This is a genomic window from Tersicoccus phoenicis, from assembly GCF_001968835.1.
Taxonomy (GTDB): Bacteria; Actinomycetota; Actinomycetes; order Actinomycetales; family Micrococcaceae; genus Tersicoccus; species Tersicoccus phoenicis.
Map to the genome: position 1 here is coordinate 1 of NZ_MRDE01000022.1, position 115,343 is coordinate 115,343.

99 protein-coding genes and 1 tRNA gene are annotated in these 115,343 nt (G+C 71.8%); 29 read left to right on the plus strand and 71 right to left on the minus strand.

All coding sequences use genetic code 11. The annotated features are described in order from the left end of the window. From BKD30_RS16625 to BKD30_RS04865, 13 genes are all read right to left on the minus strand, one after another. A partial coding sequence (locus BKD30_RS16625) for a DUF222 domain-containing protein (RefSeq protein ID WP_235861456.1) occupies nt 1-467 on the minus strand: 467 nt, incomplete at its 3' end. A 739-nt stretch (nt 468-1,206) separates the two neighbouring features. Further along, entirely contained in the window at nt 1,207-3,249 is a 2,043-nt protein-coding gene (locus tag BKD30_RS04810) for a helix-turn-helix transcriptional regulator (RefSeq protein WP_076702760.1), read from the minus strand. A gap of 52 nt (nt 3,250-3,301) precedes the next feature. Beyond that, nucleotides 3,302-3,697 carry an FKBP-type peptidyl-prolyl cis-trans isomerase gene (locus BKD30_RS04815; RefSeq protein ID WP_076702761.1) on the minus strand — a complete coding sequence of 132 codons (396 nt, stop codon included), beginning with the start codon at nt 3,695-3,697 and terminating at the stop codon, nt 3,302-3,304. A gap of 50 nt (nt 3,698-3,747) precedes the next feature. Continuing rightward, the gene (locus BKD30_RS04820; protein ID WP_076702763.1) at nt 3,748-4,725 is read right to left on the minus strand and encodes an FKBP-type peptidyl-prolyl cis-trans isomerase; all 978 of its coding nucleotides are present in this window, start codon (nt 4,723-4,725) and stop codon (nt 3,748-3,750) included. 62 nt (nt 4,726-4,787) lie between these two features. Further along, on the minus strand, nt 4,788-6,269 hold the full coding sequence (gene pafA / locus BKD30_RS04825; protein ID WP_083956026.1) for a Pup--protein ligase: 1,482 nt from the start codon (nt 6,267-6,269) through the stop codon (nt 4,788-4,790). Nucleotide 6,270: 1 nt separating this feature from the next. Continuing rightward, nucleotides 6,271-7,002 (minus strand): proteasome subunit alpha, encoded by a 732-nt coding sequence (gene prcA / locus BKD30_RS04830; RefSeq protein ID WP_076702766.1) that lies wholly within the window; start codon nt 7,000-7,002, stop codon nt 6,271-6,273. 3 nt (nt 7,003-7,005) lie between these two features. Beyond that, entirely contained in the window at nt 7,006-7,821 is an 816-nt protein-coding gene (gene prcB / locus BKD30_RS04835; RefSeq protein WP_076702768.1) for a proteasome subunit beta, read from the minus strand. Nucleotides 7,822-7,827: 6 nt separating this feature from the next. After that, entirely contained in the window at nt 7,828-8,028 is a 201-nt protein-coding gene (locus BKD30_RS04840; RefSeq protein ID WP_076702770.1) for a ubiquitin-like protein Pup, read from the minus strand. 4 nt (nt 8,029-8,032) lie between these two features. After that, on the minus strand, nt 8,033-9,658 hold the full coding sequence (gene dop / locus BKD30_RS04845; protein ID WP_076702772.1) for a depupylase/deamidase Dop: 1,626 nt from the start codon (nt 9,656-9,658) through the stop codon (nt 8,033-8,035). A gap of 3 nt (nt 9,659-9,661) precedes the next feature. Then, entirely contained in the window at nt 9,662-11,383 is a 1,722-nt protein-coding gene (arc, locus tag BKD30_RS04850; protein ID WP_076702774.1) for a proteasome ATPase, read from the minus strand. Between the two features lie 75 nt (nt 11,384-11,458). Beyond that, a complete protein-coding gene (locus BKD30_RS04855) occupies nt 11,459-12,508 on the minus strand; it encodes a tRNA (adenine-N1)-methyltransferase (RefSeq protein WP_076702776.1) in 1,050 nt (349 codons plus the stop codon). An 80-nt stretch (nt 12,509-12,588) separates the two neighbouring features. Then, on the minus strand, nt 12,589-13,761 hold the full coding sequence (locus BKD30_RS04860; RefSeq protein ID WP_076702778.1) for a site-2 protease family protein: 1,173 nt from the start codon (nt 13,759-13,761) through the stop codon (nt 12,589-12,591). Next, nucleotides 13,758-14,456, minus strand: coding sequence for an HAD family hydrolase (locus tag BKD30_RS04865; RefSeq protein WP_143588072.1), 699 nt, complete (start codon nt 14,454-14,456; stop codon nt 13,758-13,760). Before BKD30_RS04865 ends, BKD30_RS04860 begins: the two co-directional genes overlap by 4 nt. A gap of 145 nt (nt 14,457-14,601) precedes the next feature. Here BKD30_RS04865 and BKD30_RS04870 point away from each other — a divergent pair, with 145 nt between their 5' ends. Further along, nucleotides 14,602-15,471, plus strand: a complete 870-nt coding sequence (locus BKD30_RS04870) for a PAC2 family protein (RefSeq protein WP_076702915.1) — start codon at nt 14,602-14,604, stop codon at nt 15,469-15,471. 117 nt (nt 15,472-15,588) lie between these two features. Here the strand turns inward: BKD30_RS04870 and mshC are convergent, their stop codons facing one another. The 3 genes from mshC to BKD30_RS04885 all read right to left on the minus strand — a co-directional run bounded on the left by mshC (nt 15,589) and on the right by BKD30_RS04885 (nt 18,208). Continuing rightward, nucleotides 15,589-16,926, minus strand: a complete 1,338-nt coding sequence (gene mshC / locus BKD30_RS04875; protein ID WP_076702782.1) for a cysteine--1-D-myo-inosityl 2-amino-2-deoxy-alpha-D-glucopyranoside ligase — start codon at nt 16,924-16,926, stop codon at nt 15,589-15,591. A 56-nt stretch (nt 16,927-16,982) separates the two neighbouring features. Continuing rightward, nucleotides 16,983-17,819, minus strand: coding sequence for an undecaprenyl-diphosphate phosphatase (locus BKD30_RS04880; RefSeq protein WP_076702784.1), 837 nt, complete (start codon nt 17,817-17,819; stop codon nt 16,983-16,985). A gap of 110 nt (nt 17,820-17,929) precedes the next feature. After that, nucleotides 17,930-18,208: a hypothetical protein gene (locus BKD30_RS04885; RefSeq protein WP_328586893.1), complete on the minus strand. Its 279-nt coding sequence runs from the start codon at nt 18,206-18,208 to the stop codon at nt 17,930-17,932. 73 nt (nt 18,209-18,281) lie between these two features. On the opposite strand from BKD30_RS04885, the gene BKD30_RS04890 reads away from it, so the two are divergent. Next, nucleotides 18,282-18,515: a DUF5703 family protein gene (locus BKD30_RS04890; RefSeq protein WP_076702788.1), complete on the plus strand. Its 234-nt coding sequence runs from the start codon at nt 18,282-18,284 to the stop codon at nt 18,513-18,515. 30 nt (nt 18,516-18,545) lie between these two features. Here the strand turns inward: BKD30_RS04890 and BKD30_RS04895 are convergent, their stop codons facing one another. Beyond that, complete coding sequence (locus BKD30_RS04895) at nt 18,546-19,754, minus strand: acyl-CoA dehydrogenase family protein (RefSeq protein WP_083956027.1); 1,209 nt, start codon at nt 19,752-19,754, stop codon at nt 18,546-18,548. Nucleotides 19,755-19,874: 120 nt separating this feature from the next. Here BKD30_RS04895 and BKD30_RS04900 point away from each other — a divergent pair. Continuing rightward, nucleotides 19,875-19,962, plus strand: a tRNA-Leu gene (locus BKD30_RS04900). 64 nt (nt 19,963-20,026) lie between these two features. Here the strand turns inward: BKD30_RS04900 and BKD30_RS04905 are convergent. From BKD30_RS04905 to BKD30_RS04915, 3 genes are read right to left on the minus strand one after another with little or no spacing between them, the layout of a single operon-like run. Beyond that, nucleotides 20,027-20,986: a MaoC/PaaZ C-terminal domain-containing protein gene (locus tag BKD30_RS04905; RefSeq protein ID WP_076702790.1), complete on the minus strand. Its 960-nt coding sequence runs from the start codon at nt 20,984-20,986 to the stop codon at nt 20,027-20,029. Next, nucleotides 20,986-22,323 (minus strand): 3-oxoacyl-ACP reductase, encoded by a 1,338-nt coding sequence (locus BKD30_RS04910; protein ID WP_076702792.1) that lies wholly within the window; start codon nt 22,321-22,323, stop codon nt 20,986-20,988. Before BKD30_RS04910 ends, BKD30_RS04905 begins: the two co-directional genes overlap by 1 nt. A gap of 41 nt (nt 22,324-22,364) precedes the next feature. Then, nucleotides 22,365-23,726 carry an acetyl-CoA C-acetyltransferase gene (locus tag BKD30_RS04915; RefSeq protein WP_076702794.1) on the minus strand — a complete coding sequence of 454 codons (1,362 nt, stop codon included), beginning with the start codon at nt 23,724-23,726 and terminating at the stop codon, nt 22,365-22,367. Nucleotides 23,727-23,788: 62 nt separating this feature from the next. Between BKD30_RS04915 and BKD30_RS04920 the strand changes: the two genes are divergently transcribed. Together BKD30_RS04920 and BKD30_RS04925 are read left to right on the plus strand one after the other, a co-directional pair. Beyond that, a complete protein-coding gene (locus BKD30_RS04920; protein WP_076702796.1) occupies nt 23,789-24,526 on the plus strand; it encodes a TetR/AcrR family transcriptional regulator in 738 nt (245 codons plus the stop codon). Further along, entirely contained in the window at nt 24,523-26,625 is a 2,103-nt protein-coding gene (locus BKD30_RS04925) for an acyl-CoA dehydrogenase family protein (protein WP_076702798.1), read from the plus strand. Before BKD30_RS04920 ends, BKD30_RS04925 begins: the two co-directional genes overlap by 4 nt. 14 nt (nt 26,626-26,639) lie before the next feature. Here the strand turns inward: BKD30_RS04925 and glgA are convergent, their stop codons facing one another. Next, nucleotides 26,640-27,833, minus strand: coding sequence for a glycogen synthase (gene glgA, locus BKD30_RS04930; RefSeq protein ID WP_076702800.1), 1,194 nt, complete (start codon nt 27,831-27,833; stop codon nt 26,640-26,642). Between the two features lie 126 nt (nt 27,834-27,959). On the opposite strand from glgA, the gene glgC reads away from it, so the two are divergent. Both glgC and pepN read left to right on the plus strand, forming a co-directional pair. After that, entirely contained in the window at nt 27,960-29,201 is a 1,242-nt protein-coding gene (glgC, locus tag BKD30_RS04935; protein WP_076702802.1) for a glucose-1-phosphate adenylyltransferase, read from the plus strand. Nucleotides 29,202-29,203: 2 nt separating this feature from the next. Next, complete coding sequence (gene pepN, locus BKD30_RS04940) at nt 29,204-31,894, plus strand: aminopeptidase N (protein ID WP_076702804.1); 2,691 nt, start codon at nt 29,204-29,206, stop codon at nt 31,892-31,894. A 144-nt stretch (nt 31,895-32,038) separates the two neighbouring features. On the opposite strand, the gene BKD30_RS04945 is transcribed toward pepN, so the two are convergent. The 6 genes from BKD30_RS04945 to BKD30_RS04970 all read right to left on the minus strand — a co-directional run bounded on the left by BKD30_RS04945 (nt 32,039) and on the right by BKD30_RS04970 (nt 38,621). Continuing rightward, nucleotides 32,039-34,093 (minus strand): HNH endonuclease, encoded by a 2,055-nt coding sequence (locus BKD30_RS04945; protein ID WP_159440544.1) that lies wholly within the window; start codon nt 34,091-34,093, stop codon nt 32,039-32,041. Between the two features lie 538 nt (nt 34,094-34,631). Further along, complete coding sequence (locus tag BKD30_RS04950; protein ID WP_076702807.1) at nt 34,632-35,696, minus strand: lipoate--protein ligase family protein; 1,065 nt, start codon at nt 35,694-35,696, stop codon at nt 34,632-34,634. Between the two features lie 104 nt (nt 35,697-35,800). After that, nucleotides 35,801-36,055 (minus strand): type B 50S ribosomal protein L31, encoded by a 255-nt coding sequence (locus tag BKD30_RS04955; RefSeq protein ID WP_076702809.1) that lies wholly within the window; start codon nt 36,053-36,055, stop codon nt 35,801-35,803. A 90-nt stretch (nt 36,056-36,145) separates the two neighbouring features. Then, on the minus strand, nt 36,146-36,970 hold the full coding sequence (locus BKD30_RS04960) for a TrmH family RNA methyltransferase (RefSeq protein ID WP_076702811.1): 825 nt from the start codon (nt 36,968-36,970) through the stop codon (nt 36,146-36,148). A gap of 15 nt (nt 36,971-36,985) precedes the next feature. Beyond that, nucleotides 36,986-37,783, minus strand: a complete 798-nt coding sequence (locus BKD30_RS04965; RefSeq protein ID WP_076702813.1) for a sulfite exporter TauE/SafE family protein — start codon at nt 37,781-37,783, stop codon at nt 36,986-36,988. A 52-nt stretch (nt 37,784-37,835) separates the two neighbouring features. Beyond that, on the minus strand, nt 37,836-38,621 hold the full coding sequence (locus BKD30_RS04970; protein WP_076702814.1) for an ABC transporter ATP-binding protein: 786 nt from the start codon (nt 38,619-38,621) through the stop codon (nt 37,836-37,838). A gap of 105 nt (nt 38,622-38,726) precedes the next feature. Between BKD30_RS04970 and serB the strand changes: the two genes are divergently transcribed. Then, the gene (gene serB, locus BKD30_RS04975; protein WP_408033360.1) at nt 38,727-39,698 is read left to right on the plus strand and encodes a phosphoserine phosphatase SerB; all 972 of its coding nucleotides are present in this window, start codon (nt 38,727-38,729) and stop codon (nt 39,696-39,698) included. A 353-nt stretch (nt 39,699-40,051) separates the two neighbouring features. Here serB and BKD30_RS04980 read toward each other — a convergent pair whose 3' ends face one another. Beyond that, nucleotides 40,052-40,846, minus strand: coding sequence for an SDR family oxidoreductase (locus BKD30_RS04980; RefSeq protein WP_076702816.1), 795 nt, complete (start codon nt 40,844-40,846; stop codon nt 40,052-40,054). 56 nt (nt 40,847-40,902) lie between these two features. Continuing rightward, nucleotides 40,903-41,667, minus strand: coding sequence for a beta-ketoacyl-ACP reductase (locus BKD30_RS04985; protein ID WP_083956029.1), 765 nt, complete (start codon nt 41,665-41,667; stop codon nt 40,903-40,905). A gap of 103 nt (nt 41,668-41,770) precedes the next feature. On the opposite strand from BKD30_RS04985, the gene BKD30_RS04990 reads away from it, so the two are divergent. The 3 genes from BKD30_RS04990 to BKD30_RS05000 are packed head-to-tail and all read left to right on the plus strand — an operon-like array spanning nt 41,771 to nt 43,363. Then, a complete protein-coding gene (locus BKD30_RS04990) occupies nt 41,771-42,217 on the plus strand; it encodes a DUF3099 domain-containing protein (RefSeq protein WP_076702818.1) in 447 nt (148 codons plus the stop codon). Then, nucleotides 42,214-42,495, plus strand: coding sequence for a hypothetical protein (locus BKD30_RS04995; RefSeq protein ID WP_408033361.1), 282 nt, complete (start codon nt 42,214-42,216; stop codon nt 42,493-42,495). The genes BKD30_RS04990 and BKD30_RS04995 overlap by 4 nt, the downstream gene beginning before the upstream one ends. After that, the gene (locus tag BKD30_RS05000) at nt 42,488-43,363 is read left to right on the plus strand and encodes an SURF1 family cytochrome oxidase biogenesis protein (RefSeq protein ID WP_076702820.1); all 876 of its coding nucleotides are present in this window, start codon (nt 42,488-42,490) and stop codon (nt 43,361-43,363) included. The genes BKD30_RS04995 and BKD30_RS05000 overlap by 8 nt, the downstream gene beginning before the upstream one ends. Nucleotides 43,364-43,377: 14 nt before the next feature. Here the strand turns inward: BKD30_RS05000 and BKD30_RS05005 are convergent, their stop codons facing one another. Continuing rightward, a complete protein-coding gene (locus BKD30_RS05005; RefSeq protein WP_076702822.1) occupies nt 43,378-44,976 on the minus strand; it encodes an ABC-F family ATP-binding cassette domain-containing protein in 1,599 nt (532 codons plus the stop codon). 109 nt (nt 44,977-45,085) lie between these two features. Here BKD30_RS05005 and BKD30_RS05010 point away from each other — a divergent pair, with 109 nt between their 5' ends. The 3 genes from BKD30_RS05010 to BKD30_RS05020 are packed head-to-tail and all read left to right on the plus strand — an operon-like array spanning nt 45,086 to nt 47,152. Beyond that, nucleotides 45,086-45,733, plus strand: a complete 648-nt coding sequence (locus BKD30_RS05010; RefSeq protein ID WP_076702824.1) for a biotin transporter BioY — start codon at nt 45,086-45,088, stop codon at nt 45,731-45,733. 49 nt (nt 45,734-45,782) lie between these two features. Beyond that, nucleotides 45,783-46,520 carry an energy-coupling factor ABC transporter ATP-binding protein gene (locus tag BKD30_RS05015; RefSeq protein WP_076702826.1) on the plus strand — a complete coding sequence of 246 codons (738 nt, stop codon included), beginning with the start codon at nt 45,783-45,785 and terminating at the stop codon, nt 46,518-46,520. Continuing rightward, entirely contained in the window at nt 46,517-47,152 is a 636-nt protein-coding gene (locus BKD30_RS05020) for an energy-coupling factor transporter transmembrane component T family protein (RefSeq protein WP_076702828.1), read from the plus strand. The genes BKD30_RS05015 and BKD30_RS05020 overlap by 4 nt, the downstream gene beginning before the upstream one ends. 20 nt (nt 47,153-47,172) lie before the next feature. On the opposite strand, the gene BKD30_RS05025 is transcribed toward BKD30_RS05020, so the two are convergent. The 7 genes from BKD30_RS05025 to BKD30_RS15800 all read right to left on the minus strand — a co-directional run bounded on the left by BKD30_RS05025 (nt 47,173) and on the right by BKD30_RS15800 (nt 52,895). Further along, on the minus strand, nt 47,173-47,457 hold the full coding sequence (locus tag BKD30_RS05025) for a hypothetical protein (RefSeq protein ID WP_076702830.1): 285 nt from the start codon (nt 47,455-47,457) through the stop codon (nt 47,173-47,175). A gap of 90 nt (nt 47,458-47,547) precedes the next feature. Next, nucleotides 47,548-47,889, minus strand: coding sequence for a metal-sulfur cluster assembly factor (locus BKD30_RS05030; protein WP_076702924.1), 342 nt, complete (start codon nt 47,887-47,889; stop codon nt 47,548-47,550). A 5-nt stretch (nt 47,890-47,894) separates the two neighbouring features. After that, complete coding sequence (sufC, locus tag BKD30_RS05035) at nt 47,895-48,656, minus strand: Fe-S cluster assembly ATPase SufC (protein WP_076702832.1); 762 nt, start codon at nt 48,654-48,656, stop codon at nt 47,895-47,897. Nucleotides 48,657-48,716: 60 nt separating this feature from the next. Beyond that, on the minus strand, nt 48,717-49,058 hold the full coding sequence (locus BKD30_RS05040; RefSeq protein ID WP_076702834.1) for a non-heme iron oxygenase ferredoxin subunit: 342 nt from the start codon (nt 49,056-49,058) through the stop codon (nt 48,717-48,719). Continuing rightward, entirely contained in the window at nt 49,058-50,578 is a 1,521-nt protein-coding gene (sufD, locus tag BKD30_RS05045) for a Fe-S cluster assembly protein SufD (RefSeq protein ID WP_235861457.1), read from the minus strand. The genes BKD30_RS05040 and sufD overlap by 1 nt, the downstream gene beginning before the upstream one ends. Nucleotides 50,579-50,580: 2 nt before the next feature. Beyond that, nucleotides 50,581-52,047, minus strand: coding sequence for a Fe-S cluster assembly protein SufB (gene sufB, locus BKD30_RS05050; protein ID WP_076702836.1), 1,467 nt, complete (start codon nt 52,045-52,047; stop codon nt 50,581-50,583). Continuing rightward, the gene (locus BKD30_RS15800; protein ID WP_076702838.1) at nt 52,044-52,895 is read right to left on the minus strand and encodes a helix-turn-helix transcriptional regulator; all 852 of its coding nucleotides are present in this window, start codon (nt 52,893-52,895) and stop codon (nt 52,044-52,046) included. The genes sufB and BKD30_RS15800 overlap by 4 nt, the downstream gene beginning before the upstream one ends. 140 nt (nt 52,896-53,035) lie before the next feature. On the opposite strand from BKD30_RS15800, the gene BKD30_RS05060 reads away from it, so the two are divergent. From BKD30_RS05060 to BKD30_RS05070, 3 genes are all read left to right on the plus strand, one after another. Then, entirely contained in the window at nt 53,036-54,007 is a 972-nt protein-coding gene (locus BKD30_RS05060) for an ABC transporter ATP-binding protein (protein ID WP_076702840.1), read from the plus strand. Further along, nucleotides 54,004-54,747: an ABC transporter permease gene (locus BKD30_RS05065; RefSeq protein ID WP_076702842.1), complete on the plus strand. Its 744-nt coding sequence runs from the start codon at nt 54,004-54,006 to the stop codon at nt 54,745-54,747. Before BKD30_RS05060 ends, BKD30_RS05065 begins: the two co-directional genes overlap by 4 nt. A 69-nt stretch (nt 54,748-54,816) precedes the next feature. Then, on the plus strand, nt 54,817-55,797 hold the full coding sequence (locus tag BKD30_RS05070) for a COX15/CtaA family protein (RefSeq protein WP_076702843.1): 981 nt from the start codon (nt 54,817-54,819) through the stop codon (nt 55,795-55,797). Here the strand turns inward: BKD30_RS05070 and BKD30_RS05075 are convergent. Further along, the gene (locus BKD30_RS05075; protein WP_076702925.1) at nt 55,781-56,074 is read right to left on the minus strand and encodes a DUF503 domain-containing protein; all 294 of its coding nucleotides are present in this window, start codon (nt 56,072-56,074) and stop codon (nt 55,781-55,783) included. The genes BKD30_RS05070 and BKD30_RS05075 overlap by 17 nt on opposite strands. 108 nt (nt 56,075-56,182) lie before the next feature. Here BKD30_RS05075 and BKD30_RS05080 point away from each other — a divergent pair, with 108 nt between their 5' ends. Further along, a complete protein-coding gene (locus tag BKD30_RS05080; protein WP_076702844.1) occupies nt 56,183-57,583 on the plus strand; it encodes a GntP family permease in 1,401 nt (466 codons plus the stop codon). On the opposite strand, the gene BKD30_RS05085 is transcribed toward BKD30_RS05080, so the two are convergent. From BKD30_RS05085 to BKD30_RS05095, 3 genes are all read right to left on the minus strand, one after another. Next, nucleotides 57,514-58,332: a FadR/GntR family transcriptional regulator gene (locus tag BKD30_RS05085; RefSeq protein ID WP_076702846.1), complete on the minus strand. Its 819-nt coding sequence runs from the start codon at nt 58,330-58,332 to the stop codon at nt 57,514-57,516. The genes BKD30_RS05080 and BKD30_RS05085 overlap by 70 nt on opposite strands. 71 nt (nt 58,333-58,403) lie before the next feature. Continuing rightward, nucleotides 58,404-58,619, minus strand: a complete 216-nt coding sequence (locus BKD30_RS05090) for a hypothetical protein (protein WP_143588074.1) — start codon at nt 58,617-58,619, stop codon at nt 58,404-58,406. 99 nt (nt 58,620-58,718) lie between these two features. Beyond that, nucleotides 58,719-59,663 carry a heme o synthase gene (locus BKD30_RS05095; RefSeq protein ID WP_076702927.1) on the minus strand — a complete coding sequence of 315 codons (945 nt, stop codon included), beginning with the start codon at nt 59,661-59,663 and terminating at the stop codon, nt 58,719-58,721. 152 nt (nt 59,664-59,815) lie between these two features. Between BKD30_RS05095 and tkt the strand changes: the two genes are divergently transcribed. The 6 genes from tkt to pgl all read left to right on the plus strand — a co-directional run bounded on the left by tkt (nt 59,816) and on the right by pgl (nt 68,338). Then, on the plus strand, nt 59,816-62,137 hold the full coding sequence (tkt, locus tag BKD30_RS05100; RefSeq protein WP_083956041.1) for a transketolase: 2,322 nt from the start codon (nt 59,816-59,818) through the stop codon (nt 62,135-62,137). Between the two features lie 54 nt (nt 62,138-62,191). Then, nucleotides 62,192-63,340, plus strand: a complete 1,149-nt coding sequence (gene tal / locus BKD30_RS05105) for a transaldolase (RefSeq protein WP_076702852.1) — start codon at nt 62,192-62,194, stop codon at nt 63,338-63,340. Next, on the plus strand, nt 63,337-64,980 hold the full coding sequence (locus BKD30_RS05110; protein ID WP_076702854.1) for a hypothetical protein: 1,644 nt from the start codon (nt 63,337-63,339) through the stop codon (nt 64,978-64,980). Before tal ends, BKD30_RS05110 begins: the two co-directional genes overlap by 4 nt. A gap of 74 nt (nt 64,981-65,054) precedes the next feature. Then, complete coding sequence (gene zwf, locus BKD30_RS05115; protein ID WP_076702929.1) at nt 65,055-66,581, plus strand: glucose-6-phosphate dehydrogenase; 1,527 nt, start codon at nt 65,055-65,057, stop codon at nt 66,579-66,581. After that, nucleotides 66,578-67,519, plus strand: a complete 942-nt coding sequence (locus BKD30_RS05120; protein WP_076702855.1) for a glucose-6-phosphate dehydrogenase assembly protein OpcA — start codon at nt 66,578-66,580, stop codon at nt 67,517-67,519. The genes zwf and BKD30_RS05120 overlap by 4 nt, the downstream gene beginning before the upstream one ends. A gap of 36 nt (nt 67,520-67,555) precedes the next feature. After that, nucleotides 67,556-68,338, plus strand: a complete 783-nt coding sequence (gene pgl / locus BKD30_RS05125) for a 6-phosphogluconolactonase (protein WP_076702857.1) — start codon at nt 67,556-67,558, stop codon at nt 68,336-68,338. A 42-nt stretch (nt 68,339-68,380) separates the two neighbouring features. Here pgl and secG read toward each other — a convergent pair whose 3' ends face one another. The 17 genes from secG to BKD30_RS05210 form a co-directional block, all read right to left on the minus strand. After that, complete coding sequence (gene secG / locus BKD30_RS05130) at nt 68,381-68,632, minus strand: preprotein translocase subunit SecG (RefSeq protein ID WP_076702859.1); 252 nt, start codon at nt 68,630-68,632, stop codon at nt 68,381-68,383. Between the two features lie 8 nt (nt 68,633-68,640). Beyond that, entirely contained in the window at nt 68,641-69,465 is an 825-nt protein-coding gene (tpiA, locus tag BKD30_RS05135; RefSeq protein WP_076702861.1) for a triose-phosphate isomerase, read from the minus strand. Nucleotides 69,466-69,490: 25 nt separating this feature from the next. Beyond that, a complete protein-coding gene (locus BKD30_RS05140) occupies nt 69,491-70,741 on the minus strand; it encodes a phosphoglycerate kinase (RefSeq protein WP_076702863.1) in 1,251 nt (416 codons plus the stop codon). An 11-nt stretch (nt 70,742-70,752) separates the two neighbouring features. Further along, nucleotides 70,753-71,760 (minus strand): type I glyceraldehyde-3-phosphate dehydrogenase, encoded by a 1,008-nt coding sequence (gene gap / locus BKD30_RS05145; protein WP_076702864.1) that lies wholly within the window; start codon nt 71,758-71,760, stop codon nt 70,753-70,755. A 115-nt stretch (nt 71,761-71,875) separates the two neighbouring features. Then, complete coding sequence (locus BKD30_RS05150; RefSeq protein ID WP_235861458.1) at nt 71,876-72,505, minus strand: superoxide dismutase; 630 nt, start codon at nt 72,503-72,505, stop codon at nt 71,876-71,878. A 121-nt stretch (nt 72,506-72,626) separates the two neighbouring features. Then, complete coding sequence (whiA, locus tag BKD30_RS05155; protein WP_076702868.1) at nt 72,627-73,607, minus strand: DNA-binding protein WhiA; 981 nt, start codon at nt 73,605-73,607, stop codon at nt 72,627-72,629. 85 nt (nt 73,608-73,692) lie between these two features. Further along, nucleotides 73,693-74,697: a gluconeogenesis factor YvcK family protein gene (locus BKD30_RS05160; protein WP_076702870.1), complete on the minus strand. Its 1,005-nt coding sequence runs from the start codon at nt 74,695-74,697 to the stop codon at nt 73,693-73,695. Then, nucleotides 74,697-75,596 carry an RNase adapter RapZ gene (gene rapZ, locus BKD30_RS05165; RefSeq protein ID WP_076702872.1) on the minus strand — a complete coding sequence of 300 codons (900 nt, stop codon included), beginning with the start codon at nt 75,594-75,596 and terminating at the stop codon, nt 74,697-74,699. Before rapZ ends, BKD30_RS05160 begins: the two co-directional genes overlap by 1 nt. 87 nt (nt 75,597-75,683) lie before the next feature. Beyond that, nucleotides 75,684-77,675, minus strand: a complete 1,992-nt coding sequence (gene uvrC, locus BKD30_RS05170; RefSeq protein WP_076702874.1) for an excinuclease ABC subunit UvrC — start codon at nt 77,673-77,675, stop codon at nt 75,684-75,686. Nucleotides 77,676-77,682: 7 nt separating this feature from the next. Beyond that, nucleotides 77,683-78,351 (minus strand): lysophospholipid acyltransferase family protein, encoded by a 669-nt coding sequence (locus BKD30_RS05175; protein ID WP_076702876.1) that lies wholly within the window; start codon nt 78,349-78,351, stop codon nt 77,683-77,685. Then, nucleotides 78,348-79,097 (minus strand): HAD hydrolase-like protein, encoded by a 750-nt coding sequence (locus BKD30_RS05180; RefSeq protein ID WP_235861461.1) that lies wholly within the window; start codon nt 79,095-79,097, stop codon nt 78,348-78,350. The genes BKD30_RS05175 and BKD30_RS05180 overlap by 4 nt, the downstream gene beginning before the upstream one ends. Nucleotides 79,098-79,185: 88 nt before the next feature. Next, entirely contained in the window at nt 79,186-82,086 is a 2,901-nt protein-coding gene (gene uvrA, locus BKD30_RS05185) for an excinuclease ABC subunit UvrA (protein ID WP_076702880.1), read from the minus strand. Between the two features lie 42 nt (nt 82,087-82,128). Further along, entirely contained in the window at nt 82,129-82,527 is a 399-nt protein-coding gene (locus BKD30_RS05190) for a GntR family transcriptional regulator (protein WP_235861465.1), read from the minus strand. Then, nucleotides 82,524-84,443 carry an ABC transporter ATP-binding protein gene (locus tag BKD30_RS05195; protein ID WP_076702882.1) on the minus strand — a complete coding sequence of 640 codons (1,920 nt, stop codon included), beginning with the start codon at nt 84,441-84,443 and terminating at the stop codon, nt 82,524-82,526. Before BKD30_RS05195 ends, BKD30_RS05190 begins: the two co-directional genes overlap by 4 nt. Then, nucleotides 84,440-86,173 (minus strand): ABC transporter ATP-binding protein, encoded by a 1,734-nt coding sequence (locus BKD30_RS05200; RefSeq protein ID WP_076702884.1) that lies wholly within the window; start codon nt 86,171-86,173, stop codon nt 84,440-84,442. Before BKD30_RS05200 ends, BKD30_RS05195 begins: the two co-directional genes overlap by 4 nt. A gap of 40 nt (nt 86,174-86,213) precedes the next feature. Then, on the minus strand, nt 86,214-88,016 hold the full coding sequence (locus BKD30_RS05205; protein WP_076702885.1) for an MDR family MFS transporter: 1,803 nt from the start codon (nt 88,014-88,016) through the stop codon (nt 86,214-86,216). 11 nt (nt 88,017-88,027) lie between these two features. Then, the gene (locus tag BKD30_RS05210) at nt 88,028-88,552 is read right to left on the minus strand and encodes a MarR family winged helix-turn-helix transcriptional regulator (RefSeq protein WP_076702887.1); all 525 of its coding nucleotides are present in this window, start codon (nt 88,550-88,552) and stop codon (nt 88,028-88,030) included. 85 nt (nt 88,553-88,637) lie between these two features. Between BKD30_RS05210 and BKD30_RS05215 the strand changes: the two genes are divergently transcribed. Next, on the plus strand, nt 88,638-89,288 hold the full coding sequence (locus tag BKD30_RS05215; RefSeq protein WP_076702889.1) for an MBL fold metallo-hydrolase: 651 nt from the start codon (nt 88,638-88,640) through the stop codon (nt 89,286-89,288). Between the two features lie 10 nt (nt 89,289-89,298). Here the strand turns inward: BKD30_RS05215 and BKD30_RS05220 are convergent, their stop codons facing one another. Continuing rightward, nucleotides 89,299-90,543, minus strand: a complete 1,245-nt coding sequence (locus BKD30_RS05220; RefSeq protein WP_235861467.1) for an ROK family transcriptional regulator — start codon at nt 90,541-90,543, stop codon at nt 89,299-89,301. Between the two features lie 66 nt (nt 90,544-90,609). On the opposite strand from BKD30_RS05220, the gene xylA reads away from it, so the two are divergent. Beyond that, a complete protein-coding gene (gene xylA / locus BKD30_RS05225; protein ID WP_076702893.1) occupies nt 90,610-91,788 on the plus strand; it encodes a xylose isomerase in 1,179 nt (392 codons plus the stop codon). A 3-nt stretch (nt 91,789-91,791) separates the two neighbouring features. Beyond that, nucleotides 91,792-93,300 carry a xylulokinase gene (xylB, locus tag BKD30_RS05230; RefSeq protein ID WP_076702895.1) on the plus strand — a complete coding sequence of 503 codons (1,509 nt, stop codon included), beginning with the start codon at nt 91,792-91,794 and terminating at the stop codon, nt 93,298-93,300. Nucleotides 93,301-93,397: 97 nt separating this feature from the next. Here the strand turns inward: xylB and BKD30_RS16075 are convergent, their stop codons facing one another. The 5 genes from BKD30_RS16075 to BKD30_RS05255 all read right to left on the minus strand — a co-directional run bounded on the left by BKD30_RS16075 (nt 93,398) and on the right by BKD30_RS05255 (nt 99,972). Then, nucleotides 93,398-94,516, minus strand: coding sequence for an aldose epimerase family protein (locus tag BKD30_RS16075; protein WP_159440545.1), 1,119 nt, complete (start codon nt 94,514-94,516; stop codon nt 93,398-93,400). Beyond that, nucleotides 94,513-96,816 (minus strand): glycoside hydrolase family 3 N-terminal domain-containing protein, encoded by a 2,304-nt coding sequence (locus tag BKD30_RS05240; RefSeq protein ID WP_076702897.1) that lies wholly within the window; start codon nt 96,814-96,816, stop codon nt 94,513-94,515. Before BKD30_RS05240 ends, BKD30_RS16075 begins: the two co-directional genes overlap by 4 nt. A 63-nt stretch (nt 96,817-96,879) precedes the next feature. Beyond that, a complete protein-coding gene (locus BKD30_RS05245; protein ID WP_083956043.1) occupies nt 96,880-97,704 on the minus strand; it encodes a carbohydrate ABC transporter permease in 825 nt (274 codons plus the stop codon). Nucleotides 97,705-97,753: 49 nt separating this feature from the next. Next, the gene (locus BKD30_RS05250; RefSeq protein WP_076702899.1) at nt 97,754-98,659 is read right to left on the minus strand and encodes a carbohydrate ABC transporter permease; all 906 of its coding nucleotides are present in this window, start codon (nt 98,657-98,659) and stop codon (nt 97,754-97,756) included. Continuing rightward, nucleotides 98,656-99,972 (minus strand): extracellular solute-binding protein, encoded by a 1,317-nt coding sequence (locus tag BKD30_RS05255; protein ID WP_235861468.1) that lies wholly within the window; start codon nt 99,970-99,972, stop codon nt 98,656-98,658. Before BKD30_RS05255 ends, BKD30_RS05250 begins: the two co-directional genes overlap by 4 nt. A 168-nt stretch (nt 99,973-100,140) precedes the next feature. Here BKD30_RS05255 and BKD30_RS05260 point away from each other — a divergent pair, with 168 nt between their 5' ends. Together BKD30_RS05260 and BKD30_RS05265 are read left to right on the plus strand one after the other, a co-directional pair. After that, the gene (locus tag BKD30_RS05260; protein ID WP_076702902.1) at nt 100,141-101,157 is read left to right on the plus strand and encodes a LacI family DNA-binding transcriptional regulator; all 1,017 of its coding nucleotides are present in this window, start codon (nt 100,141-100,143) and stop codon (nt 101,155-101,157) included. A 67-nt stretch (nt 101,158-101,224) separates the two neighbouring features. After that, nucleotides 101,225-103,786: a DEAD/DEAH box helicase gene (locus BKD30_RS05265; RefSeq protein WP_076702904.1), complete on the plus strand. Its 2,562-nt coding sequence runs from the start codon at nt 101,225-101,227 to the stop codon at nt 103,784-103,786. Between the two features lie 42 nt (nt 103,787-103,828). Here the strand turns inward: BKD30_RS05265 and BKD30_RS05270 are convergent, their stop codons facing one another. The 7 genes from BKD30_RS05270 to BKD30_RS05300 form a co-directional block, all read right to left on the minus strand. Then, complete coding sequence (locus tag BKD30_RS05270) at nt 103,829-105,094, minus strand: TerC family protein (RefSeq protein ID WP_076702906.1); 1,266 nt, start codon at nt 105,092-105,094, stop codon at nt 103,829-103,831. Nucleotides 105,095-105,254: 160 nt separating this feature from the next. Beyond that, on the minus strand, nt 105,255-106,571 hold the full coding sequence (locus BKD30_RS05275; protein ID WP_076702908.1) for an MFS transporter: 1,317 nt from the start codon (nt 106,569-106,571) through the stop codon (nt 105,255-105,257). Between the two features lie 4 nt (nt 106,572-106,575). Next, complete coding sequence (locus BKD30_RS05280) at nt 106,576-107,790, minus strand: TerC family protein (protein WP_083956033.1); 1,215 nt, start codon at nt 107,788-107,790, stop codon at nt 106,576-106,578. Nucleotides 107,791-107,940: 150 nt separating this feature from the next. Beyond that, complete coding sequence (locus BKD30_RS05285) at nt 107,941-109,818, minus strand: hypothetical protein (RefSeq protein ID WP_076702909.1); 1,878 nt, start codon at nt 109,816-109,818, stop codon at nt 107,941-107,943. A gap of 1 nt (nt 109,819) precedes the next feature. Next, complete coding sequence (uvrB, locus tag BKD30_RS05290) at nt 109,820-111,928, minus strand: excinuclease ABC subunit UvrB (RefSeq protein WP_076702910.1); 2,109 nt, start codon at nt 111,926-111,928, stop codon at nt 109,820-109,822. Between the two features lie 15 nt (nt 111,929-111,943). Continuing rightward, a complete protein-coding gene (locus tag BKD30_RS16630) occupies nt 111,944-113,908 on the minus strand; it encodes a DUF222 domain-containing protein (protein WP_076702912.1) in 1,965 nt (654 codons plus the stop codon). A gap of 484 nt (nt 113,909-114,392) precedes the next feature. Continuing rightward, nucleotides 114,393-115,247 carry an aldo/keto reductase gene (locus tag BKD30_RS05300; RefSeq protein WP_076702914.1) on the minus strand — a complete coding sequence of 285 codons (855 nt, stop codon included), beginning with the start codon at nt 115,245-115,247 and terminating at the stop codon, nt 114,393-114,395. Nucleotides 115,248-115,343 lie beyond the last annotated feature (96 nt).

Below are 115,343 nucleotides of genomic sequence, written 5' to 3' on the forward strand. Positions count from 1 at the left end.
CGCGCCCTGGCCGTCACCGCGGCCGGGTCCACCCGGTACGAGATCCTGCGGGCCGCCGCCACCAACGCCGCGTCCCCCAGACCGTCCACCCCACCGGTGTCCGCGCTCAACGCCGCGTCCACCGCACGCCGGTCCCCCGCCTCCAGGCACACCGTCTCCCGGGCGATCAACGTCGCCCGCCACTCACTCAACGTCCCCGCACTCATCGCCGCCAACGTGTGCGGCAGATCCGCCACCAGCAGGTGCGCCAACCCCAGATACCGGCCACCCCGGGCCGGGGACTCCCGACGCGCCAACGCCACCTGCGCCCCCACCCCCGCACCCCGCTGCCCCGCCGGCACCCCCGCCGCCGCCTGCGCGGCCCGCTGCACCACCGCGAACTGCGCCGTCGCCCGCACCTGAGCCGCCGCAGCCGCGGTCTTCAACTCCTCCAGAGCCCGGATCCGGTCGATCAACCCCGCCCCCACCCCCGGCACCACACCACCGGCAGCCTGACCAGCACCCGCGGCCCGACCATCCGGATTACCGACAGGGACAGCGCCGCCGCACCGGACATCAGAGGCCACAACACCGGAACCGGGACCGCCGTCGGCCCGGAGATCGCGGCCCGAACCACCAGTGGGAGCTAGAACACCGGAACCCGCAGTACAGGAGCCCGAACCACCGGAGGCTGGGGCATCGGGGTCGGAAACGCACGCACCGGTCGCCAGCCGGGAACCCATCGGACGCCCCGATCGACCCGACACGGGGACCGGACCAGCGACCGAAACAGCAGTAGTGCCGGGAACAGCGACGGGGAGGGAGGCGAGGCCGGCCAGTGCGCGGATCCAGGACGCGATCACCACCGGCTGCACGGCGTCATCCCACTGCCCGGCGTCAGCCGGTTGCACGGGTCCGCCCCGGGATGCTGGTTCGTCGGATACCTCATCCATGAACCCACTTTACTCGAACATATGTTCGAATACAAGAGGTCGAGGCAACCCGTTCGGAAAGCCGCCGACCCGACGGCACACGCCCGCAGCCCGCAAATGGGTTGCTGCGCGACGGACGACGACACCCCGCCAGCGCCCGCCGATCCACGGCAGCGAGCGGTTGCAGCGCGACAGACGAGAACCGAGCGGCTCGCGATGAACTGCGCCCAGCGACCACTCAGCTGATCCGCGGAAGCCGGTCGGTGACCCCACCGAGCCACACCACCAGGGACCACTACACGGCGTCGGGATGCGCCTCGGCGTTCACGGCGAGTGCGTCGTCGATCCAGGCCGAGCAGCTCGCGGCGACGTCGTCCGGGCCGAGCACCCGGATGTCGCCGCCGGCGCGCGTGACGAGGCCGGGCAGCCATGCGGTGGTGCCCACCCGGAGCCGAGCGACCAGCCAGCCGTTCCAGACACTGCCGTTCGTGACACTGCCGGCCTCGGCGACGCGCTCGGCGTCGAAGTGGTCGGCCACCCACCGGCCGCGCGGGGAGAGCAGGACGGTGACCTCGACGTCGTCGTCGGACCGGGTGAACAGCTCGATGTCCGGGTCCGTGCGGTCGTGTTCGATGATCCGTTGCCGGTCGACGAGGGCCTCCCCGTCGGGGGCGACGGCCCGGATCCGGTCGAGCCGGAAGTTGCGGACGTCCCCGCTGCGATAGCACCAGCCCTGCAGGTACCACTGGTCGTTGGCCGAGAACAGGCGCCACGGGTCGACACTGCGCCGGGTCACCTCGTCCCGGTGCGGGACGAGGTAGTCGAGCACGATCCGGCGGCCCTCCCGGACGTCGCGCTGCAGCGTGGCCAGCAGCCCGGCGCCGTCCCCGGCGGCGACGTCGGCATGCAGGGAGGCGGTCAGGTCGATCGCGTCCGAGGCCGCGGACGCGATCTTCGCCAGCGCCGCCTCGACCGCGGGCCGCTGACCGATGCCGGGCACCGCCGCGAGCGCCTGCAGGCCCACGATCAGGGCGCCCGCCTCGTCGACGGTGAGCCGGACGGGTTCGCTCAGCTCGTCGGCGTTGCCGATGTAGATGGCACCCTCCTCCCAGCTGGCGTCGATCAGCTGGTCCGGGCCGTAGCCGGGCAGCCCGCACACGAAGAGTAGCTCGAGGTCCTTGACCAGCTGGGCGGGAGTGATGTCGAACAGTCGGGCGGTGGCGGGCAGGTCGGCACCGGGGTGCTCCATCAGATACGGGACCAGGTCGAGCAGCCGGGTGAGGTCGTCCCGGGAGGTCCGTTGCGTGTGGGGTCGGGCGGGTGTTGCCAGGTCGACGGTGGGCACCGGTGCGCGGTCGGCGAGCACCCGGGCGGCGCGCAGCCGCCGGACGACGGCGTCGCGCAGGGTCGGCGGGTGGAGGACCCGCACGTGGGGCCCGTGCCCGGCCAGTTCCTCGGCCAGGATCTCGACGTCGGAACAAGGCACGGTGAACCGCTCCCAGTCCGGGTCGGCAGGATCGGGACCGGGCGGCGGGCTGGTGCCCGCACCAGCCGGGGGCCGCAGGGACAGAGCCGTGCCCGGCCTGGCGACCACGGTGGCCGTCTCGGTGGGGGCGCGCTGCACCAGGGCTGCCAGCGCGCCGGCCACGGTGAACCGGTCGGGCACGGTGTAGCTGCCGGGGCGGGTGATGACCGGGGTCGTCATGCGGGAGAGCCGGAACGTACGCTCGGCGTCGCGGTCCTCGTCGTGGCCGACGACGTACCAGTGGCCGAACCGGTTGCCGATCCCCCACGGCTGCAGATGCCGGGTCTGCGGCGCCGCCGCCTCGGGTCGCTGGTACCCGAAGCTGACCGGACGGCGCGCCAGGATGGCGTCCAACAGCGGCCCAAAAGCCGGTTCGGTGGCGCGGATCCGGGGTTCCACGCCCAGCAGGACGTCCCGGGCAGGATCGACACCCCGCGCGGAGAGCTTGCGCATGGCCCTGCCTGCGGCCGACGACAGGGAGGCCTGTTGCCACATCCGGGAGGCCAGGTTGAGCACCGCGGACTCGTCGGTGCTGAACCGGACCGGGGGCAGCCGGTAACGGTCCGGGTGGATGCGGTACCGGACGGTGTGCAGGTCCGCGTCGAAGTAGGAGTCGTCGCTGAACGACTCGAGCGGAAGCCCGAGGTCGCGAAGATCGGCCTTGTCCCGCTCGAACATCCGCTCGAACGCTTCGTCGCCGGCGGCCGCGTAGGCCGGGATGACGCGCCGCAACTCCTCCCTGCTGTACCCCTGCCTGCGCTCGAGCAGGGCGATCAGCAGGTTGAGCAGTCGCTCGGTGCGCTTCGGTGCCACAGTCGCCTACGCTAACAGCGGGTCGGCCGCCTCGTCGGCGCGATCGGTCGGATCAGCGCACGCCGACGAGGTCGACGACGAAGATCAGGGCCTCTCCGGGGGCGATCGCCGCGCCGGCGCCGCTGTCCCCGTAGGCCTTCACGGCGGGAATCTCGAGTCGGCGCCGGCCGCCCACCTTCATCCCGGCGATGCCCTCGTCCCAGCCGGCGATGACCTGCCCCACGCCGAGCCGGAAGTCCAGGGGCGCGCCACGGTTCCAGGACGCGTCGAACTCCTCCCCCGTGGAGAAGGCCACCCCGACGTAGTGGGCGCTCACGGTGCTGCCGGCCGTGGCCTCGGGCCCGTCACCGACGATCAGGTCCTGGACCACCAGGTCGGCGGGCGCCGCGTGGTCGGGGAACTCGATCTCCGGACGCTGCCGGTCGTACTCGCGCTTGCCGAAGGACACTCCGGTCTCCTGTCGTCGGGGGCTGGTACGCGTGGAAGAAGAGGGAACGCTCAGGCGACGTCGAGGATGTCGACGACGAAGACGAGGGTCTCCTTCTGCAGCGGGGAGCCCTTCGTGTCGCCGTAGCCGAGACTCGGCGGCACCACGAGCAGTACCTGGGAGCCGACGGTCTTGCCGGTCAGGCCTTGGGTCCAGCCCTTGACCACGCCGTTGAGCGGGAAGGAGACGGGAGCGTTGTTCTTCCAGCTCGAATCGAACTCGGAGCCGTCGGACCACTTGACGCCGGTGTACTGGACGGTGACCGTGTCGGTCGCCTTGACCGCCTTGCCGCTGCCCTTGATCAGGTCCTGGGACACGAGTTTGGTGGGCGCCTTGGTCTTAGGCACCGTGATGGTGGGGGCGCCGTTGTCGCCGAGCTTGACGGTCGGCAGTCCCGCCTTCGGCGGCACCGCGGTGCCCTGGGCGCGGGTCGGGACGTCCTTGACCGACTCCAGCTTGAGCACGATGACGTTCGACGCCGCCGGGGAGGCACTGGTACTCGGCGACGCACCGGCACTCGCCCCGCCACTGGCGCTCGGTGCCGGGCTGGGCGACTGGGCCGGGGCCGCGAACGCGACGTAGGAGCCGATCTTCGCGTTGACGAGCGCGTTGTACAGCACCTCGTTCTGCTGCTTGACCGAATCGGTCAGTAGCAGGCTCTCCGCCTTGCCGGTGGTGAACGTCTCGTTCTGCACCGCGCCGTCGGCACCGTTGATCACCGCACCGACGTAGCTGACGGACTGACCGGCCTTGACGGCGGGGCCACTACCCTCCTTGATCACCTTCGCGGCCGGGGTGCTCGAGGACAGCGGCTTGGTGAAGTCGAGACCGGGCACCTTCTTGTCCGCCTCACTGGTGACCTTCATCGAGTCCAGCGGGTTGGCCGCCGCGGCCGAGGAGGACGACGACGACCCGCCGGGGCCGGAGGCCTGACAGCCGGCGATCAGGAACGAGAGGGGAATCAGCAACAGAGCGAGAAGTCGGCGCACAGAAAGTCCTCGGAACGGGGTCGGGTTCGCCGGCGCACCCGAACGAGTGGCCGCGCGCTCGTCTACGGTAGCGGACCAGTCTGGGTATTGCCTCCACCGCCGGCTCGACCGGCTGAACCACCGGTCGACCCGGCGGCCGAGGCCTCGTCCGCACCATCGGTCTCCGGTTGCGGGCCGACCGCCCGGATTCCGGCGATCAGCTCGTCCACCCGCGGGTCCTCGGCCTTGAAGGGATCCTTGCAGAGGATGGTCTGCTGTGTCCGGTCGTTCAGCTTCAAATGCACCCAGTCGACGGTGTAGTCGCGTCCGGCGGCGACGGCGGCGCGGACGAAGTCGCCGCGCAGCCGTGCCCGCGTGGTGGCGGGCGGGTCGTCGACCGCGGCCTTGACCCGTTGCTCGCTGATCAGGGTGCGCACCGCTCCGCGGGACTGGAGCAGGTGGAACAGGCCGCGGCTGCGGTTGATGTCGTGGTAGGTCAGGTCGAGCTGGGCGATCCGCGGCGCGTCCAGCGCCAGTCCGCTCCGGGAACGGTAGGAGTCGATCAGCTTCTTCTTGATGGCCCAGTCGATCTCGGTGTCGATGCCGGTCGTGTCGCCGCTCTCCACCGCGGTCAGGGCCCGGTCCCACAGGTCCAGGGCGAAGGCGACCCGCTGGTGGTGGGCGCCGGCGCGGTCGACGTAGTCGGTGGCCTTCTGCCAGAAGTACCGCTGCAGCTCGACGGCGCTGATGGTGGCGCCGTTGGCGAGCCGCACCGGGTGCCGGCCGGTCGGGTCGTGGGAGATGTCGCGGATGCTGCGGATCGGGTTTTCCAGGCGCAGGTCCCGCATGATGACGCCGTCCTCGATCATGCGCAGCAGCAGGTCCACGCTGACGATCTTGAGCACCGTGGTGCTCTGGCTCATCGAGGAGTCACCGGAGATGACGTGCAGGCGGCGGTAGTGCTCGGCGTCGGCGTGTGGCTCGTCCCGGGTGTTGATGATCGGCCGGGACCGGGTCGTCGCCGAGGAGACGCCCTCCCAGATGTGGTCGGCGCGCTGGCTGAACGCGTACCGGTGGCCGCCGGGGCCGGTGACGACCTTCCCGGCGCCGGCGATCAGCTGCCGGGAGATGAGGAACGGGATCAGGATCTCCGCCAGCCGGGTGAAGGAGGTGGTGCGCGGGATCAGGTAGTTCTCGTGGCTGCCGTACGAGTTGCCCACCGAGTCGGTGTTGTTCTTGAACAGGTACACGGAGCCGGCGTAGCCCTCGGCCGCCAGCCGTTCCTCCGCTTCCCGGCACAGGTCGTCGACGATCAGCTCCCCCGCCAGGTCCTGGGCGAGGAGGTCCTCCACGTCGTCGCACTCGGCTGTCGCGTACTCGGGGTGGGACCCGACGTCGAGGTAGAGTCGCGCCCCGTTGGCCAGGAACACGTTCGAGGAGCGGCCCCAGTGCACGACCTTGCGGAACAGGTACCGGGCCACCTCCTCGGGCGACAGCGGGGAGCCGCCGCCGGGTGAGTACGCGAGCCCGAACTCGGTCTCCAGACCGAAGATGCGCCGCTTCATCTCAGTTCCCGGGCCCGGCCAGCAGGGCCGCGCACTCGTCGGTGCTCAGCCGCCGGAACGCCCGCGGGCTGCCGCGCAGCGTCATCGGGTCCCGGTCCAGGACGGCGACCTCGAGCTGTGCGGCCGGCAGTTCGCGGGGCGTCGTCTCGTCCTCGCCGTCGCCGCCGGACCGGCGCAGGGCGTCGACGGCGGTGGTCACCGCGCCGGCGAAGCCGGCGTCCGGGTCGTGCCGGGTGGCCAGCGTCCCGCCGATCGTCTCCGCCGCGCCGCCCATCACGACGAAGCCGCGCTGGTCGGAGATCGAGCCGTCGAACAGGAGCCGGAACAGCCGGTCCGCCTCGGGGGTCGCGCCGACCTCGACGACGGCGAGCTCGACCTCGAAGGGTTTGCCCTCGGTGGTGAAGACGGCCCCCAGGGACTGGGTGTAGACGCTGGCCAGACCGCGGGCGGTGACGTCCTCGCGGTCGTAGGCGTAGCCCCGCAGATCCGCGTACCGCACTCCCGCCTGCCGCAGGGACTCGAACTCGTTGTACTTGCCGACCGCGGCGAACGCGATCCGGTCGTAGATCTCCCCCACCTTGTGCAGCGACGGGGACGGGTTCTCGGCGACCAAAGCGATGCCCTCGGCGCAGGACAGGACGACGACGGACCGGCCCCGGGCGATGCCCTTGCGGGCGAAGTCGGCCCGGTCCTTCATCAGTTGTTCGGGTGAGACGTAGAACGACTGGGTCACCGCTCAGGCCTCCCGTCCGACGGCGGAGCGGGCGGCCAGCACCGATTCGCAGACCTCGGCCAACTGGTGCTCGGGGATCCGGCGGTGCCCCGCGGAGCCCACCGTCATGATCACCGGCCACAGCCGGCGGATCGCGTCCGGGCCGCCCGTGGCGGCGTCGTCGTCGGCGGCGTCGAACAGGGACTCGACGGCCACCCGGACCGCTTCCTCCTCCGTCAGGTGCGGACGCCACAGCTTCTTCAGCGCGCCGCGGGCGAACGCGGAGCCCGAGCCCACCGTGTGGTGCTCGATCTCCTCGTAACGACCGCCGGTGACGTCGTAGGAGAAGATCCGGCCGACGGCCCGGGTGGTGTCGTAGCCGGCGAACAGGGGCAGCACGGCCAGGCCCTGCACGGCGCGGGGCAGGTTGTCGCGGACCATGGCACCGAGCCGATTGGCCTTGCCCTCGAGGCTGAGCAGGGTGCCCTCGATCTTCTCGTAGTGCTCGAGCTCGACCTGGAAGAGCCGCATCACGTCCAGGGCGATGCCCGCGGTGCCGGCCACGCCGAGCACGGAGTAGGAGTCCGCCGGGTACACCTTCTCGATGTGTCGGCTGGCGATGACGTTGCCCATGGTGGCGCGGCGGTCGCCGGCCATCAGCACGCCCCCGCCGTAGGTCATGGCCAGGATCGTGGTCCCGTGCGGGGCCAACGTCCCGGCGCCCGAGCCCCCGCCCTGCGGCTGGCCCCAAGGGGCGGCCAGTGGTGCTCGGCCGAAGGGCAGCAGGTCCGGATGGTCGGCCTGCAGCCAGGCGGTGAACGAGGAGCCGGTGTACTCCATGGAGGGTTACTGGCCACCCTTCTGCACGAATCCGCGCACGAACTCCTCGGCGTTGGCCTCGAGGACGCCGTCGATCTCGTCGAGCAGGTCGTCCACCCCGGCGGTCGACGCGCTCGGTGCGGCCTCGGCGGTCGGCGGCGTGGGGTCGAGGTCCTGCTCGGTCTGCTCCTGCTGGTCGCCGGCGGAGGCACGCTGCTGTTCGCTCATGGTCCTATCGTGCCACGCCACCGGGGTCCGGCACGGTGCCGAGTCGGCGGACGAAGTCGGCGGCGTCGCTGCTGGCCGTGAACAGGGATTCGGTCAGTGCCCGGGTGCCGCGGTGCGGCTCCTTCGTGGGGATCCGCACCAGCCGGCGGGCCCCGGGCAGGTCGAACACGACCGAGTCCCAGTTGGCGGCGGCGACGTCGGCGGCGAACCGCTGCAGGCACTGGCCACGGAACCAGGCGCGCGTGTCCTCGGGCGGGTCCGAGACCGCGGCGACGACGGCGGCGTCGTCGAGCAGCCGCCGCATCCGGCCCCCGGCGACGAGCCGGTGGTACAGGCCACGGTTGGTCCGCACATCGGAATACTGCAGGTCCACCAGGGCCAGCCGCGGGTCGTCCCACGCGAGACCGTCCCGATCCCGATAGGCGGTGACAAGGCCCAGCTTGGCGGCCCAGTCCAGCTGGTCGGCCGCCGAGCTCGGGTCGACGGCGAGCAGATCGATGACGGCGGTCCACCGGTCCAGCACGTCGGCCGTCATCGCGTCTGCGTCCGCGCCGGTGCGAGCGCAGTGGGCGCGAGCCGCGTCCAGGTAGATCCGCTGCAGGTCCAGGCCCGTGACCCGTCGACCGTCGGCGAGGGCCACCGTGGCGCACAGGGTGGGGTCATGGCTGATGGCCTGCAGCGCTCGGACCGGCTCTAGCACCTGCACGGCGGGTGCGGTGCCGGCCTCGATCATGGCGAGCACGAGGGCGGTGGTGCCGAACTTGAGGTACCCGGAGATCTCCGCCAGGTTGGCGTCCCCGATGATGACGTGCAGCCGCCGGAACCGTTCCGCGACGGCGTGCGGCTCGTCGCGGGTGTTGATGATGGGCCGGCGCACGGTGGTCTCCAGGCCGACCTCGGCCTCGAAGAAGTCGGCCCGCGCACTGAGTTGGAACCCGGGTCCGGAGCCGTCGACGCCCAGACCGACCCGGCCGGCCCCGCAGATCACCTGCCGGCTGACGAAGAACGGCACCAGGCCGGCCACGATCGCCCCGAACGGCACCTCGCGCGGCATCAGGTAGTTCTCGTGGCTGCCGTAGGAGGCCGCCTTGCCGTCGGTGTTGTTCTTGTACAGCTGGACCGGGGTGCCGCCGGTGGCGGTGATCCGGTCCATCGCGGCACGGGCCACGGCGTCCCCGGCCGCGTCCCAGCGGACGGCGTCGAGCGGGTTGGTGACCTCGGGGCCGGCGTACTCGGGGTGAGCGTGGTCGACGTAGAGCCGGGCCCCGTTGCCGAGCACGACGTTCATCAGCAGGCCGTCGTTGATCGGGTCGGCCCCGTCGTCGTCGACCTCGTCCAACCCGACCGCGGCGACCTGTTCGGCGGTGAGCACGTCGGGCACGTCGGTGAGTTGGCTGGGGTCGGCGGCTGCCCGTGCCAGCACCCAACCGCGGGCGTCGGCCAGCGGCGCCTCGTCGGAGTAGTCCCAGCCCGCTCCCCCGGACGAGGACGGTTCCCGGGTGTTCAGCCCGGTCAGGTCCGCCCAGGCGTTGATCACCCGGGTCGCGAGCACGGTGGAGTCGGCGCCGGGGGCGCTGGGGGCGAGGATGCCGAACTCGGTCTCGCTGCCCATGATGCGGTGCACGCTCATCCGCTACAGGTACTGCCCGGTGTCGGTGGCGGTGGTCACGGCGCGGCCACGGGACTGGCCGGTCTTGGCGTGGGCGATGGTGCGGATAAAGGTGATCCGCTCCCCCTTCTTGCCCGAGATCCGCGCCCAGTCGTCCGGGTTGGTGGTGTTGGGCAGGTCCTCGTGCTCGTGGTACTCGTCGGTGACCGCCCGGAGCAGGTGCTCGATCCGCAGGCCCTTCTGGCCCGTCGTCAGCAGGTCCTTGATCGCGTTCTTCTTGGCGCGGTCCACGACGTTCTGGATCACCGCACCGGAGTTGAAGTCCTTGAAGTAGAGCACCTCCGACTCGCCGTTCGCGTACGTCACCTCCAGGTACTCGGTGGAGGCGTCGGTCGCGTACATCGTCTCGACGGTGCGCTGGATCATGGCCGCCACGGTCGCGGACCGCTCGGCGCCGTGCTCGGCCAGGTCGTCCTCGTGCAGGGGGATGTCGGCGGTGAGGTACTTGCCGAAGATCTCGGCGGCGGCCTCGGCGTCGGGCCGGTGGATCTTGATCTTCACATCGAGCCGGCCGGGGCGCAGGATCGCCGGGTCGATCATGTCCTCCCGGTTGGAGGCGCCGATGACGATGACGTTGTCGAGCCGCTCGACGCCGTCGATCTCGCTGAGCAGCTGGGGGACGATGGTGGTCTCGACGTCGGAGGAGACCCCGGTGCCGCGGGTGCGGAACAGCGAGTCCATCTCGTCGAAGAACACGATCACCGGGTTGCCGGCCGACGCCTTCTCCCGGGCTCGGGCGAAGATCAACCGAATGTGCCGCTCGGTCTCGCCGACGTACTTGTCCAGCAGTTCGGGGCCCTTGATGTTCAGGAAGTAACTGGTCACGTCGGAGCCGCGCCGCTCCGCGACTCGGGCGGCCAGGGAATGGGCCACGGCCTTGGCGATCAGGGTCTTGCCACACCCCGGCGGGCCGTACAGCAGGATCCCCTTGGGGGCCTTCAGGCCGTGCTCCCGGTACAGGTCCGGGTGCATGAACGGCAGTTCGACGGCGTCCCGGATCTGCTCGATCTGGGGACCCAGACCGCCGATGTCGGTGTAGGAGATGTCGGGCACCTCCTCGAGGATGAGGGACTCGACCTCGCTGCGGGCGATCTTCTCCAGCGCGTAGCCGATCCGCGCGTCGACGGTGACGGCGTCGCCCACCCGCAGCGGGGCGCCCTGGAGTCCGCCCGAGAGCCGGACGACCTTCTCGTCGTCGGACCGGCCGACCACGAGCGCCCGGTCCGCGCCGATCAGCTCCTTGACGGTGGCCACGTCCCCGGCGCGTTCGTACCCCAACGCCCCGACCACGGTGAGCGACTCGTTCAGCAGCACCTCCTGGCCGACCGTGAGGGCGTCGATGCCGACCAGCGGTGAGACGCTCACGCGCACCTTCCGTCCGGCGTTGACCACGTCGACGCTCTCCGCGGCGACCGCGACACCACGGGAGGCGTCGGCGGGCCGGGCGGGATTGACGGCGATCACGGTGCCGAAGCCGAACGGCGCGGCGCCGTCGCGCTCCAGGGCACCCTTGAGCCGGACGATCTCGCCCTTGGCCGCCTCGAGGGCCCGGACCAGCGTGGCGTTCTGCGCGCCGGCACCGGCGAGCTGGCGGTCGAGCAACCGCAGCTTGTCCCGCAGCACCGCCAGTTGGCGGGCCGCGGTATCCGGGGCGCCGATGGGCCCCGTGGGGGTGGGCTCGGACATGTCCGCTACCTCCTTCGGTGCACCGTGCCGGGGCTGGAACGCGGTCGGCGCGCCCGTCCCGGCCGTGGTTCCACCCTAGTTCGTCGGGGTGTCCGTGCTCGCATCGGTGACGGGCCCGACGTCGGTTCCCGCGTCCCGCGCGCGGGCGGCGAGCCGGCCCGCGTCCCGACCGACCTTGCGGAGACGCCGGTCCGAGACCGCCCGCTCCCCCACCGCCCCCGGCGTCCACGCGTTCAGGTCCTCCTCGGTGTAGTCGGTCTTGGAGGCCCGCCGGCGCGGGGCGAGCCGCTCGGCCCCGTCGGCGAGCCGCCGCGTCATCAGCAGGAACGCCGTGTGCGCGACCATCCGGTGGTCGGGTCGGACCGCGAGGCCTTCGACGTGCCACCCACGCAGCATGGTCTCCCAGGAGTCGGGCTCGGTGAAGCGGCCGTCGGCGCGCACGGCCTCGGCGACGCGGGAGAGCTGGGTGACGGTGGCGATGTAGGCGATCAGCACGCCGCCGGGGGCCAGTGCCGTGGCGGCCGCGTCCAGGCATTCCCAGGGGGCGAGCATGTCCAGGACCATCCGGTCCACGCTGCCGGGTGCCTCGTGGGCGCCGAGTTCGGTGGCGAGGTCGCCGATGGTCAACCGCCAGGCGGGGTGGTCGGCACCGAACATGGTGGTGACGTTGCCGCGGGCGATGTCGGCGAACTCGGGGCGCAGCTCGAAGGAGTGCACGCGACCCGCATCGCCGACCGCGCGCAGCAGCGACAGGGTCAGAGCGCCGGAGCCGACGCCGGCCTCGACCACGCGGGCGCCCGGGTAGATGTCGCCCATGGTGACGATCTGGGCGGCGTCCTTCGGGTATATGACGGCGGCGCCCCGGGGCATGGACAGGACGAAGTCCTTGAGCAGGGGCCGGAGGGCCTGATAGCGGTGCCCGGCGGTGTTGGCGATCACGGTGCCCTCCTCGCGCCCGATCAACGCGTCGTGCTCCAGGACGCCGCGGTGGGTGTGGAAGGCCTGACCGGCGGTGAGCGTGATGGTGTTCAGCCGCCCCTTCTCGTCGGTCAGCTGCACGCGTTCGCCGTCCCGGAACGGGCCGCGGCGGGCTGCGGCGCCGGTGGTGGCGTCGGTCATCGTCATCTCCTCGGGTGGGCAGCACGGGCAGCGCCCGCGCGGTCGTCGTCGTCAGTCTCGGCCGTCGCCGGCGTGGTGGGTGCGGGTCAGTGCCAGGGGTCGGTGCGACCCTGCAGCGCGTCCAGCACGGCCGCCTGGGTGAGCAGACCGGTGACGACGCCGCGCCCGTCGATCACGGCGTACTCGGAACCGGCGAGCCGGGCCAGGTACTGGACGAGCTGCTGCCCCTCCGCGGCCTCGGGCACGACCGCGCCGGTGGCCAGCGGGCGGGCGACGGCCCCCGCCCCCGTCGCTGCCGCCCGCTCGGCCGGCACGGCGGCCAGCGCGTCCCGGTCGGCCACGGCCACGGGCGCGCCCCGGTCGTCGACCAGGACCAGCTCGGTCCCGGGGCCGGTGCGCAGGTCGCGGGCCAGCGCGGTCAGCTGTGCGACGGTGGCGACGGCCGGCACCCCGGCCGCGGGGCGGGCGAGCCGGCCGGCGCTGATCACCCCGAGCCGCTGCCTGAGCCGGCCGCCGCGGATGGCCTCACTCGCACCGGCCCAGAGGAAGCCGGCGATGAGCACGCCGATCGCCAGGGTGCTCAGGCTCGGCAGGCCCCGTCCGGTGAACACCGGCCACAGCACCAGACCGAGGATGAGGACGGCGATCACCCGGCCGGCCCAGCCCGCCGCCACGGTCCCCCGGTCCTGGTCGCCGGTGGCGCGCCAGACGGCGGATTCCACGATCCGACCCCCGTCCAGGGGCAGGCCCGGCAACACGTTGAACACGCCGACGAACAGGTTGGCCACCGTGAACACGGACGAGAGCAACCAGGTGACGGTGCCGGGGACGAGGGCGACGGTGACGGCGGAACCGATTCCCGCCAGCGCCAGGTTCGCGGCCGGTCCGGCGAGAGCGACGACGAGGGATCGGCCGGCACTGGTGGGCATGGTCTCGAAGGAGGTGTGCCCGCCCCAGAGGGTGAGCACGATCCGCGCGGAGGGCCATCCGAAGGCCCGGGCGGTGAGGGCGTGGGCCAGCTCGTGAGCGAGGACGGAGAGCAGGAGCAGCACCGCGTACGCCAGGGCGACCAGCCAGGCGCCCGGCCCCAGGCGCGGGAACTGGTAGGCGACCACGGGGCCGAAGCTGATCACGATGAAGGCCGCGATCAGGAACCAGGACCAGGAGAGCAGGACCGGGACGGAGAACATCCGGCCCAGGGGGATGCCCTCCCGCGGCGCCGTGGTGCCGTCGGGCGCCGGGGCGCCGGTGCCGCTCACGAGAGGGTGGCCCGGGTTCGCAGGGCCTGCTGCAGGTCGGCCACGGTGGTGCCGGCCAGGCTCTCCCACTGCTGCACGTCCGGGTGTTGCGGGACCGGCACGATGTGCGGGACGGCGATCGTGGTGACGCCGCTGCTGCGGGCCGACTCGACGCCGGGGACGGAGTCCTCCAGGGCGATGACGGCCGCCGCGGGCAGCTCGGGTTCGGTCCGGCGCAGCCGGGCGAGAGCCCGCTCGTACGGTTCCGGGTGCGGCTTCCCGTGGGTGACCATGTCCCCGGTGACGAGGAAGTCGAAGGTGCCCTCGGGCAGCTGGTCGGTCACCGCGCGCGCGAGCACGGCCTCGCTCATGGTGACCAGGGCGCAGGAGACACCGGCGTTCCGCAGTTGCTGCAGCAGTTCACGGGCCCCCGGCCGCCAGGGGATCCTGGCGCGGACGGACGCGAGCACGTCCTCGATCACGGTGTCGAGGATGGTGCGGATCGGCAGGTCCAGACCGCGGGACCGCATCGCCGCCGCGACGGTCGGCAGCGCCTGGCCGACCATGCTCTGCGAGTCCGCCAGGGTCCAGCGCAGGCCGTGACCGGCCATCAGCGCCCGCTCCGCGGCGATCCAGTACGGCTCGGTGTCCACCAGGGTCCCGTCCATGTCCCAGAGGACCGCGCGCAGGGGGAGATCGTCGGTGGGGGAAGCCATGGGCTCCAGTCTAGGAGGCATGCTGGTCGGTACCCGGCATTACGCTGGACGAGTGAGCGACGACGAACAGCCCGAGGACGCAGCCGAGGTGACCGGCGGGGACGAGCCGGCGCAGGACGCGGCTACCGAGCGGGCCGGCGAGTCGTTGACCAGCGTGTTCGGCATCCACCTGGGGCAGGACGCCGGGGGCCGGGACCGGGTCACCGTGATGATCGCCGCCTTCGAGGGCTGGAACGACGCCGGCGAGGCGGCCAGTGACGCCCTCAACCGGCTCGACGAGCGCTGGTCCGCCACCCGGGTCGGTGCGCTCGACTCCGACGCCTACTACGACTTCCAGTTCACGCGCCCGATGGTGGTGCGCAGCGGCGGCGAACGGCGCATCCAGTGGCCGACCACCTGGCTGACCAGGGCCTCGGTGCCGAACTCCAACCTCGACGTCGTGCTCCTGCACGGTGTGGAACCCTCCTACCGGTGGCGCGCCTACACCGCGGACGTGATGGCGCACGCCGCCGACCTCGGCGTCGACCACCTGATCCTGCTGGGCGCGCTCCTGGCCGACGTACCCCACACCCGGCCGATCCCGGTGTCGATCTCCACCGACGACGCCGGCCTGCAGGAGGGGTTGAACACGGATCCGTCGACCTACGAGGGGCCCACCGGGATTCTCGGCGTGCTGGCCGAGGTGGCGGAGCTCGCCGGGATCCCCGCTGTCTCGCTGTGGGCGGCCGTGCCCCACTACGTGGCCCAGGCGCCCTCACCCAAGGCGCAGCTGGCGCTGTTGAACCGGCTCGAGGAACTGTTGCACGTGCCTCTGGTCGGCGATGCGGACCTGCGGGAGGACGCGGAGGCCTGGGAGCGTGGCGTCGACGAACTCGCCACGGAGGACCCGGAGATCCAGGCGTACGTGCATCAGCTGGAGGAGGCGAAGGACACCGCCGAACTGCCCGAGGCGAGCGGCGAGTCCATCGCCCGGGAGTTCGAGCGTTACCTCAAGCGGCGCGGCAAGGAGCGCTGAGGCTCAGGCGGTGCACTTCCCGTCGAGTTCGCCGGTTCCGCTCGAACCGGTGGTGAGGACCTGTTCCACGTCGTGAGGAAGCGGCGAACTCACGACGCCGGAAGGCACTATGCGGCGTCATCCCCCGTGGCCGGTACCGAGGTCGATGCCGAGCAGGGCGTCGACCGCGCGTTGGCCGAGACCGGGCTGCCGGGACCGTCCAGCCTCGCCCGCGCCCAGCACGGTCGCGGCCCACGCGTCGACCGCCGCCAGCGCGCCCGGGGTGTCCAGGTCGTCCCGCAGCCGGTCTCGCAGTCGTTCGAGCAGCCGGGCGTCGGCGTCCTCGATGTCGTTCCGTGCGCTCTCGAGCGTGGCACCGGTCGCGGTGCCGGCCGTGGCCGCCGCCGCCCGCCACCGGGCCAGCCGGTCCTCGGCCGCGGCCAGCAGCCCGTCGGTGTAGTCCCACGCGGACCGGTAGTGCTGCCCGAGGACGGCGACCCGGATCGCGGCAGGGTCCACCCCGGCCTCCCGGAGCCGGGAGACCAGCACCAGGTTGCCCCGGGACTTGCTCATCTTGTGCCCCTGGAAGCCCACCATCCCGGTGTGCGCGAAGTACCGGGCCAACGGCCGACCGGTCAGCGCTCGGGCGTGCCCGGCACTGAAGTCGTGGTGCGGGAAGATCAGGTCGTTGCCGCCGCCCTGCACCGTGAACGGGGTGTGCAGGTAACGCTCCGCGATCACGGAACACTCGATGTGCCAGCCCGGCCGGCCCGCGCCGAGCTCGCCGCCCGCCCAGGAGGGTTCGCCTTCGCGGGCGACCCGCCACAGCAGGGCGTCCACCGGATCACGCTTGCCGGGCCGTTGCGGGTCGCCCCCGCGTTCCCCGAACAGGGCGAGCAGCTGGTCCGGGCCGTAGCCGCCGAGGGCGCCCACCCGCCACCCGGTGGACCGGGCCGCCGCGACGTCGAAGTACACGTCGCCGTCGGGCTCACCGGCGGTGCCGGGCACCCGGTAGGCGATGCCCGCGGTGATCAGCGCCTCCACCGCCGGAACGATCCACGGCACGGCCTCGACGGCACCGATGTAGTGGTCCGGTGGCAGCACCCGCAGCGCGGTCATGTCCGCGCGGAAGAGGTCGGTCTGCTCGGCGGCCAGATCCCGCCAGTCGACGCCGGTCGCGGTCGCCCGTTCGAGCAGCGGGTCGTCGACGTCGGTGACGTTCTGCACGTACGTGACCGTCGCGCCGGTGTCACGCCACTGCCGGATCAGCAGGTCGAACGCGAGGTAGGTGGCGGCGTGGCCGAGGTGTGTGGCGTCGTACGGGGTGATCCCGCAGACGTACAGCCCGGCGGTGCGCACCCCGTCGACCTCGGGCAGGTCCACGGGCAGCACCCGCCGGGTGGCCGTGTCGTGCAGGCGCACGGGCCCGGGCGCAGGCTCCAGCGCGGTCAGACCGGGCACGGGCCAGGACTGCATGCTTCTCCTCTGATCGAAGGCGGGGATCGGTGCGTGCACCGAGACGAGCGTCGCCGTCAGGCGCTGATCACACCCGCGCCGAGCAGGACCATCAGGACGACGCCCAGACCGATCCGGTACAGCACGAAGGGGCGGTAGCTGCGGGTCGAGACGTAGCGCAGGAACCAGCCGATGATGAGGTAGCCGACGACGAACGCGATGACGGTGGCCAGCGCGGTGGGACCGGCGCCGTAGACGCTCGGCGCGCTCCCGGCACCCCGGCTGACCTTGACGAGCTGGTACAGCCCGCTCGCGAACACCGCGGGGACGGCCAGCAGGAACGAGTACCGGGCCGCCGCCTCCCGGGTGTAGCCCATCAGCAGGCCGGCGGTGATCGTGCCACCGGACCGGGAGACGCCGGGGATCAGTGCCAGCGCCTGCGCCAGACCGTACAGGATCCCGTGCCGGTAGCTCAGTTGATCCAGGGTGCGTTGCTTGCGGGAGTAGATGTCCGCGCCGGCCAGCAGGATGCCGAAGACGATGAGCATGGCGGCGACGATCCACAGGCTGCGCAGAGTCGTCTCGATCGAGGTCTGGAACAGGACGCCGAGCACCCCGATCGGCACGGTACCGATGATCACCAGCCAGCCCATCCGCGCGTCGGGATCGTCGCGCGGGACGCGTCCGACCAGTGCGCCGGCCCACGCGCGGATGATCCGCACGATGTCCCGCCAGAAGAAGACGATGACCGCGGTCTCGGTGCCCAGCTGGGTGATGGCGGTGAAGGCCGCACCGGGGTCAGCGGCGTTGGGCAGGAACTCGCCCACGATGCGCAGATGTGCGCTGGAGGAGATGGGAAGGAACTCGGTCAACCCTTGTACCAGCCCGAGGATGGCCGCTTCGATCCACGTCACGGACCGACTCTAGATGCTCCCGAGACGGACGAACGAATCGACACCGGCGCTTCGGGATCGGTCGCGGCACGTCCGGATCAGCTCATCGCGGCTCGGGGAGCGGGAATGCGTCAGCCGCGGTCGAGGTTGTCCTCCACGTCCTCGATGTCGTCGTCGTCTTCGTCGTCGCTGTCGTCCTGGTCGTCGTCCTCGTCGTCCTCGTCGTCTTCGTCGTCGCTGTCGTCGTCGTAGATCACCAGCGGCGTGACCTCGTTGTAGGTGTCGTACAGCGCGTCTTCGTAGGCTTCGAACGCGTCCGCGATGGCCAGGTGGGCCGATTCGACCGCAGGATCGTCATCCCCGCGCCGCGCAGCGGCGGCTGCGAGGTGCTCCTCGAAGGCGGCGACCAAGGACTGCAGGGCGACACGCGGATCAATGCTCATGTTCTAGACGTTATCGGTTCCGGCAAGAAAATGGGGTGCCATGAGGCAACAAATTGGTGGGACCTCGGTCCGGCGGGAACGGGACTTCACGCGGCAGTACGAGTACCTGGTGCTCAGTGTTCCGCCGCAGGCCACGCGCGGTGCGGCCCGTCAGCTGCTGACCGAGCACGCCGAGTACGGCAAGTGGGAACTCGAGCGCACGCGCCTCTATCTGGGCGGTGCACGGAGGTACTGGCTGCGTCGCAAGGTGCTGCGGATCGAACGCACCGCGTGACCGGCCAGCAGGGATCGGCAGCGACCGGTCTCAGTCGACCGGGCCCAGCAGTGCCGTCGCCATGGTCGCGTGCGCGGCCGAGTCACTGGACGGGTGGTAGGCGCCCGCCGTGACGTCCCGGTACAGCCGGGACAGCTCGGCGGTGCGCGCGAACTGGGCGCCGCCGCTCACCGCGAGCGCCAGGTCGACCACCTCCCGGGCGGTGCGGGTGACCCGCAGCTTGACCCCGGACAGGCGGGAGAACCAGCGCGGCCCGTGCTCGGCCCGCTCGTCGACGTCGCGCGCGGTGGAGGTCAGGTCCGCCAGCATGCCGTCCACGAGCAGTCGCGCCTCGGCGACCCGGTAGCGCGTGTCGGGGTCCTGGTCCAGCGTGGTACCCGACCGTCGGGAGACGCGGTGCCGGGCCGCGTCGATCGCCAGGTCCACCGCCCGCTCGGCGATGCCGGCGTAGACGCTCGCCAGCAGCACCTCGAAGGCGGCGAAGATCCCGAACACGAACGGGTCCGGGGCCGGCCCCACCGGCAGGACGGCGACCACCCGGTCGGGCCGCACCCGCGCGTCCGCCAGTTCCGTGGTGTGCGACTGGCTGGCCCGCATGCCCAGCGTGTCCCAGTCGCCCAGCGCCCGGGTTCCCCCGTCGGCCCGGTCGAGGAAACCCCAGACCAGCCGCGGCCCGTCGGGCGTTTCCTCCCGGCCGTGCACGCCCAGCCGGGTCCAGGCCGGCGACAGACTGGTGAAGATCTTCCGGCCCGTGTACCGGTAGCCGCCGTCGGCCTCTCGCCGCGCCGTCGTCAGCGAGTCGAACAGCATCAGGTCGTTGCCCGGCTCGGAGACGCCGAACGCGAACACCTCGCCGGCGGCCGCCTCCTCGAGCACGAAGCCCAGCGTGTCGATGTCCCGGTCGGCCAGGATCCGCGCCACCGACGTCCACACCAGGTGCATGTTGATACCCAGCGCGGTGGCGGGAGCCGCCGACGCGAGCCGCCGCTGCGCGGCACTGGTCTGCGTCAGGGTCGCGCCCGCGCCGCCGTACGCGGCCGGGGAGCACAACCCGAGATACCCGGCCGCCCGCAGGTCTGCCAGGTCCTCGGTGAAGAAGGCGTTCGCCTCGTCGTACCCGGGCGCCCGATCGCGCAACCGCGTCAGCAGGTCGTCGGTGAGCAGCCGCTCGCCCGGGTCGGGGCGGGTCGGTGCGGCGCCGGTCGGTGCGGCGTCGACGTCGGCGCGGGAGGTGGTCATACCCCCAGCGTACCGACGGCGCCGGTGCGGGAGGCGGCCGCATCCGTGCTAGTCTTCTTGCTGCTGCTTCGCTTGATCGCACGGCTCTTCGCGAGCCACGGCGACGGTGGGGTTCCACTCGCGCGGGTGGCGGAATAGGCAGACGCGCTAGCTTGAGGTGCTAGTCCTCGCATAGAGGGTGGGGGTTCAAGTCCCCCCTCGCGCACCAGCTCGACGGGCTCGCTTCGGGGCGGTCAGGAATCATCCTGACCGCCCCGAAGCCGTTTCCGGGCTCAGTCGGCCGGCACCGGCGGGGTGCTTCTGACCGTGGAGGTCAGGTGCAGCCGGCCCGACCGTGGGTTCCAGCCGGTGAACCGAGCGCCGGCCTCGTCCTCCGGTCGGCCGTCCACCCGGACCGCCACGGTGGCCGGAAGCAGCACCGGCGCGGCGAAGGTCACGTCCCAGGTAAAGGACTCGGGCAACCGGGTCGTGGCCAGCCCGCGCGACGCCGTGTACATCCCGTGGGCGATGGCGCCCTTCATGCCGAGCAGTCGTGCCGTGGGGGCGCTGACGTGGATCGGGTTCCAGTCGCCGCTCACCGCGGCGAAGCGGCGGCCGGTGTCCGCACCGAGGCGCCACTGCCCGGTGGGCAGCGGCGGCGTGAACGGGTCCCGCCGCTCGGTACCCTCCGTCGGCACCGTTCCGCGCAGGAACCGGCCCCAGGCCAGATAGGTGGACCGGTCGATCGCCACGGGCCGCTCCCCCGGATCGCCGCCGCCCGTCTCGTCCCGGATCTCGCTGATGACGTCGACGAGCGTGCCCGCCCGGTGCGGCCGGAGGTCCTCCGCCCGGGTGGTCACCCCCAGCACGCTGTCGAGGGTGACCGGACGCTGCTGGGTCCAGACGTTGCGCAGGTGCACGAGCCCGGGCAGCGGCAGCGGGAAGTCGTCCCGGGCGAGCAGCGCCATGGCGACCGGGAACACCATGGTGTGCACGAAGCCCGGGGGCAGCACGTCCGAGGCGGGGGCCCGGGTCAGGCGGGCGAAGTCGGTCACTCGATCCGGGTCGGGTCGCAGCCTCGTCACCCGGTAGGCGACACGGGGCAGTTCTCCCACGGCGGTCTTCCGCCGCACGCCGGTCGACACCGCGCCGGCCAGCGCCGCCGGAACGGTCCGGGCGTAGATCCGGGCGAGTGCGGGGACCCCGGCCAGGTCCTCGACGGCGGTGGTGTCGCCGGGATCCGGTTCGCCCATCAGGCGCCCACCAGGTTCTGCCCGCACACCCGCAGGGTCTGCCCCGTGATCCCGCCGGCGGCGTCGCTGGCCAGGAACGCGACGGCCTCCGCGACGTCGGTGGGCCGGCCACCCTGCTGCAGGCTGTTCAGTCTCCGCGCCACCTCCCGGGTGGCGAACGGGATCCGCGCGGTCATCTCGGTCTCGATGAACCCGGGGGCGACCGCGTTGATGGTCGCTCCGGCCGGCATCCGCGCCGCGGTGGCCGCCACCATGCCGATCACACCCGCCTTGGAGGCGGCGTAGTTCGTCTGGCCGCGGTTGCCCGCGATGCCGCTGGTGGAGGCCAGGCTGATGATCCGGCCCCCGGCACCGAGCCCGTCCAAGGCGAGGAACTGCTCGTTCATCCGCAGCTGGGCGGCGATGTTGACGGCGATCACCGCGTCCCAGCGGGCGGCGTCCATGTTGGCCAGCAGCTTGTCGCGAGTGATCCCGGCGTTGTGCACGACGACGTCGAGTCGGCCGTGCCGGTCCCGGGCGTGGGCGAGGATCCGCGCACCGGCGTCGGGCGCGGTGATGTCCAGTTGCAGGGCGGTGCCCCCGAGGTTGTTCGCGACGGCCGCGAGCGCCTCCCCCGCGGCCGGGACGTCGACGGCGATGACCCGGGCGCCGTCCCGGTGCAGGGTGCGGGCGATCGCGGCGCCGATGCCCCGGGCCGCACCCGTGACCACGGCGACCTTGCCGGCGAGCGGCCGCTCCGCGTCCGGGTCCGGGACGCCCTGACCGTCGACCACGGTGAGGAACTGCCCGTCCACGAAGGCGCTGCGGCCCGAGAGCAGGAAGCGCAGGGCGCCCAGGGCCGAGGTGACGGTGACGGGCAGCCCGTCCCCGACGAGGATGCCGTTGCCGGTGGCCCCACCGCGCAGTTCGTGGGCGAGCGAGCGGAGCAGGCCCTCGACGGCGCGTCGGGCGGCCGCCGTCGCCGGCTCGGTGGCGTCGGCCGCGGGCCGGGAGACGGTGACGACCCGGCCGCCGGGGCGCAGGTCCCGCAGCGCCCCGGCGACGGCCAACACCGGCGCCGAGAGTGCGCTCGGATCGGACACGTCGTCGAGCACGACCACGATCGCACCCGGACGCTGGTGCGGCCGGTGCTGGCGGATCACGTCCAACCCCCAGCCCAGCAGCACGTCCGCCAGGTCCTGCGCACCGTTACCGGTGCCGACCAGCAGGACGGGCCCGTCCAGGAGCGGGCCGCCGGGCCGGTAGCGCCGCAGTTCCGCCGGTCGCGGCAGTCCCAGGCGCTTGGCCAGGCCCGCGAGCGGGGCAGCGTTGACGAGGTTCAGGTAGGTGTCGGCCATGGAGGCTCCTCTCGGTGCGAAGGTCGCTTCAGCGGGACAGCTCAGTGGGACTCGAGGATGGCGACGACGCCCTGCCCGCCGGCCGCGCAGACCGACACCAGGCCACGGGTGCGGCGACCGGTGCTGGCGGCGGTCTCGGAGAGCTGCTTGGCCAGGGCGGCGACGATCCTGCCACCGGTCGCGGCGAACGGGTGCCCGGCGGCCAGGGAGGAGCCGTTGACGTTGAGCTTGCTGCGGTCGATCGACCCGAGTGGCTGGTCCAGGCCCAGCCGGGTGCGGCAGTACTCGGCGTCCTCCCAGGCGGCGAGGGCGGAGAGCACCGTCGACGCGAACGCCTCGTGGATCTCGTAGTAGTCGAAGTCGGCCAGGCTCAGCCCGTTCCGGGCAAGCAGCCGGGGAACGGCGTAGACCGGGGCCATCAGCAGGCCCTCGGCCCCGTTAACGAAGTCCACGGCGGCGGCCTCGGCGTCGATCACGTCGGCCAGCATGGGCAGCTCGTGCGCCCGGGCCCAGTCCTCCGAGCCCAGCAGCACCGTGGAGGCCCCGTCGGTCAGCGGGGTGGAGTTGCCCGCCGTCATCGTCGCCGGCGCCGGCAGGGACCGGCCGAACACCGGTGCGAGCTTCGCCAGCTTCTCCGGACTGGTGTCCGCCCGCAGGTTCGTGTCGCGGCTGACGCCGCGGTACGCGGTGACGAGGTCGTCGAAGAAACCCCGGTCCCAGGCGGCAGCGAGGTTGCGGTGGCTGGCCAGCGCCAGTTCGTCCTGGGCCTCGCGGCTGATCTCCCAGAGCGCGGTGGTCAGGGCCTGGTGCTCACCCATCGACAGTCCGGTGCGGGGCTCGGCCGTGGACGGGGCGTTCGGCGCCAGGTCGCGGGGCCGCAGCTTCAGCACCGCGGCCAGCTTCTGCTGGGTCGTCTTCGCCCGCGAGAGCTCGAGCAGCACCTGCCGCAGCCCCTCGCTGACCGCGATGGGCGCGTCGGAGGCGCTGTCCACGCCGCCGGCGATGCCGGACTCGAGCTGACCGAGACGGATCTTGTTGGCCAGTCCGACGACGGTCTCCAGCCCGGTGGCGCAGGCCTGCTGCAGGTCGTACGCCGGTGTGGCCGGGTCGAGCGCCGACCCCAGGACCGCTTCCCGGGTGAGGTTGAAGTCGCGGGAGTGCTTCAGGACGGCTCCGGCGGCGACCTCACCGATGCGTTCTCCCGCCAGACCGAAGCGGGCGACCAGCCCGTCGATCGCGGCGGTGAGCATGTCCTGGTTGGAGACCCGGGCGTAGGGGCCGTTCGCGCGGGCAAAGGGGATCCGGTTGCCGCCGACGACGACGGCGCGCCGGGTGGAGGCGGCGGAGGAGGAAGCGTTGCTGGGGGTGGCCGGCGTTGCGTTTCCGGGAGCGTCCTGGGCCATGGGTGGCCGTCCTTCCATCGAGGTGGTTACCGGTACCCAGCGTACTTGATACGCTGGGTCCCGTGAACTCGACCGGACTGCGGCACGCGACCGCCGAAGCGGACGGACGCTCCCGTCGCTGGCGGGCGCACCGGACGGCTCGCCGGGTCGAACTCGTGCGGCTCGCCCGCCGTGCCGTGCACCGACTGGGGCCGGACGCCTCCATGGACGACATCGCCGCCGCCGCCGGGACCTCGAAGTCCGTGTTCTACCGCTACTTCGGGGACAAGGCGGGCCTGCAGCAGGCCGTCGCCGAACGCGTGCTCGGTCGCCTGCAGCAGGAGCTGCACGCCGCGGCGTCGAACGCGCCGTCACCGTTGGACGGGGTGCGCGGCATGGTGTTCGCGTACCTGCACCTGGCCGCCGCGTCGCCGAACGTGTACGCGTTCGTCACCGCGGGCCCGACCGCCGGGGCGCACATCCATCACTTCTTCAGCGCAGTGTCGACGTTGATGTCCGAACCCATGGACCGCTACCTGCGCGACCGGGGCATCGGCGCGGGAGCGTCCACCGTCCTGGCGTTCTGGCCGACCGCCGCGATCGGTCTGGTCCGCAACGCCGGGGAGCAGTGGTTGGCCGCCCCGGACGGCCCGGGCAGACCGGACCTCGACGCGTTCGCCGACCTGCTCACCGGGTGGTTGCTCGACGGCGTGCTGAGCAGCCCCGGCGGCCGCTCGGGCCCGTCCGGCCCACCGTCCGTCCTCCCTCCCCGTTATCCCTCCCGCCAGAACGACTCCCCGACCGTGAAGGAATCCCGATGACCACTGTCGATCCCACCTCCGCCCCGTCGACGACACCGTCGCAGTCGCCGTCGCCGGCCCCGTCGCTGCAGGACGCGCCGCACGTGGACGTGCCGGCGCTGCGCGACCTGCTGCTGGGCCGCTGGGCCGACGTGCGTCGGCAGGCCCGCGCTCTCGCCGGCCGGGAGGACCTGCAGAAGATCGAGGGACAGCCGTGGGGCGAGCACCGGGAGCGGGTGTTCGGCCAGCTGCACACCCTGGTGGCGGAGGGGGCCGTACACCGCGCGTTCCCGACGCGCCTGGGTGGGCAGGACAGCCACGGGGGCAACGTCGCCGGTTTCGAGGAGCTCGTCGTCGCGGACCCGTCCCTGCAGATCAAGGCCGGGGTGCAGTGGGGCCTGTTCGGGGCCGCGGTCCTGCACCTGGGGACCGAGGCCCACCACGACGCGTGGCTGCCCGGCATCATGGACCTGTCCATCCCGGGTGCGTTCGCCATGACGGAGACCGGGCACGGCTCCGACGTCGCCTCGATCGCCACCACCGCGACCTACGACCCGGGCGCCGAGGAGTTCGACCTGCACACCCCGTTCCGGGCGGCGTGGAAGGACTACCTCGGCAACGCGGCCCTGCACGGCCGGGCCGCCGTGGTGTTCGCCCAGCTGATCACCGGGGGCGTCAACCACGGCGTGCACGCCCTCTACGTGCCGATCCGCGACGCCGACGGCGCGTTCCTGCCCGGCATCGGCGGTGAGGACGACGGCCACAAGGGCGGCCTGAACGGCATCGACAACGGCCGGCTGCACTTCACCCACGTCCGGGTGCCCCGGTTCAACCTGCTCGACCGGTACGGCAGCGTCGCGGCCGACGGCACCTACACCTCGCCCATCGCCAGCCCCGGCCGGCGGTTCTTCACCATGCTCGGCACGCTCGTGCAGGGCCGGGTCTCCCTGGACGGAGCGAGTGTGGCGGCGAGCAAGGTCGCCCTGCAGATCGCCGTCACCTACGCCAACCAGCGCCGCCAGTTCGGTTCCGGCGACGGCGAGGAGGAGGTGCTGCTGGATTACCAGCGGCACCAGCGCCGGCTGATCACCCGGATCGCCCGCACCTACGCCGGGTCCTTCGCCCACGAGGAGCTGCTCGCCCGGTTCGACGACGTGTTCTCCGGGGCGCACGACACCGACGAGGACCGGCAGGACCTGGAGACGCTGGCCGCGGCGTGCAAGGCGCTGTCGACCTGGAATGCGCTGGACACGCTGCAGGAGTGCCGGGAGGCGTGCGGCGGCGCCGGCTTCCTGTCCGAGAACCGGCTGACCGGTTTGCGGGCGGACCTCGACGTGTACGCCACCTTCGAGGGCGACAACACCGTCCTGCTGCAGCTGGTCGCCAAGCGGCTGCTCACCGACTACGCCAACGACTTCCGCGGTATCGACTTCGGCGCCATGGCCCGGTACGCCGTCGGGCAGGCCGCGGACCGCACGTTCAGCCGATCGGGCCTGCGCCAGGCGGTGCAGTTCTTCACCGACCGCGGCGACCAGCGGCTGGCCGTCAACGCCTTGCGCGAGGAGGGAGCGCAGCGGGCCCTGCTGACCGGCCGGGTCGAGGACATGGTCGCGGAGATCGCCCAGCAGCTGCGGTCCGCCCGGAAACTGCCGACCGAGAAGGCGGCGTCGGTGTTCAACTCCCACCAGCACGAACTGATCGAGGCCGCCCGCGCGCACGCCGAGCTGCTGCAGTGGGAAGCGTTCACCGCCGGCCTCGCCACGGTCCAGGACCCCGCCACCCGGACAGTGCTGACCTGGCTGCGCGACCTGTTCGGCCTCACCCTGATCGAGGAGAACGTGGGCTGGTACCTGATGCACGGTCGGATCTCGATGCAGCGGGCCCGCACCCTGACCGGCTACGTCAACCGGCTGCTGGCCCGGTTGCGGCCCCACGCGCAGGACCTGGTGGACGCGTTCGGCTACGAGCAGCCGCACCTGCGGGCCGCGATCGCCTCCGGGGCGGAGGCGATCCGGCAGGACGAGGCCCGGGAGCACCAACGGCGGGAACGGGCGGACGGTGACGCCCCGGTCGACGAGAAGGTGCTGTACGCCCGCGACGCCGGCCGACGCCGCGCCTGACGGGCGAACCCGGCTCAGAGCACGCTGCGGTAGACCTCCAGCGTGCTCTGGGCGATCGACTCCCAGGAGAAGTGGTCCTGCGCCCGCCGCCGGCCGGCCTCCCCCATCCGGCGCGCCTCGTCCCGGTCGGAGACCACGGCGGTCAGCGCCGCGGCGAAGTCCCGGACGAAGGCGTCGGGGTCCAGGGGGGTGCCGGTGCCGTCCTGGGCCTGCTCGAGGGGCACCAGCCGGCCGGTGACGCCGTCGTCGACCACCTCGGGGATGCCGCCGGTTGCGCTGGCCACGACGGCGGCGCCGCAGGCCATGGCCTCGAGGTTGACGATCCCGAGAGGCTCGTACACCGACGGGCAGGCGAAGGCCGTGGTGGCGGACAGGATCTGGATCAGCTCCCGCCGCGGCAGCATCTTCTCGATCAGCACCACGCCGTCGCGTTCGGCCTTCAGTTCCGCGATCAGCTGGTTGACCTCGGCGGCCAGTTCCGGGGTGTCCGCCGCACCGGCACACAGGATCAGCGCCACCTCGGGGGGCAGCAGTTTGGCCGCACGCAGCAGGTAGGGCACTCCCTTCTGCCGGGTGATTCGACCGACGAACGTGACCGAGGGCTGGTGCGGGTCGATCCCGTAGGACTCGAGGACGTCGGTCTCGGGGTCCGGCCCCCACAGGCTCACGTCGATGCCGTTGTGCACGACCTTGACCCGTTCGGGGTCGACGTCGGGGTAGCAGCGCAGGATGTCGGCGCGCATGCCGGCGGACACGGCGATGATCGCGTCGGCCGCCTCGTAGGCGGTCTTCTCGGCCCAGGACGAGAGGGCGTAGCCGCCGCCGAGCTGTTCGGCCTTCCAGGGGCGCAGCGGTTCGAGGCTGTGGGCGCTGAGCACGTGCGGGATGCCGTGCAGGAGTTTGGCCAGGTGCCCCGCGAGGTTCGCGTACCAGGTGTGGGAGTGGACCAGGTCCGCCCCGGCCACGCCCGGGACGATGGCCAGGTCGACGCCGAAGGTCTGCAGGGCCGCGTTCGCGTCCGTCAACTCGGTCAGGTTCGGGTACGCGGTCACCGTGGCGCCGTGGAAGTCGGTCTCGCGCGTCGCTCCGAAACAGTGCACGTGCAGGTCGACCCGGGACGCGAGCACGCGGCTCAACTCGGCGACGTGCACCCCGGCACCGCCGTAGATGTCCGGGGGGAACTCCTTGCTGACGATGTCGATGCGCACATTCACAAGGTAGTGCCTGTGAGCGGCGTCATCTAGTGTGAGTCTCACCGACGCCGCAGGTCGGAGCCTGCGCGGTCGGCTCGCTCCACGCGGTGTTGACGTCGATGAAAGGTCAGTGATGCGCTCATGAGCCCCCGAGTTCTCGCGATCGTGCTGGCCGGCGGTGAGGGCAACCGCTTGATGCCGCTGACCATGGACCGGGCGAAGCCGGCTGTCCCGTTCGGGGGCAGCTATCGGCTGATCGACTTCGCGTTGTCCAACCTGGTCAACTCCCAGTACCTGCAAGTGGTGGTGCTGACCCAGTACAAGTCGCACAGCCTCGATCGGCACATCTCGGAGACGTGGCGCATGTCGACCCTGCTGGGCAACTACGTGGCGTCGGTGCCCGCGCAGCAGCGCGTCGGCAAGAGCTGGTTCCAGGGCAGCGCCGACGCCATCTACCAGTCCCTGAACCTGATCCACGACTCCCGGCCCGACATCGTCGTCGTCGTCGGCGCGGACCACGTCTACCGGATGGACTTCTCCCAGATGGTGGACGCGCACATCGCGTCGGGGGCCTCCGCGTCCGTGGCCGCCGTGCGCCAACCGCTGGACCAGGTCTCCCAGTTCGGCGTGATCGAGACGGACCCGCAGGACCGCTCGCGCATCGCCCGGTTCGTCGAGAAACCGTCGACCACCGAGGGCCTGCCGGACGACCCGACCAGCTTCCTGGCGTCGATGGGCAACTACGTGTTCACCACGGAGGCCCTGATCGACGCCCTGCGCACCGACAACGAGCGGCTCGACACCAAGCACGACATGGGCGGGGACATCGTGCCCCACTTCGTCGACCGCGGCGACTGCGCCGTGTACGACTTCACCGAGAACTCCGTCGCGGGCTCCACGGAGCGGGACCGGCGCTACTGGCGGGACGTCGGGACCATCGACTCGTTCTACGACGCGCACATGGACCTGATTTCCCCGCTGCCGATCTTCAACCTCTACAACATGGAGTGGCCGATCTATACCCGGCAGATCATCTCGCCGCCGGCCAAGTTCGTCCGCGGCCGCAACCCCGACTGGGGTGTCGCGTACGACTCGATCGTGAGTCCGGGCGCCGTCGTCACCGGCGCCCTGGTCAAGGGTTCGGTGCTCTCCCCCGACGTGTTCGTCTCCGACGGGGCGCGGGTCTCCGGTGCAGTGCTGATGGACAACGTCACGATCGGGCGGGGTGCGGTGGTCAAGCGCGCCATCCTGGACAAGAACGTGCGGGTGGAGGACGGCGCCACCGTGGGCGTCGACGCGGACCTGGACGCCTCCCGTGGCTACAAGGTCACCGAGTCGGGCATCACCGTGGTCAGCAAGGGCGTCACGGTCGCGGCGTCGTGACCATGCCCTCACTGCACCTGACCCGGGACGAAGCGGCCACCCGGTCCGCCCTGATCACCGTCCACACCCACGACGTGCGGCTCGATCTGACCGGGGCGCAGGCGCAGGACGCGTCGACCTTCGGCACGATCAGCGAGATCCGGTTCGACTGCGCTCGGGCGGGGTCGGCCACGTTCCTCGACTTCATCGGCGTCTCGGTCGAGGACGTCGAGCTGAACGGGCGGTCCCTGCCCGTGGCCGACGTCGTCGACGGGCAGCGCATCCACCTGCCGGGACTGGCGGCGCGGAACCGGGTGCGGGTGCGCGCGACCGGCCGGTACAGCCGCAGCGGGGAGGGCCTGCACCGGTTCGTCGACCCCGCGGACGGCCGGGTGTACCTGTACACGCAGAACGAACCGGCGGACTGCTGCCGGGTGTTCCCCGACTTCGAGCAGCCGGACCTGAAGGCCCGGTTCGCGCTGCACGTGGCCGCGCCCGCGGACTGGGTGGTGCGCGGGAACGGCGTCGAGACCTGTGCCGACGCCGACACCGGTACCGGCACCGGCGTCGTGCGTCATTTCGCGCCGACCGAGCCGATCTCCACCTACTTGGTGGCGGTCCTCGCCGGTCCGTACCACCGGGTCGACGCGGAGCACACCGTGGCGACGGCGGACGGCCCCCTGCGGATCCCCCTGGCCACGTTCTGCCGCGCGTCGCTCGCGGAGCACCTGGACGCGGAGCGGATCGCTGACGTCACCCGCGCGGGCCTCGACCACTACCACGAGCGGTTCGGTTTCCCGTACCCGTTCGGGAAGTACGACCAGGCGTTCGTGCCCGAGTACAACCTCGGGGCGATGGAGAACCCGGGACTGGTCACGTTCACGGAAGCGTTCGTGTTCCGCACCGAAGCCACGGACGCGCAGTACCAGGCGCGGGCGAACGTCATCATGCACGAGATGGCGCACATGTGGTTCGGGGACCTGGTGACCATGCGGTGGTGGGACGACCTGTGGCTGAAGGAGTCGTTCGCGGACTTCATGGGCTCGGCGGTGCTCGCGGATACCGGCCTGTACCCGGGGGCGTGGGTGACGTTCGCGAACCGGCGGAAGGCGTGGGCGTACGTGCAGGACGCCCTGCCGACGACCCACCCCATCGTCGCGGACATCGTCGACCTGGACGCGGCCAAGCAGAACTTCGACGGCATCACCTACGCCAAGGGTGCCGCGGTGCTCAAACAGCTGGTGGCGTTCGTCGGCCGTGACGCGTTCGACGCCGCCGCGCGGGCCTATTTCCGGGCGCACGCGTGGGGCAACACGACGCTGGCGGACTTCCTGGCGGCGCTGAGTACGGCGTCGGGCCGGGACATGAGGGCGTGGGCGGCGGCGTGGCTGCAGACCGCCGGGATCAGCACGGTCTCCGCGGAGCGGGGTGGCCCCGGGGACACGGTCCGGCTGCGCCAGTCCGGGGCCGACCCGGTGTCCGGGGGGCCGGCGCTGCGCCCGCACGCGCTCGTCGTCGGGGCGTACCGGCAGGATCCGGACGGGCGGTTGCGGGCGGCGGCGCGGGTTTCGGCGGAACTGGTCGGCTCCTCCGTCGACGTGGCGGTGCCCGGTTCCGTCGACGCGCCCCTGCTCCTGCCCAACGACGGTGACCTGACGTACGCGACGGTGGCCCTGGACCCGGTCAGCCTGGCCACCGTGCTGGACCGGGTGGAGGACATCGAGGACGAGATGGCGCGGACCGTGTGCTGGTCCGCCCTGTGGGCGATGACCCGGGACGCCAGGCTGCCCGCCGACCGGTACGTGCGCACGGTGGCACGCGCCGGGGCGGCGGAGACCGACGACGGGGTGCGGCAGATGCTGTTCTCCCAGGCGCTGACGGCGGCGACCCGGTACACCCCGCCGGCGGGACGGCCGGCACTGCTCAAGGTGCTCCTGGACGCGCTCGCAGAGCAGGTGCTCTCGACCGGCTCGCTGACGTTCGCACGCCTGTTCGCCGTGGCGGCGGCGCACGGCGGCGGCCAGGAGGAGCTGCTCGAGGCGCTGGTCAGGCCGATCAGTGACTCCTCGACGTTCGGGGACTCGGTCTCCGACTTCTCGACGTCCGGGTCATCGACGTCCGACTCATCGACGTCCGGGGACCCGACCGCGCTTGCATCCTCCGGGGACTCGACCGCGCTCGCATCACTGGCGGGCAATCAGGACCTGCGCTGGAGCGTGCTGCTGGCGCTGGCGGCCCGGGGTGCGATCTCCGCGGACCGGATCGAGGCGGAGCTGGCGCGGGACGACACCGCGGACGGCCGCCGGCACGCTCTCACCGCGCGCAGCGCCCGACCGGGCCCGGCCGTCAAGCAGGAGGTGTGGGACAGCGTCACCGGTGATGAGGGCCTGTCCAATGATCTGCTGTCGGCGTCGGTGCGTGGTTTCGCCCTGATCGACGCGGTGACGGCGGAGCCCTTCGTCGAGCCGTACTTCGCGTCGGTCGCGGATTGGTGGTCCGATCGGAGCATCGAGATGGCGACTCGCCTGGTGCGTGGCCTGTATCCGCCGGTACAGGACCTGACGCCGGGCACTGATCCGGAGGATCACCCGGTGGCGGTGCGGACTCAGGCATGGCTGGACGCGAACCCGGAGGCCCCGGCGGCCCTGCGCCGCATCCTGATCGAGGAGCAGGACAGCCTGCTGCGTGCGTTACGGGCCCAGGCGGCTGGATGAGATCCGGTGTGAGGCGCCGGCGGGAGGTACCAGCGGGACGCGATACGTGCCCCGGCCGGATTCCCTGCCCGAGTTTCGCGCGCTCGGCATGCCACCCGATGCGACGGCTCGCCAGCCCAACGGCGCGCCCACCAGCTCAGTCGGTCAGAAGGGTGGTGGATCGTCGGGTTCGGTGGTGTAGCGGCGGCCGGCCGGTGAGGTCCAGAACAGCACGCTCACCCGTGACGGAACACTGGCTGGTGACGGAGCGCCGGCCGGTACACGCGCACCTCGTGGCCCCGGCCCATCTGCTGGCCGGGTCACAGCTGCCGCTCCCGGTTGCCCGGGGGAGCCGGTGTCAGTGAGGCCGTTCTCGGTCGTGACCGTCCAGCCGGAGTGGTGTTTGAGGACGTGGTGCTTCCGGCACAGATGAGCCAGATTCTCCGGCGTCGACTCGCCGCCCTCGACCCACGCCGTCACGTGGTCCAGGTCGCAAACGGCCGCGGAGCGGCGGCAGCCGGGAAATCGACAGGTCCCGTCCCGTACCTGCAGCGCCCGGCGCAGGGCTGCGGGAATCCGGTACTGCCGCCCGGTCGTCACGAGCACCGGTACGGGCACCACCGGGCTCACACCCGGCATCCCATCGCCAGGCACAGGACCACCGGGTGGAGAACCACCCCACGGAGAGCCATCCGCCGGCGACCACCCCAGCGGAGGACCGCCCGGTGGCGATTCGCCTACTGGTGAGAAGGCCGGTGACCAGACGGCCGGTGATCGGGGAACCGGACAACGCTCGGCATCGGCCGCGACGACGTCGAGACCGATCCCGAGCAAGAACGAGCCGGCCCGGGCGGCCAGATCACGGGCGTCCCCGGCTGGGATCGACCCGAACTCGCCCAACTCTCCCGGCTCATCCCCGCCGAGCAGCGTCGCGGCTGGGACCGTGAGCAGCACCCGCGGCGCCGGCACGTCGGATCCGCTCCCTGCCCCGCTCCCGGTTTCCAGTCCCCCGGCCTCCGTTCCACGCGGCCGCGTTCCACCTGTCCTCGTTCCACCCGCACCGGCCCACTCAGCTCCGGCCCACTCAGCTCCGGCCCACTCAGCACCGGCCCGCCCGCCGGTGCCCTGGACGGCTGGCCCGTCGTCGCGACTGCCTTCACCGACTCGGCCGGACAGGCCGGTCCCCGGGTGACCGGGCCCGGTGCCGAAGGAGTCGAGGCCGGTCAGCAGGTCCGCGAGTACGTCCGCCCGCAGTTGACCGATCGTCGGCGGCCGGGCACCCGGAGCGCTCGACAAACTGCCCGCACCCGCGCCCGGGTCGGCGGCCGCGTCCGGGTCTGCGGCCTGCCCGGGCGGGTCCATGGTGTTCTTCAGAGCGCGGGCCAGCGCGGAGAGGCGTCCGTCGATACCCCACGCCACCGCCGCCGGCAACAAGGCACTGAGCCGGGCCATCCCGTCCCGATCCGGCCGGACCTGCACATACCGGTCACCTCGCGCCCGCGCCTGCCGCTGCGCGAAGGACTCCGGGTGGAACCGCTCCCGGATCCTCCGGGCCCGCGCCCGCAACTGCGCCGGCGTCCGACCCCGGCCAGCAGCAGCCAGCAAAGACTCCTCGGTTGCGGTGATCGCCCCGCTCCACACCCCCGCCGTCGACTCATCCACCCCCGCCTCGGCCAATCGGGCGACGTACTCCGCGGTCTCGTCCACGATCGCCGTCCCGGCGGCCGCCGTGATCACCCCACCTGCCAGCGCCGCCGCCGTCCCCGCCAACACCCCGGCCAACTGCTCGGCCCGGTCCAACAAGCCGTACACCTGCCCCTCACCGACGCCCAGTGCGCACGCGACCTCCGCCACCCCCGCGCGCTCCCCCACAGCCAACCGCGCCCCCCGAGACAGGCCCCTGGCCGCGGCGGAATCGATATCGAGGGTGTCCTCGTCGTCGAACCAGCGCCCGGCCGGATGCGCAGCCACCCACCGGGCCTGCTCCGCCTCCGCCGCTTTCGCCGTCACCAACGCCACCCGCGGCTTCGCCCACGACAACCACGCCTCCAACCGGCGCACATCCTCCAACGCCGCCACCCCCGCGTCCAGGGCCACCGGCCCCTCCACCGACGCCACCCCCTCCACCCGGGCCGCCACCTCACTCGCCGCCAACGGCACCGGCACCGGCACCGGCGGCACACCGGAACCCAGCACCGCCTCACCAGGCACGACCGACATCTCCACCGGCAACATCTCGGCAACGAAGCGCGGCGGCACGCCACCAGCAGAATCCGGTGAGACCGCGGACGACGCGGAGGCCGGCGGGACCGCGCGCGACGGGGCTGGTGACCGACCGGCGCCCGGCGACGGCGGGACGGGCGCGTCCAGCGACGGTGGGACGGGCGCGCCCAGCGACGGTGGGACGGGCGCGCCCGGCGACGGTGGGACGGGCGCGCCCGGCGACGTCGACGAGTCTGGAGGAATTTCCATGACCTCACTCAACCCGGTAGCACCGACAAAACTCGAACTCCCGACGACCGGGGGCGTTTCTGTGGATAACTCGGCACGACGACGGTGCACGCGAACCAAACCGGCATGACAACCCACGCGCGAACACCCGGCACGACAGCGCAGCAACCAACTGAAGACGTAGCGAGCGGGCGCCGCCGCTACCGCCGCCGCTACCGCCGTCACCGACGAATCCACAGCCCACGCGGACCGGGCATCCGGACGCCCCGAGACGCCGTCAAGCCGTCAACGGCCCTCGTGGCGCTACTCACGGCACCCGGGTGAGCCACTCCTGCGTGCCGAACTTCGTCTCGATCCGCCGCTGCGCCTCGGCGAGTTCCGCTTCGGTCACGTGCCCGGGCACCGCACCGGTGCGCTCGACGAAGGTCTGGGCCATGGTCGTGACGATCGCCTCCCGGGTCATGCCCGTCTGCCGGCGCAGGGGGTCGACCCGCTTCTTGGCGCTGCGGGTGCCCTTGTCGGAGAGCTTCTCCTGACCGATCCGCAGCACCCGGACCATCTTGTCGGCGTCGACGTCGTAGGACATCGTCACGTGGTGCAGCAGTCCCCCGTTGGCCAGCCGCTTCTGCGCCGCGCCGCCGATCTTGCCCTCGGGGGTCGCGATGTCGTTGATCGGCTGGTAGAAGGCCCGGACCCCGATCTTCTCCAGTGACGCCATCACCCAGGAGTCGAGGAACGCGTACGAGTCCGTGTAGCTGAGCCCGTCGACGAGGGTCTGCGGCACGTACAGCGAATAGGTGATGGCGTTGCCGTGCTCGGTGAACATGGCCCCGCCGCCGGTGATCCGTCGCACCACGTGCGTGCCGGTCTCCCGCGCCCCGTCGGGGTCGACCTCGTTGCGCAGGGACTGGAAGCTGCCGATGAACACGTTCGGGGACTCCGCGAGTTCCCAGAACCGCAGAGTCGGGCGTCGGGTGCCGTTCCCGACCTCCTCGGTGAGCACCTCGTCGAGCGCGACGTGCGTGAGCGTACCGAAGGCCTCGTCGGTGATGATCTCCCACTCGTGGTCACTCCAGCTGGTGGCCCGGGACAGGGCGCGCCGGACCGCGATCGCGATGGCCCGCGTGGAAAAGCCGTGCAGTCGCGCCTCCTCGGGGACGACCGCGTCCAGCGCCGCGGTCAGCCCGTCGGCGGTGGCGTCCTCGGCGACCCCGTCGAGCGCCCCGTTGAGCACGGGCAACAGGTCGTCGGGCTCGAGGAAGAAGTCCCCGCTGATGGACACGTCGGCAAGCCTGCCGTCCGCCACCTGCAGATCCACGACGACGAGCTTGCCGCCGGGAACCTTGTACTCACCATGCCGCTGTTCACTCACCCGCCTATCCTTTCACCCGTGGCCGAACCGCCGGGTGCACGGTGGTGCCAACGACGACGGGCCCGTATCCGCGCAGGATACGGGCCCTTCGAAGGCGTGCAGTGCTACTTCTTGCCGAAGTTCTTGAACCGCTGGTTGAAGCGCTCCACCCGGCCGGCGGAGTCCATGATCCGCTGCTTACCCGTGTAGAACGGGTGCGACGCGGAGGAGATCTCGACCTCGATCAGGGGGTAGGTCTTGCCGTCCTCCCACTCGGTCGTCTTGCTCGAGCCGACCGTGGACCGGGTCAGGAACGACGTGCCGGAGGCCAGGTCGCGGAACACGACCGCCTGGTACTGCGGGTGGATGTCAGTCTTCATGGGTTCGATACCTTCGCTGTGCGGGCTGGATTTGGCCAGACCTGAATGGTTCGTGGGGCCCGACACCGCAGCGCGGACCAGCACCCGAGTCTACCGCATCGCCCGCGTGTGCCAGAACGCCACGGCCGCGGCCGAGGCCACGTTCAACGAGTCCACGCCCCCGCTCATCGGGATCCGCACCACGGCGTCGCACGCCTCGATGGCCGCATCGCTCAGCCCGGCGCCCTCGGTGCCGAGCACGAGGGCGAGCCGGTCCAGCGCGGGCAGGGGTGTGCTGCCGACGACGGCGACGTCGAGGTCCTGGGCGGCGTCGCTGAGCGCCAGCGCGGCGGTGCCGATCCCGGCCGAGCGCAGCGTCACGAGCGACCCCGGCCAGTCGGTCAGCCGCGACCACGGCACCTGGAACACGGTGCCCATGCTCACCCGCACCGCCCGCCGGTACAACGGGTCAGCGCAGCGCGGGGAGAGCAGCACCGCGTCGACGTCGAGTGCGGCGGCCGAGCGGAACACCGCCCCCAGGTTGGTGTGGTCGACGATGTCCTCGAGCACGGCGATCCGCCGCGCCCCGGCGACCAGCCGTTCCACCGGTACCGGCGCGGGCCGGTGCATCGCCGCCAGCGCCCCGCGGTGCAGGTGGAAGCCCGTGATGGCCTGCAGCACCACCGGATCGCCCACGTAGGCGGGAACGCCGGGATGCGCGTCGAGGACGTCGGCGAGGTCGGGGATCCACGCGTCGGTGAGGAAGAAGGACCGCGGCCGGTGCCCCGCGGCCAGGGCCCGGCGCACCACCGTGGAACTCTCGGCGATGTAGAGGCCCTCCGCGGGTTCCCGACGACGGCGCAGCGCCGCGTCGGTCAGGCCCGTGTAGTCGTGCACCCGCGGGTCGGCCGGGTCCGTGATCCGGACGATGTTCACGTGGAGACGGACCCGTCAGCCCGTGACCAGCCGGGCGATCATGACCACGAGCGCGACCAGGCCGAGCACGACGATGACGCCGCGCAGCACCACCGGCGACAGTCGCCGGCCGATCCGGGCGCCGACCAGGCCGCCGATGGTCGAACCGACCGCGATCAGCAGCACCGCCCACCACTCGATCCGGTCGAACGCGAAGATCAGGTAGGAAATCCCCGCGATGATGTTCACCCCGAGGACCAGCACGTTCTTCATCGCGTTCGCGGCCTGCAGGGAGCCGATCATGAAGACGCCGAGGATGCCGACCAGCAGGATGCCCTGCGCCGCCACGAAGTAGCCGCCGTACACGCCGGCGAAGAAGACGAGCGCGTACAGTGCGGGCGGCTGGTGCAGCACCACCTCGGTCGCGTCCGCACCACGCCGTGCCGCCGCCCGGGCGCGGACCCACGCCTGCAGGCGTGGCTGGAGGATGACGAAGCCAAGGGCGATGACGATCAGGAACGGGGCCGCCAGCTCGAACACCGACTCGGGCAGGTGCAGCAACAGGGTCGCCCCGGTGATGCCGCCCAGCAGGGACGCGGGCAGCAGGCGCGCCACCAGCGGGCCCATGCCCTTCAGTTCCGCCCGGTAGCCCAGTGCCCCGGCCGCACCCCCCGGGATCAGACCCATCGCGTTGGAGATCGTCGCCGTCACCGGCGGCACGCCGAGCGCGACGAGGACGGGGAAGGTGACCAGGGTGCCGGAGCCGACGATGGTGTTGATGGTGCCGGCCCACAGTCCGGCCAGCGCGATGAGGACGGATTCGAACACGCCCATCAGAGCCGCCCGGGACGGGCCGGGGACACGGAGAAGGGCGCCCGCGCGGTCCTCATCGGGCGGCGAACGCGTGGTAGCGGTCCCCGTCCCGGGTCAGCTTCAGGGCGACGCCGTACGTCCGGCTGAGGTTCTCGCCGGTGAGCACGTCCTCGAGGGGGCCCGCCGCGACCACGGCGCCGTCCCGCAGCAGCAGGGCGTGCGTGAAGCCGGGGGCGATCTCCTCGACGTGATGGGTGACCATGACGACGGCCGGCGCGTACGGGTCCGCCAACAGGTCGGCGAGTCGGCCGATCAGGTCCTCCCGCCCGCCGACGTCCAGGCCCGCGGCCGGCTCGTCGAGTAGCAGCAGTTCGGGGTCCGTCATCAGCGCCCGGGCGATCAGGACCCGCTTCTGCTCACCGGAGCTCAGGGTGCCGAACCGCCGGTCCGTCAGGGCGCCCATGCCCCATTCGCCCAGCAGCTCGCGGGCCCGTTCCTCGTCGAAACCCTCGTAGCGCTCCCGCCAGCGGCCGGTGACTCCCCAGGCCGCGGTGACGACGGTGTCGACGACCGTCTCGTCGGGTGGGATCTGGCCGGCCAGCAGGGCCGACGTCATGCCGATCCGCGGCCGCAGCTCGAACACGTCGACCGCGCCGAGCCGTTCGCCGAGCACCTCCGCCGTGCCCGACGTCGGGTGCATCCGGGCGCCGGCGATCTGCAGGAGCGTCGACTTGCCGGCACCGTTGGGGCCGAGCACGATCCAGCGGTCCCCGTCGGAGACGTCCCAGTCGACGGCGTCCAGCAGCGTCTTCCCGCCCCGCACGATGGTCACCGCGTCCAGCCCCAGCACATCACCCATGGGCCAAGAGCCTAGGTCACCGGAACGGCGATCCGCGAAGCGGGACGCGCTACCCGGCGGCCGCGTCGGCCGCAGCCCGGGCGCGCCGCTGACTAGACTCCCCGTGTGCCTTCCGCCTTCTCCGTGATCGCCCTTGCCCCGAACACCCCGGCGAATGCCGGTCTCGCGCACGACGTCGACGCCGCTCCGCGGGACGCCGCATCCTTGGTCGAACGGGCGGCGGCGGAGGCGGGGCTGTCCCTGCCCCAGCCCGTGTTCGGCGGCCACCCCGGGGACGCGGACGGGCCCGGGTACGGGTGGGCTCGCTGGCCCCTCGGGGCACTGGAGGACGCCCCGGCGACCGTCGCCATGCTCCGCTCGGTACTGCGCCCCGACCCGGTCGCCCAGGCAGTGCCCGGCGTCGACCTGGCCGTGGTCCCCGATGACCTGCATGACGGGGGTCGGCTGCTGTTGATCCTGGACGTCGACTCGACGCTGATCCAACAGGAGGTGATCGAGCTGCTCGCCGCGCACGCGGGCCGGGAGGCGGAGGTGGCGGCCGTGACGGACGCGGCGATGCGCGGAGAACTCGACTTCGCCCGGTCCCTGCACGCCCGGGTCGAGGCCCTGGCGGGCCTGCCAGTCCGGGTGATCACGGAGGTCGTCGAGGCCGTCCGCCTCTCCCCCGGCGCGGAACGGCTCGTTGCCGCGATGCTGGCGGACGGGCACCGCGTCGCCGCCGTCTCGGGGGGGTTCGATCAGGTGCTCACCCCCCTCGCCGAGCGGCTCGGGCTCTCGCACCACCGGGCGAATCTGCTCGGTGTGCGGGACGGCGCACTGACCGGCCGCGTCGAGGGCACCGTCGTGGACCGGGCGGTCAAGGCGGCGAGCCTGCGGGAATGGGCCGCCCGGGACGGCGTCGCCCCCGACCACGTGATCGCCGTCGGGGACGGCGCGAACGACGCCGACATGCTGGCCGCGGCCGGCCTGTCCGTCGCCTACAACGCCAAGCCGGCCCTGCGCCGCGTCGCGGACGCCCAGCTCAACCTGCCCCGTCTCGACGCCGTCGGCGCCCTCGCCGGCCTCCCGGGCTTCTGAGAGCCCAACCCACCGAACTGTTGCTGCCCACCCAGGTCGGAGCGGGAGCGGGCGAAAGGGGACGTGTCGACCAAGCGAGCTCTGCGAGCGCCGGGAGATCCAGTCCCCGTGCCCGACCCGCGCCGACCGGACGGAACCACACCGGACGGAACCACCGGACGGAACCACGCCGCACCGATCGCCCCGCTGCCCACCGAGGTCGGAGCGGGAGCGGGCGAAAGGGGACGTGTCGACCAAGCGAGCTCTGCGAGCGCCGGGAGAACCAGTCCCCGTGCCCGACCCGCGCCGACCGGACGGAACCACACCGGACGGGACCACACCGGGACGGAACCACCGGGACGGAGCCGGTGAACCTACTGCATGTGGTCGGCGCCGCCCACGTACTCGGTGTGCCCGGTCGGCACGTCCGCGGTGACCATCCGCGCGACCTCCGCGGCGAACTCCTCCACCGAGTACAGTCGGCCGGCGTCGCTGCGTCGCTCGTCCAGCGTGCCGGGCCGCGCCCGGTCCAGCAGCGTCGCGGTCACGGTGCCTTCGATCATGTCGCCGGAGACGACGACCAGGCTGATGCCGCGGCCGGTCAACTCGGGCTGCCGCTGACGCAGGGCGTCCTCGCCGGCGCGTTTGGACCGGGCGACCGCCTCGTACTCGGGCATGGTCGGCACCGTGTCGATGAAGTGGGCCTGGTGACTGGTGACGAAGACGACGCGGGACCCGGTGGGCATCGCGGTCACCGCGGCCTCGAGCATGCTCACCTGCGCGTCCCGGTTCAGTCGCATGGCGTAGTCCTCGCCGAGGTCGGCCTCCATGCCGCCGGAGGCATTCAGGACCAGGATGTCCAGACCGCCGAACGTGTCCCGGGCGGCGTCGACGAGGGCCTGCGCACCCCCCTCAGCGGTCAGATCCGCGCCGACGGCCACGGCCCGCCCGCCCGCGGCCTCGATGCCGGCGACGACCTTGTTGGCGCGCGGCGCCTTCTGCCGGTAGTTGACGACGACGCCGGCGCCGGCCGCGCCCAGCAGCCGCGCCACCTCGGCGCCGATGCCGCGGGACGAGCCGGTGACGATCGCGGTCTTGCCGGCCAGGGGCCCGGTGGGTTCACCGGCGGGTTCACCGGTGGGCGTGCCGGCGGGGTTCTCTTCGGTCATGGGGTCTCCTTCTCGATGACGGGAGTGGTCGACGGGGTGATTCAGGTCCGAACGCGTCAGTGACCCATGCCCAGGCCCCCGTCGACGGGGATGACCGCTCCGGAGATGTAGGCGGCCTCGTCGGACGCGACCCAGCGGACCACGCGGGCGACCTCCTCCGTCTCGGCGAACCGGCCGGCGGGGATGCTCGCCTTGTACTCCTGCTGCTGCTTCTCCGGCAACGCCGCCGTCATCTCCGTGTTGATGAACCCCGGGGCGACGACGTTGGCCGTGATGTTGCGGGAGGCCAGCTCCCGGGTCAGGGACCGGGCGATGCCGACCAGGCCGGCCTTCGAGGCGGCGTAGTTGATCTGCCCGGGCGAGCCGTACAGGCCGACGACCGAGGAGATCAGCACCACGCGGCCCTTCTTCAACCGGATCATGCCTCGCGAGGCCCGCTTGATCACGCGGAACGCGCCGGTCAGGTTGGTGTCCAGCACGGAGGTGAAGTCCTCCTCGGACATGCGCAGCAGCAGGGTGTCGCGGGTGATGCCGGCGTTCGCGACGACGACCTCGACGGGGCCGTGCTCGGCCTCGATGGCGGTGAACGCCGCGTCGAGGGAGGCCGCGTCGGTCACGTCGGCCTGCACGGCGAGGAACCCGGCCGGCGGCTCCCCGCTGCGGTAGGTGATCGCCACCCGGTCCCCGTTCGCGCGGAACTCCTCGGCGATCGCCCGGCCGATGCCGCGGTTGCCGCCCGTGACGAGCACGCTCCGCCCGCCCGGGCCCGTCACCTGATCGCCCGTCACCTGATCGCCCGTCACCTGGTCGCCCTGTGCCATCCGTACCTCCGCAGCTGGAAAACAGTCCCTCCGATCCTAGTGGCCGCCACCCGCCTGTTTCCGCTGCCGCGTCCGAGGTGGGACAATCGTCGGTAGACGAGACATGATGACGCAGAATCACACCACGGGCCGCGGTCCCCGCCGCCGCCCCGAGAACCCCGACGTCCACACCATCACCGACGCGCAGCAGTCCCACACCGCGGACATGAACGGGCGGATGATCCGGTACGCCACCTCCATGGGCATCCGGCTGGTCTGCATCGTGCTCGCCTTCGTGTTCGACGGCTGGCTGCGCTGGGTGATGATCGCCGGTGCCGTGATCCTGCCGTGGATCGCCGTCGTGATCGCCAACGCGGGCGGCACCGTCGACGTCAGCAGCGGCAATCCCGCGCCCGTGACCACGCCGACACGGCCCGCCCTGACCCGCGGGCCCGACGCCGAGGGCACCGAGCAGGTGCTCGACGGCGAGATCCTCGACGATGAACCGGGCGACGGCGAGCCGGGCGAGGGTGAACACCCCGACGATCGGCGTCAGGGGCCACCGACGTGACGGACCTGCTGGGCAGTCTCTCGTCCGGCTCGACCGGATCCGGCGCCGGCCCGGACGCACCGCAGTGCTCCCGGCGCGGCTGCCGGGCCGCCGCCCGGTGGCGGTTGCGTTGGAACAATCCCCGGATCCACCCGCCCGGGCGGCGCAAGGAATGGCTGGCCTGCGGAGAGCACCGGTCCTGGCTGGAGGCCTACTTGAACGAACGCGGGCTGTGGCGCGAGACCCTCCCTCTCGGCGCGGACGACGGGGCCGGGGACGGTGGTGACGCGCATGCGTGAGTACCGCTTCCTGCTCACCCCGCAGTGGCTCGGCTGGTTCGGCCTCGCCGTGCTGTTCGCGACCGTGTGCACGTTCCTGGGCCAGTGGCAACTCGACCGTCGGGCCGAGACCGTCGCCGCGATCCGGACGGTCGAGGCCAACTACGACCGCGAGCCGCTGCCGTTCACCCAGGCCGCCGGCCAGTTCCAGCAGTTCGACACCGGCCGGGAGTGGACCCCGGTGCAGATGACCGGCCGGTACCTGCCGCAGCAGTCCCGGGTGGTGCGTAACCGGCCGCTGAACGGGCAGCCCGGGTTCGAGGTGCTTGTGCCCTTCCGCACCGCCGCCGGCCCGACCGTCGTCATCGACCGCGGCTGGCTGCCGCTCGGCAGCAACGGCGAACCCGCCGCCGTACCCGCCCCGCCGACGGGGACGGTCGACGTCGTGGCGCGGCTCAAGCACCCGGAGGGACCCGTGAACCGGGGGGCGCCGCCGGGCCAGCTCGCCTCGATCGACCTCGGCGCCTACGCCGCGCAGATCGACGGACAGCTCGGTGCGCCGATGGCCACCGGCGCCTACGGGGCCCTGGCGGCCGAGTCACCCGCGCCGGGGACCTCCCCGGTCGCCTTCCCGCGCCCGTCCGTGGACGAGGGCCCGAACCTGTCCTACGCCATGCAGTGGTTCGCGTTCGGGCTGCTGGCTTTCGTCGGGCTCGGTTACGCGGCCCGGCAGCAGGCGTGGGTCAACCGCAACGGCGGCCTGGACGACGACGAGGACATCCCGGCCCATCTCCGCTCCGGTGCCCTGAGGAAGCGGCCCCGCCGGCGGACCCGGCGCACCGCCGAGGACGAGGAGGACGCCCTCCTGGACGCCGCCGGCTGGCGCTGACGGCGCGGGCCGGATCAGGCCAGCGACACCAGGTCCTGGTACGTCTGGTTCCACAGGTCCTCGACGCCGTCGGGCAGCAGGACGACCCGCTCCGGGTTCAGGGCCTGAACCGCGCCCTCGTCGTGGGTGACGAGCACCACCGCACCGGCGTAGTTGCGCAGGGCCGCGAGGATCTCCTCCCGGCTGGCCGGATCCAGGTTGTTGGTGGGTTCGTCCAGCAGCAGCACGTTGGCCGAGGAGGCCACGAGCGTGGCCAGGGCGAGCCGGGTCTTCTCCCCGCCCGAGAGCACCCCGGCGGGCTTGTCGACGTCGTCCCCGGAGAAGAGGAACGAGCCGAGCACGCCGCGCACCTCGGCATCCTTCAGCTCCGGTGCGGCCGACCGCATGTTCTCCAGCACGGTCCGGTTCACGTCCAGCGTCTCGTGCTCCTGCGCGTAGTAGCCGAGCTTGAGGCCGTGACCGGGAACGACGTCACCCGTGTCCGCGGCCTCCATGCCGGAGAGCAGACGCAGCAGGGTGGTCTTGCCGGCACCGTTCAGGCCGAGCACGACGACGCGGGAGCCGCGGTCGATGGCCAGGTCCACGTCGGTGAAGATCTCCAGCGACCCGTAGGACTTGCTCAGCCCGTCCGCCGTCAGCGGCGTCTTCCCGCACGGCGCGGGCTCCGGGAACCGCAGCGCCGCGACCCGGTCGGCCACCCGGGGCCCCTCGATGCCGGCCAGCAGTTTCTCCGCACGGCGGGCCATGTTCTGCGCGGCGACCGCCTTGGTGGCCTTGGCCCGCATCTTGTTGGCCTGGTCCATCAGGACCTGCGCCTTCTTCTGCGCGTTGTCCCGTTCGCGCCGACGGCGCCGCTCGTCGGTCTCCCGCTGCGTCAGGTAGGTCTTCCACCCCATGTTGTAGATGTCGATCTCGGCGCGGTTCGCGTCCAGGTGGAACACCTTGTTGACGGTCTGCTCGAGCAGTTCGACGTCGTGGCTGATCACCAGCAGGCCGCCCTGGTGCGCGGACAGGAAGTCCCGCAACCAGACGATCGAGTCCGCGTCCAGGTGGTTGGTCGGCTCGTCCAGCAGCATGGTGTCCGCCCCGGAGAACAGGATCCGGGCCAGCTCCACCCGGCGCCGCTGACCGCCCGAGAGGGTGCGCAACGGCTGGGCCAGCACCCGGTCCGGCAACGCCAGGTTCGAGGCGATGGACGCCGCCTCCGCCTCCGCCGCGTACCCGCCACCGGCGAGGAACTCCGCCTCGAGCCGGCCGTACCGGGCCATGGCCTTGTCCCGGACGGTGTCCTTCTCGCTCGCCATGTCCGCCTCGGCCGCGCGCATCCGGGAGATCACGTCGTCGAGGTTGCGGGCGGAGAGGATCCGGTTCCGGGCCAGCTGATCGGGGTCCCCGGATCGCGGGTCCTGCGGCAGGTAGCCGATCTCACCGGAGCGGGACACCGTGCCGGCCGCGGGCAGCGCCTGACCGGCGAGCACCTTCGTCAGGGTCGTCTTGCCGGCGCCGTTCCGTCCCACGAGGCCGATCTTGTCGCCGGCATCGAGCCGGAACGTGACCGACTCCATGAGCAGGCGCGCTCCGGCTCGCAGTTCCAGGTCCTGAACGCTGATCACGGATGAAGTCCTGCCATTTCCCCAACTCGACGGTGGCTCGGCACTCGCGCCCACGGGTGTGGCACGATGCCTGAGAGAGCCGATCCATTCTAGCCGCTGGAGTGCTGCCATGCCCGCGACCCGTGACCGACGTCCCACCCCGGGCACCGGATCCGCGGTACCCGGAACCCGGCCGGGCGGGCGCCGCCGCTGGGACGCCACCGACCTGTCCCTGATCGGCGTGTTCACCGCCCTGGTCGCCGCGGCGTCGCTCGCACCCGCCGTCCCGCTGGCCGCCGGGGTGCCGATCACCCTGCAGACCCTGGCCGTCATGCTCACCGCGCTGCTGCTCGGCCCCGCCCGGGCGTTCGCCGCCGTCGGGCTGTACGTGCTGCTCGGCCTGGCCGGGCTGCCGATCCTCGCCGGTTTCCGCGGAGGCCTGGCCGTGCTCGCCGGACCGTCGGCGGGTTACCTGATCGCGTTCCCGTTCGCCGCCGCCGTGACCGGGGCCCTCGCCGCGCTGGTGCTGCGGCGGCGACGCCCGTCCCCGGCCGTCCGCGCGGTCGCCCTGTTCGGTGCCGCTCTGGCCGGCAGCCTGCTGGTCGTCCATCCGGCCGGCATCGCCGGCCTGATGGTCAACGCCCGGCTCGGGCTGCCCACGGCGGTGGCCGCCGACCTCGCCTTCCTTCCCGGGGACGTGCTCAAGTGCGCGGCGGCCGTGGCGGTCGCCCTGACGGTGCACCGGGCGTTCCCGGGGTTGCTGGGGCCGCGGCGGTGACCACCCCGACGGGGACGGGTCCGGCGGCCGCCCAGCCGGCACGCCCCCGATGAGCACGATCGCGTTCGACGCCGCCGCCGTCGAGACCGGGACGGGACAGGTGCTGCTGCACCCGCTGACGTTGACCCTGACGCAGCGGCGGGTCGCGGTGATCGGGGCGAACGGGTCCGGGAAGTCGACCCTGCTCCGGTTGGTCGACGCCCTGCAGTTGCCCACCGCCGGGCGGGTGCATGTCGACGGCCTGGACACGCGGGCGGAGCCCGCCGCCATCCGGTCCCGGGTCGGGTTCGTGTTCACCGACCCGGCGGCCCAGTTGATCATGCCGACGCTGCGCGAGGACGTGGCCCTCTCGTTGCGCCGGTCGGTGCCTCGCCGGGAGCGGGCCGCCCGCGCGGCAGGCGTGCTGGACCGCTTCGGTCTGACCGCCCTGGCGGACCGGAGCGTCTTCGACCTCTCCGCCGGCGAACGGCAGCTCGGGGCCCTGGCCGTCGTCCTGGCCGTCGATCCCACGGTCCTCGTCCTCGACGAGCCCTCCACCCTGCTGGACCTGCGCAACACCCTGCTGCTGCGGCGGACCCTGGCCGACCTGGACCAACAGGTGTTGCTCAGCACGCACGATCTGGATCTGGCCGCCTCCTGCGAGCGCGTCCTGGTGCTGGAGGACGGTGCCGTGATCGCCGACGACGCCGGGCCGGCCGCCGTCGCCTTCTACCGGCGACGCTGCGCGGAGCAGCTGTCGCCGGGAGCGCCCGGTTCGCCGGGAAGTAGATCGGGGGGTCCGGGGTGAGCGCGGCCCGGGAACTCGGTGCGTACTGGCCGGGTGACTCCCCCGTCCACCGGGCCCGGCTGCGGGTCAAGGCGGCGGGGATGGTGCTGATCTCCGTCGCCGCCTTCCTGGCCCGGGAGCCGGGGCCGGCGCTGGCGTTGCTGTGCGTCGTGCTCGCGGTCGCCGGCGTCTCGACCGTGCCGGCACCACGGGTGTTCGCCCCGGTCCGGGCCGGCTGGCTGCTGCTCCTGCTCGTCGGCACGTATCAGCTGGTCTCCGGTGCCGGCGGCGCGGCGAGTATCGGGCGGGCCGTCACCGTCGTGGCGGTGCTGGTCGCCGCGATGACGGCGGCTCAACTGCTGGTCGCGACCACACCGACCGGCCGCCTGCTGGACGGGGTCGTGGCCGGGGTCCGACCCCTGCGCCGGCTCGGCGCCGATCCCGACCGGTTCGCGCTCACCACCCTGATCGTGCTGCGGTCCATCACCTGGATCGCCCGGGCGTTCGACGACGCGCGGGACGCGGCCGTCGCGCGCGGCCTGCAGCGGTCGCTGCGCGCCCGGACGCTGCCGGTGGTGCTGCGTACCGTCGACCATGCCCAGCGCACCGGTCTGGCGCTGGCTGCCCGCGGCCTGGGCGACCCGGAACCGTAACGACCCGTGACCCTTCGCCGTCAGACGGTGCAGATCGCCGGGCGGCCGGGGGCGACGGAGACCTCCCGTCGGTCCAGTTCGCGGCGTACCTGCTGCTCCCGGGCCAGGAGTCCGGGGTCGAGCGCCCCGGGGGCGTCCCGGCGGGACTGGTCGAGCCGGCGCAGCACGATGCCGTGCAGCGTGTACAGCTGGGCCAAGGTCAGGCGCGCCAGGTCATCGGTGTGGTCCACCGGCGCGCCGGTCGAACCACCGGAAGGGCGGGCCGGTGAAGCGGGCGAGGGCGTGGCCGTCGATGCGTGGATCATGAGTAGCTCCAGACTCACGAACAGGTCGTGGCCAGCTACTTGACCGGCTTTCAGGCTAGGCCCCGGCCGCTCCCGGGCGCAAGCGGCAGATCAGATGTTGAACCCGAGGGCGCGCATCTGATCGCGGCCGTCCTCGGTGATCCGCTCCGGACCCCACGGCGGCATCCAGACCCAGTTCAGCCGCCACTCGTCGACGATGGTGTCCAGCGCCTGGCCCACCTGCTCCTCGAGCACGTCGGTCAGGGGGCACGCCGCGGTGGTCAGCGTCATGTCGATCAGGAGGGCCCCGTCGTCGGCGTACGTGAGCCCGTACAACAGACCCAGGTCGACGACGTTGACGCCGAGCTCCGGGTCGATGACGTCCTTCAGCGCCTCCTCGAGGTCCTCGAGGCTCGCCTGCCCCGCGGGGGTGGCTGCTCCGGTCTCGGTCATGCCGCTCACTTCCCCGCCGGGGTGAGGAAACGGTCGTAGCCCTCGTCCTCGAGCCGGTCCGCCAGTTCGGCGCCGCCCTCCTCGGCCACCCGGCCGTCGACGAACACGTGCACGAAGTCCGGCTTGATGTAGCGCAGGATCCGGGTGTAGTGGGTGATCAGCAGGGTGCCCATGGCGCCGGTCGCCTGCGCCCGGTTGACGCCTTCGGAGACGACTTTCAGCGCGTCGACGTCGAGGCCGGAGTCGGTCTCGTCGAGCACGGCGAACCGGGGCTTGAACAGTTCGAGCTGGAGGATCTCGACGCGCTTCTTCTCGCCGCCGGAGAAGCCCTCGTTGACGTTGCGGTGCGCGAAGTCGGCGTCGATCCGCAACTGGTTCATCGCCTCCCGGACGTCCTTGGTCCAGGTCCGCAGCGACGGCGCCTCACCGTCGATGGCGGTCTTGGCGGTGCGCAGAAAGTTCGTCATGGTCACGCCGGGCACCTCGACCGGATACTGCATGGCCAGGAACAGGCCGGCGCGGGCCCGCTCGTCGACGCTCATCGCGAGGACGTCCTCACCGTCGAGGGTGATGCTGCCGCCGTCGACCCGGTACCGCGGGTGCCCGGCGATGGTGGAGGCGAGCGTGGACTTGCCCGAGCCGTTCGGGCCCATGATGGCGTGCGTCTCACCGGTCTTCACGGTCAGGTTCACGCCCTTGAGGATCTCCTTGGTGCCCTGCTCGGTCTCGATGCTGACCTGCAGGTCCCGGATGTCGAGAGTGGACATGGGGTCTGATATCTCCTTGACTGCGGGGAATGGGATGTCGGGTGGGCCGAGGCCCGGGTCTCAGGTCAGGGGCGCGCCGTTGGTGATGGTGGCGGTGTCGACCCACACCCCGCCGTCCTCGACCGTGAGGGCGAAGACGGGCACGGGCTCGTAGGCCGGCAGGCTCAGCGGCTCCCCGGTGCGCAGGTCGAACTGGCTGCCGTGGCCCCAGCACTCGATCGCACACCCCTCGACGTCGCCCTCCGCCAGGGAGACCTGCCCGTGCGAGCAGGTGTCCCCGAGGGCGTGCAGATCTCCGTCGGAGTCACGGGCGACCGCGACGGGATAGCCGCCGACGAGCACGCGCACCGCGGAGCCGGGCGCGATGTCCTCGGCTCGGGCGACGAGCTCACCGGCGGGCATCACAGGTTACCGGCGTTCAGTTCGTCCTCGAGAGCGACCATCAGCCGCTCCTCGATGTCGGCGACGCCGATCTGCTGGACGATCTCGTTGAGGAAGCCGCGCACCACGAGCCGGCGGGCGATCGCCTCGGGGATGCCGCGCGCCATCAGGTAGAACAGCTGCTCGTCGTCGAACCGGCCGGTGGCGCTGGCGTGGCCCGCGCCCTCGATCAGGCCGGTCTCGATCTCCAGGTTCGGCACCGAGTCGGCGCGGGCACCGTCCGTCAGCACGAGGTTGCGGTTCAGTTCGTACGAGTCGGTGCCCTCGGCCTCGGGCCGGATCAGCACGTCGCCGACCCAGACGGTGTGCGCGTCCTTGCCCTGCAGGGCGCCCTTGTAGGCGACCCTGGACTTGCAGTTCGGCTGCGCGTGGTCGACGAACAGCCGCTGTTCGAGGTGCTGACCGGCGTCGGCGAAGTACAGACCGTACAGCTCGACGTCGCCACCGGGCCCGGCGTACCGGGCGGACGGGGTGAGCCGCACCAGGTCGCCGCCGAGGCTGACCGCGACGTGCTTGACGTGGGCGTCCCGGCCGACACGGATCTGCTGCGAGCTGACGTGCACGCTGTCGTCGGTCCAGCCCTGCAGGGACACGACGGTCAGGTCCGCCCCGTCGCCGAGCCGGATCTCCACGTTCTCCGCCAGCGTGGCGGAGCCCGTGTGGTCGAGCACGACGACGGCGCGGGCGTGCCGCTCGGCGTCGATGACCAGGTGGGACGCCGCCGGCTCCAGGGAGGAACCGGTGATCCGCACGTGCAGGTAGCCGGTCACCTCGGTCTCGGCGGGCACGGTCAGCACGGCGGCCTCGGTGAAGGCCCCCCACGCGTTGGCGGAGACCCGGTCCTCCGGGACGCCGGCGATGCCGATGCGGGCATCGTCCCGGCCCACGGTCTCGACCCGGACCGCGTCGAGACCTCCACCTGTCCCGGTGACGGTCACCGCGGGCGCGGGCCCGGTCAGCTCGGCCTGCTCCAGGCCCCGCAGCCGCGGCAGCGGCGTGAACCGCCAGTCCTCCTCGCGGCCGTTCAGCTCGGGGAAGTCGGCGACCCGGTAGGAGGTCAGTCGCCCGGCGCGGGAGGAGTCGGGGATGCCGTAGCCGCCCCCGTGGGAGTGCTTCTTCGCCCCGTGCTGTTCTGTGCCGTGGTCGACAGTGCCGTGGTCGACAGTGCCGTGGTCGACAGTGCCGTGGTCCTCCTCGGCCACCTCGGCGGCCGTGGTACCGAACGAGGGGTCGGTGCCGCGGTCGGCGGTGCCGTCGACGACGGCCGCCTCGTCCCCGGTGACGGCGGTGCCGTCACCGGCCGTGGCCGTCTCGACGTCGTCGGCGAGCTTCTCGCCCTCCAGGCTCATGCCCGGGATCGCGACGCGGCGCTCCCCGACCTCGACGCCGTCGACGGTCTCCGTCGTGGTCTCGACGTCGTCGTGCGGGTCGAGCAACGCGTCGATCGTGTCGGTGCTGTTCAGTGTGTGATTCTCCGCCATCGTCAGCCCACGGATCCTTCCATCTGCAGTTCGATCAGCCGGTTCAGTTCCAGCGCGTACTCCATCGGCAGCTCCCGCGCGATCGGCTCGATGAACCCGCGCACGATCATCGCCATCGCCTCGGTCTCCGCCAGGCCGCGGGACATCAGGTAGAACAGCTGCTCCTCGCTGACCTTGGACACCGTCGCCTCGTGGCCGAGGGTGACGTCGTCCTCCCGGATGTCGATGTACGGGTAGGTGTCGGAGCGGGAGATGGTGTCGACCAGCAGGGCGTCGCAGACCACGGAGTTCTTGCTGTGCTTCGCCCCCTCCCGGACCTGGACCAACCCCCGGTAAGCGGCGCGGCCGCCACCCCGGGCCACGGACTTGGAGACGATGGAGCTGGACGTGTTGGGGGCGATGTGCACCATCTTCGACCCGGTGTCCTGGTGCTGGCCCTCCCCGGCGAACGCGATGGACAGGGTCTCCCCGCGGGCGTGCTCCCCGACCAGGTAGACGGCGGGGTACTTCATGGTGACCTTCGACCCGATGTTGCCGTCGATCCACTCCATGGTCGCGCCCTCGTGGGCGATGGCCCGCTTGGTGACCAGGTTGTACACGTTGGTCGACCAGTTCTGGATGGTCGTGTACCGGACGCGGGATCCCTTCTTGCAGATGATCTCGACGACGGCGCTGTGCAGCGAGTCCGACTGGTAGATCGGGGCGGTGCAGCCCTCGATGTAGTGGACGTAGGAGTCCTCGTCGGCGATGATCAGGGTCCGCTCGAACTGGCCCATGTTCTCGGTGTTGATCCGGAAGTAGGCCTGCAGCGGGATCTCCACGTGCACGCCCTTGGGCACGTACACGAAGGAACCGCCCGACCACACCGCCGTGTTCAGCGACGCGAACTTGTTGTCACCGGCGGGGATGACGGTGCCGAAGTACTCCTCGAAGAACTCGGGGTGTTCCCGCAGCGCCGTGTCGGTGTCCATGAAGATGACGCCCTGCGCCTCCAGGTCCTCGCGGATCTGGTGGTAGACGACCTCGGACTCGTACTGCGCGGCGACGCCGGCCACGAGCCGGTTCCGCTCGGCCTCCGGGATGCCGAGTCGCTCGTAGGTGTTGCGGATGTCCTCCGGCAACTCCTCCCACGAGCCGGCCTGCTTCTCGGTGGACCGGACGAAGTACTTGATGTTGTCGAAGTCGATGTCCGACAGGTCCGAGCCCCACAGGGGCATCGGCTTCCGGTCGAAGTACTTCAGACCCTTCAACCGCAGGTCCAGCATCCACTGGGGTTCGTTCTTCTTCCCCGAGATGTCCCGGACGACGTCCTCGTCCACGCCGCGGCGCGCCGAGGCACCCGCGACGTCGCGGTCGGCCCAGCCGTACTCGTAGGCACCCAGGCCCTTCAACTGCGGGTTCTTCTCGAGCACCTCGGTGATCGTCGTGTCGTGCTCGCCCGCGCGCTCGCGGGCCATCTGCTCCGTCATCGAGACCTTCCTCCTCCTGCTTGGTTCTCAATCCTCGTCATCGCCCGTCCGGTGGGCACGTGGGTGTTGCACAGGTGACCGCCCGCGGCGAGCGTCGACAGGCGGCGCACGTCCACGCGCAGCAGCCCGGCGAACATCTCCGTCTCCCGTTCGCAGAAGCGCGGGTACTCGGCGGCCAGTTCCTGGATCGGGCAGTGCCCCTGGCACAGCTGCATCACGGTCATGGGCCCGGCGTCGACGGTGGTCGACGACCCGGCGAAGCCCTCGTCGGCCAGGGCCGCGCCCAGTGCTCGCACCCGGCCGGCGATGTCGTCGCCGGCCGCCTCGACGGCGGGGGCCAACCGGCGCCCGAGGTCGTCCACGCGGCGGGCGATGAAGTCGTCGACCGCGCGCTGGCCACCGATCCGCTCCAGTTCCCGCAGGGCGATCCGCGCGATGCCGAGGTAGTCGTCCCCGAGGCTCGCCTGACCGGCGCGGCTGAGCACGAACCGACGCGCCGGCCGCCCGGCCCGCGACCCGGGGTTGCGCACGAGCTTGACCTCGATCAGCCCGTCGGCGAGCAGCCCGTCGAGGTGCCGGCGCACGGCCGTGGGCGTGTGCCCGAGCCGGTCGGCGAGCTCCACGGCACTGACCGGGCCCAGGTCCAGCACCATCCGCAGCACCCGGTCCCGGGTGCGGGACTCCGGCTCCGGCAACCCGGCCGGACCCTGGGTCGAGCGGTGGCCTGAGCGATGGTCCGGGGCCAGCGAACCCCGCGCGAAGCCCTGAGTGCCGGAGAAACCGCGGCTCGCGCGTGCGGTGTACGGGCGCGCCGACGTGACCGGCGGATCCGCCGGCACCGCGATCACGGGTTCTGTCTGCACACGTTGCACAACACGATCATTTCGTAATTTCTTCCCCGCGGCCAGTAAGGCGCCCCTCAGCGGGCGGGTGCCCCGCACGGACTACCGGGCCCGGAACGCCCCGCCCGCCCCGGTAGACTGGACCGGTGCCCGACCGCAGTACCTCCGCCCTCGTCATCGACCATCTGGTCAAGGACGTCGGTCCGGTGCCCGCACTGGAGGGCCGGATGCTGCGCGTCATCCACGACGTGAGCCTGCGTGCCGAGTTCGGGCAGGTCACCGTGCTGCTCGGCACCAACGGGGCCGGCAAGACCACCACGCTGGGGTGCGCCCAGGGGCTCACCGCCCGGCAGGGTGGCCGCGTCGAGCTGCTCGGCACCGACCCGCACGACGCCCACCCGCAGCTGCGCGCCCGCGTCGGCGTGATGCTGCAGGACGGCGGGCTACCGCCGTCCTGGCGCCCGATCCCCCTGCTGCGCCACCTGGCGCGCCTGTACGCCCATCCCGCGCCCGTCGACGAGCTGGTGGACCGGCTGGGCATCGACGCGTTCGACCGGACCAGCATCCGCCGCCTCTCGGGTGGGCAGAAGCAGCGGGTCGCGCTGGCCGCGGCCCTGGTCGGGCGCCCCGAGGTGGTGTTCCTGGACGAGCCCTCCGCCGGGCTGGACCCGCAGTCCCGCACCGTCGTCTTCGACCTGATCGACGAACTCCGCCGGGAGGGGATCGGCATCGTGCTCACCACGCACCTGCTCGACGACGCGCAGCGGCTGGCCGATTACGTCTACATCATCGACGCCGGCCGGTCCGTCGCGGAAGGCACCGTGCCGCAGCTGCTGCAGGACCACTCGGCTCGTTCGTCCGGGTCGGGCCGGATCCGGTTCGAGGCGCCGCGCGGACTGGCCGGCACGTTCACGGGCCGTGCGGGCGTCACGCTGGCCGAGGTCTCCCCCGGCAGCTACGTGCTCGACGGCCCGCTGCAGCCGACCGACCTGGCCGCGCTGGGTGCCTGGTTCGCGACGCGGGACGTGATGCCGGCGGGCCTGACCCTGTCGACGGCGACCCTGGAGGACGTGTTCCTCGACCTCGCCTCCGGCGCGACCGCGGGGACCAGACGATGAGCGCCCCCGCCGGGTTGGTCACCCGGGTCGCAGCGCAGGGCCGGTGGGAGACCGCGAGCATGCTGCGCAACGGCGAGCAGCTGCTGCTCGCGGTCGTGCTACCGCTGCTCGCCCTGATCGGACTGACCCTGGTCGATCTGCTGGACGGCTACGGGGTGCGCCGGGTGGATCTGGCGACACCCGGCGTGCTCGCCCTGTGCGTGGTTTCCGCCGCGTTCACCGGGCAGGGCATCGCCACCGGCTTCGACCGCCGGTACGGGGTGCTGCGGTACCTGTCGACGACGCCGCTGGGCCGGGGTGGGTTGGTCGCGGGCAAGGCGCTCGCGGTGCTCGCCGTGCTCGTGCTGCAGGCCGTGGTGATCGGTGTCGTCGCGCTGCTGCTCGGCTGGCGCCCCGCGCTGCCGGGCCTGCCGGTCGCCGTCGTGCTGCTCGTGCTGGGCGCCGCCTGTTTCACCTCGCTCGGCCTGCTGGTGGCGGGCACGGTCCGGCCCGAGGCGACCCTGGCGATCACCAACCTGCTCTGGGTGCTGCTCGCCGGTGCCGGTGGCCTGCTGCTGCCCGCCGACCGGCTGCCCGACTGGCTCGACCCCGTGGTGGGCGCACTGCCCTCCGCCGCGCTCGGCAACGCGCTGCGCACGGCGCTCACCGCGGGCACGCTCGACGTCGGCCCCCTGTTCATCCTGCTCGTCTGGACCGTGGTGGCGGCACTGGCTGCCGCCCGCTGGTTCCGGTGGGACTGACCGACCCGCTCCCGCTGACCGCCTCCCGATGACCCCCACCCCGATGCCCCGATCCGAAGGGTTGACCCGATGACCACCCCGCAGCCCACCGTCACCGCCGAGCCCCCCGCCGGCCGGCACCGCCCCGCGGTGAGCCCGCTGGTCCGCGGCCTGGCGATCGCCTCCCTCATCGCCCAGATCGGCATCGTCGTCACGGGCGGCACCGTTCGCCTGACCGGGTCGGGCCTGGGCTGCCCGACATGGCCGCGCTGCACGGACGCCTCCTTCGTCAACACCCCGGAGATGGGGGTGCACGGCGTGATCGAGTTCGGCAACCGGCTGCTGACGTTCGTGCTCGCCGCGGTGGCGGTGGCGACCCTGGTGGCGGTGTGGCGGCTGCGACGCCGGGAGCCGATGATCTTCCGGCTGGCGGTCGGCTTGCTCGCCGGTATCCCGGCCCAGGCGGTGATCGGCGGAATCACCGTGTGGATGCAGCTGAATCCCTGGGTGGTCGCCCTGCACTTCATCGTCTCGGCCGTGATGGTCGTCCTGGCCACGCTGTTGGTGAAGCGGACCGGACGGGTGCGGGACGCCGAGCACGGTCTGAGCCGACCGCCGACCGGCGCCGGCCGCACGTTGCGTCAGCTCGCCGTCGCGATCGCGGTGTTCACCGGGATCGCCGTCTACCTGGGCACGATCGTCACGGGCACCGGCCCGCACGCCGGGGACCGGTCAGCGGTGCGGTATCCCTTCGACCCGAGCCTGGTCACCCGCCTGCACGCCTTCCCCGTGTACCTGCTGGTCGGCGCCCTGGTGGTGGCCACGGTGCTCGCCTTCCGACGGCCGGGGGTGAGTGCGCGGCTGCGGCGCGCCCTCGTGTTCGCCGACGTGGTCGCGGTACTGCAGGCGGCGATCGGCTTCACCCAGTACTTCACCGGCCTGCCGATCGTGCTGGTCGCCCTGCACATGCTCGGCGCCTGCCTGGCGGTCGCGGCGGCCACGAACGTCGTCGACGAGGTGACGGCCCGGCCGTTGGTTGAAGCTCGGGCGCACGTCAGTCCTCGGCGCTGATCAGTCGGCGCCGCGCCGCGAGCAGGTCGATCTCCGGCCGGTAGGCCACGAACTGCTCGACGGCGTCGAGCACGCTGACCAGGTGCGCCCGGTCGGCGCCCACCAGCCCGACACCCACCCCGGCCCGGCGGTGCAGGTCCTGGTGGTCGACCTCCGCGACGGAGACGTCGAACCGGCGGCGCACCTCGGCGAGCAACGGCCTGACGACCGAGCGCTTGCCCTTGAGAGAGTGCACGTCACCGAGCAGCAGGTCGAACTCGACCCATCCGATCCACATGGTGGCCATGGTAGGGCCTGCCGTCGGCGCCCGGCGCGCCGCCTTGACCGAGCCTTCGGCACGTCCCTATCGTGAACTAAGTCATACTTATTTCCGGCTGAGGACGAGATGAACACCCTGACCCTGAACTGGACGCTGCCCACGCCCGCGCTGCTCGGCATCGCGGTCGTGGCGATCGGCGTGCTGCTGCTGATGATCATGAAGTTCCGCATCCACGCGTTCGTGGCCCTGATCGTCATCTCGCTGCTCACGGCCCTCGCCACCGGCATCCCCGTGGCTCGGATCGTCCCCACCCTGACCGGAGGGTTCGGTGCGGTACTCGCATCGGTCGCCCTGCTCGTGGGTCTGGGGGCGATGCTCGGCAAGATGCTGGAGACCAGCGGCGGGGCTCAGGTGCTGACCGACGCGCTGATCCGCCGATTCGGTGAGCAGCGTGCCCCCCTGGCCCTGTCGATCGCGTCGCTGCTGTTCGGGTTCCCGATCTTCTTCGACGCGGGGCTGGTGGTGATGCTGCCGATCATCATCTCCGTCGCCCGACGCCTCGGAGGGTCGTTCCTGCTGTACGCCTTTCCGGCGGCCACCGCCTTCTCGGTCATGCACATCTTCGTTCCGCCGCATCCCGGCCCGGTTGCCGCCTCGGGTCTGCTGGGCGCCAACGTCGGCCTGGTGATGCTCCTCGGCCTGGTCGTCGCCGTTCCCACGTGGTACGTCGTCGGCTATCTGTTCGGCACGTGGGTAGGTCGCCGGTACACGATCGCGGTCCCGACGTTCCTCCAGACCGACGACGCAAAGCAGCACGAGTTCCACACGGCGCCCGCCCTGGCCACGGTGCTGTCCCTTCTGCTGCTTCCCCTGGTGCTGATCTTCCTCAACACCGGCTTGAACATGCTCGGCACCGCGGGGGTCGTCAACCCCGACGATCTGTGGGTGCAGTTGCTCCGCATGGTCGGGGAGACGCCGGTCGCGTTGCTGATCACGGTGCTGCTCGCGATGTACCTGCTGGGCTGGCGCACCCGCAAGGCGCCCTCACTCGTGGAGACCGTCGCCGACAGCGCCCTGGGACCGGTCTGCTCGATCATCCTGATCACGGGCGCCGGCGGCATGTTCGGTGCGGTGCTCGGTGCGAGCGGTATCGGCAAGGCCATCGCGGACTCGCTCAGCGCGATCGGTCTGCCGGTGGTCGTCGCCGGGTTCATCATCGCCGCGATCGTGCGCATCGCCCAGGGCTCCGCCACGGTGGCTCTGACCACCGCGGCCGCGATCGTCCAGCCGGTGGTCACCGGCAGCACGAGCCTGAACGCCGTCGAGGTCGTCGCGATCGTGCTGTCCCTGGCGGCTGGATCGGTCTTCGCGGGGCACGTCAACGACTCGGGGTTCTGGCTGGTCAGCCGGTTCTTCGGGATGGATGTGGCCACGACCCTCAAGACGTGGACCGTGGGTCAGGCACTGGTGGGTGCCTGCGGCTTCGTTCTGTCCCTGGTGATCTTCTTCGTCGCCGGCGCGTTCTGATCAACGCCCCCCGGCCGGCTCGACGGGTCGCCCGCGTCGTCGAACACCCGGGGAGCGTCGGTCCACGCGGGCGCCGTCTCGGCCAGCGTGCGCCGCATGATGCGGTCCATCGCCGCACGTGCCCTCGCCGGCCGGGACCGGGCAATCGACTCGGCGACCTCCTGGTGCCAGTTCAGCGCCTGCTCGTGGGGACGCGACGGCATCAGCCCGGCCCGGGTACGTCCGGCCAGGATCTCGGCGACCGACGCATGCAGATGGGCGAACATCTCGTTGCCGGAACCGCGCAGCACCAACTCGTGGAACCGGATGTCGAGGTCGAGGAACGTGGTCAGGTCGCCGGCCTCACCTCGCGCGCGCATCCTCGCAGCCAGGTCGACCAGTTCCGTTCGCACGGTTTCCGGTGCCCACGTCGCCGCCAGTTCGGCGGCGGCGGGCTCGACGGCGGCCCGCAGTTCGTTGAGCGAACGCAACTGAGCACCCCGCCCGGGCCCGAGCAGACGCCAGCGGATGATCAGCGGGTCGAGGGTGTTCCAGCATTGCACCGGTTGCACCGTGGTGCCGAGGCGCTGGGTGCTGCGAACCATGCCGAGACTGGCGAGCACACGGACGGCCTCCCGGATCACCGATCGCGAGACGCCGAGTTCGACGGACAGCCGGTCGACGAGCATGACGCTGCCCGCGGGGCGGTCGCCGTCGACGATGGCGCGACCGATCGCGTGCAGGGCGTGGTGATGGAGACCGCTCGACACGGTTCTACCCTAGTCACGCCGCCCACCGTCGAGGTCGACGGGCGCTCGCAGCGGTGGCCGCGAGGAGGCGGTCAGCCGCAGGCGTGGCACCGGCCGTCGTCGGCGCCCTCGTCACCGTGCAGTGCGGCCAGGCAGTCGGCACAGGAGTCGGTCAGGCAGCCCGGGCACAGGCCGGCGAAACCACGGCCGCCGGTGATGTCGCCGTCGCACCGCAGACATGCGTCGTCCGCGACGGCGTCATCGACGGGGGTGGCAGGGTCCACGGATTCCAGCAGCATGGCGCTCATGACATCCGGTCTACGCCGCCAGCGACCCCGGAGCGGTGAGGCGACGCGGCGTGTCCGGAAAACCGGCCCCCCGACGGGGAACCGTCCGCGGGCCCGCGCTCAGCCGAGGACGGGCCCGCCGACGAACGGGTCGATCGCGACCGCGAGGAACAGCAGGGTCAGATAGCTGATCGAGCCGTGGAACACCTTCATGGTGCCCTTCGGCGTCGCCCGCCCGGCCATCGCGTCCGCGTGCAACCGGTGGCTGCCGGCCAGGAACCACGCTCCGGCCACGGCGGCGGTGACCAGGTAGACCCAGCCGGCGTTCCCGACCGGGACGAGCAGTAGCGAGCAGGCCACCATCGCCCACGCGTACAGGACCACCTGCACGGAGACGGTCGCCGTGCCGGCGATCGCCCCCAGCATCGGGACGTTGGCGCGCCGGTAGTCGTCGCCGTACTTGATGGACAGCGGCCAGTAGTGCGGCGGGGTCCAGAGGAAGATGACGGCGAACAGGATCCAGGCGGACCAGGACACCGTGTTCGTCACCGCCGCCCAGGCGATCAGCACCGGCATGCACCCGGCCGCACCGCCCCACACGATGTTCTGCGAGGTGCGGCGCTTGAGCAGCAACGAGTAGATCACCACGTAGAACGCGATGGCCACGACGCCGAGGAGGGCCGTCAGCGCGTTCGCCCCGACCCCCAGCAGGGCGACGGAGACGACAGCCAGAACCCAGGCGAAGACCAGCGCCTCCCGATCGGACACGGCCCCCGTGACCAGGGGACGTCGCTCGGTACGCTTCATCACCCGGTCGATGTCGCGGTCGATGTAGCAGTTGAAGGCGCCGGCGGCACCGGCGGCCAGCGCCCCGCCGATCATCGTGGTCGCGATCAGCCCGAGCGGCGGGATGCCACGCTGCGCGAAGATCATGGTCGGCAGCGTGCACACCAGGAGCAGTTCGATCACCCGGGGCTTGGTCAGGGCGACGTAGGCCCGTAGTTTGCGCAAAACCGGGTGCCGTGACACCGCACCCGGCGAGTGCCCCACCGGTTCCTCCGGCACGAGAGCCGGCTCCGGTATCGACGACGGCGCCTCAGCGGTGTTCAACGAGATCCTCACCCAGTCCCAGTACGTGCGGCGCCGGGCCGGGGCCCGGGCGCTTCCCCGCTCAGTGTACCGACGCCGCGTCCCGCCACGGACCAGAACCGCGAATGATGACGCGGGCGTCTGACGCCGTCCCGGCCCCGCGAGTAGGGTGGAAGAGCAGCCCGAACAGCCCCGAACAGCCCCGAATAGAAGGGACGGTCCTCGTGCCGACGTCAAGCTCTCATCCCCTGCAGTGGAACGAACTGGACCGGCGGGCGGTGGACACGATCCGGGTGCTGGCCGCGGACGCGGTGCAGAAGGTCGGCAACGGGCACCCGGGGACGGCGATGAGCCTGGCCCCGGCCGCCTACATGCTGTTCCAGCAGTTGATCCGGCACGACCCGGCGGACCCCGAGTGGATCGGGCGTGACCGGTTCGTCCTCTCCGCCGGTCACACCTCCCTGACGCTGTACCTCCAGCTGTTCCTCAGCGGGTACGGCCTCGAGGTCGAGGATCTGCAGCAGCTGCGGACCTGGGGGTCCAAGACGCCCGGCCACCCGGAGTACCGGCACACCAGGGGCGTGGAGATCACCACCGGCCCCCTCGGCCAGGGTCTGGCCTCTGCCGTCGGCTTCGCCTACTCGCAGCGCCGAGTGCGTGGCATGCTCGATCCTGACGCCGCCCCCGGTCAGAGCCCGTTCGACCACCACATCTGGGTGATCGCGTCCGACGGCGATCTGCAGGAAGGCGTCACCAGCGAGGCCAGCTCCCTGGCGGGCACCCAGGAACTGGGCAACCTGGTGGTGCTCTACGACCAGAACCACATCTCCATCGAGGACGACACCAACGTCGCGTTCTCCGAGGACGTCCTCGGCCGGTACGAGGCCTACGGCTGGCACGTGCAGCGGGTCGACTGGACCGCCACCGGTCAGTACGTGGAGGACACGCAGGCCCTGTACGACGCGTTCCGTGCCGCGAAGGCGGAGACCGGCAAACCGTCCATCATCGCGCTGCGGTCCATCATCGGGTGGCCGGCGCCGAACCTGCAGAACACCGGCAAGGCGCACGGCGCGGCCCTCGGCGAGGACGAGGTCAAGGCGGTCAAGTCCTTCCTGGGCTTCGACCCGGAGCAGACCTTCGAGGTCGACCCGGCGGTGCTCGAGCACGCCCGCCAGGTCGCCCGGCGCGGCGCCGAGGCCCACGCGCGGTGGAACGAGACCTTCGACGCCTGGCGGTCCGCGCACCCGGAGCAGGCGGAGCTGTTCGCGCGCATCTCGGCGCGCACGCTGCCCGAGGGCGTCGACGACGTCCTGCCCTCCTTCCCCACCGACACGGCGGTCTCCACCCGCAAGGCCTCGGGCAAGGTGCTCACCGCCCTCGGCGAGGTGCTACCCGAGCTGTGGGGCGGCTCCGCCGACCTGGCCGAGTCCAACAACACCACGCTCGAGGGCTCCCCGTCGTTCGTGCCGGAGAGCCGGCAGACGACGATGTGGCAGGGCAACCCGTACGGTCGGGTGCTGCACTTCGGGGTCCGGGAGCACGCGGCCGCGGCCATCGTCAACGGCATCGCCCTGCACTTCCCCACCCGGCCGTTCGCCGGCACCTTCCTCATCTTCAGCGACTACCAGCGCCCCGCGCTGCGCCTGGCCGCGCTGATGGGAGCCCCGTCGATCTTCGTCTGGACGCACGACTCGATCGGCCTCGGCGAGGACGGGCCGACGCACCAGCCGGTCGAGCACCTGTCCGCGCTGCGCGCCATCCCGGGCCTGGACGTGGTCCGGCCCGCGGACGCGAACGAGGTGGCCCAGGCGTGGCGCGTGATCGTCGGCCTGACCGACCACCCGGCCGGTATCGTGCTCTCCCGGCAGAATCTCCCGGTGTTCGACCGGGGGGACGGCGCCGCCGACGGCGACACGTTCGGCTCCGCGGACGGCGTCGCCCGCGGCGGTTACGTGCTCGCCGAGGCGAGCCGGGACGGGGCCACCGTGGCGCCGGACGTGCTGCTGCTGGCCACCGGCTCCGAGGTCCAGCTCGCCGTCGAGGCCCGCGAGCAGCTGCAGGCCGACGGGGTCGCCGCCCGCGTCGTGTCCCTGCCCTGCTTCGAGTGGTTCGACGCGCAGGACGAGGAGTACCGCGAGTCGGTGCTGCCGTCCTCGGTGCGGGCCCGGGTCAGCGTCGAGGCCGGCGTGCAGCAGAGCTGGCGCGGCCTGATCGGCGACCACGGCCGGGCGATCTCGCTGGAGCACTTCGGCGCCTCCGCGGACTACCAGACCCTGTTCCGCGAGTTCGGCATCACCGCGGACGCGGTGGTGGCCGCCGCCCACGACTCGCTGGACTCCGCCTCCTCCGACACCGCCACGACCCGGAACACGGCCGCCGACACGGGCGACTCCGGGTCGCGCGCCCAGCCCGGCGACGTCGCCCAGGGCGAGGCCCCCGACGAGAGCTGAGACCACCACACTCGCCCGGTCGAGCAGCCGGGTTCCCGACAAGGAGATGAAACGATGACCGCGAATACCCAGGCCCTGTCCGATGCCGGTGTGTCCATCTGGCTGGACGATCTGTCCCGCGAGCGGCTGAACGACGGTTCGCTGCGTCAGCTGATCGAGAGCAAGAACGTCGTCGGCGTCACCACGAACCCGACGATCTTCGCCTCGGCCCTGGCCAAGGGCGAGGCGTACGACCGGCAGGTCGAGGAGCTGGCCGCGGCCGGCGCCGACGTCGAGACCGCCGTCTTCGAGATCACCACGTCCGACGTCGCCGAGGCGTGTGACCTGTTCGCGCCGGTGGCGGCCGCCACCGGCGGGGTCGACGGCCGGGTCTCCCTGGAGGTAGATCCCCGGATGGCCCGCGACGGGGAGAAGACCGTCGCGGAAGCGGCCCGGCTGGCCGAGAAGGTCGGGAAGGGCAACCTGCACATCAAGATCCCGGCCACCTACGAGGGCCTGGACGCGATCACCCGGACGCTGGCCGCCGGCATCAGCGTCAACGTGACCCTGATCTTCTCCCTCGAGCGGTACCGGGCGGTGATCAACGCGTTCATGACCGGCCTCGAGCAGGCGAAGGAGAACGGCAAGGACCTGTCCACCATCCAGTCGGTGGCCTCGTTCTTCGTCTCCCGCGTCGACACCGAGGTGGACAAGCGCCTCGACGCCGTCGGCACCGACGAGGCCACCGCGCTCAAGGGCAAGGCCGGCCTGGCCAACGCGCGGCTGGCGTTCCAGATCTTCGAGCAGCAGTTCGCCACCGAACGGTGGGCCACCCTCGCCGACGCCGGCGCGAAGCCGCAGCGGCCGCTCTGGGCCTCCACCGGGGTCAAGGATCCCGCGCTGCCGGACACGCTGTACGTCACCGAACTGGTCACCTCCGGCGTCGTGAACACGATGCCGGAGAAGACACTCGACGCCGCCGCCGACCACGCCCAGGTCACCGGGGACACCGTTCGCGGCAGCTACGCGGACGCGAACGCGACCCTGGACGCCATCGACAAGCTCGGCATCTCCTACGACGACGTCGTCAAGGTGCTCGAGGACGAGGGGGTCAGCAAGTTCGAGGCCAGCTGGGAGGAGCTGCTCGAGACGGTGCAGAACGCGCTCGACGGCGCGGCCGGCAAGACCGGCGCGAAGGCCAAGGTCGCGGAGGGCACCCGATGAGTTCCCTCGCCCTCCGGGCGGCCGGCGCCGCCGCCGACGCGGTGCAGGCCCACGTGCCGACCCTGGTCCGGGAGCAGGTCGCGTCGAAGATCGCCGCACAGGATCCCACCCTGTGGGGCCCGGATGCGCAGCCCGAGGCGTCCGAGCGGCTCGGCTGGGTGTCCCTGGCCGAGACGTCCCGGCCCCTGGTGCCGCAGATCCTGGCCCTGCGGGACGAGCTCGCCGCGGACGGCGTCACCCACATCGTGCTCGCCGGGATGGGCGGCTCGTCGCTGGCTCCCGAGGTGATCACCCGCACCGCCGGGGTCGACCTCACCGTCCTGGACGCGACCGACCCGGAACAGGTGGCCACCGCCCTGGCCGACCGGATCACCGAGACGGCCCTGGTCGTCTCCTCCAAGTCCGGGTCCACCGTGGAGACCGACTCGCAGCGCCGCGCTTTCGCCGGCGCGTTCACCGACGCCGGCATCGACCCGGCGAGCCGCATCATCGTGGTCACCGACCCCGGCTCGCCGATGGACGAGGCGTCCCGGGCCGCCGGTTACCGGCGGGTTTTCAACGCCGACCCGACGGTCGGCGGCCGGTACTCGGCGTTGACCGCGTTCGGCCTGGTGCCCTCGGGGCTGGCCGGCGCGGACATCCAGGGCCTGCTCGACGAGGCCGAGGAGGCCGGTGAGCACCTGCGCGAGGACGACGAGGACAACATCGGGTTCCGGCTCGGTGCGGCCCTGGGCGGCACCAGTCCCCTGCGGGACAAGATCGTCCTGGTCGACGACGGGTCCGGCATCACCGGGTTCGCCGACTGGGCGGAGCAGTTGATCGCCGAGTCCACCGGCAAACTCGGTCGCGGGGTGCTGCCCGTGGTCGCCCACCCGGATTCCCCCGAGGTGACCGCCGGCGCCCGCGACGTGCTCGTGGTGCGCTTCGTCGGCGACGACGCGCTGTCCGGCGCGGAACCGACCGACCCCGCCGATGACGACCGGGACCAGGTGGCGATCTCCGGCTCCCTCGGCGCGCTGATGCTCGCCTTCGAGTACGCGACCGCCGTCGCCGGCCGGCTGCTCGGCATCAACCCCTTCGACCAGCCCGACGTGGAGTCCGCCAAGAAGGCCGCGCGAGGGCTGCTGGACGCCCGGCCCGACCTCGGGGAACCCGCGTTCACCGACGGCGCGATCGAGGTCCGCGGCGACGCCGGCCTGCTCGGCGGGGCGAGCACCGTCGCCGAGGCCGTGACGGCACTGCTCGGCGCCCTGCCGGACGACGGGTACCTGGCGGTGATGGCGTATCTCGACCGGCTGGCGTACGCGGACCTGGCCGACATCCGGGACCCGCTCGCCGCTGCGACCGGCCGCCCGGTCACCTTCGGCTGGGGACCCCGGTTCCTGCACTCGACCGGCCAGTACCACAAGGGCGGCCCCGCCCAGGGCGTCTACCTGCAGGTCACCGCCACCACCGAACCCGCCGACGACGTGGCCATCCCGGACCGGCCGTACACGTTCGGGCAGCTGATCACCGCCCAGGCGGCCGGTGACGCCCAGGTGCTCGCCGAGCACGACCGGCCGGTGCTGCGGCTGAACCTGACCGACCGCGCCGCCGGCGTCACCCAGCTGCGCGAGGTCGTCGACGGGCTGAGCGGATGAGTATCGACACGGACTCGACCGCCCGGCACGGGGGCCGCACCCGCCGGTCGCCCGGCCGGGCGACCGGCAACCCCCTGCGGGACAGCCGGGACCGCCGGATCAGCCGGATCGCCGGCCCGTCCGCGCTGGTGCTGTTCGGCGTGACCGGGGACCTGGCGCAGAAGAAGCTGCTGCCGGCCATCTACGACCTGACCAACCGGGGGCTGCTACCGCCGAGCTTCGCCCTGGTCGGCTTCGGTCGCCGGGAGTGGGACGACGAGACGTTCGCCGGACTGGTCAAGGAATCCGTGCGCAAGCACGCGCGCACCGGGTTCGACGAGAACGTGTGGCAGCAGCTCACCGCCGGGATCCGCTTCGTGCAGGGCGCGTTCGACGACCCCGCCGGGTTCGACCGGCTCAAGGACACCCTCACCGATCTGGAACGGATTCGCGGCACCCGCGGGAACACCGCGTTCTACCTGTCCATCCCGCCCCGGTCCTTCGAGCAGGTGTGCCAGCAGCTCTCCGAACGCGGCCTCGCCGGCAAGCATGAGTCGGGCGGAGCGCAGGGGGCGACCGGGTGGCGGCGCGTGGTGATCGAGAAGCCGTTCGGGCACGATCTGGCGTCCGCCCGCGAACTCAACGAGACCGTCGAGCGGGTGTTCCCGCCGGACGCGGTGTTCCGCATCGACCACTACCTGGGCAAGGAGACGGTGCAGAACATCCTGGCGCTGCGCTTCGCCAATCAGTTGTTCGAGCCGCTGTGGAACGCCCGGTACGTGGACCACGTGCAGATCACCATGGCCGAGGACATCGGCATCGGCGGCCGCGCCGGTTACTACGACGGCGTCGGGGCCGCCCGGGACGTGATCCAGAACCATCTGCTCCAGCTGCTCGCCCTGACGGCCATGGAGGAGCCCATCTCCTTCGACGCGGAGCACCTGCGGGCGGAGAAGGAGAAGATCCTCGCCGCGGTGCGGCTGCCCCAGGACCTCGGGGCGCACTCCGCGCTGGGGCAGTACACGAGCGGTTGGCAGGGTGGTGAGCAGGTGTGCGGCTTCCGCGAGGAGGACGGCATCGCGCCGGACACCGTGACGGAGTCCTTCGCCGCGTTGCGCCTGGACATCCACACCCGGCGCTGGGAGGGCGTGCCGTTCTATCTGCGCACCGGCAAACGCCTCGGCCGCCGGGTCACCGAGGTCGCGGTCGTGTTCAAGCGGGCACCGAACGTGTTGTTCGCGGACAGTTCCGGCGAGTTCGGGCAGAACGCCGTCGTGATCCGGATCCAGCCCGACGAGGGCGTGACCATCCGGTTCGGGTCGAAGGTGCCGGGCACGCAGATGGAGGTCCGCGACGTGACCATGGACTTCGGGTACGGGCACGCGTTCACCGAATCCAGTCCGGAGGCCTACGAGCGGCTCATCCTCGACGTCCTGCTCGGCGAGCCGCCGCTGTTCCCCCGGCACGAGGAGGTCGAACTGTCCTGGCAGGTGCTCGACCCGTTCGAGCAGTACTGGGCCGAGCACCACGTCGAACCGGAACCCTACGAACCCGGCGGCTGGGGCCCGGCGAGCGCCGATGCCCTGCTCGCCCGCGACGGACGCACCTGGAGGCGGCCATGATCGTCGATCTGCCCGGCACGACCACCGGGGCCGTCAACCGGAAGCTGATGGACCTGCGCGACGAGGGCGGCGTCGTCGCCCTCGGCCGGGTCCTCACCCTCGTCGTGCTCGCCAGCGAGGGCACCGAGGAGGAGGCGATCGAGGCGGCCAACGCGGCCAGCCGGGAGCACCCGTGCCGGATCATCGTGCACGTGCCCGTGGAGCAGGGCGACGGGGCGACGGACGGGATGGACGCGCAGATCCGGGTTGGCGGGGACGCCGGCGCGGCCGAGGTGATCGTGCTGCGCTGTTCCGGGGTGCTCGCCGAGGTCGATGAGCCCCTGGTGTCGGCGCTGCTGCTGCCGGACGCCCCGATCGTCGCCTGGTGGCCGCGCCGGCTGCCCGTCAACGCGGCGGCCAGTTCGATCGGCGCCATCGCGCACCGGCGGATCACCGATTCGGGCAACGCACCGGACACGCGTGCCGCGCTCGGCCGGATCGGCCAGACCTACACAGCGGGCGACACCGACCTCGCCTGGACCCGGTTGACCAACTGGCGGCTGCAGCTCGCCGCCGCGGTGGACGAGTTCATCGCCGACGGCGGGGACGTCACCCGGGTGACCGACGTCCGCGTCGCGGGATCGGTCGACTCCCCCTCGACGACGCTGCTGGCCGCCTGGCTGTCCCTGCGCCTGGGCGTGGAGGCCACCGTGCACGACCAGCCTCCCGGGCTCGGCATCGGCCGGGTCGAGATCGTCACCGGCGACGGTTCGGTGACGTTGGTGAGGCCGGACGCGGAGGTCGCGACCCTGACCATGCCGGGGCAGACCGACCAACGGATCGCGCTGCCCAAGCGCACGCTGCAGGAATGCCTGGCCGAGGAACTGCGCCGACTCGACCCGGACGAGGTGTTCGGTGAGGTGGTGACCGAAGGGCTGCCGCTCTGTCACTGGAACTGAGGGGGCGTTGGAACTGAGAGAGGGGGTGCTGGCCGCATGACCGAGCACGACGTCGTCATCCTGGCCGACCCGCGGGGTCTGGCCGGTCACGTGGCCGAACGCCTGGTCGCCGAGATCGCCACGGCGCAGGCCGCCCGCGGCACCGCGTCCGTGGTGCTGACCGGCGGGGGGATGGGCACCCGCACGCTGACCGCGGTCGGCGACCTCGACACCTCGGGCATCGACTGGTCCCGGGTGGACGTGTGGTGGGGTGACGAGCGGTTCGTCGCCGCGGACGACGCGGAACGCAACGAACGGGCCGCACGTGCGGCGCTGCTGGACGGCCTCGGCCTGGACCCGGCCCGGGTGCACGCGATTCCCGCCGCGGACGCCGTCGCCACCGCCGAGGACGCCGCGGAGCGCTACGCCGCGGAGCTCGCGACCAGCAGCGAGACAACGGGGTCACGCCCGGCGGACGGCACCGCCGTGCCCGCGTTCGACGTGCTGCTGCTCGGTGTCGGCCCGGACGCCCACGTGGCGTCGCTGTTCCCCGAACTGGACGCCGTGCAGGAGGGCCGGCGCACCGTCCTCGCGGTACACGACGCACCGAAACCGCCGCCGCACCGGGTGACCCTGACGCTGCCCGCCATCAACGCGGCCCGGCAGGTGTGGCTGGTGGTCGCGGGGGCCGACAAGGCCGGGGCGGTCGCGCTGGCCGCCAACGGGGCGGCCGCGCAGCAGGTGCCCGCGGCGGGAGTGCAGGGCACCGAGCGGACCGTGTGGTTCCTCGACACGGCCGCGGCGGCCCGCCTTCCCCGCCCCCGCCGCGACGACGAGTGAGTGCTCACTCATGAGACGAGGGCAGGTGCTGGGAAGCGGCGGCTACTGCTGACTGGAGAACCGCAGGATGAGGCCGAGGGCCACGATGACGACGGCCCAGCAGATGCCGAGCACGACGGTGAAGCGGTTGAGGTTCTTCTGCGCGACCCCGGAAGCGTTCAGGTTGGAGGTCATGCCGCCGCCGAACATGTCCGACAGGCCCCCGCCCTTGCCCTTGTGCAGCAGGATCAGCAGGGTGAGCAGGAGGCTGGTGACGCCCAGCAGCACCTGCAGCACGATCTTGAGGATATCCACAATGCCCTTCAGCTCGTCACGTGGTGTTCGAACCTGACAATGTTAGCAAACTCGCCCGCGTCGAGGCTCGCTCCCCCGACCAGCACGCCGTCGACGTCGGGCCGGCCGAGGATGGCGGCGGCGCTCGCCGCCTTCACCGACCCCCCGTACAGCACGCGGACCGCGCCGGCGACGTCGTCGCCGTACCGGGAGGTCAGGTCGGCGCGGATCGCGGCGGCCATCTCCTGGGCGTCCTCCGGGCCGGCGACCTCGCCGGTGCCGATCGCCCAGACCGGTTCGTAGGCGACGACGAGCCGGGCCACCTGGTCCGGCGGCAGATCCGCAAGGTCGGCGCGGAGCTGGCCCAGCGTGTGCTCGACGTGGGTGCCGGCCTGCCGGACGTCGAGGCCCTCCCCCACGCACAGCACCGGGACCAGCCCGTGCCGGAACGCGGCCTTGAGCTTGGCGGCCAGCAGCGCGTCGTCCTCGCCGTGGACGGTGCGCCGCTCACTGTGTCCGACCAGGACGTAGGTGCATCCCAGCTTGGCGAGGAACTGGCCGGAGATGTCACCGGTGTAGGCGCCGGCGTCCTGGTCGGACAGGTCCTGGGCGCCGTAACCGATGCTCAGGTCGTCCCCGTGCACCAGGGTCTGCACGCCGCGCAGGTCGGTGAACGGCGGGAACACGGCCACCTCGACCCGCCGGTAGTCGTGCTTGGCGTCGTCCAGGGTCCACGCGAGCTTCTGCAGCAGCGTGATGCCCTGGACGTGGTCCAGGTTCATCTTCCAGTTGCCCGCGATCAGGGGCACCCGGGGGCCGGCGGGTCCGGCGGTGGGGGCGGGGGTGGGGGTCATGGCCGTCCGTCCTTCGTGGTCAGGGTCAGCGTTCGAGCGCCGTGACGCCCGGCAGGTCTTTGCCCTCGAGGTATTCCAGGCTCGCGCCGCCGCCGGTGGAGATGTGGCTGAACGCGTCGTCGTCGAAGCCCAGGGTGCGCACGGCCGCGGCGGAGTCGCCGCCGCCGACCACGGTGAGGGCGCCGTCCGCGGTGGCCGCGGCCAGCGCCGACGCGATCGCCCTGGTGCCACCGGCGAAGGCGTCGAACTCGAACACCCCGGCGGGCCCGTTCCAGAACACCGTGCGTGCCTTGACGATCTCCTCGGCGAAGGCGCGCGCCGACTCGGGTCCGATGTCCAGGCCGATGCCGGTGGAGCCGAACCGGGAGGATTCCATGGCGTCCGCGGGAACGACCTCGTGGGCGGCGTCCCGGTCGAATTTCTCCGCCACGACGATGTCGGTGGGCAGCACGATCCGCACCCCGGTCCGCTCGGCGCGGTCGAGGTAGCCACGGACGGCGTCCAGCTGGTCCTGTTCGAGCAGGCTGGCACCGACCTTCGCGCCGCGGGCGGCGAGGAAGGTGAACACCATCCCGCCGCCGATCAGCAGTACGTCGGCCTTGCCGAGCAGCGAGTCGATGACGGCGAGCTTGTCCGAGACCTTCGACCCGCCGAGCACGACGACATAGGGCCGGTCGGGGTTCTCGGTCAGCCGGCGCAGCACGTCGATCTCGGCCTTGACCAGGTCACCCTGGTACGCGGGGAGCACCGCGGCGATCTCGGCCACACTGGCGTGCCTGCGGTGCACGGCGCCGAAGGCGTCGTCCACGTAGGCGCCCGTGTTCTGCCCCTTGTCCTGACCGGTGAGGGAAGCGAGGTCGGCGGCGAACGCGGCACGCTCGTCGTCGTCCTTGCTGGTCTCCCGCGGGTCGAACCGGACGTTCTCGAGCACCAGCACCTGACCGTCGGTCAGGGCGGCCGCCTTGGTGTGCGCGTCCGTCCCGACGACGTCGGTCGCCACGGTGACGGGCGCGTCGGCCAGCTCGGCGAGCCGCGCCGCCGCCGGGGCGATCGAGTACTTCGGGTCCGGCGCACCCTTGGGGCGGCCCAGGTGGGCCATCACGATCACCCGGGCGCCCGCCCCGGCGAGGGCCGAGATCACCGGCAGGGACGCGCGGACGCGCCCGTCGTCGGTGACCCGGTCCCCGTCGAGCGGCACGTTCAGGTCCGAGCGGACCAGCACGTGCCGCCCGGCGACACCCTCGGCGAGCAGGTCCTGCAGGGTCTTCGCGCTCACCGGTGACCGCCTCAGAGCTTGCCGGCGACGAGTTCGGTCAGGTCCACGAGCCGGTTGGCGTAGCCCCACTCGTTGTCGTACCAGGAGACGACCTTGACCTGGTTGCCGATCACCTTGGTCAGCCCGGCGTCGAAGATCGAGGACGCCGGGTCGGTGACGATGTCGGAGGAGACGATCGGTTCCTCGGTGTAGGTCAGGTAGCCCTTCAGCGGGCCGTCCGCGGCGGCCCGGCGGTAGGCCTCGTTGACCTCCTCGGCGGTGACCTCCCGGCCGACGACCGCGGTCAGGTCGGTGGCCGATCCGGTGGGGACCGGCACGCGCACGGCGTACCCGTCGAGCTTGCCCTTCAGCTCCGGCAGCACCAGGCCGATCGCCTTGGCGGCGCCGGTGGAGGTGGGCACCAGGTTGATCGCGGCGGCCCGGGCCCGGCGGAGGTCCTTGTGCGGGCCGTCCTGCAGGTTCTGGTCCGCGGTGTACGCGTGGATCGTCGTCATCAGGCCGTGTTCGATGCCGAACGCGTCGTTGAGCACCTTGGCCAGCGGGCCGAGGCAGTTGGTGGTGCAGGACGCGTTGGAGATGATGGTGTGCTGCGCCGGGTCGTAGTCGCCGTCGTTGACGCCCAGGACGATGGTGATGTCCTCGTCGCTGGCGGGGGCGGAGATCAGCACCTTCTTGGCGCCGGCCTCGATGTGCTTGCGCGCGTCGGCGGCCTTGGTGAAGAAGCCGGTGGACTCGACGACGATGTCGACGCCGAGGTCCCCCCAGGGCAGGTTGGCGGGGTCGCGCTCGGAGAGGACTTGGATGGTCTTGCCGTTGACCACGATGTTCTGCCCGTCGGCCTCGACGGTCTCGGCCAGCTTGCCGAGCACACTGTCGTGCTTGAGCAGGTGGGCCAGGGTCTCGGGGCTGGTCAGGTCGTTGACGGCCACGACGTCGAGATCGGCGCCCTGGGCCAGGGCGGCACGGAAGTAGTTGCGGCCGATCCGGCCGAATCCGTTGATACCAATCTTCGTAGTCACTGCATTCCCTTTCGCTGGGGGGACGGGTTCGCTGGGGGCTGGTCGGGCGCGCCGATCGGGTCGGCGCGACGCACGCCGGACCCCGGGCCGGCGGGGGCCCGGGGTCCGGCGTCGATCAGGCGGGGACGATCAGCTGGTGGGCGCCGGTGCGGGCCGCGGCCAGCCGGGCGGAGACGTCGTTCCAGTTGACGATGTTCCAGAAGGCCTTGACGTAGTCGGCCTTGACGTTGACGTAGTCCAGGTAGAAGGCGTGCTCCCACATGTCCAGCTGCAGCAGCGGGATGGTGCCGACCGGGATGTTCCCCTGCTGGTCGTAGAGCTGCTCGATGACGAGGTTCTGGCCGAGCGGCTCGAAGGCGAGCACGGCCCAGCCGGAGCCCTGCAGGCTGGTGGCGGCGTTGGTGAAGTGGCCGACGAACGCGTCGAAGGACCCGAAGGCGTCGTCGATGGCCGCGGCCAGTTCGCCCTCGGGCTTGTCGCCGCCGTCCGGGGACAGGTTGTTCCAGAAGATCGTGTGGTTGAGGTGGCCGCCGAGGTGGAACGCCAGGTCCTTGCTCAGCTTCGGCACGTTCGCGAAATCACCGTTGGCGCGCGCCTCGGCCAGCTTCTCGAGCGCGGTGTTCGCGCCGTCGACGTAGGTCTTGTGGTGCTTGTCGTGGTGGAGCTCCATGATCCGCGCGGAGATGTGCGGTTCGAGCGCGGCATAGTCGTAGGGAAGGTCGGGCAGGGTGTACTTCTCGCTCACGAATTCCTCCATCGGTCCTGGTGGCGTTTCCACGGTGCAGCCGCCGCCGACGGCCGCGGGATCCACGTGGCGGGGCGGCGCGACTGCCTTCCCATCCTATGCACTCCGCCGGGTGATCGAGCTAGTGATCGAACATCTCGGCGGTCACATTAGCGTCGGTGCCCGGGATGTCCTGAACTGCGGCTCGCTTGTCCGCCATCGCGAGCAGCCGGCGGATCCTCCCGGCGACCGCGTCCTTGGTCATCGGCGGGTCCGCGAGCCGGCCCAGCTCGTCCAGGCTGGCCTGCTTGTGGGCCACCCGCAGCTCACCGGCGTACTTGAGGTGCTCGGGCACCGAGTCGCCGAGGATCTGCAGGGCACGTTCCACCCGGGCGCCCGCGGCGACGGCGGCCTGCGCGGAGCGGCGCAGATTGGCGTCGTCGAAGTTGGCCAGCCGGTTGGCGGACGCCCGGTTCTGCTTGTGCTCCCGGCGCGCCTCCCACGTCCCGCAGGCCCGGGCGGCGCCCATCCGGGTGAGCAGGGAACCGATGGCCTCCCCGTCGCGGATGACGACGCGGTCCACCCCGCGGGCCTCGCGGGCCTTCGCGGTGATGTGCAGCCGGCGGGCGGAGCCGACCAGGGCCAGCGCCGCCTCCGGACCGGGACAGGTGATCTCCAGTGCCGAGGACCGGCCCGGTTCGGTGAGCGAACCGTGGGCGAGGAACGCGCCGCGCCAGACGGCGGCGGCCTCGTCGTTGGAGCCGTTGACGATGGCGGGCGGGAGGCCGCGGACGGGACGGCCCCGGCTGTCCAGCAGCCCGGTCTGCCGGGCGAGCGACTCGCCGTCGCGCACCACCCGGACCACGTACCGGTTGCCCTTGCGCAGCCCACCACCGGAGACGACGACCACGTCACTGCTGTGCCCGTACACCTCGGCGATCGCGGACCGCAGCCGGCGCGCCGTGACCGCCAGGTCGACCTCGGCCTCGATCACGATCCGGCCGGAGATGATGTGCAACCCACCCGCGAAGCGCAGCAGGGCGGACACCTCGGCCTTGCGGACCGTGGATCTGGCCGTCTGCAGCTGCGACAGCTCCTCCTTGACCTGCGTGGTCAACGCCATGTTCTCGTCCTCACTGCCCCAACTGGGACTGTCCCCGTCCGGACGCTGGTGCTCATCGCCGCCGACCCGGCGAGCCGGCCGTGGGTCAGCTGCCGCCGAAGATGTCGTGGTACGCCGTCGCCAGTCGCACGTGATCGTGCACCGGGGCGCCACCCGAGGCTCCCACTCTACCGAAGATGACCTCGGCCCCCAGACCGGCGGCCGCCGCGCGGAGGCCGTCGGGGTCGTCCACGCTGGCCGGGTCGGCGAGCACCGCGTCGACCCGGAAGTCCGGCGCGCAGTGGTGCAGCACCGCCAGGTGCTCGGCCGCGGACATGCCCCGGGTCTCCTTCGTGGCCGTACCCAGGTTCATGGTCACCAGCCGCCGGGCGGTGGTCGCGCACAGGGCGTCCCGCAGCTCCGGCAGCAGCAGATGCGGCAGCACCGACGTGTACCACGAGCCGGGGCCGAGGATCACCCAGTCCGCCAGCTCGATGGCCTCGAGCGCCTCCCGGCAGGCCGGCGCCTCCGGCGGGTCGAGGCGGACGGCGTCCAGGGTGCCGGCCAGCGCGAGCCGGGACTGCCCGCGGACGACGTCCACCCCGCCGTCCGGGCGGCGCACGTCGCCCTCGATGGTCAGCGGCACGCTCGCCATCGGCAGCACCTGGCCGCGGGCGCCGAGCAGGGCGCCGGCCCAGCGCAGCCCGTCCACGGGGTTCTCCAGCAGCTCCCACAGGGCCACGATCAGCAGGTTGCCGAGGGCGTGGTTGTCCAGGGTGGCGTCACTGCCGGGCCGGGACCGGAACCGGTGCTGCATCACGTCGCGCCAGGTACGGCCCCAGTCGGTGTCGTCGCACAGGGCGGCCAGGGCCATCCGCAGGTCGCCGGGCGGGAGCACGTCCAGCTCCTGCCGGACCTTCCCGGAGGAGCCGCCGTCATCGGCGACGGTGACGACGGCGGTCAGCTCGCTGGTGAGCAGGCGCAGGGCCGACAGGGAGGCGTACAGCCCGTGCCCGCCGCCCAGGGCCACGACGGCCGGCTCGCGACCCGCGGGGCCGCGGGACCCGCCGCCGGGCACCACGGGCAGGGCCCCGGTCGGGAAGCCGGGCACTACTCGCGTCCCAGGTCGCGGTGGTGTGTGGTGACCTTGGTCTTGGGCAGCTGCGCGAGCCGGCGCGCCAGTTCCTCGGTGACCGCGACGGACCGGTGCTTGCCGCCGGTGCAGCCGATCGCGATGGTCGCGTAGTGCTTGTTCTCCCGCCGGTACCCGTCGAGCACCGGTTCGAGGGCGTGGACGTACCGGCGGACGAACTCCTCGGCCCCGTTGTCCTCGAGCACGTACCGGGCGACCTCCTCGTCCAGCCCGGTGAGCGGGCGCAACTGCGGCACCCAGTGCGGGTTGGGGATGAACCGCACGTCGGCGACGAAGTTGGCGTCGACGGGCAGCCCGTACTTGAAGCCGAAGCTCATCATGGTCAGCCGGAGGGTCACCGGGCCGGACTCGGAGAACAGGTCGGTGATGGTGGTGGCCAGGTCGTGCACGTTCTTCGTCGAGGTGTCCAGGACGAGGTCGGCCATGGTGCGCAGGTCGGCCACCAGCAGGCGTTCGGCGGCGATGCCGTCGAGCACCCGGCCGTCGCCCTGCAGCGGGTGGGGACGGCGGCCCTGCTCGAAGCGGCGCACCAGCACGTCGTCGTCGGCGTCCAGGAACAGCACCCGGTAGCGCACCCCCGCCGCGGTCAGCGCGGCCAGGGCCTCGCGGATGGAGGCGAACAGCTCCTTGCTGCGCACGTCCATCACCACGGCCAGCTTGGCCATCGGCTGGGGGGTGCGGGCGACGATGTGGGAGAGCGGGAGCAGCATCTGCGGCGGCAGGTTCTCCACCACGTACCAGCCGTGGTCCTCCAGGGCGTTGGCCGCGGTGCTGCGGCCGGCCCCGGACATCCCGGTCACGATGAGCATCTCCGACTCGGGCGGCTTGACCGGTGTCAGTTCCTCGGGTGCGCTCATGGTCCCTTCCTCACGTGGCCGGCGGAGGCCTCCGGCGTCCTCGCTCCCACCCTAGATGACCTGGCCTCGGTGACCTGGTCCGGCGCCTCAGTCGAGCAGCTCGCCGGTGCTCGTGTTCACGGCGGCGGCGTCGTCGCCCGTGCCACCCTCGTCGAGCGCCGGGGAGCCGAGCGTGCGCATCACGGCGACGGCCAGGGACTGGCCCACCCCGGGCACGGTGGTCAGCTCGGCCAGGTCGGCGGCCCGGATCTTCTTCACCGAGCCGAAGGCTTTCAGCAGCGCCTTGCGCTTGACCGGGCCGAGGCCGGGCACGTCGTCGAGTTCGGAGGCGGTCATCGCGGCGGAGCGGCGCTGCCGGTGGAACGTGATGGCGAACCGGTGCGCCTCGTCCCGGACGCGTTGCAGCAGGAACAGCCCGTGCGAGGCGCGGGGCAGGATGACGGGGAACTCGCTGCCCGGGACCCACACCTCCTCGAGCCGCTTGGCCAGGCCGACGACGTCGATGTCGTCGACGCCGAGCTCGGCCAGGGCCCGCCGGGCGGCCGCCACCTGCGGCGGGCCGCCGTCGACGACGACGAGGTTGGGCGGGTAGGCGAACTTCGGGCGGGGCCCGCCGTTGACCGGGTCCACGCCCGCTCCCCCACGGGCGACGGGTCCGCTCGCGACCCGCTCGGCCCGCTCCGCGAGGTAGTTGCGGAACCGGCGGCGGATGACGTCGTACATCGCCGCGGTGTCGTCGCGGGCGGCGTCGCCGGTGATGCCGAACTTGCGGTAGTCGGACTTCTTCGCCAGCCCGTCCTCGAACACCACCATGGAGGCGACCACGTTGGTGCCCTGCACGTGGGAGATGTCGTAGCACTCGATCCGCAGCGGGGACTCGGTCAACTCGAGCGCCTCCTGCAGTTCGGCCAGCGCGGCCGACCGGGTGGTGAGGTCGCCGGCGCGCCGGGACTTGTGCAGCCGCAGCGCCTGGACGGCGTTCTCGCGGACCGTATCGGCCAGCGCCGCCTTGTCCCCGCGCTTGGGGACGCCGACGCTGACGCGGGCGCCGCGCAGGCCGCTCAACCACGTGGTGACGTCCTCCAGGTCGGCGGGCAGTGCCGGGACCAGCACCTGCCGCGGGATCCGGTCGTTCTCCCGGGTCGCGTCGCCGTACACCTGCTGCAGCAGCGCCTCGATCAGCTCGGCGTCGTCGCTGTCGTCGACCTTCTCCACCACCCAGCCGCGCTGGCCGCGGATCCGGCCGCCGCGCACGTGGAACACCTGGACGGCGGCCTCCAGCTCGTCCTGCGCGATGCCGAACACGTCCGCGTCCACCGATTCGGCCAGCACCACCGCGTTCTTGCTGAACGCCTTGGTCAGGGCGCCGATGTCGTCCCGGAGGGTGGCGGCCCGCTCGTAGTCCAGCTCGGCGACCGCAGCGTGCATCTTCTGCTCGAGCTCGGTGATGAACGGCTGCTGCTTCCCCGCCATGAAGTCGCAGAACTGACGCGCGATCTCGCGGTGCTCCTCGGGGGTCACCCGGCCGACGCACGGCGCGGAGCACTTGCCGATGTAGCCGAGCAGGCAGGGCCGGCCGGCCTGCTGCGCGCGGCGGAACACGCCGGTGGAGCAGGACCGCATGGGGAACACGCGCAGCAGGGTGTCCACGGTGTCGCGGATGGCCCACGCCTGCGAGTAGGGCCCGAAGTAGCGGGTGCCCTTCTGCTTGTCGCCGCGCATCACCTGGACGCGGGGGAACTCCTCCGCCATGGTGATCGCCAGGTAGGGGTAGGACTTGTCGTCCCGGAACGCGATGTTGAACCGCGGGTCGTACTCCTTGATCCAGGTGTACTCCAGCTGCAGCGCCTCGAACTCGCTGCCGACCACGGTCCACTCGACGCCGGCGGCGGAGAAGACCATGGCCCGCGTCTTGGGCAGCAGGGTGTGCGGCGCCGCGAAGTAGGAGTTCAGCCGGGAGCGCAGGTTCTTGGCCTTGCCGACGTAGATGACGCGGCCGTGCGCGTCGCGGAACCGGTAGACGCCGGGGTTGGTGGGGATCTCGCCGGTCTTCGGGCGGTAGGTGCGGGGGTCCGCCACGCCGCCCCTATTCGGCGCCGGGCCGCTGGTTGTAGCGGCCCACGCGTTCCTGGCCGGTGAGGTCGGCGATGGCGTTCATGATCCGGTCGGTGACCTGGCGGCGCTGGGGCAGCGAATGGCCCGGGCCGACGCGGTCGAAGTACAGGGGCTCCCCGACCTTCATGGTGAACCGTCGTGGCGTGACCATCATGCTGTCGGCCGGCTGCAGCCGTTCGGTCCCGATCAGGCCCACCGGCACCACGGGCGCCCCGGTGGTCAGGGCCAGCCAGCCGACGCCGGTCCGGCCGCGGTAGAGCATGCCGTCCCGGGAGCGGGTGCCCTCGGGGTAGATCCCGAACACGTCGCCCCGGTCGAGGATCTCGAGGGCGAGCTGGAGGGCGGCGACGCTGGCGGCCTGCTCGCCCCGCTCCACCGGGATGGATCCGATGCTCTGGAAGAAGGTGCGCATCGCCGCGCCCTTCACCCCGGTGCTGGTGAAGTACTCGGCCTTGGCGAAGAAACTCACCCGGCGCGGCATGAAGGAGGAGACGATGATGCTGTCCAGGAAGGACAGGTGGTTGGGGGCCACGATCACCGGGCCCGACGCCGGGAAGTTCGCCAGTCCGTGCAGGCGGGGCCGGCAGCTGAGCCGGAAGGCGGCGCGGGACGCGGCGCGGGAGCTCTCGTAGATGCTCATGCCGTCGCCTCGGTGCCCTGCCGTCCGGTCTGCTCGGCCGGTGGGCGCAGCAGGTCGGCGATGGCCTTCTCGAGTTCGCCGGCGCTGCCGACGACGACGGCCGCGCCGGCGTCGACCAGTTCCCGGTCGCCGGCGAAGCCCCAGGCGACGCCGATGCCGGCGAGCCCGTTCTCGGTGGCGCCGATCATGTCGTGCCGCCGGTCGCCGACCATGACGGCGCGCGCGCGCTCGCCCGCGGCCGGGCCGTCGATGCCGAGGTCGGCGAGCGCGGCGGCCACGATCCGGGTCTTGGTCAGCGGCACCGGGTCCTCCTCGTCGTCGGAGGAGCCGTGCACGACGTCGAACGCGTCGACCAGCCCGGTGGCGGTGAGCAGTTCGGTGGCCAGGCCGACGGGTTTCTGCGTCGCGACGGCGAGCCGGTACCCGCGTTCCCGCAACCGGGTCAGCAGGTCGGCGACCCCGGGGTAGACCCGGCTGGCCGCCATGCCCTCGGCCCGGTACCGGTCGCGGTAGGTGGCGATCACCGCGCCGAGCCGGTCCGCCGGCACGCCCGCGACGGCGCCCAGGGACTGCGCCAGCGGGGGTCCGACCATGCTGCGCAGCACGGCGTCCGGCGGGATGGGCAGTTCATGCTGGGCGAGCGCCTGCGTGATGCCGCCGGTGATCGCCCCGGCCGGGTCCACCAGCGTGCCGTCGAGGTCGAACAGCACGGCCGGGGTGGCGGGGTGGAAGGCGTCGGCGGTCACCGGGGAATTTTCCCACATCGGCCAGCCGCCACCCAACCGGATATGCCGATACCGGCATACTGGGCTCCGCCGTCCTGGGCTCCGCCGCTCAGGACGCCGCCGGGACGAGCAGCTCGGTGAGGAACTGCCCGGTGTAGGACTCCTCGACGGCCGCGACCTGCTCGGGTGTGCCCGTGGCCACCAGGGTGCCGCCACCGGAGCCGCCCTCGGGGCCGAGGTCGATCACCCAGTCGGCGCTCTTGATCACGTCGAGGTTGTGCTCGATGGTGATCACCGTGTTGCCCTTGTCCACCAGCGACTGCAGCACGAGCAGCAGCTTGCGGATGTCCTCGAAGTGCAGGCCGGTGGTGGGCTCGTCGAGCACGTACACGCTGCGGCCGTTGGACCGCTTCTGCAGTTCGCTCGCGAGCTTGACCCGCTGCGCCTCCCCGCCGGAGAGCGTCGTCGCCGGCTGGCCGAGCCGCACGTAGCCGAGCCCGACGTCGACCAGGGTGGTCAGGTGCCGGGCGATCGGGGTGAACGCGGCGAAGAAGGTCGCGGCCTCCTCGATCGGCATGTTCAGCACGTCGGCGATCGTCTTGCCCTTGTAGTGCACCTCGAGGGTCTCGCGGTTGTACCGCGCGCCGTGGCAGACCTCGCACGGCACGTACACGTCCGGCAGGAAGTTCATCTCGATCTTCAGGGTGCCGTCGCCGGAGCACGCCTCGCAGCGGCCGCCCTTGACGTTGAAGGAGAACCGGCCCGGCTGGTAGCCGCGCAGCTTGGCCTCGTTCGTCTCGGCGAACAGCTTGCGGATGTGGTCGAACACTCCGGTGTAGGTGGCGGGGTTGGACCGCGGGGTGCGGCCGATCGGGCTCTGGTCCACGTGGATGACCTTGTCCAGCTGCTCGAGCCCCTCGACGCGGGTGTGCCGGCCGGGCACCTGCTTGGCGCCGTTGAGCCGGTTCGCCATCGTCTTGTAGAGGATGTCGTTGACCAGGGTGGACTTCCCGGACCCGGAGACGCCGGTGACGGCGGTGAACACGCCGAGCGGGATGGACACGTCGAGGTTGCGCAGGTTGTTCTCCCGCGCCCCGATGATCTTGAGGGTCCGCTTCTTCTCGATCGGGCGCCGGGTGGCGGGCGGCTCGATGGCGCGCCGGCCGGCCAGGTAGTCGCCGGTCAGGGACGTGGTGTTCGCCAGCAGGTCGGCGTAGCTGCCGGAGTGGACGATCGCGCCGCCGTGTTCGCCCGCTCCGGGCCCGACGTCGACGATCCAGTCGGCCTCGGCGATGGTGTCCTCGTCGTGCTCGACGACGATCAGCGTGTTCCCGAGGTCGCGCAGCCGGGTCAGCGTCTCGATCAGGCGTCGATTGTCCCGCTGGTGCAGGCCGATCGACGGTTCGTCCAGCACGTACAGCACGCCGACCAGGCCGGAGCCGATCTGGGTGGCGAGCCGGATCCGCTGCGCCTCCCCGCCGGAGAGGGTGCCCGAGGGCCGGGACAGGTTGAGGTACTCCAGCCCGACGTCGAGCAGGAACGTCAGCCGGGCGTCGATCTCCTTGAGCACCTGGTGGCCGATCTGCTGCTCCCGGTCGGTCAGCTCCAGGTCCCGCAGGAACGCGGCGCAGTCGCGCAGCGGCAGGGCGCACACCTCGGCGATGGACCGCCCCGCGATCAGCACCGACAGGGACGCCGGGTTCAGCCGTGCCCCGTGGCACTCGGGGCACGGGATCTGCCGCATGTACTCCTCGTACCGTTCGCGCGCCGAGTCGGACTCCGTCTCGGTGTGCTTGCGCTTGATGTACGCGACGACGCCCTCGAAGCCGGTGCTGTAGGTGCGCTCCCGGCCGAACCGGTTGCGGTACTGCACGGTGACCTTGTGGTCCTTGCCGAGCAGGATGGCCTTCTTCGCGGCCGCGGGCAGCTGCGCGAACGGGGTGTCCAGGTCGAAGCCGAGCTCCCGGCCCAGGCCGTCGAGCAGCCGGTTCCAGTACTCGGTGGTGGCGGTGCCCAGGGACCACGGTGCGATGGCACCGTCCCGGAGGGCCTTGCCCGGGTCCGGGATGACGAGGTCCTCGTCGACCTCGAGCCGGGTGCCGATGCCGGTGCACACCGGGCACGCGCCGAACGGGTTGTTGAAGGAGAAGGAGCGGGGTTCGATCTCGTCGATCGCGAGCGGGTGCTCGTTGGGGCAGGCGAGGTTCTCGCTGAACGCGCGGGTGCGGTCGGGGTCGTCGACGTCGAGGTCGACGAAGTCGGCGAGCATGCGCCCCTCGGCGAGCAGCAGCGCGGTCTCAACGGAGTCGGTGAGTCGCTGCCGCATGCCCTCGCGCACCACGAGCCGGTCGACCACCACCTCGATGGTGTGTTTGTACTGTTTGCCGAGTTTGGGCGGCTCGGTGAGTTGGATCTGCTTGCCGTCGACGACGGCGCGGGCGAAACCCTTGGCGGACAGGTCCGCGAACAGGTCGACGAACTCGCCCTTCCGGCCGCGCACCACGGGGGCGAGCACCTGGAACCGGGTGCCCTCGGGCAGTTCGAGCAGCTGGTCGACGATCTGCTGGGGCGTCTGCTTCGTCACCGGCTCCCCGCAGATCGGGCAGTACGGGCGGCCGATCCGTGCCCACAGCAGCCGCAGGTAGTCGTAGATCTCGGTGATCGTGCCGACCGTGGACCGCGGGTTGCGGGACGTCGACTTCTGGTCGATGGACACCGCCGGGGAGAGCCCCTCGATGAAATCGACGTCGGGCTTGTCCACCTGCCCGAGGAACATCCGGGCGTACGCGGACAGCGACTCGACGTAGCGGCGCTGCCCCTCCGCGAAGATGGTGTCGAACGCGAGCGACGACTTGCCGGACCCGGACAGGCCGGTGAAGACGATCATCGCGTCCCGCGGCAGGTCCAGGTCCACGTTCCGCAGGTTGTGCTCCCGCGCCCCCTTGACGGTCAGGCGGGTCGGGTCATGCGTGATCAGTCGGGTCATCTCAGCGTCGGGCACGGCGTCCATCCTATCGAAGACTCGTTCGAGACGCGGCGGGAGAACCGCGGTTCAGCCGTCGGCGGAGCCGGTGTCGTCCGCCGCCCAGGCCGCCCGGAGCATGCTCGCGGCCTCGGCCTGGTCCAGGCCGGCCGCGCGGGCCGCCCGCGCCAGCTCCCGGGCGACCGCGGCGACCTTCCGCCGGGCCGCGTCGGTGGCCGCGACCGTGGTCCCGGCCCGGCCGGCGGTGACGACGATACCCGCCTCCTCCAGCTCCCGGTAAGCACGCGCGACGGTGTTGGCCGCGAGGTTCAGCTGCTGCGCGAGCACCCGCACCGGAGGCAGCCGCGACCCGGCCGGCAGAGCGCCGTTGGCGGCCGCGGCGGCGATGAACCGGCGGACCTGCTCGAACGGTGCGGTGGGGCTGGCGGGATCGATCCGGAGCGCGTCGATCAGGGGCGTCGCGGTCACCGGCTCACCTCCTCCTCGACGGCGGGCGCGGTGAACTGCGCGTTGTACAGCTCCCAGTAGTGGCCGCGGGCGGCCAGCAGGGCCTCGTGGTCGCCCTGTTCGACGACGCGGCCGTCCTCGAGCACGAGGATCAGGTCCGCGTCCCGGATGGTGGAGAGGCGGTGGGCGATGACGAAGCTGGTGCGCCCGGCGCGCAGCCGGTTCATCGCCTGCTGGATCAGCACCTCGGTGCGGGTGTCCACCGAGCTGGTCGCCTCGTCCAGGATGAGGATCTCCGGGTCCGCCAGCTGGGCCCGGGCGATGGTGACGAGCTGCTTCTGCCCCGCGCTGAGCGCGGAACCGTCATCGGACAGCACGGTGTCGTACCCGTCGGGCAGGGACCGGACCACGTGGTCCACGGAGGTGGCCCGCGCGACGGCGACGATCTCGTCCTCCCCGGCGTCGGGCGCCCCGTAGGCGAGGTTCTCCCGGATGGTGCCGCCGAACACCCACGGGTCCTGCAGCACCATGCCGAAGTGGCCGCGCAACTCGTCCCGGGTCATGGCGGCGATGTCCACCCCGTCGATGGTGATCCGGCCGCCGTCGAGCTCGTAGAACCGCAGCAGCAGGTTGACCAGGGTGGTCTTGCCGGCGCCGGTCGGGCCGACGACGGCCACGGTCTGGCCCGGCTCGGCCCGCAGGTCCAGGTGCTCGATCAGCGGGGTGTCCTGCCGGTAGCGGAAGGACACGTCCTCGAACGCCACCAGGCCCCGGGCCGTGGGCAGCCGCGCCGGGTCGGCCGGGTCGGGGCTCTGCTCCGGCGCGTCCAGCAGCTCGAACACCCGCTCCGCGGAGGCGAGCCCGGACTGGAGCAGGTTCAGCATGCCGCCGAGCTGCCCGAGCGGCTGGGAGAACTGCCGGGCGTACTGCACGAACGCCTGCACGCTGCCGATGGTGATCAGACCGGACGCCACCTGGAGGGCACCGACGACGGCGACGGCGACGTAGACCAGGTTGGAGACGAACATCATCAGCGGCATGATCAGGCCGGAGACGAACTGCGCGCGACGGCTCGCCTCGTACAGCTCGGTGTTGGTGGCGTCGAACGTGGCCTTCGCCTGGTCCTGCCGGCCGAACGCGGTGACCACCTCGTGCCCGGTGAACATCTCCTCGATGTGCGCGTTCAGGGCCCCGGTGCGGTTCCACTGGGCCATGAACTGGGGCTGGGACCGGCGGGCCACCAGCACGGTGATCACCGCCGACAGCGGGACGCTGACCACGGCGACGACGGCGAGGGCCGGTGAGATGGAGATCATCATGACGAGCACACCGAGCACGGTCAGCACGGACACGACGATCTGGGTGAGGGTCTGGTTGAGGGTCTGGGCGAGGTTGTCGATGTCGTTGGTGACCCGGGACAGCACCTCACCGCGCGGGTGATCGTGGAAGTGCGCCATCGGCAGCCGGGCCAGTTTGCCCTGCACGGACCGGCGCAGCGTGTACATGGCTCGCTGCACGGCCGCCGCGATCAGCCGGGCCTGCAGCCAGTTGAGCAGGAAGGCGACCAGGTAGAGGGCCAGCACGGTGAGCAGGATGCCCGCCAGCCGGCCCGTGTCCACGCCCTGCCCGGGGACGAAGCTCATGCCGGAGAGCAGGTCGGCCTGCTGCTGCTGGCCCGAGGCCCGCAGCCCGGCGATCAGCTCGTCCCGGGACACCCCGGCCGGCGTCATCCGGCCGATCACCCCGGCGAAGATGACGTCGGTGGCGGCACCGAGGATCCGGGGCGCCGCCACGGTCAGCCCGACCGCCCCGATCGCCATCAGCACGACCAGCGCGAGCTTGCCGGCGTCCGGGCGCATCACCCCGGCGAGCCGGCCCACGGTGGCGCGGACGTGCAGGGCCCTGCCCGGGGGCGCACCCCGTCCGTGCATACTCATGCCGCCTCCTCGGCGCTCAACTGGGACTCGACGATCTGCCGGTAGGTGGGGCAGTCGGCCAGCAGCTCCTCGTGGGTGCCGGTGCCGACGAGGGCACCCTCGTCCAGGACGAGGATGGTGTCCGCGTGCCGGATAGTGCTGACCCGCTGCGCGACGACGAGGACGACGGCGTCGCGGGTCCACGGGATGAGCGCGGCACGCACGCGGGCGTCGGTGGTGTAGTCGAGGGCGGAGAAGCTGTCGTCGAACAGGTAGACGCCGGGGCGGCGGACCAGGGCCCGGGCGATGCAGATCCGCTGCCGCTGACCCCCGGAGAAATTGGTGCCGCCGGGTTCGACCGCCCCGTCCAGCCCCTCGGGGAGGGCGGCGACGAAGTCCGCGGCCTGCGCGACGCGCAGGGCAGCCCAGAGCTGCTCGTCGGTGGCGTCCGGGTCGGCCATCCGCAGGTTGGTCGCGACGGTGCCGGAGAACAGGTGGGCGCGCTGGGGCACCAGGCCGATCCCGGCGCGCAGATCGTCCAGGGGGAGTCCGGTGGTGGGCCGGCCGCCGATGCTGATCGTGCCGGCGGTGGCATCGATCAGCCGCGGGATCAGGTCCACCAGGGTGGTCTTGCCGGCACCGGTCGAGCCGATGACGGCGGTGGTGCGCCCGGGCTCGGCCGTGAAGCTGATCCCGCTGAGCACGTCCCGCTGGGCCCCGGGGTAGCGGAACCCGACCCGCTCGAACCGGAGGGCACCGTGCAGCGGACCGTCCGCGACGGCGTCCGGCGCGGAGACGACGGAGGGCTCGGTGGCGACCACGGCCTGGATCCGCTCGGCGGACACGGCGGCGCGGGGCAGCATCATGAACAGGAACATGGCGAGCATCACCGCCATCAGGATCTGCATGATGTACGCCAGGAAGGCCGTCAGCGCCCCGATCTGCATCTGCCCGGCGTCGATGCGCATCGCCCCGAAGTAGAGCACGCCGACGGTGGCGACGTTGACGACGAGCATGATGGACGGGAACATCAGCGCCAGCAGGTATCCGGCGCCGAGCTGGGTGGCCGTCAGGTCCCGGTTGGCGGCGTCGAACCGGGCCGATTCCTGCCGCTCCCGGACGAAGGCGCGGATCACGCTCAGGCCCATGATCTGCTCGCGCAGCACCGCGTTGACCCGGTCCAGCTGGGTCTGGCCGCGGCGGAACAACGGCACCAGCTTCCGCACGATCAGCCCGATCACCACGAGCAGGAACGGCAGCACCACGAGCAGCAGCCCGGACAGCGCCACGTCCTGCTGCAGGGCCAGCAGCACGCCGCCCACGCCCATGATCGGGGCGGTGACGAGCATGGTGAACGACATCAGCACGAGCATCTGCACCTGCTGCACGTCGTTGGTGCCGCGGGTGATCAGCGACGGCGCGCCGAAGCTGCTCAGCTCCCGGGAGGAGAACCGCTGCACGGCGGAGAACACCTCGGCGCGGGCCTGCCGGCCCACACTCATCGCGACCCGAGCGGCGAGGAAGATGGCCGCGATGTTGCAGAGGATCTGCCCCACCGTCATCACCAGCATCAACCCGCCGACGGACCAGATCACGCCCAGGTCAGCCCGGACGATGCCCTCGTCGATGATGGTCGCGTTCAGGGTGGGCAGATACAGGGTGGCCAGGGTCTGCAGCAGTTGCAGCACGATGATCGCGATCACCGCCGCCCGGTGGGGTGCCAGGTGGCGGCCGACCAGCCGGATCAACATCGGGGTTCCTTTCCTGCGTCCGCTTCGGCCGGCACCGCGGTCAGCGGCGCACGGCCTCCAGTTCACGATCGTCGGTTCCCGGCGCGTCCGTTGCCGGCGCGTCGGCCCGGTGCGCGGCCCGTCGGCGGCCAATGGAGGGCCCGACGTCGGGGCCGGCGTCGCGTTCGGCGTCGACCTCGGTCGCCGCGGCGTGCCGCCCGTGGGCAGCACCGGAGATCACCGGCAGGGTGTCCGACGGCGGGGTGGCCTTAGCGGCGACCACCGGCTCGACGCTCGGCCGGACGTCGATGGTCGTGCGCAGCGTCCGCTCCCGGATCAGCAGCGTGGCGATCAGGACGACGACCGCGACGATCGCGGCGTAGCGGAAGATCAGGCCGGTCGCGTCACCGTAGGCGGCCCGGATGACCTCGCGGACCGGCCCCGGCAGGGCGTTCAGGTCCAGGGACGCGGTCGAGCCGGTGCTTCCGGTCGGCCGCATCCCGCGCGCGGCCATGCCCTGGGTCGTCAACTCGGTGACCCGGTTGCCGAGCACCGCGCCGAGCACGGCCACGCCGATCGCACCGCCGAAGGACCGGAAGAACGCGACGGACGCGCTGGCGGCGCCGATGTCCTGCACCCGCACGGTGTTCTGCACGGCGAGCACCAGGTTCTGCATCAGCGCACCGGTGCCCAGACCGACGAGGAAGATGTAGACCGAGACCTGCCACAGCGGCGTCGTGTGGTCCAGCGTGGAGGCGAGCCCGAGGCCGGCGATGAGCAGGATCGACCCGACCACGAGGAAGCGCTTCCACTTGCCGAACCGGGTGATCAGCTGCCCGGCCACGGTCGTGGCGATCAGGTTGCCGAAGATCATCGGGAGCATCAGCAGGCCGGCCTCCGTCGGGGTGTATCCGCGGGCGACCTGGAAGTACTGGCCGAGGTAGGTGTTGCCACCGAACAGGCCGATGCCCACCGCGACCGAGGCGATGATGGCGAGCGCCGTCGTGCGCTCGGAGACGATCTTCAGCGGCACGACGGGCTCCGCGACGCGGGACTCGACGACGATGAACAGGGCGATCAGCACGATGCTGCCGCCGACCATCCACACGGTCTGCGGCGACCACCAGTCGTAGTAGTCGGCCTTGCCGGCGAAGGAGACCCAGATCAGCAGGATGCTCACGGCCGCGGCCAGGAGCACGGCGCCGAACCAGTCGATGGAGACCTTGCGCTTGACGTTCAGGTGGCCCAGGTGCAGCTTGAGCTGGATGATGACGAGCGCGATCACGGCCAGGGGCACGCAGACGAAGAACGTGCCCCGCCAGCCGAAGGGGCTGTCCACGATCACGCCGCCGAGCAGCGGGCCGCCGGACATGGCCACGGCCATCACGGCGCCCATGTAGCCGGCGTAGCGGCCGCGCTGCCGCGGCGGGATGATCGTGCCCAGGATCGCCTGGGCGAGCGCGGTCAGACCGCCCATGGCCAGGCCCTGGACGACGCGGCCGACCATCATGATCGGGATGGTCTGCGCGACGCCGGCCCCGATGGAGCCGAGCACGAACATGACGATGGAGATCTGGACCAGCAGCTTCTTGTCGAACAGGTCGGCCAGCTTGCCCCAGATCGGGGTCGAGGCCGCGTTCGCCAGCAGCGCGGCGGTGATGATCCAGGCGAAGTCCGTCTGGGTGCCGTGCAGGTCGCCGACGATGCGCGGCAGCGCGTTGGCGACGATGGTCGAGGAGAGGATCGCGGTGAAGAACGCCGCGAGCAGGCCGGTCAGGGCGGCCAGGATCTCCTTGTGGGACATGTGCAGTTCTTCGGCCGGCGTCGTGGACGCCGGCCGTTCCGCTGCGGTGGTGCTGCTCATGAAGGTTTCCTCTACGCGCTCGTGATGGTGGCCTCGGGGGCGCTCCCCGGCGCCTCCCCCCGGTCCCCGTCGTGACGGGGCCGGACGTTCTCGTGCTGGGCCGCCTGGAAGACCTCACTCAGGCGGCCCAGGGTGCGGGTGGCGTGCTCGGCCTCGGCCTCGTCCCACCCGGTCAACAGGTCCTTGAGGCGCTGCGTGCGCTCCGCGGTGACGGCGCCGACCAGGCCACGGCCCGCATCGGTGACCGACAGCAGGCTCGCGCGGCCGTCGTCCGGATCGGGGCGGCGGCTGAGCAGTCCGCGGTCCTCGAGGGACGAGATCTGGCGACTCAGGGCGGACGTCCCGATCCCGAGCTCGTCGGCCAGCTCCGTCGCGCGCCGTTCCGAGGACGCACACAGCATGTAGAGGATGCCCACGTGGGCCATCCCCACGCCGTCCGCGGCGGCCACCTGACGCGCGGTGACGTGCTTGATGGTGCGCTGCAGGCGCGTGATCTGCTCCACCAGTGCGGCGGCGGTTCCCTCGGTGACGGTCATGATCCCCTCCGTCGATTTGTTGACCGAACCAACCATAGGCGCACTGTTTGCTTAGGTCAACTAACTAGCTTGTTATGCTGCTCACATGACCGACATCGCCGTGACGAAGACGACCGACGTCGTGCTGCGCAGCATCGCCGTCGGCTCGATGGACAACAACGTCTACCTGCTGACCTCGCGCCGCTCCGGCGCCCAGGCCCTGATCGACGCCGCCGCCGACGCCCCGGCGATCGAGGGCCTGCTCGCCTCCGCCGCGACCGACTCCCCCGCCGACCCGCGGCTCGCGCTGATCATCACCACTCACCGGCACCACGATCACGTCGGTGCGCTGGCCGCGGTCGCCGAGCGGACCGGTGCGCGGACCGCCGCCGGCCGGGACGACGCCCCGGCCATCGAGGTGCCGACGTCGGTGCTGCTCGACCACGGTGACGTCGCGGACTTCGACGGGTTCGCCCTGACGGCGATCGCCCTGCGCGGACACACCCCCGGGTCGGTCGCCCTGCTGCTGCGGGACCCGGCGGGTCCGGACCACCTGTTCAGCGGCGACTCCCTCTTCCCCGGCGGGGTGGGCCGCACGAGCGGGCCGGCGGACTTCCGTTCCCTGTACCGGGACGTCGTCGAGCGCGTGTTCGACGTGCTCGACGACGACACGGTCGTCCATCCCGGCCACGGGGCGCCGACGACGCTCGGGGCCGAGCGCCCGGCCCTGCCGGAGTGGGAGCGGCGCGGCTGGTAGCGAGCGCACCTCAGCGGCGGAGCCGGCTCGTGGTGGTCGGCACCCAGGCCGCCGGGCGTTCGATGACTCCCTCCAGCACCGTGATCGCGGCTCCGGTCGCGCCGGGCGCCCGGTCTTCCGTCCCCGTGTGCGCGCCGACCGTCACGGTCGGCCCGTCGAACCGGCCGGCGAGCGCCCGGGTTCCGAGCCGTTCGGCCAGGTCCGGCGCGATCAGCCCGGCGAGTCGGCCGAGATGACCGCCGAGGATCACCGCCGGGATGTCGAGGAGGTTGACGGCACTGACCAGCGCGGTCTCCAGGGCGCTCACCGCGGTGGCGAGCGCCCGCGTGGCCGCCTCGTCACCCTCGCGGCAGGCGGCGGCGAACCGGTCGATCCCGGCCGTCACCGGCAGCCCGGCCGCGCTCTGCAGCGCCCGGAGGCCCGCGTACCGCTCCAGGCAGCCGTGTGAACCGCATGGGCAGGCCGGTCCCGCCGGGTCCACGCACACGTGCCCGATCTCGCCGGCCCAGCCGTGCTGGCCCCGCATCAGGCGCCCGTCGAGCACGGCCGCGCCGCCGATGCCGATCTCCCCCGAGAGGTAGATGAAGTCCTGCGGTCCCTCCCGGCGGCCGGGGACCGGATGTGCCACCGCGACGGCGGCGCAGTCTGCCTCGTTCCCGAGCAGCACCGGTCCGAGGGCCGGCGCGGCGAGCAGCGGTCCCGGCTCGACGGCCGACCAGCCCAGGTTCGGCGCCCGCAGCAGCGTGCCCGAGCCGGGGCGGACGATGCCGGGCAGGGCCAGCCCGGTGCCCACCAGCGTCCGGTCCGGTCCGGCGGCCGCGGCCACTCGCACGCCGCACGCTCCCATCCGCGGCAGGACCACGGCCGGGTCACTGGCCACGAAATCCCCGTCCACCGTCTCCTCGGCGAGCACGCTACCGTCGAGGGCGACCAGGCGCGCCAGCAGGAACGTGGCGTTCACCTGCAGGCCGAGGGCGCAGAGCCGGTCGTCGGCGACCACCGGGGTCGCCGGCCGGCCGAGCCCGCCCCCGACCTTGGCGACCTCGCGGACCAGGCCGCCCGCCAGCAGGTCGTCGACCAACCGGGAAACGGTCGACCGGGTCAACGCCGTGGCCGCGGCGACGTCGGCCCGGGACATCGACGTGGTCGCGCCGAGGATGATGCGCGCGACCAGCGAGAGGTTGTGCTCCCGCAGCGTCGCCTGCGTGGCGCCGGCCACCGGGCGCGGGCGGGCAGGACGCGAGACGATGTTCACGGCATTGACTGTAACCGACCTCACCACTATGTTGTATGAAACAACAATCTCGACAGAGGAGTGATCATGGTGCGTCAGCCCACGAAGGACGACCGGTTCTCGTTCGGCCTGTGGACGGTCGGCTGGACCGGCATCGACCCGTTCGGGTCCGCGACCCGGCCGTCGCTGGACCCGCGGGAGTACGCGGAGAAGCTGGCCGAGCTGGGCGCGTGGGGCATCACGTTCCACGACAACGACGTCTTCCCGTTCGACGCCGACGAGCAGACGCGGCGCCGGATCACCGGTCAGCTCAAGGACGCCGCGGACCGCGCCGGCCTGGTGATCGAGATGGTCACGACGAACACCTTCACGCACCCGGTGTTCAAGGACGGCGGCCTCACCTCCAACGACCGGAGCGTGCGCCGGTTCGGCCTGCGCAAGGTGCTCTCCGCCGTCGACCTGGCCGCGGAGATGGGCGCCGGCACGTTCGTCATGTGGGGCGGCCGCGAGGGCGCGGAGTACGACTCCTCGAAGAACCTGTACGCGGCGCTGGAGCGGTACCGCGATGGCCTCGATACCGTCGCCGGTTACATCAAGGACCAGGGCTACGACCTGCGGATCGGTCTGGAGCCCAAGCCCAACGAGCCGCGCGGCGACATCTTCCTGCCGACGGTGGGCCACGCGCTGGCTCTGATCGCCGAGCTGGAGCACGGCGACATCGTCGGCCTCAACCCGGAGACCGGGCACGAGCAGATGGCCAACCTCAACTACACGCACGCCCTCGCGCAGGCGCTGTTCAGCGGCAAGCTGTTCCACATCGACCTGAACGGCCAGAAGGGCCTGAAGTACGACCAGGACCTGGTGTTCGGCCACGGCGATCTGCTCTCGGCCTTCTTCACCGTCGACCTGCTGGAGAACGGGTTCCCGGGTTCGCCCGACGCGCCCCGCTACACCGGCCCCAAGCACTTCGACTACAAGCCGTCCCGCACCGAGTACTTCGACGGCGTCTGGAAGTCGGCCGAGGCGAACATGGCCACCTACCTGCAGCTGGCCGAGAAGGCACGGGCCTTCCGGGCGGATCCGCGCGTGCAGGAGGCCCTGCACCACGCCGGCGTGGCCGACCTCGCCGAGCCGACACTCGCCGCGGACGAGACGGTGGCCGACCTGCGCGCCGCGGCCGACGAGTTCGACGTCGACGCCGCCGCGGAGCGCGACTACGGCTTCGTGGCGCTGCACCAGCTGGCCGTCGAGCACCTGATCGGCTGACCCGTGGCCCTCGTCGCCGGCGTCGACAGCTCGACGCAGTCCTGCAAGGTCGTCATCCGTGACGCCGAGACCGGGGCGCTCGTGCGCTCCGGGTCGGCGCCGCACCCCGACGGCACGGAGGTCGATCCCGCGGCCTGGTGGGACGCCCTCCAGGCCGCGATCGAGGACGCCGGTGGCCTGGACGGGGTCACCGCGATGGCGGTGGGCGGTCAGCAGCACGGCATGGTCGCCCTCGACGCGGCCGGTGCGGTGATCCGGCCGGCCCTGCTCTGGAACGACACCCGCTCGGCGGACGCCGTCGTCGACCTCGCCCACGAGCTCGGCGACGGCGACGTCGCGCGGGGCCGGGAGGCCCTGCTGGCGGCGGGCGGCTCGGTGCCGGTCGCCTCGTTCACGGTGTCCAAGCTCCGCTGGCTCGCCGACCACGAGCCGGAGCACGCGGCGCGCGTGGCCGCGGTGGCCCTTCCGCACGACTGGCTCACCTGGCGCCTGGCCGGGTCGGCCGACCTGGCCACCCTGACCACGGACCGCTCCGACGCCTCGGGAACCGGCTACTGGCAACCCGACACGGGGCAGTACCGGTGGGACCTGGTCTCCCGCGCCCTGCGGCGCGACGTCGGGCCGGACGAGCTGGTGCTTCCCCGTGTCGCCGAGCCCTTCGAGGCCGTCGGGACCACCGCCGGCGCCGGCGCGGTCCCGGCCGGAATCGTGCTCGCACCCGGGTGCGGGGACAACGCGGGGGCCGCCCTCGGGCTCGGCCTGGCTCCCGGGCAGGTCTTCCTCTCCCTGGGTACGTCCGGGGTGGTGGCGGCCGTGACCGAGGCCCCCACCACCGACCCGAGCGGCATCGTCGCGGGGTTCGCGGACGCGACGGGCGTCTTCCTGCCCTTGGCGTGCACGCTCAACGCGACGCGGGTGCTCGAGGCCGCGCGCCGCCTGCTCGGCGTCGAGCACACCGAGTTCAGCGAACTCGCCCTCGCCGCGGAACCCGGCGCGGGCGGCCTCGTGCACGTGCCGTACCTCGAGGGTGAGCGCACCCCGGACCTGCCCCGGGCCACGGGGTCGCTGCACGGGATGACGCCGGCGTCGCTGACCCGGCCGAACCTGGCGCGGGCGGCGGTCGAGGGCCTGCTCTGTCATCTGGCCGCCGCGCTCGACGGCATCCGCGCGCTCGGGGTCGACGTCACCGAGGTGGCGCTGGTGGGCGGCGGTGCCCGGTCGGCCGCGGTGCGGAAGCTCGCCCCCGGCCTGCTCGGCGTGCCGGTCCTGGTGCCGTCCCCGGGCGAGTACGTGGCCGACGGCGCCGCCCGGCAGGCCGCCACCGTTGCGGCCGGGGCTTCCGTCCCGATCGCCTGGACCGCCGGCCGGGCCGAGCGGTTCACCGGGACGCCGCAGCCGGGCGTCCGCGCCGCCTACGACCGGCAGGCCGCACGAGCGAGGGACGAGTTCGCCGGCGGCGGCCCCGTCGGCCGGGGGCCTCTCCCCCGGGACACGGTCGGCGCCGGCGCGTGACCACCGGGGTGGCCCGCTGACGGGGTGCCCACCCGGCTCGCCGACCGGATCGGCGGCCAGGACACACCGGCAGGACCGGCGGCGCTGGGCCTGTCGATCAGTCCGTCGTCGTGCGGAACTCCCAGCGGAAACGCGACCGCCGGACCTCGCCCGGCCGCAGCACGGCCGACGGCAGGTCCGCCCGGTTGGGGGCGTCGGGGCACTGCTGGGGCTCCAGCGCCACCCCGTCGCCCGGACGATACAGCTGCCCGCCGTGGCCGGGCACCCCGGTGGCGAGCACGTTGCCCGTGTACACCTGCAACGACGGCTGGTCCGCGAGCACGCGCACGCCCCGGCCGGCGGACGGCAGGCTCAGATCGGCGACCTCCCGCAGTCCGGTCCCCTCGGGCAGGTACGGGTGGTCGAGGCCGCCGACGGCGGCCACCTGCGGTACCGGGTGCCGTCGCGCGCGGCCGAGGACCTCACCGTCGCGCAGATCGAGGCCGACCGCGGTGACGTCGGCGATCTCGCCGGGGATGCCCGTCGCGTCCACCGTCAGCACCCGCTCGGCCGGCACCCGCAGCACGTGCTCGTCGATGCTGCCGCCTCCGGCGAGGTTGAGATACAGGTGGCTCGTCAGGCCGACCACGGTCGGCGCGTCGGTGCGGGCCTCGACGGTCAGCTCCAGCGTCGCGCCTTCCACCGCATACCGGGCGCGTACGTCCAGCCGGCCGGGGAAGCCGCCGTCCCCGTCGAGACTGGCCAGCTCCAGGGTGAGCGTCGCCGGGGTGTGTTCGGTGACCGCCCACGTCCGACGGTCCAGTCCGGTGTTCCCGCCGTGCAGGCTGTGGGCGCCGTCGTTGGCGTCGAGCCGGTGGCGCCGCCCGTCGAGGTCGAAGGCGGCGCCGGTGATCCGGTTGGCGTACCGGCCGATCAACCCGCCCAGGTAGCTGTCCGGGTGGGCCAGGTACCCGGCCATGTCGGCGAAGCCGAGCGCGACGTCCGTCCAGCCCGCGCCCGCACCTCTACCCGGGTGGTCGGCGTCCTCGCGCAGGCGGACGCGGTTCAGGGTGGCGCCGTGGTCGAGGACGGTGACCGCGAGGGCGTCGCTGCCGATCTGCCGCGCGGTCACCGTCCCGCCGGCGGCGTCCACGCCGAACCGGCGTGCCGCGCCCGGCGCGTCCGGACGGCCCTCGGCCTCCTGGCCGGCGGCGTCGCTCACTGCGCTCGCGCTCACGCGCGGTCGAGCGTCCAGGGGGTGGTCAGCACGCGGCCCTCGGGCACGACCCGCCGCTGCCCGGTGATGTTGAAGGTCAGCTCCGTGACGATGTCCCGGCTGGACGTGCCGACCCGCAGGCTCATGGTCCCGGGCTCGACGATCCGCCGCAGGTCCGCCCCGGTGAACGAGGTGCGGTCGGCGTGGACGCGGAACCGCGCGACGGCGGACTCGCCCGGCTCGAGGGTGACCTTCGCGTAGCCGATCAGCGCGACGACGGGACGCGTCACCTCGGCGACGTCGTCGTGCAGATAGACCTGGACGACCTCCGTGGCCGCACGCTCCCCCGGGTTGCTGACCGGCACGGTGACGACCAGCTCGCCGTCGACCGGCAGCTCGCTCCGGTCCAGGACGGCCTCGCCGAGCTCCAACCGGGTGTAGCCGAGACCGAACCCGAAGGGGTAGAGGGGCCGGGGGTCCAGATTGGAGACCCCCTCGCTGAACCAGCCCAGCGGCGGGGCCAGGTACGTCCCGGGCTGACCGCCGACCGTGGCGGGGATGCCCACGGGCAGGCGGCCGGAGGGGTTGACGACGCCGGTGAGCACGTCGGTGAGTGCCGCTGCCCCCTCCTCCCCGGGCATGAACGCCTGGACAACGGCCGCGCACCGGTCGGCGTAGTCCCCGAGCGCGTAGGGGCGGCCGGAGACGACGACGAGGACCACCGGGGTGCCGGTGGTCAGCACGGCCTCGACCAGGTCGCCCTGCACGCCGGGCAGCCGCAGGTCCTCGGTGTCGCAGCCCTCCCCGGACGTGCCCTGCCCGAACAGGCCCGCTAGATCGCCCACGGCCAGGACCGCGACGTCGCTCCCGGCCGCGAGCGCGACGGCGGCGTCGAACCCGCTGCGGTCCGGCTCCAGCACCGGGGCGCCGAGGGTGTGACCGACGGCGTCGCCCAGCCGGTCGGTCAGCCCCTGCAGCAGCGAATCGACCGGGATGCCGAGCCCGAGATCGGGGTAGCGCCCGAGCACGTGGTTGGGGAACGAGTAGCAGCCCAGGAAGGTGCGCGGCTCGTCGGCGCAGGGACCGATCAGGGCGACGGATGCACCTCCGGCCAACGGGAGCACCCCGTCGTTGGCGAGCAACACGATGCTCTGCTCGGCGACCTCGCGGGCGAGTTTGCGGTTCGCGGGCGCGTCGAGATCCCGGTCCGCGCCGATCTGCTCGGGATCGAACCCGGGGTCGAGCAGACCGAGCTCGACCTTCTGTCGCAGCACCCGGGCGACCGAGGCGTCGATCGCGGCCTCGTCGACCAGGCCCGCCTCCACCGCTGCCGCGAGGTGGGCGTAGGTCCCCGTGTTGGGCAGTTCGACGTCCAGGCCCGCGCCCACGGCCTGGGCGGCGGCCTCCGCGGGGCCGGCGGCCACCCGGTGCATGGTCTCGAGGAAGGTGACGGCCCAGTAGTCGGAGACCACCACGCCGTCGAAGCCCCACCGGTCCCGCAGGACGCCGGTCAGCAGTTCCCGGTCGGAGGCGGCCGGGACGCCGTCGACATCGGAATAGGAGTTCATCACCGACCGCACGCCGCCCTCGCGCACGGCGACCTCGAACGGGTACAGGATCACGTCCTCGAACTCGCGGCGACCCATCGGCACGGGGGCGTGGTTGCGTCCCGCCCGGGAGGCCGAGTAGCCCGCGAAGTGCTTGAGGGTCGCGTGCACGCCGGCGGCCTGGAGCCCGCGCACGTAGGCGGTCCCGAGCGTGGCCACGAGGTAGGGATCCTCTCCCGTGGTCTCCTCCACCCGGCCCCAGCGGTAGTCGCGCACGACGTCGAGCAGCGGCGAGAGGCCCTGGTGCACGCCGACGGCGGCCAGGTCGGCGCCGATCGCGTGCGCCATCCGCTCGATCAGGTCCGGGTCGAAGGTGGCGCCCCAGGCGATGGCTGCGGGGTAGACGGTGGCCCCGTACGCGGTGAAGCCGGTGAGGCACTCCTCGTGCGCGATCGCCGGGATGCCGAACCGCGAGCGCTCGATCACCTGGCGCTGGTAGTCACGGAGGTGCGCCAGCCCGTCGGCGACGGACACCGGCTCGGTGCCCCAGTTGCGGGTCAGGTGCCCGAGCCCGTGCCGGGTGGCGTCGTCCCAGGTGACGCCGGCGCTCAGCCCGCTCTCCATGGGAGCGACGTCACCGGCGAGTTGGCCGGCCTGCCGGGGGGTGGGCCAGAAGCTGCCCAACTGCCCGATCTTCTCGTCCAGTGTGAGTTCGGCCAGCAGGGCCTTGACACGGGTATCGGCGGGCTGCTGCGGATCGTTCCAGAGGTGCATGTGGCTCCTGGAGACAGGCACCGGGACCGGTGCGACGGGGAGGGACGGGGAGAAGCAGGGGGACTACTTGGAGAAACCGGCGGTCAGGCCGGAGACGAGCTGCCGTCGGCCGACGGCGTAGGCGGCGAGCAGGGGCAACACCGAGAGCACGACGGCGGCCAGGATGGCCGGCACGTTGACGGTGAAGGCGCCCTGGAAGGACCACAGGGACAGGGGCAGCACGCGCTGGCTCGCGCTCTGGGTGAGGATCAGGGGGAACAGGAACCCGTTCCACACGTTCAGGGCGTCGTAGATCGCCACCGTGATGATGGCCGGCTTCGCCAGCGGCACGGCGAGCGACCAGAGCATCCGCCACGGGCTGGCGCCGTCGACCGTCATCGACTCGAACAGCTCCCCCGGCACGTCCCGCAGGAAGTTGACGAGGATCAGCACGGTGATGGGGATGGCGAACGCGATCGAAGGCAGGATCAGCGCCCACAGGGTGTCGTACAGACCCAGCTGCACGATGAGGTAGTAGACGGGGATGATCACGCACTGCAGGGGGATCGCGATGCCCAGCAGCAGCGCGTCGAAGAACCGGCGGGAGAACCGCGAGGGGTTCCGCACGATCACGTAGGCGGCGAGCAGGCACACGAACACCGCCGCGGCCACGCTCACGCCCGTGACGACCACGGAGTTGAGGAAGTAGGTCGCGAAGTCCGCCTGCAGCACCTGGCCGTACGCTGTCAGCGTGGGCGCCGTCGGCACCGACAGCGGGTTCGCCGAGAAGTACTGGGCCCGCGGGCGCAGGCTCGTGACGACGATGTAGTAGATCGGCAGGATCGTGATCGCCAGCCAGAGCCAGCCGAGTGCGCCACCGATCAGGTTCGGCGCGTTCCGTCCGCGCAGGGCGACGGACACGCGAGAGGTCTTCCGTTCGCGCAGGGCGAGGACCAAGTCAGGCTCCTTCCAGGCGGCTGGCCGCGTTGGCGCCGCCGCCGAGCCGGTTGAGGACCAGTGAGATGGTGAGGCCCAGGACGACGAGCAGCACGCCGACAACGCTGGCGCCGCCCATGTCGTAGGAGCGGAAGCCGCGCAGGTACATGTCCAGCGGCAGAATCCGCGTCGCGTCGCCCGGTCCCCCACCCGTCATGACGAAGATGAGGTCGAAGTACGTCAGCGACCCGACGATCATCAGCGTCGAGGAGGTGATGATGGTGTTCCGCACCTGCGGGAGGGTGATGTGCAGGAACATGCTCACCCGGCCGGCGCCGTCGATCCGCGCCGCCTCGTACATCTGCACCGGGATCTGCCGTACCGCGCCCTGGTAGAGCAGGGAGTGGAACGGGATGAACGACCAGGACACGACGAACAGGATGGTGGGCAGCGCGAGGGACGGGTTGCCGAGCCAGTCCTGGTTCAGCCACTCGATGCCGAAGGCGCGGCCGAGGCCGAAGTTGGGGTCGAGCAGGGCCTTGTAGGCGATGCCGATGGCCGCTGCGGAGAACAGCAGGGGCAGGAAGTACAGCACCGAGAGCACGGCCCGGTATCGCTGCTGGCCGGCCATGAAGACGCCGAGCAGGAGGCTGGCCGGGAACTGGACGAGCCAACTGGCCGCCGTCAGCACCAGGGTGAGGCCGAAGGCGCGTTGCGTCGTCGGGTCGGAGAGGATCCGACCCCAGTTGTCCGCGCCGATCCAGGCGGGGGTGCCGAGCCCGTCCCAGGAGGTGAACGACAGCGCCAGCACCCCGAGCAGCGGGATCAGCGCGAACGCACCGAAGAACACCAGGGCCGGCGCCGCGAGCCAGGCCGAGGGGCCGGTGCGCACGCCCGCATGCGCACCGGCCCATCGCGCTCGGCTCACTTGGCCGCCTTCATGGCGGCCGCGAACTGCTGCGGTGTCGCCTGACCCAGGAAGAGCTTGCTGAGGTTGGTCAGCAGCGTCTGGGACTGGGAGGAGGTGAGGGCCTGGTCCCAGGACAGCTCGAAGTTCGGCGCGTCCTTGACCATGCCGTACGCGAAGGTGAGGAAGTCCTTCTGGTCCGACTCGGCCAGCTTGCTCTCCGCGTCCTTCGTCACCGGGACGTTGCCGCCGTCGATCAGGGACTTCACGTAGGTGTCGTTGAACAGCGACTCGTTCAGGTATTTCAAGGCCGCCGTGCGCTGCGCCTCGGAGGCGTTGGCGGAGATCGACCAGAAGTTGGCCGGGTTGCCGACGATGTTGTTCTCATCGCCCTTGCCGCCGGACACGGACGGGAAGTCGGCGTAGCCGAGCTTGCCCGCCTTGACGAAGTCGGGGTTGTCGGTGAGGAAGCTGCCGTACACCCAGGCACCCTGGAGCAGCATGCCCGCCTGGTTCTGGTGGATCAGCGCGACGTCGGCGCCGGAGTCGGCGGTGACCGAACCGTAGCGGTCGCCGAAAGCGCCCGCCTTGACCAGCTGGGAGATCATGTCCAGGGCCTTGAGCATCGCCGGGTCGCTCCAGGCGGAGGCGTCGCCGGCCTTGATCTTCCCGAACAGCTCGGGGCCGCCCACCCGGTCGGCGAGGTACTCGAGCCACATCAGCTCGGGCCACACGCTCTGGCCGGCGAGGGCGATCGGGGTCTTCACCCCAGCCGCTTTGAGCTTCTCGACCGCCGAGAGCAGCTCGTCGAAGGTGGTGGGCGCCTTGCTCAGGCCGGCCTTGCTCATCACGTCCTTGTTGGTGAAGAGGACGACCGGCTGGGCGTTGTTGTTGGGGACGGCGTAGACCTTGCCGTCCACCTTTCCGGACGCGAGCACGGACGGCAGCAGCCGGTTCTGCAGGACCTTCGTGGACTCGGTGAGGTCGACGACCTTCTTGTTCTGCACGTACTCCTTGAGGGTGCCGCCGCTCCAGTTGTAGATCAGGGTGGGCGCGTTCCCGGAGCCGACCGCGGTGCGGATCTTCTCCTTGTACGCGTCGTTCGCGAAGAACTCCGAGGAGACCTTCGTGTCGCCGTTCGCGTTGTTCCATTCGGTGAAGGAGTCGCGGAACGCTTGTTCGGCGCCACCGGTCAGGGCCCAGGCGGAGAACCCCGACCCACCGGCTGCGCCGCCGCCGTCGGCGCCGCCCGGCCGGGCCCCGCCGCCGCACGCGGTGAGAGTCAGGGCCGAGACGACGGTGACCGCCACCACGCCCGCTCGAAGTCCTCGCATCGCCAACCTCATTCCTGCGCAACGTTGCGCTGTTGTTTCCGTCACAACACACGCTAAGCCCGACGCCAGTGTCGCGACAAGCCCTCCAACCTACTTTTTTTGATCGGACAACAAAGTGGAGTGGTCCCGGTGCTGGACGAAACGTTTCGCTTGTCCTACGGTGGGCGCATGGATCGGGTGAGCCTCGGCGAGGTGGCACGGGTGGCGGGCGTCTCGAAGGGGACGGCGTCCAAGGTGTTCAACGGGCGTGACGGCATCTCCGCCAGTACCGCCGAGCGTGTCCGCGCCGTCGCCGGCCGGCTCGGCTACGTCGCGGTCGCGCGGTCTCGGCCCGACGGTCCCCCCACCGTGTGGGTCGCCTTCGACACGCTTGCCAACCACTATGCCGCCACGGTGCTGGACGGGCTGCTCGCGGAGGTGCAGGCGCTCGGGGCCGTCGCCGTCATCGCCCGCTGGGGCGACGCCCGCGGTCCCGAGCCGCGACCTGCGACTCCGGCGTGGATGGAGTACGGCCACGCGCACGGGGCGGACGCTTTCCTGCTGATCACGACGCCCGCCGACGACGCCCAGGCCCGCACCGCCGACCGGCTCGGCACGCCCCTGGTGGTGATGGACCCGTCGACGTCGACGCCGGCGGGGGTGCGCTCGATCGGGGCGACCAACTGGCGCGGCGGCATGCAGGCCACCGAGCACCTGCTCGAGCTCGGCCACCGCCGGATCGCCTTCGTGGGCGCCCCGACCGCCTCGACGCCGGGCGAGGAACGGCGCGCCGGCTACGCCGCGGCGCTCGCGGCGGCCGGACTCCCCCTGGACCCACGCCTCGCGGTGCCGGGGTCCTTCACGTTCGAGGACGGGCTCGCCGTCACCGGCCTCCTGCGCGGCCCGGAGCCACCCACCGCCGTCTTCGGCGCGTCCGACGCCGTTGCGCTGGGCGTCCTCGAGGCGGCGCGCCGGGAGGGACTGCGGGTGCCCGCGGACCTGTCGGTGGTCGGCTTCGACGACTCCTACGCCGCCTCCAGCGCCTCCCCGCCCCTGACCACCATCAACCAGCCGCTCGCGGAGATGGGCCACGTGGCGGTGCGCGCCGCGTTGGCCGGCGTGCGCGGCGAGGTCGCCCCTTCCGCTCCCGTGCAGTTGGGCACCCGGCTCGTCGTCCGTGCGTCCACCGCCGCCCCGCCGGCCTGACTCAGCCGTGGGCGGCCCGGCGCGCGGCCGCGGGGTCGGCTCGCCCGACCGATAGGCTGGCAGCACCATGCTGCTGACCGAGTACGCCGCCGACCACGGGGTCACCCCCGCGGACACCCCGACTCCGGAGCAGGTGTACGACACGTTCACCGGGTGGTGCAGCGGCCGCGGCATCGAGCTCTATCCCGCCCAGGACGAGGCCGTGCTCGAGCTCGTCTCCGGCTCCCACGTCATCCTCGCCACCCCCACGGGCAGCGGGAAGTCCCTCGTCGCCGTCGCGGCCCACTTCGACGCCCTGATGCGCGGTCGCCGCAGCTACTACACGGCGCCGATCAAGGCCCTCGTGTCGGAGAAGTTCTTCGACCTGTGCGCCGTGTTCGGACCCCGGAACGTCGGCATGGTCACCGGGGACACGGCCGTCAACCCCGACGCCCCGATCGTGTGCTGCACCGCGGAGATCCTCGCCAACCTCGTCCTGCGCACCGGCCGGCACGCGGACGTGGACACCGTGATCATGGACGAGTTCCACTTCTACGCCGACCCGCAACGCGGCTGGGCGTGGCAGGTCCCCCTGCTGGAGGCGCAGCAGAGCCGGTTCCTGCTGATGTCCGCCACCCTGGGCGACGTCACCCGGTTCGCCGACGGGCTGACCGCCCTGAACGGGAAGCCGACCGCCGTGATCGCGAACGCGGAACGGCCCGTCCCGCTGTCCTTCGAGTACGCGCTGACCCCGGTGCACGAGACGGTCGAGGAGCTGCTCAGCACGCACCGGGCGCCCGTGTACATCGTGCACTTCAGCCAGGCGGACGCCGTCGAACGGGCGCAGGCGCTGATCAGCCTCAACCCGGCCGACCGGGCCGCTCGGGACGCGATCGCGGAGGCGATCGCCGGGTTCCGCTTCGCGGCCGGCTTCGGGCGCACCCTGTCCCGGCTGCTGCGGCACGGGGTGGGCGTGCATCACGCCGGCATGCTGCCCAAGTACCGCCGGCTCGTCGAACAGCTCGCCCAGGCGGGGCTGCTGACGGTGATCTGCGGCACCGACACCCTCGGGGTGGGCATCAACGTCCCGATCCGGACGGTGCTGATCACGGCGCTGAGCAAGTACGACGGCACCCGGACCCGGCTGCTGACGGCACGCGAGTTCCACCAGATCGCCGGGCGCGCCGGCCGGGCCGGGTACGACACGGCGGGCACCGTGCTGGTGCAGGCGCCCGAGCACGTGATCGAGAACGAGAAGGCCCTGCAGAAGGCGCGGGACAAGTTCGGCGACGACGCGAAGAAGCTCCGGCAGGTCACGAAGAAGAAGCCGCCGACCGGGTTCGTCTCCTGGGGCGAGCCGACGTTCCGCCGGCTGGTGGAGGCCCCGCCCGAACCGCTGGTGTCCAGTTTCACCGTTTCCCACGCCATGGCGCTGAACCTGCTCGAGCGGGACGAGGACCAGGTCGCGGCCATGCGGCGGCTGATCGAGGGGAGCCACGAGTCGCGGCCGCGCCAGCTGGTGCTGCTGCGCCGCGCCCTGGGGATCCTGCGGGAACTGCTGGCCGGCGACGTCGTCGAACGCGTCCCCGACCCGGTCCCGGGCGGCCGGGTGCTGGCGCTGCAGGTCGACCTGCAGCCGGACTTCGCCCTCAACCAGCCGCTGTCCGGTTTTGCGCTCGCCGCCCTGTCCGTCCTCGACCCGGACGAGCCGGCGTACGCGCTGGACGCGGTGTCGGTGATCGAGGCGACCCTGGAGCCGCCGCGGCAGGTGATCGCCGCCCAGGCGAACCGCGCCCGCACCGAGGCCGTCGCGGCGATGAAGGCCGACGGCGTGGACTACGAGGCGCGGATGGCCCGGCTGGAGTCGATCGCCCATCCGCAGCCCCTCGCCGAGCTGCTCGAGGACGCCTTCGAGACGTACCGACGCGGCGCCCCGTGGCTGGCCGATTTCGCATTGAGTCCCAAGTCCGTGGTCCGCGACATGTACGAACGGGCGATGGGGTTCACCGAGTTCGTCGCGTTCTACGGGCTGGCCCGCAGCGAGGGGGTCCTGCTGCGCTACCTCGCCGACGCGTTCCGGGCCCTGCGGCAGACCATCCCCACGGACGCGCGGCGGGAGGACCTCGGGGACCTGGTCGCCTGGCTCGGGGAACTGGTGCGGCAGGTCGACTCCTCGCTGCTGGACGAGTGGGAGCAGCTGCTCGACCCCGAGCACGTGGCCGACGCGGTGCGCGAGCACGAGCGCACCGGCGTCGAGCCCGTCCCGCCGGTGGCCCCGGTCACCGCGAACACCCGCGCGTTCCGGGTGATGGTCCGCAACGCCCTGTTCCGCCGAGTCGAACTGTTCGCCGCCGAGCGCGAGGAGGACCTCGGCGCGCTGGACGGCGAGGCCGGGTGGGACGCCGACCGCTGGGGCGCCGTGATGGACGCCTACTTCGCCGAGCACGAGGATCTGGGCACCGGGCCGCAGGCGCGCGGCCCGCAGCTGCTGATCATCGACGATGCGCCCGGCCGGTGGACGGTGCGGCAGATCTTCGACGACCCCGCTGGGCATCGCGACTGGGGCATCGGCGCCGTCGTCGATCTGGCCGCCTCGGACGAGGCCGGCGCGGCCGTCGTCACGGTGACGGACGTGGGTCGGCTCGGCTGACGTCGTCGTACGACCTGGGCCGCGGGTCGGCGCCGGGTGCGGTCAGTCCTCCCGCGGCTTCGCCACCGCGTCGGCCTGATCGTCCGGCACCCGCTCCGGGGCCGGGGCGGTGCCGGTGCGCTGGAACTCCCGGTGCTTCCCGCGGGCACGGTCGAGCAGGTCGTGGAAGTGCTCCTCGGATTTGATCAGCTCGTCCCGGTACCGCGGCGAGATGGAGTCCATCTTCTCCCGCAGCCGGGCGCCCTTCGCCGCCAGCTTCTCCCGCTGCGCGGCGGGCGCGTCCTGCGGCAACTCGACGTACTGCTGCGCGATGGTCTGCACCCCGCCGATGATCCGCAGGGCCCGTCCCTTCGGGCTGTACAGGGAGGCCAGCACCGTGAGCACGAGCACGCCGATGATGACGGTGAGGGAGAGGCCCGTGCTGATCTCGACGACCGTGACGTGCTCGCCGTCGTTGATGAACGGCAGGGTGTTCTCCTTCAGGGCCTGCAGCACGAGCTTGACGCCGATGAACGCGAGGATGATGGCCAGGCCCCAGGACAGGTAGATCAGGCGGTCCAGCAGGCCGTCGATGAGGAAGTACAGCTGGCGCAGGCCGAGCAGCGAGAACGCCACCGCGGTGAACACCAGGTAGGTCTGCTGGGTCAGGCCGAAGATCGCAGGGATGGAGTCGAGGGCGAAGAGGATGTCCGTGCCGCCGATCGCCACCATGACGAGCAGCATCGGCGTCATCATCCGCTTGCCGTTGTCCCACGTGAACAGCTTGTCGCCGTCGTAGTAGTCGGTGGTGTGCATGAAGCGCTTGGCGAGGCGGGTGACCAGGTTGTCCGACTCGTCCTTCTCGCCCCCGGAGAGTTCGCCCTTGATCAACGAGCCGGCGGTGAGCAACAGGATCAGCCCGAACAGGTAGAACACCCAGGCGAACTGGCTGATCAGCCCCGCACCGACGAAGATCAGCGCGGTCCGGGCGATCAAGGCGAAGGTGATGCCGAACAGCAGCACCTTCTGCTGGTCCTCGCGGGGCACCTTGAACGAGGCGATGATGATCAGGAAGACGAACAGGTTGTCGACCGAGAGGGCCTTCTCGGTGATGTAGCCGGCGTAGTACTCGCCGGCGTAGTTGCCGCCCCAGGCGATGAGCACAAAGACGCCGAAGACGAGCGCGATGCCCACGTAGATCGCGGACCAGACGGCCGCTTCCCGCAGGGTGGGTTCGTGGGCCTTGCGGACGTGGAACACGTAGTCGAAGGCGAGCATGCCCACGATGACGACGACGGTGAGGATCCAGACGGTGGGCGAGACTTCCATGGCACTGCCTCTCGGGGAGGGGACGGGACGGTGCAACCGACAATGGTGTCGCAAGTCTCTCCACCGCGCCACACTCCCGGAAACCCGGGTCGGTGGGCTGGTCGCTGCGTCCGGCCGGTCACCCGGCGTGCTGACGTCCGCAGCGCGGAAGGATACTCCCCTACGTCGGAATCGAGCCTAGCAGAGCAGCGGACCGGGAGAGCCGCAGGATGGCGACGACGGCGACACCGAGCAGGGCGACGGCGACCAGGTTCAGACCGAGGTAGCCGGTGCCGGCGAGCAGAGCCCCGGCGACGGCGCTGCCGACGGCGCCGATCCCGCCCATCAGCGTGTCGGAGACGCCCTGGGCGAGCACCCGGGCGCCGGCCTCCACGCTCTCGGCCAGCAACGTGGATCCCGCGACGGTGGAGGCGGACCAGCCCAGACCCAGCAGCAGCAGACCGGCGGTCACGATCGGCACCCGGTCCTGCCCGAACCCCGCGAGCAGGACGGCGACCAGCAGGACCGCCTGCCCGGCCAGCAACGTCGCCGTCCGGCCCCACCGGTCCGTGCACCAGCCCAGCAGCGGCGAGAACGCGTACATGCCCAGGATGTGCAGCGAGATGGTGAACCCGATCAGGGCGAGCAGGTCGGGCTCGGTCAGGCGCTGCCCGGCGGCCGACGGCGCCGCGGCGTTGAGATGCTGCAGGTGCAGCGGCGTCATGGACATGACGGCGACCATCGCGCCGTGGGCCGCGAGCACCCCGAGCAACGCGGCCAGCGCCCGGGGCTCGCGCCGGATGGCCGCCCAGCCGTCCCGCAGCGTGGCCCGCCCGCGCGGGGCGGGTCCGGCGGGCGTGCCCGCCTGAACGGTCGCGGCACGGGCCGCCAGCAGCGGGTCCGGGCGCAGCCCCACCAGCAGGATGAGCGCGCCGACCACCATGCCGGCCAGGGAGATGACGAACGGCCCGGCGATCTCCGGCAACCCCAGGGCGCGGCCCAGCACGGCGCCGGGCCGGATCAGGTTCGGGCCGGCGACGGCTCCCACGGTGATCGACCAGACGACGACGGACAGGTCGCGGCCCCGGTGGACGTCGGCCGCCAGGTCGACCGCGGCGAACCGGGACTGCAGATTGACGGCGGTGGCCAGCCCGACCAGGGCGGCACCGGCGAGCAGCAGCGGGAACAGCCCGGTCACGACGGCGAGCACGATGACGGCGCAGCCCACCATCGCCCCGGCCAGCCCGGTGACGAGGGCGACCCGGCGGCCGCGCCGCACCGCGAGCGTGGACAGCGGGACGGCGACGACGGCGGCGGTCAGCGTGAGCGCCGCCGTCGTCGCCCCCGCCCACGCCTCCGACCCGGAGAGGCGGACCGCGAGGATCGAACCGAGCGCGAGCGTCGAACCGTTGCCCAGCCCGCTGAACAGCTGCGCGACGGCCAGCACGGTCACCGTGCGCCGCTGCAGAGCGGCGGGATACCGGCCCGTCGTGGTCATGCCGTCAGCGACCGCCGTCGGCCAGGCGCCGCTGGTGCAGGTCCTCCGCCTCGCGCAGCTGCTGGCCGACCTGCGCGTCGGGATCCAGCTCTGCCGCGTCGGCGCGGGTGTTGCCCGCCGTCTCGACGGCCCGGTCCCGTGCCGCCACCACGCGATGGTAGGCGTCCTGCCGCTGCTCCACCGCGACGTCCGAACCGAGGCCGCGGTAGGTCTGGATCGCGGACTCCAGCTCCGCGACCGCCTGCAGGGCCTTCGCCTTCGGGCTGAGCAGGCTGGCGACCGTGGCGATGATGATCACGCCGACGATCACGAGCAGGGACACCAGGGTGGGGATCTCCGGTGCCCACTCGATCGGGCGGCCGCCGTTGATGAACACCACCTCGTTCTCGTGCATGGCCTGCAGGATCAGCTTGACCCCGATGAACGCCAGGATGATCGAGAGTGCGTGTTTGAGGTAGATCAGCCGCTCCATCAGCCCGCCCAGCAGGAAGTACAGCTGGCGCAGCCCCATCAGGGCCAGGATGTTCGCGGTGAACACGATGAACGGGCTGGTGGTCAGGCCGAAGATCGCCGGGATGGAGTCGACCGCGAACATCAGGTCGGTCAGGCCGAGCGCGAAGAAGACCAGGACCATCGGGGTCCACACCCGCCGGCCGCCCGCCACGGTGCGCAACTTGTTCCCGTCGAACTCGTCGGTCACGGGGATGATCCGGCGCAGCCGCCCGATCAACGGGTTGTCCCCGCCCTCGGACTCCTGCTCCCCCGAGTCGCGGGCCTGCTTCCACGCGGTGTAGAGCAGGAACACCCCGAACACGTAGAACACCCAGCTGAACGTGTCGATGATCGCGGCGCCGAGCCCGATGAAGACGCCCCGCAGGACGAGCGCGATGATGATGCCCACCATCAGCACTTCCTGCTGGTACTTCCGGGGCACCTTGAAGCGGGCCATGATGATGATGAAGACGAACAGGTTGTCGATGCTCAGGCTGTACTCGGTGACCCAACCGGCCACGAACTGGCCCGCGTACTCGGCGTCGACGACGAGCAGCATCACCAGCGCGAAGACCAGGGCGAGCCCGACGTAGAAGCCGACCCACAGGCCGGCCTCCTTCATCGAGGGGATGTGGGGCCGTCGGACCACGTAGAGCAGGTCGAACAGCAGGATGGCGATCAGGACGGCGAACGTGCCGGCCTCGAACGCGACGGGCAACTGCAGCATGAAGGAACCTTTCGGGCACGGGTGACGTCCGTAAGTCTCTCCATCACTCCCGGCGACGACGTCGCGGGCGTGCACCTGCACCCGGCCGGACGTCATCGTCCGGCGTGCTGACGGGTGCGGATCGGGTGGGATACTCCCCTACGCTGCGGATCAGTGTAGTCCGCCGGGCGGCTCCTCGGGGGACCGGGCGATCCGCGCCGCCAGCACCGGGTCGTCCCAGTAGCCGCCGTGGCCGCGCACGGGCCCGGCCGGGATCGGGTCGGCCAGTTCGACGTTCTCCGCGTCCGGCATGGGTCCGGACACCGGGTCGGTCACCCGGAAAGCGTTCAACCAGCCCGCGGTGCCCGCGGCGGCGGCGTCGAGCAGCTCCTGCCCCACGTGAGCGGGGAACAGCCCCCGGAAGACGGTGTACACGGGACTGCCGGTGGTGACGAGCACGGGATCCCGCCCGGTGATCGCCTCGGTGGTCCCCTCGGTCGGTGGGGTGGCCCGGGGAGCGCCGGCGAGCAGCCAGAGGCAGAGCAGGCTGCCCTGGCTGTGCCCGACGAGCACCACGGGTCGACTCCGGTCGGCGTCCAGTTCGGCGCGCAGCGCCGCCATCACGTCGGCCCGGTAGGAGCTGCCGGCCAGCGGGTGGGCCCGGACCGGCCAGAACCCGGCGACGTCGCCGATGCGGTTGACCACCTCCCGGACGCCGGCGAACTGGGCGAGCAGCACGGCGACGGCGACCAGGGTCGCGAGCAGCGAGACGAGCAGGTACAGGACGGGGAACACCGGCCGGGCCCGCTGCGACTCGAGGAAGACGACGGCGGCCCAGCTGAGCCCGGTTCCGGCGACACCGGCGACGGCCAGGGATCGCCACACCACCGCGCCGGCGTCGAGCACCGCCCGCCGCGCGAGCTCCCGCCAGCGGTACGGACTGCGGACCGGTTCGTCGAGTCGGCGGCTGCGCCAAGCGGCGACCCCGAGGGCCGAGACGACGAGCACGATCAGCAGCAGCAGGGCGTGCGCCGGGAGGAAATCCACCCGGTTGTCCTGATAGGTGGTCGGGTCGTCCGCGGACAGCACGACGCCGACCCAGGTGCCGGCCGCGGGGGCGCCGGGCGCGAACGCCCGCGCGACCAGGGTCGCGGCGCTGTCGACCGCCATCCGCAGCAGGGCGAACACCGCGTGCAGGACGATCACCGCGGAGACCAGCAGCAGCCCGGCCGCGGAGAAGTTCAGGCCGGCCGGGCCGGAGGGGACCGGACCCGCCGGGCCGGAGGGGCTGCGCTGCGCGGCGCGAGCCGCTCGCACCACCAGGACCGCCGCGAACACTGCCGCGAGAATGACCGAGAGGGCGGCGGCCGTCGGCAACGGGTCGAGCAGCCGGGCTACCGTGCCGTCCGGTAGCCGGGTGAGGTTGTCCGGCCACGGTGCGGAGACCACCCAGCGAGCGGGGCGAGTGACCGCGAGCAGGACGCCAGCGGCCAGCACCAGGCCGACGTGGACCGTGGTCACCACCGAGCCCGCCGACTGGCGAGCGACAGCCCGGCGCACGACCATCGTGCCCCCGATCAGCACCGCGACGGGCAGGCTCACCCACCAGGCCGCCGCGGCGGGGTCGACGGTCACCGGCAGCCGGGCGAGCACTGTCTCCACCATGGCGACGCCCCACAGCAGGGTGCACAGGGTGAGGATCACCGAGATCAGGTTGGTGGCCGTCCCCAGCCAGTGGGAGCGGCGCTCTGCCGGGTGCAGGAAGTCCGTCACGTTCAGCAGCGTGAACGGGAAGGCCAGGTACCAGCCGGCCCGCTGGGTTCGGCGGGTGCCGCGCACCCAGTTGACGATCCGCACCCGGTGCGCCGGTAACCGCGGCGGGTCCACGATTCGGACCCGACGGCGCAGTCCCTGGATGCGGGGCCGGCCCAGCGCGTCGGTCCACGGCAGATTGCCGATGCCCTGGACCCGGATCTCGACGAGCCGACCCTCGTCCAGGTCGTCCGCCGGGCCGCCTTGCGGCTTGTCCGTGGACACGTCCGTGGTCACGTCAGGCGTGGCCCGCGGCGCGCATCTGGCGCAGCTCCTTCTTCAGGTCCCCCACCTCGTCACGCAGGCGTGCCGCCAGCTCGAACTGCAGGTCGGCGGCCGCGGCGTGCATCTGCTCCGTCATCTGGGCGATCAGTTCGGTCAGGTCCTCCGCAGGCGCGGCGGCCAGGCCGTCGCGCCGGATGGTGTCCTGGCCCAGCCCGGCGGCCTTCGCCGCGGAGTAGCCTCGCTTGCCCTTGCCGTAGTCGAACTGCTTGAGCAGGTTCTGCGTGTCCGCGTCCTCGCGGGCCAGGATGTCCGTGATGTCGGCGATGCGCTTGCGCAGGGGCTGCGGGTCGACACCGCGCTCGGCGTTGTAGGCGACCTGGATCTGCCGGCGCCGGTTGGTCTCGTCGATCGCGTTCGCCATCGAGTCGGTGACCCGGTCCGCGTACATGTGCACCTGACCGGACACGTTCCGCGCGGCGCGGCCGATGGTCTGGATCAACGACGTCGTCGAGCGCAGGAAGCCCTCCTTGTCGGCGTCGAGGATGCTGACCAGGGACACCTCCGGCAGGTCCAGGCCCTCACGCAGCAGGTTGATGCCGACCAGGACGTCGTAGGTCCCGAGCCGCAGCTCGCGCAGCAACTCGACCCGGCGCAGGGTGTCGACGTCGGAGTGCAGGTACTGGACCTTGACCCCGTGCTCGGTGAGGTAGGCGGTCAGGTCCTCGGCCATCCGCTTGGTCAGCGTGGTGACCAGGACGCGTTCGTCGCGCTCCTCCCGGGTACGGATCTCGGCGAGCAGGTCGTCGATCTGTCCCTTGGTCGGCTTGACCACGATCTCGGGGTCGACGAGGCCCGTCGGTCGGATGATCTGCTCCACCACCCCGTCGCTGCGGCCCAGCTCGTACTGGCCCGGGGTGGCTGAGAGGTAGACGGTCTGCCCGATCCGCTCGGTGAACTCGTCCCACTTCAGCGGCCGGTTGTCCATCGCCGACGGCAGCCGGAAGCCGAAGTCCACCAGGGTGCGCTTGCGGGACATGTCCCCCTCGTACATGGCGCCGATCTGCGGGACGGTGACGTGCGACTCGTCGATGACCAGCAGGAAGTCGTCCGGGAAGTAGTCGAGCAGGCAGTGGGGGGCGGTGCCGGGGCCGCGGCCGTCGATGTGCCGGGAGTAGTTCTCGATGCCGTTGCAGAAGCCCATCTGCTGCATCATCTCGAGGTCGTAGGTGGTCCGCATCCGCAGCCGCTGCGCCTCGACCAGCTTGTTCTGCGACTCCAGCTCCTCGAGGCGGTGCCGCAGCTCGTCCTCGATGGTGGTGATCGCCTTCGCCATCCGATCCTCGCCGGCCACGTAGTGGCTCGCCGGGAAGACATACATCTCCTGCTCCTCGCGCACGATCTCACCGGTGAGCGGATGCAGGGTGTAGATCGACTCGACCTCGTCGCCGAAGAACTCGACCCGCACCGCCAGTTCCTCGTACATGGGGATGATCTCGACGGTGTCCCCACGGACCCGGAAAGTGCCGCGGTGGAAGTCGACGTCGTTGCGGGCGTACTGCATGGACACGAACTTGCGCAGCAGGTCGTCCCGGTCCATCCGGTCCCCCACCTTCAGGGTGACCATCCCGGCGACGTACTCCTCGGGTGTGCCCAGGCCGTAGATGCAGGACACGGTCGCGACCACGACGACGTCGCGCCGAGTCAGCAGCGCGTTGGTCGCCGAGTGGCGCAGCCGCTCGACCTCCTCGTTGATCGAGGAGTCCTTCTCGATGAAGGTGTCCGTCTGCGGGACGTACGCCTCGGGCTGGTAGTAGTCGTAGTAGGACACGAAGTACTCGACGGCGTTGTTCGGCAACAGTTCGCGGAACTCGTTGGCCAACTGGGCGGCGAGCGTCTTGTTCTGCACCAGCACCAGCGTGGGCCGCTGCACCCGCTCGACCAACCAGGCCGTGGTCGCGCTCTTGCCGGTACCGGTGGCGCCGAGCAGGACGACGTCCTGCTCCCCACCCTTGATCCGTTCGGCGAGCTCGGCGATGGCCTGCGGCTGGTCACCGGCCGGCTCATACTCGCTGACCACTTCGAACGGAGCGACGACTCGCTTGATGTCCTGCGCCAGACTCATGGATCCAAGGCTAGTTCAGCCCGCCGACAGGACGGCGGCCGGTTCGCTGCCGGCGGCATCCACGGCATCGGCGGCCTGGGCCAGACCTGCGGCGCTCACCGTCCCGGGCGGGCCGGCCGTCCCGACCCGCTCAACCGTGCGGGCCGAACCGGCCGTCCCAGCCCGCTCCAACGTCCTGTCCGAACCGGCTGCGCCGGTTGTGCTGAAGCTGCCGCTGCCGGGTGTCGGGGGTGCGGTGGAGGTGTAGGTGTGTCCGGTGGGGGTGGTGGTCACCACCGTGTGGCGTGGCCCGTCGACCGGGACGGCACTCCAGCCGGGGGCTTCCTTGGCGTGGTTGCACCGTTCGCACAGGCCCTGCCCGTTCACCTCGCTGGTGACCCCACCGGCGGCGTGGGCGTGCACGTGGTCCACGTGCCGGATCGGCGCGTCACACCACGGGGTCCGGCAGGTCCGGTCCCGGACCTGGATGAACCGGCGCAACCCCTCGGGCATCAACCGGGCCCGCGAGTCCATCCCGACCAGTTGCCCGGTGTCCGGGGCCAGGAACAAGCGACGGAGGAACACGTCGGTCCGGCCATCGACCAGCTCCCGCGCCCACGGGGCCGGGACCACCCCGTACCCGGCCAGATACGCCGGCTCCGCCCCACCGGCCAGCAACGCCCGATCCGTGATCACCACCTGCAACTCCACCCGCGCCCGGCTCACTACCCCACCGGCCCCGTTGTCGGCCCGGCCGGCCGGCCCGGGGAGCCCGCCGTCGGCCCCACCATTGGCCCGGCCGGCCGGTCCGGCGGGCAGTGGCGCCCCGGCACCGTGACGGTCGGGGGACACGTCACCGCCGGGCGCTCCACTGGCGAGCGCGTCGTCTCGGGACTGATCACCGGGCGCTGCACCACGGGAAACCTCATCACGGCCCGCTTCGCCGCCGAGCGAGTCACCGCCGGGCGCTGCACCGTGGGAATCGTCATCACGGCCGCGGGGGGCCTCACCGCCGGGTGTTTCTTCACGGCGCGCTTGACCGCGTGGCGCTTCTCCGTGCGCGTCCTCAGGGGGTGCCCCATCGCGCGGCAGGCCACCACGCGGCGTTCCGTCACCGGCCGGACCCGGCCAGGACGGGCCCGGCAGCGTGCGCCGCGGCTGCCCGATCCGTACCTGCCCGCCGGTCGCCTGACCGGTCGCCTGCCCGGTCGCCTGCCCGGGTGCGCGCCCGGATGCCTGCCCGCCGGGTGTCTGCCCGTTCGGCTCCATTCCGGGTGCGTGCTCGTTCGGCTGCCCGTTCGGCTCCATGCCGGCCTGGGCGCGGCGGCGGGCGGTGACCGGGGGGTGGCCGGTCACCCGGGCCGTCAGGGTGTCGGCCATGATCTGCCCCCGACCACGCCCGTCCCCCCGACTGGTCAACGTGTCCGCCTCCCGGGACAGGGCCGCATACACGGCCACCCCGTCAGCGACCGGCAGCAACCCCGTCAGATACGTCATCGTGTCCGGCGCCGCCCGGCACGTCACGTGCCGGTCCGCCTCAGCCCGCCGCGCCCTGGCCGTCACCGCGGCCGGGTCCACCCGGTACGAGATCCTGCGGGCCGCCGCCACCAACGCCGCGTCCCCCAGACCGTCCACCCCACCGGTGTCCGCGCTCAACGCCGCGTCCACCGCACGCCGGTCCCCCGCCTCCAGGCACACCGTCTCCCGGGCGATCAACGTCGCCCGCCACTCACTCAACGTCCCCGCGCTCATCGCCGCCAACGTGTGCGGCAGATCCGCCACCAGCAGGTGCGCCAACCCCAGATACCGGCCACCCCGGGCCGGGGACTCCCGACGCGCCAACGCCACCTGCGCCCCCACCCCCGCACCCCGCTGCCCCGCCGGCACCCCCGCCGCCGCAGCCGCGGCCCGCTGCACCACCTCGAACTGCGCAGTCGCCCGCACCTGAGCCGCCGCAGCCGCAGTCTTCAACTCCTCCAGAGCACGGATCCGGTCAATCAACCCCGCACCCTCATCAGCGACAGGCGGAGCAGGAACAGCCAGCGCACGGATCCAGGACGCGATCACCGACGACGTCACCGCCGGTCCGTGCGGTGCCAGTCCGTGGGATGGCCCCTGCGACGATGGTTCGTCGGATGACTGTTCCATGAACCCACTTTACTCGAACATATGTTCGAATGGAAGAGGTACGACGACACAGTTGTCCGCCCCGTCCTGCTCGCAGGGAGGCCACCGATCTGCGCGATAGCTTTCTCCTGATCTTCGTAAAACCGACGGGCGGTCCGAACCAGGTCGGCGCTGAGTCGAGACGGCCGGCCGGCGACGCGCCCGCGGGCTCGGCGGCGGCAAGGGCGGCGTTGGCGCGTCCCTCGATGAGGTCATGTTCAACCTCGACCGGCGTGGCCACGTGGATGACCAGCCTCCGTGTCGCCGGTGGGTGTAGTCACCTAGCTTTCTCCGGTGTCGGGGGCCGGTACAGCGGTCATCAGGCCTCGGCGCGGCCGGTGAGCCAGCGCACCATGTCGGGATCGACGTGAGAGAAGAACTGCGACTCGCCCTCTTCCAGAGGCACGATGCGAGCCATCTCCTCGTCGGTGAGCTCAAAGTCGAGGACGTCGAGGTTCTGCTGCATCCGCTCGGCCTTGACCGACTTGGACACGACGACCACGCCGCGCTGGACCAGCCAGCGGAGCACGACCTGCGCGACGGACTTGCCGTGCGCGTTGCCGATCTCGGTCAGCACCGGGTTGGAGAACAAGTCGTTCTTGCCTTCCGCGAACGGTGCCCACGCTTCCAGCTGCACACCCTCGCCCCGCATCAATTCCTGGTAGTCGGCCTGCTGGTGGAACGGATTGGTCTCCATCTGGTTCACCGCCGGGGTGACCTCGGCGAACGCGAGCAGGTCCACGAGCCGGTCGGGCGAGAAGTTGGAGACGCCGATCGCGCGGATCCGGCCCTCCTGATGCAGCTTCTCCATCGCCCGCCACTCGCCGTAGTAGTCACCGAGAGGCTGGTGGATCAGGTAGAGGTCAAGGTAGTCCAGACTCAGCTTGCGCAGCGAGGCCTCGATGGCCTCGTATGTGCCTTCCTCGCCACGGCGCTGGATCCACAGCTTGGTGGTGATGAACAGCTCGTCACGCGGCACACCGCTGGCGGCGATGGCGCGGCCGACGGCTTCCTCGTTGCCGTAGGACGCTGCGGTGTCGATGAGGCGGTACCCGGCCTTGACGGCGTCGGCGACGGCCTGCTCGGTGTCCTCGGCGGGGATCTGGCACACGCCGAAGCCGAGCTGCGGCATCGTCGTGTCGGTGTTCAGGGTGACGGTGGGGAGGGTGTTCATGAGCGTTCCTTTCTGAGGTGCAGCACTGAGGATGCGGTGCCGCGGTGTGTGGGGTTGCCGCTACCCTGCGTGTCAGGGTGGGGTGAGTCCACCGGT

What these genes read in the sequence shown, in the direction of transcription:
- BKD30_RS05240 (WP_076702897.1), bottom strand. Translation starts at nt 96,816, where the DNA reads ATGCACCTCTGGAACGATCCGCAGCAGCCCGCCGATACCCGTGTCAAG.
- BKD30_RS05070 (WP_076702843.1), top strand. Translation starts at nt 54,817, where the DNA reads ATGACCACCCCGCAGCCCACCGTCACCGCCGAGCCCCCCGCCGGCCGG.
- xylA (WP_076702893.1), top strand. Translation starts at nt 90,610, where the DNA reads ATGGTGCGTCAGCCCACGAAGGACGACCGGTTCTCGTTCGGCCTGTGG.
- BKD30_RS05080 (WP_076702844.1), top strand. Translation starts at nt 56,183, where the DNA reads ATGAACACCCTGACCCTGAACTGGACGCTGCCCACGCCCGCGCTGCTC.
- uvrA (WP_076702880.1), bottom strand. Translation starts at nt 82,086, where the DNA reads ATGGACGCCGTGCCCGACGCTGAGATGACCCGACTGATCACGCATGAC.
- rapZ (WP_076702872.1), bottom strand. Translation starts at nt 75,596, where the DNA reads ATGAGCGCACCCGAGGAACTGACACCGGTCAAGCCGCCCGAGTCGGAG.
- glgC (WP_076702802.1), top strand. Translation starts at nt 27,960, where the DNA reads ATGAGCCCCCGAGTTCTCGCGATCGTGCTGGCCGGCGGTGAGGGCAAC.
- BKD30_RS05300 (WP_076702914.1), bottom strand. Translation starts at nt 115,247, where the DNA reads ATGAACACCCTCCCCACCGTCACCCTGAACACCGACACGACGATGCCG.
- mshC (WP_076702782.1), bottom strand. Translation starts at nt 16,926, where the DNA reads ATGCAGTCCTGGCCCGTGCCCGGTCTGACCGCGCTGGAGCCTGCGCCC.
- BKD30_RS05210 (WP_076702887.1), bottom strand. Translation starts at nt 88,552, where the DNA reads ATGACCGTCACCGAGGGAACCGCCGCCGCACTGGTGGAGCAGATCACG.
- BKD30_RS04910 (WP_076702792.1), bottom strand. Translation starts at nt 22,323, where the DNA reads ATGGCCGACACCTACCTGAACCTCGTCAACGCTGCCCCGCTCGCGGGC.
- prcB (WP_076702768.1), bottom strand. Translation starts at nt 7,821, where the DNA reads ATGGAGTACACCGGCTCCTCGTTCACCGCCTGGCTGCAGGCCGACCAT.
- BKD30_RS05000 (WP_076702820.1), top strand. Translation starts at nt 42,488, where the DNA reads ATGCGTGAGTACCGCTTCCTGCTCACCCCGCAGTGGCTCGGCTGGTTC.
- BKD30_RS04865 (WP_143588072.1), bottom strand. Translation starts at nt 14,456, where the DNA reads ATGGCTTCCCCCACCGACGATCTCCCCCTGCGCGCGGTCCTCTGGGAC.
- BKD30_RS05090 (WP_143588074.1), bottom strand. Translation starts at nt 58,619, where the DNA reads ATGAGCGCCATGCTGCTGGAATCCGTGGACCCTGCCACCCCCGTCGAT.
- BKD30_RS04945 (WP_159440544.1), bottom strand. Translation starts at nt 34,093, where the DNA reads ATGTCGGTCGTGCCTGGTGAGGCGGTGCTGGGTTCCGGTGTGCCGCCG.
- BKD30_RS04965 (WP_076702813.1), bottom strand. Translation starts at nt 37,783, where the DNA reads ATGGGCGTGTTCGAATCCGTCCTCATCGCGCTGGCCGGACTGTGGGCC.
- sufB (WP_076702836.1), bottom strand. Translation starts at nt 52,047, where the DNA reads ATGACGGAGCAGATGGCCCGCGAGCGCGCGGGCGAGCACGACACGACG.
- BKD30_RS04955 (WP_076702809.1), bottom strand. Translation starts at nt 36,055, where the DNA reads ATGAAGACTGACATCCACCCGCAGTACCAGGCGGTCGTGTTCCGCGAC.
- BKD30_RS05040 (WP_076702834.1), bottom strand. Translation starts at nt 49,058, where the DNA reads ATGCCCGCCGGTGAGCTCGTCGCCCGAGCCGAGGACATCGCGCCCGGC.
- pepN (WP_076702804.1), top strand. Translation starts at nt 29,204, where the DNA reads ATGCCCTCACTGCACCTGACCCGGGACGAAGCGGCCACCCGGTCCGCC.
- BKD30_RS05195 (WP_076702882.1), bottom strand. Translation starts at nt 84,443, where the DNA reads ATGAGTATGCACGGACGGGGTGCGCCCCCGGGCAGGGCCCTGCACGTC.
- BKD30_RS04895 (WP_083956027.1), bottom strand. Translation starts at nt 19,754, where the DNA reads ATGACCACCTCCCGCGCCGACGTCGACGCCGCACCGACCGGCGCCGCA.
- BKD30_RS04970 (WP_076702814.1), bottom strand. Translation starts at nt 38,621, where the DNA reads ATGGGTGATGTGCTGGGGCTGGACGCGGTGACCATCGTGCGGGGCGGG.
- arc (WP_076702774.1), bottom strand. Translation starts at nt 11,383, where the DNA reads ATGTCCGAGCCCACCCCCACGGGGCCCATCGGCGCCCCGGATACCGCG.
- tpiA (WP_076702861.1), bottom strand. Translation starts at nt 69,465, where the DNA reads ATGACCCCCACCCCCGCCCCCACCGCCGGACCCGCCGGCCCCCGGGTG.
- BKD30_RS04990 (WP_076702818.1), top strand. Translation starts at nt 41,771, where the DNA reads ATGATGACGCAGAATCACACCACGGGCCGCGGTCCCCGCCGCCGCCCC.
- BKD30_RS05265 (WP_076702904.1), top strand. Translation starts at nt 101,225, where the DNA reads ATGCTGCTGACCGAGTACGCCGCCGACCACGGGGTCACCCCCGCGGAC.
- BKD30_RS05255 (WP_235861468.1), bottom strand. Translation starts at nt 99,972, where the DNA reads ATGCGAGGACTTCGAGCGGGCGTGGTGGCGGTCACCGTCGTCTCGGCC.
- BKD30_RS05110 (WP_076702854.1), top strand. Translation starts at nt 63,337, where the DNA reads ATGAGTTCCCTCGCCCTCCGGGCGGCCGGCGCCGCCGCCGACGCGGTG.
- BKD30_RS04915 (WP_076702794.1), bottom strand. Translation starts at nt 23,726, where the DNA reads ATGGCCCAGGACGCTCCCGGAAACGCAACGCCGGCCACCCCCAGCAAC.
- BKD30_RS04855 (WP_076702776.1), bottom strand. Translation starts at nt 12,508, where the DNA reads ATGACGATGACCGACGCCACCACCGGCGCCGCAGCCCGCCGCGGCCCG.
- BKD30_RS04840 (WP_076702770.1), bottom strand. Translation starts at nt 8,028, where the DNA reads ATGAGCGAACAGCAGCGTGCCTCCGCCGGCGACCAGCAGGAGCAGACC.
- BKD30_RS05010 (WP_076702824.1), top strand. Translation starts at nt 45,086, where the DNA reads ATGCCCGCGACCCGTGACCGACGTCCCACCCCGGGCACCGGATCCGCG.
- sufD (WP_235861457.1), bottom strand. Translation starts at nt 50,578, where the DNA reads ATGGCGGAGAATCACACACTGAACAGCACCGACACGATCGACGCGTTG.
- sufC (WP_076702832.1), bottom strand. Translation starts at nt 48,656, where the DNA reads ATGTCCACTCTCGACATCCGGGACCTGCAGGTCAGCATCGAGACCGAG.
- BKD30_RS05065 (WP_076702842.1), top strand. Translation starts at nt 54,004, where the DNA reads ATGAGCGCCCCCGCCGGGTTGGTCACCCGGGTCGCAGCGCAGGGCCGG.
- dop (WP_076702772.1), bottom strand. Translation starts at nt 9,658, where the DNA reads ATGAGCGTGCACCGCATCATGGGCAGCGAGACCGAGTTCGGCATCCTC.
- BKD30_RS05275 (WP_076702908.1), bottom strand. Translation starts at nt 106,571, where the DNA reads ATGACCACGACGGGCCGGTATCCCGCCGCTCTGCAGCGGCGCACGGTG.
- BKD30_RS05200 (WP_076702884.1), bottom strand. Translation starts at nt 86,173, where the DNA reads ATGTTGATCCGGCTGGTCGGCCGCCACCTGGCACCCCACCGGGCGGCG.
- BKD30_RS05120 (WP_076702855.1), top strand. Translation starts at nt 66,578, where the DNA reads ATGATCGTCGATCTGCCCGGCACGACCACCGGGGCCGTCAACCGGAAG.
- BKD30_RS04925 (WP_076702798.1), top strand. Translation starts at nt 24,523, where the DNA reads ATGACCACTGTCGATCCCACCTCCGCCCCGTCGACGACACCGTCGCAG.
- BKD30_RS05205 (WP_076702885.1), bottom strand. Translation starts at nt 88,016, where the DNA reads ATGAGCAGCACCACCGCAGCGGAACGGCCGGCGTCCACGACGCCGGCC.
- BKD30_RS05280 (WP_083956033.1), bottom strand. Translation starts at nt 107,790, where the DNA reads ATGCTGCAGTTGCCCGTCGCGTTCGAGGCCGGCACGTTCGCCGTCCTG.
- BKD30_RS05075 (WP_076702925.1), bottom strand. Translation starts at nt 56,074, where the DNA reads ATGTGGATCGGATGGGTCGAGTTCGACCTGCTGCTCGGTGACGTGCAC.
- BKD30_RS05175 (WP_076702876.1), bottom strand. Translation starts at nt 78,351, where the DNA reads ATGAGCATCTACGAGAGCTCCCGCGCCGCGTCCCGCGCCGCCTTCCGG.
- BKD30_RS05215 (WP_076702889.1), top strand. Translation starts at nt 88,638, where the DNA reads ATGACCGACATCGCCGTGACGAAGACGACCGACGTCGTGCTGCGCAGC.
- BKD30_RS05260 (WP_076702902.1), top strand. Translation starts at nt 100,141, where the DNA reads ATGGATCGGGTGAGCCTCGGCGAGGTGGCACGGGTGGCGGGCGTCTCG.
- pafA (WP_083956026.1), bottom strand. Translation starts at nt 6,269, where the DNA reads ATGAAGCGGCGCATCTTCGGTCTGGAGACCGAGTTCGGGCTCGCGTAC.
- BKD30_RS05030 (WP_076702924.1), bottom strand. Translation starts at nt 47,889, where the DNA reads ATGACCGAGACCGGAGCAGCCACCCCCGCGGGGCAGGCGAGCCTCGAG.
- tkt (WP_083956041.1), top strand. Translation starts at nt 59,816, where the DNA reads ATGACGCGGGCGTCTGACGCCGTCCCGGCCCCGCGAGTAGGGTGGAAG.
- BKD30_RS04890 (WP_076702788.1), top strand. Translation starts at nt 18,282, where the DNA reads ATGAGGCAACAAATTGGTGGGACCTCGGTCCGGCGGGAACGGGACTTC.
- tal (WP_076702852.1), top strand. Translation starts at nt 62,192, where the DNA reads ATGACCGCGAATACCCAGGCCCTGTCCGATGCCGGTGTGTCCATCTGG.
- uvrB (WP_076702910.1), bottom strand. Translation starts at nt 111,928, where the DNA reads ATGAGTCTGGCGCAGGACATCAAGCGAGTCGTCGCTCCGTTCGAAGTG.
- BKD30_RS04905 (WP_076702790.1), bottom strand. Translation starts at nt 20,986, where the DNA reads ATGGGCGAACCGGATCCCGGCGACACCACCGCCGTCGAGGACCTGGCC.
- whiA (WP_076702868.1), bottom strand. Translation starts at nt 73,607, where the DNA reads ATGGCGTTGACCACGCAGGTCAAGGAGGAGCTGTCGCAGCTGCAGACG.
- BKD30_RS04985 (WP_083956029.1), bottom strand. Translation starts at nt 41,667, where the DNA reads ATGGCACAGGGCGACCAGGTGACGGGCGATCAGGTGACGGGCGATCAG.
- BKD30_RS05025 (WP_076702830.1), bottom strand. Translation starts at nt 47,457, where the DNA reads ATGATCCACGCATCGACGGCCACGCCCTCGCCCGCTTCACCGGCCCGC.
- BKD30_RS04980 (WP_076702816.1), bottom strand. Translation starts at nt 40,846, where the DNA reads ATGACCGAAGAGAACCCCGCCGGCACGCCCACCGGTGAACCCGCCGGT.
- BKD30_RS05270 (WP_076702906.1), bottom strand. Translation starts at nt 105,094, where the DNA reads ATGGAAGTCTCGCCCACCGTCTGGATCCTCACCGTCGTCGTCATCGTG.
- BKD30_RS05015 (WP_076702826.1), top strand. Translation starts at nt 45,783, where the DNA reads ATGAGCACGATCGCGTTCGACGCCGCCGCCGTCGAGACCGGGACGGGA.
- pgl (WP_076702857.1), top strand. Translation starts at nt 67,556, where the DNA reads ATGACCGAGCACGACGTCGTCATCCTGGCCGACCCGCGGGGTCTGGCC.